This window comes from Paraburkholderia mimosarum LMG 23256 = NBRC 106338, from assembly GCF_000739815.1.
In the GTDB taxonomy this organism is placed as follows: Bacteria; Pseudomonadota; Gammaproteobacteria; order Burkholderiales; family Burkholderiaceae; genus Paraburkholderia; species Paraburkholderia mimosarum.
The window spans coordinates 1-114278 of sequence record NZ_BBJJ01000007.1; the positions used below are offsets into that span (position 1 = coordinate 1).

The 114278-nt window shown below is 65.8% G+C and carries 103 protein-coding genes, 3 tRNA genes and 1 pseudogene (1 of these 107 running past the window's edge); 68 read left to right on the forward strand and 39 right to left on the reverse strand.

Translation table 11 applies throughout. The annotated features are described in order from the left end of the window. Positions 1-173: 173 nt before the first annotated feature. From BMI01S_RS07630 to BMI01S_RS07660, 7 genes are all read left to right on the forward strand, one after another. The gene (locus tag BMI01S_RS07630) at positions 174-914 is read left to right on the forward strand and encodes a 3-ketoacyl-ACP reductase (protein ID WP_028213057.1); all 741 of its coding nucleotides are present in this window, start codon (positions 174-176) and stop codon (positions 912-914) included. A gap of 151 nt (positions 915-1065) precedes the next feature. Beyond that, the gene (gene phaR, locus BMI01S_RS07635; RefSeq protein WP_028213058.1) at positions 1066-1671 is read left to right on the forward strand and encodes a polyhydroxyalkanoate synthesis repressor PhaR; all 606 of its coding nucleotides are present in this window, start codon (positions 1066-1068) and stop codon (positions 1669-1671) included. A gap of 520 nt (positions 1672-2191) precedes the next feature. Then, positions 2192-3529 (forward strand): 30S ribosomal protein S12 methylthiotransferase RimO, encoded by a 1338-nt coding sequence (gene rimO, locus BMI01S_RS07640; RefSeq protein ID WP_042288814.1) that lies wholly within the window; start codon positions 2192-2194, stop codon positions 3527-3529. Positions 3530-3534: 5 nt separating this feature from the next. Beyond that, positions 3535-4470 (forward strand): sugar kinase, encoded by a 936-nt coding sequence (locus tag BMI01S_RS07645; RefSeq protein ID WP_154671300.1) that lies wholly within the window; start codon positions 3535-3537, stop codon positions 4468-4470. 73 nt (positions 4471-4543) lie between these two features. After that, positions 4544-5731, forward strand: coding sequence for a beta-ketothiolase BktB (gene bktB, locus BMI01S_RS07650; protein ID WP_407669038.1), 1188 nt, complete (start codon positions 4544-4546; stop codon positions 5729-5731). A gap of 45 nt (positions 5732-5776) precedes the next feature. Beyond that, complete coding sequence (locus BMI01S_RS07655; RefSeq protein ID WP_036019722.1) at positions 5777-6397, forward strand: hypothetical protein; 621 nt, start codon at positions 5777-5779, stop codon at positions 6395-6397. A gap of 101 nt (positions 6398-6498) precedes the next feature. Continuing rightward, entirely contained in the window at positions 6499-7704 is a 1206-nt protein-coding gene (locus BMI01S_RS07660) for a cystathionine beta-lyase (protein WP_028213063.1), read from the forward strand. An 80-nt stretch (positions 7705-7784) separates the two neighbouring features. Here the strand turns inward: BMI01S_RS07660 and serB are convergent, their stop codons facing one another. Next, positions 7785-8624, reverse strand: a complete 840-nt coding sequence (gene serB, locus BMI01S_RS07665; RefSeq protein ID WP_028213064.1) for a phosphoserine phosphatase SerB — start codon at positions 8622-8624, stop codon at positions 7785-7787. A gap of 450 nt (positions 8625-9074) precedes the next feature. On the opposite strand from serB, the gene ligD reads away from it, so the two are divergent. Together ligD and BMI01S_RS07675 are read left to right on the forward strand one after the other, a co-directional pair. Then, positions 9075-10022, forward strand: a complete 948-nt coding sequence (gene ligD, locus BMI01S_RS07670; protein ID WP_051381446.1) for a non-homologous end-joining DNA ligase — start codon at positions 9075-9077, stop codon at positions 10020-10022. Between the two features lie 346 nt (positions 10023-10368). Next, complete coding sequence (locus tag BMI01S_RS07675; protein WP_238327951.1) at positions 10369-10938, forward strand: DUF6013 family protein; 570 nt, start codon at positions 10369-10371, stop codon at positions 10936-10938. Positions 10939-10989: 51 nt separating this feature from the next. Here the strand turns inward: BMI01S_RS07675 and BMI01S_RS07680 are convergent, their stop codons facing one another. Both BMI01S_RS07680 and BMI01S_RS07685 read right to left on the reverse strand, forming a co-directional pair. After that, complete coding sequence (locus BMI01S_RS07680) at positions 10990-11802, reverse strand: ABC transporter permease (RefSeq protein ID WP_028213068.1); 813 nt, start codon at positions 11800-11802, stop codon at positions 10990-10992. Continuing rightward, the gene (locus BMI01S_RS07685) at positions 11799-12545 is read right to left on the reverse strand and encodes an ABC transporter ATP-binding protein (RefSeq protein ID WP_042288818.1); all 747 of its coding nucleotides are present in this window, start codon (positions 12543-12545) and stop codon (positions 11799-11801) included. Before BMI01S_RS07685 ends, BMI01S_RS07680 begins: the two co-directional genes overlap by 4 nt. 129 nt (positions 12546-12674) lie before the next feature. Between BMI01S_RS07685 and BMI01S_RS07690 the strand changes: the two genes are divergently transcribed. Then, the gene (locus BMI01S_RS07690) at positions 12675-15170 is read left to right on the forward strand and encodes an AsmA family protein (protein WP_042288821.1); all 2496 of its coding nucleotides are present in this window, start codon (positions 12675-12677) and stop codon (positions 15168-15170) included. Positions 15171-15331: 161 nt separating this feature from the next. On the opposite strand, the gene BMI01S_RS07695 is transcribed toward BMI01S_RS07690, so the two are convergent. Both BMI01S_RS07695 and BMI01S_RS07700 read right to left on the reverse strand, forming a co-directional pair. Beyond that, positions 15332-15832, reverse strand: coding sequence for a hypothetical protein (locus BMI01S_RS07695; RefSeq protein ID WP_028213070.1), 501 nt, complete (start codon positions 15830-15832; stop codon positions 15332-15334). Positions 15833-15924: 92 nt separating this feature from the next. Then, positions 15925-16296 (reverse strand): hypothetical protein, encoded by a 372-nt coding sequence (locus BMI01S_RS07700; protein ID WP_028213071.1) that lies wholly within the window; start codon positions 16294-16296, stop codon positions 15925-15927. Here BMI01S_RS07700 and BMI01S_RS07705 point away from each other — a divergent pair. The 3 genes from BMI01S_RS07705 (at position 16295) to BMI01S_RS07715 (ending at position 20658) form a co-directional block, all read left to right on the forward strand. Beyond that, positions 16295-17971: a sensor histidine kinase gene (locus BMI01S_RS07705; RefSeq protein ID WP_028213072.1), complete on the forward strand. Its 1677-nt coding sequence runs from the start codon at positions 16295-16297 to the stop codon at positions 17969-17971. The two genes, BMI01S_RS07700 and BMI01S_RS07705, sit on opposite strands and share 2 nt — an antisense overlap. Before the next feature lie 80 nt (positions 17972-18051). Continuing rightward, the gene (locus BMI01S_RS07710) at positions 18052-18552 is read left to right on the forward strand and encodes a response regulator (RefSeq protein WP_028213073.1); all 501 of its coding nucleotides are present in this window, start codon (positions 18052-18054) and stop codon (positions 18550-18552) included. Positions 18553-18660: 108 nt separating this feature from the next. Next, complete coding sequence (locus BMI01S_RS07715) at positions 18661-20658, forward strand: response regulator (protein ID WP_042288824.1); 1998 nt, start codon at positions 18661-18663, stop codon at positions 20656-20658. Between the two features lie 63 nt (positions 20659-20721). Here BMI01S_RS07715 and mscL read toward each other — a convergent pair whose 3' ends face one another. The 4 genes from mscL to mfd form a co-directional block, all read right to left on the reverse strand. Further along, positions 20722-21168, reverse strand: coding sequence for a large conductance mechanosensitive channel protein MscL (gene mscL / locus BMI01S_RS07720; RefSeq protein ID WP_028213074.1), 447 nt, complete (start codon positions 21166-21168; stop codon positions 20722-20724). A 191-nt stretch (positions 21169-21359) separates the two neighbouring features. Next, positions 21360-22370, reverse strand: coding sequence for a threonine/serine dehydratase (locus BMI01S_RS07725; protein ID WP_028213075.1), 1011 nt, complete (start codon positions 22368-22370; stop codon positions 21360-21362). A 21-nt stretch (positions 22371-22391) separates the two neighbouring features. Continuing rightward, positions 22392-23615 carry an acetylornithine deacetylase gene (argE, locus tag BMI01S_RS07730; protein WP_028231429.1) on the reverse strand — a complete coding sequence of 408 codons (1224 nt, stop codon included), beginning with the start codon at positions 23613-23615 and terminating at the stop codon, positions 22392-22394. Positions 23616-23799: 184 nt separating this feature from the next. Continuing rightward, entirely contained in the window at positions 23800-27279 is a 3480-nt protein-coding gene (gene mfd, locus BMI01S_RS07735; protein ID WP_028213077.1) for a transcription-repair coupling factor, read from the reverse strand. A gap of 343 nt (positions 27280-27622) precedes the next feature. Between mfd and ispD the strand changes: the two genes are divergently transcribed. From ispD to BMI01S_RS07750, 3 genes are all read left to right on the forward strand, one after another. Further along, entirely contained in the window at positions 27623-28351 is a 729-nt protein-coding gene (gene ispD, locus BMI01S_RS07740; protein ID WP_028213078.1) for a 2-C-methyl-D-erythritol 4-phosphate cytidylyltransferase, read from the forward strand. Positions 28352-28385: 34 nt separating this feature from the next. Beyond that, positions 28386-28865: a 2-C-methyl-D-erythritol 2,4-cyclodiphosphate synthase gene (gene ispF, locus BMI01S_RS07745; protein WP_028213079.1), complete on the forward strand. Its 480-nt coding sequence runs from the start codon at positions 28386-28388 to the stop codon at positions 28863-28865. Between the two features lie 160 nt (positions 28866-29025). Then, a complete protein-coding gene (locus BMI01S_RS07750) occupies positions 29026-30195 on the forward strand; it encodes an acyltransferase family protein (RefSeq protein WP_036019725.1) in 1170 nt (389 codons plus the stop codon). Between the two features lie 19 nt (positions 30196-30214). Here the strand turns inward: BMI01S_RS07750 and BMI01S_RS07755 are convergent, their stop codons facing one another. From BMI01S_RS07755 to ompR, 3 genes are all read right to left on the reverse strand, one after another. Continuing rightward, positions 30215-30763: a peroxiredoxin gene (locus tag BMI01S_RS07755; RefSeq protein ID WP_028213081.1), complete on the reverse strand. Its 549-nt coding sequence runs from the start codon at positions 30761-30763 to the stop codon at positions 30215-30217. A 168-nt stretch (positions 30764-30931) separates the two neighbouring features. Further along, positions 30932-32281 (reverse strand): ATP-binding protein, encoded by a 1350-nt coding sequence (locus tag BMI01S_RS07760; RefSeq protein WP_028213082.1) that lies wholly within the window; start codon positions 32279-32281, stop codon positions 30932-30934. Positions 32282-32334: 53 nt separating this feature from the next. Continuing rightward, the gene (gene ompR / locus BMI01S_RS07765; RefSeq protein ID WP_027814652.1) at positions 32335-33069 is read right to left on the reverse strand and encodes an osmolarity response regulator transcription factor OmpR; all 735 of its coding nucleotides are present in this window, start codon (positions 33067-33069) and stop codon (positions 32335-32337) included. 250 nt (positions 33070-33319) lie between these two features. On the opposite strand from ompR, the gene BMI01S_RS42900 reads away from it, so the two are divergent. After that, complete coding sequence (locus tag BMI01S_RS42900) at positions 33320-33625, forward strand: hypothetical protein (RefSeq protein WP_081716098.1); 306 nt, start codon at positions 33320-33322, stop codon at positions 33623-33625. On the opposite strand, the gene BMI01S_RS40705 is transcribed toward BMI01S_RS42900, so the two are convergent. Continuing rightward, positions 33509-33778: a hypothetical protein gene (locus tag BMI01S_RS40705; protein WP_154671301.1), complete on the reverse strand. Its 270-nt coding sequence runs from the start codon at positions 33776-33778 to the stop codon at positions 33509-33511. The genes BMI01S_RS42900 and BMI01S_RS40705 overlap by 117 nt on opposite strands. Before the next feature lie 124 nt (positions 33779-33902). Between BMI01S_RS40705 and BMI01S_RS07775 the strand changes: the two genes are divergently transcribed. Continuing rightward, the gene (locus BMI01S_RS07775; protein WP_028213084.1) at positions 33903-35399 is read left to right on the forward strand and encodes a DUF1800 domain-containing protein; all 1497 of its coding nucleotides are present in this window, start codon (positions 33903-33905) and stop codon (positions 35397-35399) included. 67 nt (positions 35400-35466) lie between these two features. Beyond that, the gene (locus BMI01S_RS07780; RefSeq protein ID WP_028213085.1) at positions 35467-36702 is read left to right on the forward strand and encodes a DUF1501 domain-containing protein; all 1236 of its coding nucleotides are present in this window, start codon (positions 35467-35469) and stop codon (positions 36700-36702) included. A 63-nt stretch (positions 36703-36765) separates the two neighbouring features. On the opposite strand, the gene BMI01S_RS07785 is transcribed toward BMI01S_RS07780, so the two are convergent. Next, on the reverse strand, positions 36766-37608 hold the full coding sequence (locus BMI01S_RS07785; RefSeq protein WP_028213086.1) for a squalene/phytoene synthase family protein: 843 nt from the start codon (positions 37606-37608) through the stop codon (positions 36766-36768). A gap of 294 nt (positions 37609-37902) precedes the next feature. On the opposite strand from BMI01S_RS07785, the gene BMI01S_RS07790 reads away from it, so the two are divergent. Continuing rightward, a tRNA-Leu gene (locus BMI01S_RS07790) sits at positions 37903-37989 on the forward strand. A gap of 137 nt (positions 37990-38126) precedes the next feature. Here BMI01S_RS07790 and BMI01S_RS07795 read toward each other — a convergent pair. Together BMI01S_RS07795 and BMI01S_RS07800 are read right to left on the reverse strand one after the other, a co-directional pair. Next, positions 38127-38573, reverse strand: coding sequence for a MarR family winged helix-turn-helix transcriptional regulator (locus BMI01S_RS07795; protein WP_028213087.1), 447 nt, complete (start codon positions 38571-38573; stop codon positions 38127-38129). A gap of 228 nt (positions 38574-38801) precedes the next feature. Continuing rightward, entirely contained in the window at positions 38802-39959 is a 1158-nt protein-coding gene (locus BMI01S_RS07800) for a glycerate kinase (protein ID WP_028213088.1), read from the reverse strand. A 417-nt stretch (positions 39960-40376) separates the two neighbouring features. Here BMI01S_RS07800 and tig point away from each other — a divergent pair, with 417 nt between their 5' ends. The 8 genes and pseudogenes from tig to BMI01S_RS07840 all read left to right on the forward strand — a co-directional run bounded on the left by tig (position 40377) and on the right by BMI01S_RS07840 (position 49598). After that, on the forward strand, positions 40377-41723 hold the full coding sequence (gene tig, locus BMI01S_RS07805) for a trigger factor (RefSeq protein WP_028213089.1): 1347 nt from the start codon (positions 40377-40379) through the stop codon (positions 41721-41723). A gap of 159 nt (positions 41724-41882) precedes the next feature. Next, positions 41883-42536 (forward strand): ATP-dependent Clp endopeptidase proteolytic subunit ClpP, encoded by a 654-nt coding sequence (gene clpP / locus BMI01S_RS07810; protein ID WP_028213090.1) that lies wholly within the window; start codon positions 41883-41885, stop codon positions 42534-42536. 269 nt (positions 42537-42805) lie between these two features. Further along, positions 42806-44077 (forward strand): ATP-dependent Clp protease ATP-binding subunit ClpX, encoded by a 1272-nt coding sequence (gene clpX / locus BMI01S_RS07815; RefSeq protein WP_028213091.1) that lies wholly within the window; start codon positions 42806-42808, stop codon positions 44075-44077. A gap of 191 nt (positions 44078-44268) precedes the next feature. Further along, complete coding sequence (gene lon, locus BMI01S_RS07820; protein ID WP_028213092.1) at positions 44269-46695, forward strand: endopeptidase La; 2427 nt, start codon at positions 44269-44271, stop codon at positions 46693-46695. 285 nt (positions 46696-46980) lie between these two features. Further along, a pseudogene (locus BMI01S_RS07825) lies at positions 46981-47268 on the forward strand (HU family DNA-binding protein); the annotation flags it as partial. Positions 47269-47363: 95 nt separating this feature from the next. After that, positions 47364-47439 (forward strand) — tRNA-Val (locus BMI01S_RS07830). Between the two features lie 35 nt (positions 47440-47474). After that, a tRNA-Asp gene (locus BMI01S_RS07835) sits at positions 47475-47551 on the forward strand. A gap of 103 nt (positions 47552-47654) precedes the next feature. Next, complete coding sequence (locus tag BMI01S_RS07840; RefSeq protein WP_028213093.1) at positions 47655-49598, forward strand: SurA N-terminal domain-containing protein; 1944 nt, start codon at positions 47655-47657, stop codon at positions 49596-49598. 86 nt (positions 49599-49684) lie between these two features. Here BMI01S_RS07840 and BMI01S_RS07845 read toward each other — a convergent pair whose 3' ends face one another. Next, on the reverse strand, positions 49685-50032 hold the full coding sequence (locus BMI01S_RS07845; protein ID WP_028213094.1) for a hypothetical protein: 348 nt from the start codon (positions 50030-50032) through the stop codon (positions 49685-49687). A 200-nt stretch (positions 50033-50232) separates the two neighbouring features. Next, complete coding sequence (locus BMI01S_RS07850; protein ID WP_238327954.1) at positions 50233-50802, reverse strand: arylesterase; 570 nt, start codon at positions 50800-50802, stop codon at positions 50233-50235. Between BMI01S_RS07850 and BMI01S_RS42905 the strand changes: the two genes are divergently transcribed. Then, a complete protein-coding gene (locus BMI01S_RS42905; RefSeq protein WP_238327956.1) occupies positions 50786-51013 on the forward strand; it encodes a hypothetical protein in 228 nt (75 codons plus the stop codon). The genes BMI01S_RS07850 and BMI01S_RS42905 overlap by 17 nt on opposite strands. Continuing rightward, positions 51010-51759, forward strand: a complete 750-nt coding sequence (locus BMI01S_RS07855) for an ABC transporter ATP-binding protein (RefSeq protein WP_042288831.1) — start codon at positions 51010-51012, stop codon at positions 51757-51759. Before BMI01S_RS42905 ends, BMI01S_RS07855 begins: the two co-directional genes overlap by 4 nt. Positions 51760-51828: 69 nt before the next feature. On the opposite strand, the gene pgi is transcribed toward BMI01S_RS07855, so the two are convergent. From pgi to BMI01S_RS07870, 3 genes are all read right to left on the reverse strand, one after another. Further along, entirely contained in the window at positions 51829-53448 is a 1620-nt protein-coding gene (gene pgi / locus BMI01S_RS07860; RefSeq protein ID WP_028213096.1) for a glucose-6-phosphate isomerase, read from the reverse strand. A gap of 264 nt (positions 53449-53712) precedes the next feature. Then, positions 53713-55305 carry a bifunctional ADP-dependent NAD(P)H-hydrate dehydratase/NAD(P)H-hydrate epimerase gene (locus BMI01S_RS07865; RefSeq protein WP_028213097.1) on the reverse strand — a complete coding sequence of 531 codons (1593 nt, stop codon included), beginning with the start codon at positions 55303-55305 and terminating at the stop codon, positions 53713-53715. A gap of 151 nt (positions 55306-55456) precedes the next feature. After that, positions 55457-56752, reverse strand: a complete 1296-nt coding sequence (locus BMI01S_RS07870) for an FAD-dependent oxidoreductase (protein WP_028213098.1) — start codon at positions 56750-56752, stop codon at positions 55457-55459. A 546-nt stretch (positions 56753-57298) separates the two neighbouring features. Between BMI01S_RS07870 and purL the strand changes: the two genes are divergently transcribed. Further along, positions 57299-61375 carry a phosphoribosylformylglycinamidine synthase gene (gene purL / locus BMI01S_RS07875; protein WP_028213099.1) on the forward strand — a complete coding sequence of 1359 codons (4077 nt, stop codon included), beginning with the start codon at positions 57299-57301 and terminating at the stop codon, positions 61373-61375. Positions 61376-61586: 211 nt separating this feature from the next. Next, complete coding sequence (locus BMI01S_RS07880) at positions 61587-62711, forward strand: Fic family protein (protein ID WP_028213100.1); 1125 nt, start codon at positions 61587-61589, stop codon at positions 62709-62711. An 81-nt stretch (positions 62712-62792) separates the two neighbouring features. On the opposite strand, the gene BMI01S_RS07885 is transcribed toward BMI01S_RS07880, so the two are convergent. The 5 genes from BMI01S_RS07885 to BMI01S_RS07905 all read right to left on the reverse strand — a co-directional run bounded on the left by BMI01S_RS07885 (position 62793) and on the right by BMI01S_RS07905 (position 66674). Next, complete coding sequence (locus BMI01S_RS07885; RefSeq protein ID WP_028213101.1) at positions 62793-63572, reverse strand: peptidylprolyl isomerase; 780 nt, start codon at positions 63570-63572, stop codon at positions 62793-62795. An 81-nt stretch (positions 63573-63653) separates the two neighbouring features. After that, positions 63654-63962, reverse strand: a complete 309-nt coding sequence (locus BMI01S_RS07890) for a BolA family protein (protein ID WP_028213102.1) — start codon at positions 63960-63962, stop codon at positions 63654-63656. Continuing rightward, entirely contained in the window at positions 63959-64492 is a 534-nt protein-coding gene (locus tag BMI01S_RS07895; protein WP_028213103.1) for a septation protein A, read from the reverse strand. The genes BMI01S_RS07890 and BMI01S_RS07895 overlap by 4 nt, the downstream gene beginning before the upstream one ends. A gap of 114 nt (positions 64493-64606) precedes the next feature. Beyond that, a complete protein-coding gene (msrB, locus tag BMI01S_RS07900) occupies positions 64607-65026 on the reverse strand; it encodes a peptide-methionine (R)-S-oxide reductase MsrB (RefSeq protein WP_028213104.1) in 420 nt (139 codons plus the stop codon). 49 nt (positions 65027-65075) lie between these two features. After that, positions 65076-66674 (reverse strand): protein adenylyltransferase SelO, encoded by a 1599-nt coding sequence (locus tag BMI01S_RS07905; protein WP_028213105.1) that lies wholly within the window; start codon positions 66672-66674, stop codon positions 65076-65078. 229 nt (positions 66675-66903) lie between these two features. Here BMI01S_RS07905 and BMI01S_RS07910 point away from each other — a divergent pair, with 229 nt between their 5' ends. From BMI01S_RS07910 to BMI01S_RS07950, 9 genes are all read left to right on the forward strand, one after another. Next, positions 66904-68634 (forward strand): 3-(methylthio)propionyl-CoA ligase, encoded by a 1731-nt coding sequence (locus BMI01S_RS07910; RefSeq protein WP_042288839.1) that lies wholly within the window; start codon positions 66904-66906, stop codon positions 68632-68634. Between the two features lie 235 nt (positions 68635-68869). After that, positions 68870-70963, forward strand: coding sequence for a 3-hydroxyacyl-CoA dehydrogenase NAD-binding domain-containing protein (locus BMI01S_RS07915; protein WP_028213106.1), 2094 nt, complete (start codon positions 68870-68872; stop codon positions 70961-70963). Positions 70964-71009: 46 nt separating this feature from the next. Beyond that, a complete protein-coding gene (pncA, locus tag BMI01S_RS07920) occupies positions 71010-71645 on the forward strand; it encodes a bifunctional nicotinamidase/pyrazinamidase (protein ID WP_028213107.1) in 636 nt (211 codons plus the stop codon). An 81-nt stretch (positions 71646-71726) separates the two neighbouring features. After that, positions 71727-72905, forward strand: a complete 1179-nt coding sequence (locus tag BMI01S_RS07925; RefSeq protein ID WP_028213108.1) for an acetyl-CoA C-acyltransferase — start codon at positions 71727-71729, stop codon at positions 72903-72905. Positions 72906-73078: 173 nt separating this feature from the next. Beyond that, positions 73079-73381 (forward strand): Dabb family protein, encoded by a 303-nt coding sequence (locus tag BMI01S_RS07930; RefSeq protein ID WP_028213109.1) that lies wholly within the window; start codon positions 73079-73081, stop codon positions 73379-73381. Between the two features lie 86 nt (positions 73382-73467). Beyond that, complete coding sequence (locus BMI01S_RS07935) at positions 73468-73917, forward strand: PaaI family thioesterase (protein WP_028213110.1); 450 nt, start codon at positions 73468-73470, stop codon at positions 73915-73917. Between the two features lie 105 nt (positions 73918-74022). After that, on the forward strand, positions 74023-75021 hold the full coding sequence (locus BMI01S_RS07940) for an NADP-dependent oxidoreductase (protein WP_028213111.1): 999 nt from the start codon (positions 74023-74025) through the stop codon (positions 75019-75021). An 87-nt stretch (positions 75022-75108) separates the two neighbouring features. Next, positions 75109-75990, forward strand: coding sequence for an SDR family oxidoreductase (locus BMI01S_RS07945; protein WP_028213112.1), 882 nt, complete (start codon positions 75109-75111; stop codon positions 75988-75990). Between the two features lie 20 nt (positions 75991-76010). Further along, the gene (locus tag BMI01S_RS07950; RefSeq protein ID WP_028213113.1) at positions 76011-76973 is read left to right on the forward strand and encodes an alpha/beta hydrolase; all 963 of its coding nucleotides are present in this window, start codon (positions 76011-76013) and stop codon (positions 76971-76973) included. Positions 76974-76990: 17 nt separating this feature from the next. Here BMI01S_RS07950 and BMI01S_RS07955 read toward each other — a convergent pair whose 3' ends face one another. Further along, on the reverse strand, positions 76991-77854 hold the full coding sequence (locus tag BMI01S_RS07955; protein ID WP_028213114.1) for an NRDE family protein: 864 nt from the start codon (positions 77852-77854) through the stop codon (positions 76991-76993). 91 nt (positions 77855-77945) lie between these two features. Beyond that, complete coding sequence (gene ygfZ / locus BMI01S_RS07960) at positions 77946-78977, reverse strand: CAF17-like 4Fe-4S cluster assembly/insertion protein YgfZ (RefSeq protein ID WP_028213115.1); 1032 nt, start codon at positions 78975-78977, stop codon at positions 77946-77948. 77 nt (positions 78978-79054) lie between these two features. On the opposite strand from ygfZ, the gene mltG reads away from it, so the two are divergent. From mltG to BMI01S_RS08010, 10 genes are all read left to right on the forward strand, one after another. Continuing rightward, complete coding sequence (gene mltG / locus BMI01S_RS07965; protein WP_028213116.1) at positions 79055-80065, forward strand: endolytic transglycosylase MltG; 1011 nt, start codon at positions 79055-79057, stop codon at positions 80063-80065. Then, positions 80066-80686 (forward strand): dTMP kinase, encoded by a 621-nt coding sequence (gene tmk / locus BMI01S_RS07970; protein ID WP_028213117.1) that lies wholly within the window; start codon positions 80066-80068, stop codon positions 80684-80686. Between the two features lie 88 nt (positions 80687-80774). Then, positions 80775-81809 carry a DNA polymerase III subunit delta' gene (locus tag BMI01S_RS07975; RefSeq protein WP_028231430.1) on the forward strand — a complete coding sequence of 345 codons (1035 nt, stop codon included), beginning with the start codon at positions 80775-80777 and terminating at the stop codon, positions 81807-81809. 39 nt (positions 81810-81848) lie between these two features. Further along, entirely contained in the window at positions 81849-82634 is a 786-nt protein-coding gene (locus BMI01S_RS07980; protein WP_028213119.1) for a TatD family hydrolase, read from the forward strand. Positions 82635-82701: 67 nt separating this feature from the next. Next, the gene (locus tag BMI01S_RS07985; protein WP_042288845.1) at positions 82702-83427 is read left to right on the forward strand and encodes an ankyrin repeat domain-containing protein; all 726 of its coding nucleotides are present in this window, start codon (positions 82702-82704) and stop codon (positions 83425-83427) included. 89 nt (positions 83428-83516) lie between these two features. Continuing rightward, positions 83517-83879, forward strand: coding sequence for a Rap1a/Tai family immunity protein (locus BMI01S_RS07990; RefSeq protein WP_028213120.1), 363 nt, complete (start codon positions 83517-83519; stop codon positions 83877-83879). 265 nt (positions 83880-84144) lie between these two features. Next, positions 84145-85428 (forward strand): mechanosensitive ion channel family protein, encoded by a 1284-nt coding sequence (locus BMI01S_RS07995; RefSeq protein WP_081716100.1) that lies wholly within the window; start codon positions 84145-84147, stop codon positions 85426-85428. Between the two features lie 90 nt (positions 85429-85518). Further along, a complete protein-coding gene (gene otsA / locus BMI01S_RS08000; protein WP_028213121.1) occupies positions 85519-86925 on the forward strand; it encodes an alpha,alpha-trehalose-phosphate synthase (UDP-forming) in 1407 nt (468 codons plus the stop codon). 97 nt (positions 86926-87022) lie between these two features. Further along, complete coding sequence (locus BMI01S_RS08005; RefSeq protein ID WP_028213122.1) at positions 87023-88189, forward strand: AAA family ATPase; 1167 nt, start codon at positions 87023-87025, stop codon at positions 88187-88189. Positions 88190-88438: 249 nt separating this feature from the next. Then, positions 88439-89506 (forward strand): glycosyltransferase family 4 protein, encoded by a 1068-nt coding sequence (locus BMI01S_RS08010; RefSeq protein ID WP_028213123.1) that lies wholly within the window; start codon positions 88439-88441, stop codon positions 89504-89506. A gap of 39 nt (positions 89507-89545) precedes the next feature. Here the strand turns inward: BMI01S_RS08010 and BMI01S_RS08015 are convergent, their stop codons facing one another. The 3 genes from BMI01S_RS08015 to BMI01S_RS08025 all read right to left on the reverse strand — a co-directional run bounded on the left by BMI01S_RS08015 (position 89546) and on the right by BMI01S_RS08025 (position 91307). Then, entirely contained in the window at positions 89546-90133 is a 588-nt protein-coding gene (locus tag BMI01S_RS08015) for a BPSL1445 family SYLF domain-containing lipoprotein (protein WP_028213124.1), read from the reverse strand. Between the two features lie 115 nt (positions 90134-90248). Continuing rightward, positions 90249-90692, reverse strand: coding sequence for a hypothetical protein (locus BMI01S_RS08020; RefSeq protein WP_028213125.1), 444 nt, complete (start codon positions 90690-90692; stop codon positions 90249-90251). 294 nt (positions 90693-90986) lie between these two features. Next, positions 90987-91307 (reverse strand): PsiF family protein, encoded by a 321-nt coding sequence (locus BMI01S_RS08025; protein ID WP_028213126.1) that lies wholly within the window; start codon positions 91305-91307, stop codon positions 90987-90989. A 206-nt stretch (positions 91308-91513) separates the two neighbouring features. On the opposite strand from BMI01S_RS08025, the gene BMI01S_RS08030 reads away from it, so the two are divergent. Then, a complete protein-coding gene (locus BMI01S_RS08030; protein WP_028213127.1) occupies positions 91514-91810 on the forward strand; it encodes a YciI-like protein in 297 nt (98 codons plus the stop codon). Between the two features lie 265 nt (positions 91811-92075). Further along, positions 92076-92297, forward strand: coding sequence for a hypothetical protein (locus tag BMI01S_RS08035; RefSeq protein WP_028213128.1), 222 nt, complete (start codon positions 92076-92078; stop codon positions 92295-92297). Between the two features lie 30 nt (positions 92298-92327). Here BMI01S_RS08035 and BMI01S_RS08040 read toward each other — a convergent pair whose 3' ends face one another. Beyond that, a complete protein-coding gene (locus tag BMI01S_RS08040; protein ID WP_028213129.1) occupies positions 92328-93185 on the reverse strand; it encodes a LysR substrate-binding domain-containing protein in 858 nt (285 codons plus the stop codon). A gap of 122 nt (positions 93186-93307) precedes the next feature. On the opposite strand from BMI01S_RS08040, the gene BMI01S_RS08045 reads away from it, so the two are divergent. The 7 genes from BMI01S_RS08045 (at position 93308) to BMI01S_RS08075 (ending at position 98489) form a co-directional block, all read left to right on the forward strand. Then, positions 93308-94468 (forward strand): 2-aminoethylphosphonate--pyruvate transaminase, encoded by a 1161-nt coding sequence (locus tag BMI01S_RS08045; protein ID WP_042288850.1) that lies wholly within the window; start codon positions 93308-93310, stop codon positions 94466-94468. A gap of 47 nt (positions 94469-94515) precedes the next feature. After that, entirely contained in the window at positions 94516-95319 is an 804-nt protein-coding gene (gene phnX, locus BMI01S_RS08050) for a phosphonoacetaldehyde hydrolase (protein ID WP_028213131.1), read from the forward strand. Positions 95320-95456: 137 nt separating this feature from the next. Further along, positions 95457-95774 (forward strand): YnfA family protein, encoded by a 318-nt coding sequence (locus tag BMI01S_RS08055; protein ID WP_028213132.1) that lies wholly within the window; start codon positions 95457-95459, stop codon positions 95772-95774. A 327-nt stretch (positions 95775-96101) separates the two neighbouring features. Then, positions 96102-96674: a cupin gene (locus tag BMI01S_RS08060; RefSeq protein WP_028213133.1), complete on the forward strand. Its 573-nt coding sequence runs from the start codon at positions 96102-96104 to the stop codon at positions 96672-96674. Positions 96675-96742: 68 nt separating this feature from the next. Then, complete coding sequence (locus tag BMI01S_RS08065) at positions 96743-97168, forward strand: PRC-barrel domain-containing protein (protein ID WP_238327958.1); 426 nt, start codon at positions 96743-96745, stop codon at positions 97166-97168. A gap of 153 nt (positions 97169-97321) precedes the next feature. Then, complete coding sequence (gene ppk2, locus BMI01S_RS08070; protein WP_028213135.1) at positions 97322-98143, forward strand: polyphosphate kinase 2; 822 nt, start codon at positions 97322-97324, stop codon at positions 98141-98143. A 91-nt stretch (positions 98144-98234) separates the two neighbouring features. Beyond that, the gene (locus tag BMI01S_RS08075) at positions 98235-98489 is read left to right on the forward strand and encodes a hypothetical protein (RefSeq protein WP_028213136.1); all 255 of its coding nucleotides are present in this window, start codon (positions 98235-98237) and stop codon (positions 98487-98489) included. A 104-nt stretch (positions 98490-98593) separates the two neighbouring features. On the opposite strand, the gene arcC is transcribed toward BMI01S_RS08075, so the two are convergent. From arcC to arcD, 4 genes are all read right to left on the reverse strand, one after another. Further along, entirely contained in the window at positions 98594-99523 is a 930-nt protein-coding gene (gene arcC / locus BMI01S_RS08080) for a carbamate kinase (protein ID WP_028213137.1), read from the reverse strand. Between the two features lie 79 nt (positions 99524-99602). Continuing rightward, positions 99603-100613, reverse strand: coding sequence for an ornithine carbamoyltransferase (locus BMI01S_RS08085; protein ID WP_028213138.1), 1011 nt, complete (start codon positions 100611-100613; stop codon positions 99603-99605). A gap of 79 nt (positions 100614-100692) precedes the next feature. Beyond that, complete coding sequence (arcA, locus tag BMI01S_RS08090; RefSeq protein ID WP_407669039.1) at positions 100693-101952, reverse strand: arginine deiminase; 1260 nt, start codon at positions 101950-101952, stop codon at positions 100693-100695. Between the two features lie 13 nt (positions 101953-101965). After that, on the reverse strand, positions 101966-103447 hold the full coding sequence (gene arcD, locus BMI01S_RS08095) for an arginine-ornithine antiporter (protein WP_042288855.1): 1482 nt from the start codon (positions 103445-103447) through the stop codon (positions 101966-101968). Between the two features lie 1082 nt (positions 103448-104529). On the opposite strand from arcD, the gene BMI01S_RS08100 reads away from it, so the two are divergent. The 5 genes from BMI01S_RS08100 to BMI01S_RS08120 all read left to right on the forward strand — a co-directional run bounded on the left by BMI01S_RS08100 (position 104530) and on the right by BMI01S_RS08120 (position 111030). Then, the gene (locus BMI01S_RS08100) at positions 104530-105534 is read left to right on the forward strand and encodes an AraC family transcriptional regulator (RefSeq protein WP_028213141.1); all 1005 of its coding nucleotides are present in this window, start codon (positions 104530-104532) and stop codon (positions 105532-105534) included. 236 nt (positions 105535-105770) lie between these two features. Then, a complete protein-coding gene (locus BMI01S_RS08105) occupies positions 105771-107561 on the forward strand; it encodes an acyl-CoA dehydrogenase (RefSeq protein ID WP_028213142.1) in 1791 nt (596 codons plus the stop codon). A 50-nt stretch (positions 107562-107611) separates the two neighbouring features. Further along, positions 107612-109285, forward strand: a complete 1674-nt coding sequence (locus tag BMI01S_RS08110; protein ID WP_042288858.1) for an electron transfer flavoprotein-ubiquinone oxidoreductase — start codon at positions 107612-107614, stop codon at positions 109283-109285. A gap of 40 nt (positions 109286-109325) precedes the next feature. Then, positions 109326-110075 (forward strand): electron transfer flavoprotein subunit beta/FixA family protein, encoded by a 750-nt coding sequence (locus BMI01S_RS08115; RefSeq protein ID WP_028211537.1) that lies wholly within the window; start codon positions 109326-109328, stop codon positions 110073-110075. 10 nt (positions 110076-110085) lie between these two features. Continuing rightward, positions 110086-111030, forward strand: a complete 945-nt coding sequence (locus BMI01S_RS08120) for an electron transfer flavoprotein subunit alpha/FixB family protein (RefSeq protein ID WP_028211536.1) — start codon at positions 110086-110088, stop codon at positions 111028-111030. A 96-nt stretch (positions 111031-111126) separates the two neighbouring features. Here the strand turns inward: BMI01S_RS08120 and BMI01S_RS08125 are convergent, their stop codons facing one another. Beyond that, positions 111127-111675, reverse strand: a complete 549-nt coding sequence (locus BMI01S_RS08125; protein WP_028211535.1) for a hypothetical protein — start codon at positions 111673-111675, stop codon at positions 111127-111129. 139 nt (positions 111676-111814) lie between these two features. Here BMI01S_RS08125 and BMI01S_RS08130 point away from each other — a divergent pair, with 139 nt between their 5' ends. Further along, positions 111815-112264, forward strand: a complete 450-nt coding sequence (locus tag BMI01S_RS08130; protein ID WP_028211534.1) for a hypothetical protein — start codon at positions 111815-111817, stop codon at positions 112262-112264. 18 nt (positions 112265-112282) lie between these two features. Here BMI01S_RS08130 and BMI01S_RS08135 read toward each other — a convergent pair whose 3' ends face one another. Further along, entirely contained in the window at positions 112283-112477 is a 195-nt protein-coding gene (locus tag BMI01S_RS08135; RefSeq protein WP_028211533.1) for a hypothetical protein, read from the reverse strand. Positions 112478-112744: 267 nt separating this feature from the next. On the opposite strand from BMI01S_RS08135, the gene BMI01S_RS08140 reads away from it, so the two are divergent. Continuing rightward, on the forward strand, positions 112745-112966 hold the full coding sequence (locus tag BMI01S_RS08140) for a hypothetical protein (RefSeq protein WP_028211532.1): 222 nt from the start codon (positions 112745-112747) through the stop codon (positions 112964-112966). Between the two features lie 180 nt (positions 112967-113146). Further along, positions 113147-113722 (forward strand): cysteine hydrolase family protein, encoded by a 576-nt coding sequence (locus BMI01S_RS08145; protein WP_028211531.1) that lies wholly within the window; start codon positions 113147-113149, stop codon positions 113720-113722. Positions 113723-113895: 173 nt separating this feature from the next. On the opposite strand, the gene BMI01S_RS08150 is transcribed toward BMI01S_RS08145, so the two are convergent. Then, on the reverse strand, positions 113896-114278 hold the end of the coding sequence (locus BMI01S_RS08150; RefSeq protein ID WP_028231287.1) for an AAA family ATPase. Its footprint extends 5056 nt past the window's final position; 383 of the gene's 5439 nt are visible here — the last part of the coding sequence; the start codon falls outside the window, past its right edge — the gene reads right to left on this strand; it ends in the stop codon at positions 113896-113898.

Below are 114278 nucleotides of genomic sequence, written 5' to 3' on the forward strand. Positions count from 1 at the left end.
TGCTTGAAGTGACTGCCGGGGCGGCCGCTTGCGGTCCGTCCCGGCGCTGCGGCGCACGCCAAAGAAACCGGCGGATGTGACCGGTAACGAGCGGTGCGGACAGAGGCAGCGGGAAGGAGCGAGGCCGGGGGCGCCGAATGGCGTAGCCGGAAAACGATAACGGAGTGTGGTTTATGTCAGAGCGTATTGCGTACGTAACGGGCGGGATGGGCGGCATTGGAACGGGCATCTGCCAGCGCCTCGCCAAGCAGGGTTTCACGGTTGTCGCCGGCTGCGGCCCCAATTCGCCGCGCCGCACGAAGTGGCTGGAAGACCAGAAGGCACTCGGCTTCGACTTCGTGGCCTCGGAAGGCAACGTGGGCGACTGGGATTCGACGCGTCAGGCGTTCGACAAGGTGAAGGCCGACGTCGGTGAAATCGACGTCCTGGTCAACAATGCGGGCATTACGCGCGACGTGGTGTTCCGCAAGATGACGCGCGAAGACTGGACGGCCGTGATCGACACCAATCTCACGAGCCTCTTCAACGTCACGAAGCAGGTGATCGACGGCATGGTCGAGCGCGGCTGGGGGCGCATCATCAATATCTCGTCGGTGAACGGCCAGAAGGGCCAGTTCGGGCAGACCAACTATTCCACGGCCAAGGCGGGTATTCACGGCTTCACGATGGCGCTGGCCCAGGAAGTGGCGACCAAGGGGGTGACGGTCAACACCGTCTCGCCGGGCTATATCGGCACGGACATGGTGAAGTCGATCCGTCCCGACGTACTGGAAAAGATCGTCGCGACGATTCCCGTGCGCCGCCTCGGTGCGCCCGAGGAAATCGCGTCGATCGTGGCGTGGCTCGCATCCGACGAGTCAGGCTTTGCAACCGGTGCTGACTTCTCGCTGAATGGCGGGTTGCACATGGGCTGATTCCGGCGCGGCGCGTCTGCAAGGGGGCGTGCAACGCAGGGATCGAGGACGGCAGCGGGCCGGTTTGCTAACCGAAACAGGCCACGCTTGACGGGCAGACCAGCGCGCGACGGCAACGGCCGCCGCGCGTTGGCGCTAACAAGGGCGACACATGACGACTACAAAGAAGACCGCCGAACGTCTCATCAAGAAATATCCGAATCGTCGGCTGTACGACACGGAGACGAGCACATACATCACGTTGACGGACGTGAAGCAACTCGTGCTGGATCAGGAGGAATTCAAGGTCATCGACGCGAAGAGCAACGAGGATCTGACGCGCAGCATCCTGCTGCAGATCATCCTGGAGGAAGAGAGCGGCGGCCTGCCGATGTTCTCGTCGTCGATGCTTTCGCAGATCATCCGCTTCTACGGTCATGCGATGCAGGGCATGATGGGCACCTACCTGGAAAAGAATATCCAGGCGTTCATCGACATCCAGAACAAGCTCGCCGATCAGTCGAAGAGCCTTTACGAAGGCAACGCGATGAATCCCGAGGTCTGGTCGCAGTTCATGAACATGCAGGCGCCCATGATGCAGGGCATGATGACGAGCTACATCGAACAGTCGAAGAACATGTTCGTGCAGATGCAGGAGCAGATGCAGAACCAGGCGAAGAACATGTTCAGCAGCTTTCCGTTCAAGCCGGTGACACCCGGTGGCGCGACGGCGCCGGCGCAGGGCGCGCCCGAGGGCGGCGAAGAAGAGAAGAAGTAAGGAGCGCGCGGCTGGCAGCGCGCCGCGCCATCGATCCCGGATCGCGCGTGCCTGCTGTCGACGGAAGGCCACGTCTCCTGGCGCCGTCGTAGCGGGCCTTTTCGGTCGCGGAATGTCGCGTAAGGCCTCGGGGAGCGCGGCCGCCGCTTGCAGCAGCGTTTGCGCGGCGCCGGCCGGCTGGCGCTTGGCCTGTCCCAGTCCTGCCGCGTGCGTGCAAAGACGCCTTGGCGCTGCTGCGAAGTCGCTTTTCGAGAAATCTTCGCTCGCGCACGCCCGCGCCGCAGCCTGGGCTTGCTTTGCCCTGGCGGCAAGGGGAGATCCGGACCGATAGCCCATCCGACCCTGACGGCTTCGGACGCGGGCTTTCCATTGTGCGCAGCATGATGCGCCAAACGGGTAAAATGGCGGATTGGCTTGAACTCGCGCCGCGCTTCCTTCGCCCTGCGCGCCCTATCCGGACGTACACGTGAAAAACCCTGCTGAATCAACGACCTCCCGAAATTCTGCTCCGCGCGTCGGGATGGTTTCCCTTGGCTGCCCGAAGGCGCTTGTCGACTCCGAGCAGATCATCACCCAGCTGCGCGCCGAGGGTTATGAAATCTCCGGTTCGTACGACGGTGCGGATCTCGTGGTCGTCAACACCTGCGGCTTCATCGACGAGGCCGTGCAGGAAAGTCTCGACGCCATCGGCGAGGCGCTCTCCGAGAACGGCAAGGTGATCGTGACCGGCTGCCTCGGCAAGAAGGCGAGCGCGAGCGGCTCGAACCTGATCGAGGAAGTGCACCCGAAGGTGCTCGCCGTGACCGGCCCGCATGCCGTCGGCGAAGTGATGCAGGCGGTCCATAGCCATCTGCCCAAACCGCACGATCCCTTCGTCGATCTCGTGCCCGCCGCGGGCATCAAGCTCACGCCGCGCCACTACGCATACCTGAAGATATCCGAAGGCTGCAACCACCGCTGCACGTTTTGCATCATTCCGTCGATGCGCGGCGATCTCGTGTCGCGTCCGGTTGCCGAGGTCATGCTCGAAGCGGAAAACCTCTTCAAGTCCGGCGTGAAGGAACTGCTCGTGATCTCGCAGGACACGAGCGCCTACGGCGTCGACGTGAAGTACCGCACCGGTTTCTGGAACGGCAAGCCGATCAAGACCCGCATGACGGATCTCGTCGCCGCGCTGGGCGAGTTGGCCGCGCAATACGGCGCCTGGGTGCGCCTGCACTACGTCTATCCGTATCCGAGCGTCGACGAAGTCATTCCGATGATGGCTGAAGGCCCGTTCAAAGGCCACGTGCTGCCGTATCTCGACGTGCCTTTCCAGCACGCGCATCCGGAAGTGCTCAAGCGCATGAAGCGCCCCGCGAATGCGGAGAAGGTCATGGAGCGCGTGAAGGCGTGGCGCGAGATTTGCCCCGATCTGACGATCCGCAGCACGTTCATCGCGGGCTTCCCGGGCGAGACCGAAGAGCAGTTCGAAACGCTGCTCGACTTCATCCGCGAGGCGGAACTCGACCGCGTGGGCTGCTTTGCCTATTCGCCGGTCGAAGGCGCAACGGCGAACGAGCTCGACGGCGCGCTGCCCGACGAGGTGCGCGAGGAGCGCCGCGCGCGCTTCATGGAAGTGGCGGAGCAGGTGTCGGCGAAGCGCATTCAGCGCAAGGTCGGCAAGACACTCAAGGTGCTGATCGACGAAGTCAACGCCGATGGCGGGATTGGCCGCACCGCGGCAGACGCACCCGAAATCGACGGCGTGGTCTACGTCGCGCCCGCAACCAAAGCGTCGAAGCGCTACAAGGTCGGCGACTTCGTTTCGGTGAAGATCACCGGCGCGGATGGCCACGACCTTTGGGGCGAGGTCTGACTGGCATGGCGGGCGCGTCTGCGCAAGTCCTCGCCTACGGCGAGGCCATGATCGAGTTCAACCAGGCGTCGAAAGACCGCCCGGAGTATCTGCAAGGCTTTGGCGGCGACACGTCGAACTTCGCCATTGCAGCGGCGCGCCAGGGGGCGCGTACAGGCTTCGTCTCCGCTGTCGGCGACGATCACTTCGGACGCCTGCTCATCGATCTGTGGACGCGCGAGGGCGTCGACACGTCGACGGTGCGCGTCGACGCCGCCGCACCCACGGGCGTCTACTTCGTCTCGCATGGTCCGAACGGCCACGCCTTCGAGTATTTGCGCAAGGGCTCGGCCGCCAGCCGCTACGCGCCGGGAGATCTGCCGCTCGACGTCATTGCGGCTGCCCGCGTGCTGCATCTTTCCGGCATCAGCGTGGCGATCAGTGACAGCGCGTGCGACGCCGCGCTCTGCGCCATCGAGCATGCGCGCGCGAACGGCGTGCGCGTGAGCTTCGACACCAACCTGCGCCTGAAACTCTGGCCGCTCGCGCGAGCGCGCGCGGTGATGAACGAGGTGCTGCGCATGACCGACGTCTGCCTGCCAAGCTGGGACGACGTAGCGGTGCTCACGGGCCTCGACGACCGCGACGCGATCGTCGACCTCCTGCTCGCGCGCGGCGCACGCGTGGTCGCACTCAAGCTCGGCAAGGACGGCGCCTACGTCGCCACGCCCGAAGAGCGGCGCCTCGTGCCCGGTTGCGCGGTCGCCGCCGTGGACGCGACAGGCGCGGGCGACTGCTTTGGCGGCGCGTTTGTCGCGCGGCTGGCAGCCGGCGACGATCCCTTCGTCGCCGCGTGCTATGCGAATGCGGCGGCGGCGCTTTCGACCCTGGGCTATGGCGCCGTGGCGCCGATCCCGCGTCGCGAGGACGTCGAGCGACTGCTGGCCAGTCAATCGCGCTAGCCGGGCACACGCATCGATCGGGCGAAGCGCGCGAGACCTATCAATTCACCTGGACAGGAAGACGAGGAGACAGATGATGGAACGCGAAGTAGTGGTGGCAAGCGGTGTGCGCACGGCGATCGGCGACTTCGGCGGCAGCCTGAAGGACTTCTCGCCGACTGATCTCGGCGCGCGCGTGGTGCGCGAAGTGCTCTCGCGCGCGAACGTGGAAGGCGAGGCGGTGGGTCACGTGGTGTTCGGCAACGTCGTGCACACCGAACCCAAGGACATGTACCTTGCGCGCGTGGCTGCGATCAACGGCGGCGTCGCGCAGCACGCGCCCGCGCTGACCGTGAACCGGCTGTGCGGCTCGGGCCTCCAGGCGATCGTCTCGGCCGCGCAAACGATTCTGCTCGGCGACGCCGACATCGCAATCGGCGGGGGCGCGGAAAACATGAGCCGCGCGCCGTACTCGATGCCGGCCGCCCGGTTTGGCCAGCGCATGGGCGACGCGCAACTCGTCGACATGATGATCGGCGCGCTGCACGACCCGTTCCAGGCGATCCACATGGGCGTGACGGCGGAGAACGTCGCGAAGAAGTTCGGCATCACGCGCGAGGCGCAGGACGCGCTCGCGCTCGAATCGCACCGCCGCGCCGAGCGCGCACTCGCCGAAGGCCGGTTCAAGGATCAGATCCTGCCGATTTCGAGCAAGTCGAAGAAGGGCGAGGTGATCTTCGACGCGGACGAGCACGTGCGCCACGGCGCCACGCTCGAAGATTTCAGCAAGCTCAAGCCCGTTTTCGCGAAGGAAAACGGCACCGTGACGGCGGGCAATGCCTCGGGCATCAACGACGCCGCCGCCGCGGTGCTGCTGATGAGCGCCGACGCCGCTCGCGCGCGCGGCGTGAAACCGCTCGCACGCCTCGTTTCGTACGCGCATGCGGGCGTCGATCCGGCCTACATGGGCATCGGCCCGGTGCCGGCTACGCAGAAGGCGCTCGAGCGCGCCGGCCTGAAAGTCGGCGACCTCGACGTGATCGAGGCCAATGAAGCGTTCGCGGCCCAGGCCTGTGCGGTTTCGCAGGAGCTCGGGCTCGATCCCGCCAAGGTGAATCCGAACGGATCGGGCATCTCGCTTGGCCACCCCATTGGCGCGACGGGCGCACTCATCACCGTGAAGGCGCTTTATGAACTGCACCGCATTGGCGGACGCTATGCGCTCGTGACGATGTGCATCGGCGGCGGCCAGGGCATTGCGGCCATTTTCGAGCGTATCTGAAGGTCGGCTCGCCCGATTCGCCGTGCAAGTAAAGGAAGGACTCAGATGAAAGTTGTGACCCAGCGGCCGCTGCGTGCGGCCGTCCGGTGCGGCGCTGGCCGGCACGCGTGTGGCTGGATCGTGGCCGCTGCGGCGGTGGCCATGGCGCTGGCCGTGCCGCTTGCTTCTCGCGCGCAGGACGCAAGCGCGACGCAGCAGGTGAAATCGACGCTCAGGCCGAGCCCCGAGTTCGCAAAATTGCCGCAATACGTGGGCACGCTGGGCAAGCGCCAGATCGTCATGCGAATCGGCGCCAGGGCTGGCGATGACGACCCGACCGGGGTGCACGGCGAGTACCAGTACACGGATACGGGAGAGGTTAGCCTGATCGCCGGCGACCGCGACGGCGCCACACTGGAAGCCGAGGACTCGAACGACGGCACGCATATCGCTGGCAACTGGGTCGGCACGTTCGCCGAGGACGGGTCGCTCTCGGGCGAGCGCATGGATCCCGACGATTCGGACCCCGTGCCGTTCGACCTGAAACCGCTTGCGCCGGGCGCAGCGGCTCCGGCCGTTTCGACTCGCGTAACCGGCGCAACCCGCGCGGCCACGACAGCACCGGCATCCGCATCGACCGGCGCGCATGCCGTGAACGGCGTGGGCAATCTCGTCACCGGGCAATAAGCGCCACCGCGGGTGTTAATCTTCGGTATGCGACGTTGCGCGCGCGAGCTGCCAGCCTGCGCGCCGCAAGGTCGCCGCGCCTCAACCGTCTCCTCTCCGACATGAAAAAATCCGACTCCAGCCGCGCGTTGCAGACGCGCATCGTCCACCCGCAAGACGATCTCACGCCCGGTTTCGAATCGTTTGCCGCGCCCGTCACGCGGGCGTCGACCGTGGTGTTCCCCGACCTCGCTTCGGTGCGCGCGCTCGACTGGCGCAACGATGCGCAATGGCGCTACGGCCTGCACGCCACGCCTACCTCGGCGATGCTCCAGAAGCGCATCGCCGAGATCGAAGGCGGCGAGCATGCGCTGTTGCAGCCGTCGGGTCTCTCGGCGATCTCGAACGTCTACTTCGGACTGCTCAAGTCCGGCGACGATGTATTGATTCCCGATAACGTCTATTCGCCCAATCGCGATCACGGCGACTGGCTCGCCCGCGACTTCGGCCTCACGGCGCGCTACTACGATCCGATGATCGGCGCGGGTATCGCCGATCTGATCCAGCCGAACACGAGGCTGATCTGGCTCGAAGCGCCCGGCTCGGTCACGATGGAAGTGCCCGACGTGCGCGCGATCACGGCGGCGGCGCGCGCGCGCAACGTCATCACGGCCATCGACAATACGTGGTCGGCGGGTCTCGCGTTCAAGCCGTTCGAGCATGGCATCGACATTTCGGTGCAGGCGCTCACCAAGTATCAGTCGGGTGGCAGCGACGTGCTGATGGGCGCGACCATCACCACCGACCGCGATCTGTACCTGAAGCTCAAGGCCGCGCGCATGCGGCTTGGCATTGGCGTATCGGTCGACGACTGCTCGCTCGTGCTGCGCGCGCTGCCGAGCATGAAGGCGCGTTTCGAGGCCCACGACCGCACGGCGCTTGCGCTTGCTGGCTGGCTCAAGACGCGTCCGGAAATCGCGGCAATGCTGCATCCCGCGTTCGAAGACTGCCCGGGTCACGCATTCTACAAACGCGATTTCACGGGCGCGGGCGGTCTCTTTTCCGTGGTGTTCGACGAACGCTACAGCGCCACGCAAATCGATACGTTCTGCGAGTCGCTCGAACTCTTTGCGCTGGGCTGGAGCTGGGGCGGGGCGCATAGTCTCGCCATGCCATACGATGTCGGTTCGATGCGCACGGCTGCGAGCTGGCCGCATCGCGGCACTTTGGTGCGCTTCTACATCGGTCTCGAAGAGGAAGCGGATTTGCGCGCGGATATCGAGCAGGCGCTCGCGAAGCTCGCGGAAAAAGCAAGTACCCCTGAATAAGCCGCTCGAGGCAGCAACGGCCGCTCACGTCTACAGCGACACGAGCGGCCGTTGTGTTTGTGGCCGCACCGAAGACAGAATCAGAAAAGACGCAGCAGTCCGTCGAGCCCGACGAAATTGAACGCGACGCTCGCCGCCTCGCGCACCACCGGCTTAGCCCGGAATGCGACCGACAAGCCCGCCGAGCCCATCATCTTCAGGTCGTTGGATCCGTCGCCGATCGCGATCGCGCGGCGCGGCTCGATGCCGATCTGCGCGCAGGTTTCGGCGAGGGTGCGCGCCTTCACGTCGGCATTGACGATCTCGCCAATGACCCGGCCCGTGAGCTTGCCGTCGACGATTTCGAGCGTGTTCGCGCGCGTGTAGTCGAGCCCGAGCCTCGCCTTGAGGCGCTCGGTGAAGAACGTGAAGCCGCCCGAGACGAGCAGCGTCTTCAGACCCTCGGCTTTCGCGCCCGCGAGCATCTGTTCCGCGCCCGGCGAGAGCTGCAGGCGCTCTTCATACACGCGCTCCAGCGCGCCTGCGTCGAGCCCCTCGAGGAGGGCTACGCGGCGCGTGAGGCTTTCGTTGAAGTCCTTGATCTCGCCGCGCATCGACGCTTCGGTAATCGCCGCGACTTCGGCCTTCAGGCCGCAGAAGTCCGCGATTTCGTCGATGCATTCGATCGTGATGAGCGTCGAGTCCATATCCATCGCCACGAGGCCGAAATCGGCGAGCGCGCGGCCGGCTTCGACAAACGCGTAGTCGAGCTGGTGCGTGCCGCAGTAGACCTCGAGGTCGGCGCGCTGGGCCGGCTCGGCGTTCTCGATCTGAACCGCGTGGGCGTCGATCGGCGTGAGGCTGCTGCCACGGGCGAGGCCGAGGAGCGGCTTGTGATGGACGGTATCGAGCGGGGCGGGACTCTGGATGACGAGGTTCATGGCTGGGCTGGCAAGGCCCCTGCGCGGCGACGTCGGGGCAATGGATAAAAAGGGTTGTCGCACGCGAAGGGGCTACGGCGCGGGCGGCAAAGCTAAACATTGTAACTTCCCGCGGCCTGCCGCGGGCCCCATGCCCGATGCACAGCGTGTCCAGACTCACGTGATATTTCCCTGTTTCTCTGGGGGGCGCCCGCTCAAACCTTGCAGCGACGAAAGCGCCCATTCGATGCACAATGAAAGCTCGTGCGGCGATCGACGGGGCCGGCCGCCACGCGCTGTCAACCGAACGTGTCGCGACTCGCGTCGCGCGATGCGTCATGCGCCAGGTGCGCCAGGGGAACCGGTATGCAGGACGCTCCGAAAGCCCTAACGAAGACATCCGCCCGAACGCCGCGCGGCGAGCGGGCCCCGAAATCGGACGCCGCCGCGCCGGCAACGACTGCCGCGTCCATGCACCGCTCGCCTCGCGCCGCGCGGCGCCGACGCGACGACTCAGCCGAATGCGAGATCGACGGCATACGCATCACGAGTGCAAGGCGCATCGTCGATGCGGACAGCGGCACCCACAAGCTCGAACTCGTGCGCTACTACGAGCGCGCCGCTCGCTGGATCCTGCCGCATCTGCACGAGCGCCCCGTGTCGCTGGTGCGCGCGCCTCGGGGACTTGCCGGCGAGATGTTTTTCCAGCGCCACAAAGGCCGTGCGCCGCTGCCCGAAGTCACCGAACACGAAGGGCTCGACCCGGGCCATCCGCCGCTGGTCACGATCGATACGGCGAGAGCGCTGGTGAGCGCCGCCCAGATGGACGTCATCGAGCTGCACACCTGGAACGCCCGCATCACCGACATCGAGCGGCCCGACCGCGTAGTGTTCGACCTTGACCCCGATTCCGCGCTCGGCTGGGACCGCATGATCGAGGCGGCATTGCGCACGCGCGCGTTGCTCGCGGAACTCGGGCTCGAATCGTTCTGCAAGACGAGCGGCGGCAAGGGCCTGCACATCGTCGTGCCGCTCACGCCCGAGGCGGGCTGGGACGACGTCAAGGCGTTCGCGCGCGCGGCCGCGCAGCATCTGGCCGCAGTGTGGCCCACGCAGCTCACGGCCACGATGGGCCCGGAGCACCGCAGGAAGAAGATCTTCGTGGACTACCTGCGCAATGCGCGCGGCGCGAGCACGGCGCTCGCATACGGCGTACGTGCCCGGCCAGGGTTGGGCGTGTCCGTGCCGATCGGCTGGGACGAACTCGAACGGACGACGGGCGGCGCGCAATGGACGCTCGCGACGATGAATGCGCGCTTTGCCGATATCGAGCACGCCGATCCCTGGGCGGGCTACGGCCACGTGCGACAACGGGTGACCGCTGAGATGACGCTCGGTCTCGAAACGGGCGGGAAGTAGCGGGGGATGCGCGCCATGGCGCGCTTCGCGCGGAGGCGCCACGGAACTGCGTGGCAGGTATCCCTCGCAGAACGCGGCCACGCAACGGGAGCAGGACAGTCGAAGCCCGGCGCGTGCGCTTGCGCCATTGGGCGGCGAGCAAATCGCTGCCGAAGACAAGCGGGATAAAACCTGGTCCGTTCGATGCATGCGCTCGGCGCAAGGCATCGCGCGGCGCGCTAGACTAGGTAACAGATCATCCGCCGCACGAGAGCGGAGCGCCGTACCGGCCATCGCGGCTTGCCGCGGTCGTTGCGTACGCCGCGATTCGCTCGCGGGCCCGGCCGTTCCCGCCAGGAGGTGACGCATGCCTTGCCGCAGCTCCCGCCATACTCACCGCCACCGCGCGGTGCTCTTGCAGTTCGTCCTTGCCGTTTCCGGTGTGATCGCGCTGCCTGCGCTTGCGGCGACGCCGATCACGGTCACCTCGAAAGCCGCAACCGACGGACCGATCCGCTACACCGTGCGGGTCGCGTCCAAACAGTTCGGTAACGCCCAGGAGACGCGCACGCTACGCTCCGGCGACACGGACGATTTCACCTGGCGGACCACGCCGCCGGGCGGTGCGGTCGCGACCCCGCAAGGCTGTCCGGACTACGCCACGCTGCCGCTCGATGCGAACGGCGCAATGGTGCGGCAAACCCAGCTGCGGCTCGCCCCGATCGTGGCGAGCAACGGTATCGCCACCGTGCAGGTGAGCTTCCGGGCCCAGGCGCCGCACGGCACGCAGTCGGTGTCGAGCAACGGCGCGCAGCTGACGTGCCCCGCCGTCGTGGCGCATAGCGAGGTCGCCCATCTCACGATGCCGACCAACGGCACGGCGAAGACGCTCACGCTCAGCGACGGCACGCAGATCACGATCTCGGCGCAGCGCTAGGAACCCCATGCCGTATGTGCAACCGGTGGCACGCAGCGCCGCCGCAATTGCTCATCCGCGTGACTTGCGCTCGACCAGTCGCGCAACGAGGAAGCGATGCTCCGGCGAGAACAGCCGCCGGTACGCGAGCAGCACCGCGCCCACCGTGCCAAGCGCCGACGAAGCCGCGATCAGGAACATGATCACGATCTGGTAGCGCACCGCCTGAAGCGGCGATTGCCCCGCCAGCACCTGGCCCGTCATCATGCCGGGGAGGCTCACCACGCCGACCACGGCCATCTGGTTGAGCGTCGGGATCATGCCGGCGCGCACCGCCTCCCGGGCGCTCGCCTGAGCGGCTTCCCAGCGTGTCGCCCCCAGCGCCAGCGCGCTTTCGACGCGATCGCGCCGCGCTGTCAGCTCCTGCATCATGCGCTCCACGCCGAGCGACACGCCCGTCAACGTGTTGCCGAGAATCATGCCGAGGATCGGAATCGCGTATTGCGGCTCGTACCACGGCCGGATCCGGATCACCACGAACAGCCCGACCGCCGCCACGAGCCACGCGCTCACCCAGATCGAAACGATGCTGTCCGCGCGCTGTCCCCCGTACGTGCGCGCGCCGCGCTGCGCGCCCGCGAAGCCGGCGATCAACGTCATCAGCGCCATGAGCGGTAGCACGACGTACCAGCGGTTGAACGCGAACACCCAGCCGAGCACATAGCCGATCGCGAGCAGTTGAACGACGGTGCGCACAGCCGCCCACGCCAGCTTGCGCTCCAGATCGAGCTTGAGCAGCACGGAGACCGCCCCGTTGACGAACACGAGCAGCGCCGCAATGGCGACGTCGCGGATGCCGAGGTTTTGCAGTACGCCGGGGCTCATTGTGCAGCGCCCTCGATGAATGGCGCGCGGGCGGCGGGCTCTTCGAGCACGCCGGCGCGCATCGTCAGATGCCGGGCGCCCACGCGCGACGCCTGCCCCGGATCGTGCGATACCCAGACAGTGGCCCGCGCGGTGCGCGCCTGTTCGAACCAGCCGGTGACGAGGGCCTCGACGGCGCGTGCGGACTCGGGGTCGAGCGAGGCGGTCGGTTCGTCGAGCAGGAGCGCCTCGGGATCGAGCTGCAGGACGCGCACGAGGGCGACGATTTGCGCTTCGCCGCCTGATAGCTCGGCGGTGTTGCGCGCGAGGAAATAGCTGGCGCGGCCGGCGGCGTCGAAGAGCGCGCTGGCGCGCGCGGCGTCGAATCGCTCGTTGCGGTAGGCCGCGAGCGTGTACGGGTAGCGCAGGTTGTCCTCGACGCTGCCATCGAGCAGTGCGGGCCGCTGCCGCAGATACGCGATATGGCGCCGATAGTGGACAATGCGTGCGCGCGTGACAGGCTCGCCATGCCAGCGCACCTCACCGCCGTCGATCGGGTCGAGCAGCGCCAGCGCTCGCAGGAAGACGCTCTTGCCCGAGCCCGACGGCCCGGTCAGCACGGCACGCTCGCCTGCGCGCAGCGCGAAATCGGTGGCATGCAGCAGCCACTGGCCGCGTTGCGCGTCGCGCCGGGCAATGCGGTGTGCTTCGACGAGCGCCGCGCCTCTGGCGCCGGGTGGGGAAAGTTGACTGTGCTTGAGCATCGAAAGATTGCGGGGAAGATCGCATGCCCGCCACGAAAGGCAGTCAGGCGCCGGCAACCGGGCACGCTGACTGCTCCTGCGGGATTGCAATATGGCAGGAAAAACAACAACGCATAACGTGGAGCCCGCATGACGTCACCGCAGCCCCAAGCCTTCAGCCACGGCCGCACGCTCGCCAGGATCATCGCATGGCTCGTCGCGGTTGTCGTCGTGCTGGTCGCCTTGGTGGCCGTCTTCATCGTGATGTTCGACTGGAACCACGCGAAGCCCTACGTGAATGAGAAGGTGAGCGAGGCCATTGGGCGGCCGTTCGCAATCGAAGGCGACATCAAGGTGGGCTGGCATAGGCCGCCCGGCCAGACGGGCTGGCGCGCCTGGGTGCCGTGGCCGCGCTTTTCCGCGACGCAGGTCGAGATCGCCAATCCGGACTGGACCCGGTCCCCGCATTTCGCCACGCTCGACGAGATCGACTTCGAGGTGGCCGTGCTGCCACTGCTCGCGCACCACATCGTGATCCCGGTGATCAATCTGGTGAATCCGGCCATCGACGTCGAGCGCCTTGCAGACGGGCGCAATAACTGGACCTTCAAACTACCGGCATCGAACGGGCCTTCGAGCTGGCGTCTCGAGCTACATGACATCACGTTTTCGTCAGGCAATGTCACCGTGAGCGACCAGCAGACGAAAACCGACGTCAAAATCGCGGTGAGCCTGCTCGGCCATGGCATCCCGATCGGCAAGGTGATCGAGGAACAGGCAGCGGCGTCGCGCCGGGGTTCCGCCCAGGTGGTCGGGCGCGCTGGCGCAAACCGGCTCACGCACCAGTTGCGCAAAGAGCACGCTTCCGAGGCGGCTGCCGCCAGCGAGGCGAGCGCAGCCAGCGAGGCGAGCGCAGCCAGCAAGGCCAGCAAGGCGAGCGCAGCCAGCGAGGCGAGTGCAGCCAGTGAGGCCAGTGCAGCCAGCAAGGCGAGCGAAGCCAGTGAGCCCAGTGCAGCCAGCAACGCGAGCGGTGCCAGCGGCGCCACCTCTGGGCAGCTTCCCGTCAAACAGCCGTTTTACGCGATCGGCTGGTCGATCAAGGGAACGTACAACACGACGCCGCTCTCGGGCGATGGCAAGCTCGGTGGCGTGCTCGCGCTGCAGGACGCGAAGCGCCCGTTCCCGATCCAGGCCGACGTGCGCGCGGGCGACATGCATATCGCGCTCGTCGGCACGCTCACCGACCCCATGCATCTGGCCGCCGTGGATCTGCGCCTGTGGCTGCAGGGCCAAAGCATGGCGCATCTGTACGACCTCACTGGCGTGACTCTGCCCGAAACGCCGCCCTATGCCACGGAAGGCCGCTTTGTCGGGAATTTCCAGCGCGGCGCGAGCGTATTCCATTACGAGAACTTCACAGGCCGCGTGGGCGGCAGCGATCTGAACGGCACCGTGGTCTATCGGCAGCGCCCGTCACGGCCGCTGCTCACGGGCGAAGTGGTTTCGAATCTGCTGCAGTTCTCGGACCTCGCGCCGTTGATTGGCGCGGACAGCAAGGCGAGCAAGGCGAAGCGCGGCGCCCGGGTCGCGCAGCCGGCCGACCGCGTGATTCCGGTCGAGCCGTTCCGCACCGATCGCTGGACCGCCATCGATGCCGACGTCAAGTTCACGGGGCGGCGCATCGTCAAGCAGGGCAGCCTGCCTGTCCGGGATCTCTACGCGCACGTCACGTTGACCGATGGCGTGCTCGTGCTCGATCCGCTGCGGTTCGGCGTGGCGGGCGGCACGCTCGGCACGCGCGCCTCGCTCGACGGCGGCAGCAAGCCGCTCAAGGCGCGGGGCACGCTCGAGGCGCGCCATCTGAAGCTCAAGGAACTGTTCCCGAACTTCAAGTCGATGGAGTCGGCGCTCGGGGAAATCAACGGCGATGCGTCGCTCTCCGCGACCGGCAACTCGCCCGCCGCGATCGCCGCGACGTCGAACGGCGAGGTGAAACTGCTCGTCACGCAGGGCACGATCAGCCGCCTGCTCATGGAGGCGGCGGGCCTGAACGTGGCGAACGTGGTCTACGAGAAGCTGTTCGGCACGCGCGACGTGAAGATCAACTGTGCGGCCGCCGACTTCGTCGCCACCAACGGCGTGCTGGATCCGCACGTGTTCGCGCTCGACACTACCGACGCCGTGATCGACCTCGACGGCCCGGTCGACCTGCGCGACGAGTCGGTGGACATGAAGGTGCACCCGCATACCAAGGGCTTTCGCGTCTTCACGTTGCGCTCGCCGCTCTACGTGAAGGGGACTTTCAAGAACCCGCGCGTGGGCGTGGATGCGGCCGCGCTCGCGCTGCGCGGGGGCGCCATGGTCGGCCTCGGGCTCATCAACCCGTTCGCCGCGCTGATTCCGCTGATCGCGCCGAGCAACAACAAGCCGCTGCCGTGCGACGCGCTGTTCGCGCAGATGAGCCAGCACCCGGTGGCGCCGCCGCCGGGCCAGAAGAAGCTCGCGCCGCCGAAGCCCGTTGCCGGTGCAGCGGGCGCTAGCGGCGCAGCCGCCACCGACAAGGGCCCGAAAACGGGCACGACGAGGCGGGACGCGCCGTCATCGAATAACCAGCAGGGGCAAGAACCGCTCTATAAGGGAAGCTGATACGGGAAGAGGATGCGAAAAACCGCTGCGCCGGGGAATCGACCCGTTGCAGCGGTGCAGTGGTTTGCCCGGGAAAGCGCGGCCTGGCGCGCGACGGCAAACCAGGCGACTAACCAGGCGACTATAGGCAATTACAGCCAGCTACAGGCAACTACAGGCAACTAACGCAAGGACCGCGGCGCCGTGTCGCCGGCGGCATCCTGGCGGCGCGTGACCCGCCGCGTGCTCATGGTCGAACGCGCTGCGCCGAACTCGGGCAGAACGCGTCCGCGCGCGCGGCTCGCGAAGACGAGAAAGCCGAAGCCGTCTGCCTCATACCAGTAACCGCCGTTCTCGAGGCCCTCGATCGGCTGCTCCAGTGCGTGTGCAATCGATTCGATGCAGCGCTTGCGCAGTTCGCTCGTGCCGGGATACGGGGGCTGCGCACCGCGCACGCTGCACAGGAGCACGTCGAGCCCCGGCAGGACATGCGCGTAGAGCACGGGCTCGTCCTGCGCGCGCGCACGCGCGATCTTGGTATCGAGTTGGCCGAACGGTTTGAAATGACTCAGCACGGCGAGAAACGACTCGTCGCCATCTGCCTTGACGCGTTTGCGCTTTTTCGGGAAGGACATAAAAATTCGCCTGAAAAAGGTGGATTGCAAAACTCGCAGCGTTCCCATGCGACCACTCCCGGACTGGTGCGCCGCACGTCGATCCTTTATAGCACACGGATTTGCAGGGTTCACGAGGATACAGATGGGGACGGTCCGCTTTAACCGCGATCGGACCGCGTGAAGCGCTCCGCGTTGCCGCCCCTGTCCAGAATCCTCATTGCGTTCGCAAACGCCATGCTGGATCGCACGTCGCGCTCATGTAGATATCCCGGCGCTCTCTCGCTTGTCTCCGTCTCAATAATAGACCTGTGCGTGCGCGCAGTGTGGCGAATTGCCGCAAAAAAGCGGGTTTTCCACGAGGCGAGGTGTGGGATGTCACATACGTTGTCATCCTGAAAATTCACGCCGATAATGTTGCGGTTCTGTTGCGCGCAGCCGCGCGCCGAGCCGGCGGCCGGCGCGGGAGATGACACGAAGCGCTGCAACTCGCCGGCGCGCCGCCCAGAGACGACACTGAACCGGACGGACATGAAACTCTTTGCCAAGGGGCTCTTGCTGATCGCGATTCCGAGCGTCGTCGAACTGGCGCTGCTCGGCGTCGTGTTCCACACCCAGGGCAACGCCGCACTCGCGGCGAAACGTGCCGAGAACACCCAGCAAATCCTCTGGCAAGCCAATAGCCTCGCCGACCCCCTGCTGCGCGAGGCCGCACGTGTGCGCACCGGCATCGTGCTCGAAGATCCGTCCTTCATCGATCGCCATGCCGTCTGGACCGAATTCTCCGATCGCATCACGCTGCTCGCGCGCATGGTCGCCGACAATCCCCTGCAACGCGGGCGCGTAGCGCGCATGCGCGAGGCTGCCTACGCGTGGCGCAAGGAAGCGGGCGAGATCGCCGATGCATTGCGGATGGGCCACAGTGAACGGTTCGCGCGCCTGGCGGGAAACGGCCTGCCGCCTCAGATCGAGACGGTGCGCGAGGTGCTCGGCGACTTCATCGTGGAGGAAACCCGGCTCGACGAGGTCCGCACCGGGATGCTGCGCGAAACGCGCGCGCGTCAGCAGGATGCGCTCATTCTTGCGGTGGTGGGTTCGATGCTGATCTGGGCATTCACGGCCGCGGCGTTTGCCCGCAATGTGGGCGCGCGCCTTGCCGCGCTTGGCGCGAATGCCGAGCGCCTCGGCGAGGGCGCGCCGCTCCTGCCGGCGCTGTCCGGCAACGACGAAATCGCCGCGCTCGACGCCGTGCTGCACCAGACGAGCGCGCGGTTGCGCGTGGCCGAGCGCGAGCAGGCCGCGCTGAAGGCGCAACTGCAGGCGCGCGCGGCCGAGCTGGCGAGCGCGAACGAGCATCTGCGCCAGGAGAGTCAGGACAACGAGATGTTCATCTACAGCGTGTCGCACGATCTGCGCTCGCCGCTCGTGAACCTGCAGGGTTTCTCGAAGGAACTGCAGGTGTCCTGCGACGACCTGCGCGCGCAGATCAACGCGGCGCGACTGCCCGAGCAGGAGCGCCGCGCGATGGCCGAAGTGCTCGATGGCGATGTCGACGAGTCGTTGCAATTCCTGCGCCAGGCGGTAACGCGCGCGGCGGCCATCATCGACGCGCTGCTGCGGATCTCGCGTGCCGGGCGCCTCGAATACCGCTGGCAGCGCGTCGATATTGCCCGTCTCGTCGAGCGCGTGCTGGGGGGGCTTGCCGGCAAAATCCCGCAGGCCGCGCGCATCGACGTAGGCGAACTATCACCGGCCTGGGGCGATCCGGCCGCGCTCGAAGAGATTTTCGCCAATCTCATCGAAAATGCGTTGCGTCATCTCGATCCCGCCCGGCCGGGCCGGGTCGAGATTGGCGAGGCCGGGCCGGACGCGGAACCCGTCGCCGAACCTGGCAGGGAATCCGGAGCCTACGTGGAAAAAGACCGGGGAAGAAAAATCGACGAAGCCACTCGCGCGCGTACGCGAACCTATTATGTGCGCGACAATGGCGTGGGTATCGCGCAGGCGTATCTGCCGAAGCTTTTCCGCGCCTTTCAGCGGTTGCACGGCGGCGTATCGTCCGGGCAGGGTACGGGTCTCGCGCTCGCAAAGCGGATTGCGGAGCGCCATGGCGGGCGCATCTGGGTCGACACTACCGAGGGCGCGGGCTCCACGTTCTTCGTCTCGCTGCCAGCCCAGCCGTTGGGCACCGCCTGGCGGAGCGCATAATTCGCGCGCGGAGAATCGGCTAGCAGCTTTCAACGAGCATCGAAATCGAAGAAAACAATGCAGCGGTTGGGAGAGTCGAAATGGCGGACGGGGAACAGATCGGCATCGTGCTGATCGAAGACGACGACGGGCACGCCACGCTGGTCGAGCGCAACCTGCGACGTTCGGGCGTCTCGAACGGCTTCCTGCGCTTTCGCGACGGTCAGGAGGCGCTCGACTATTTTTTCGGCGCGCCGGGCGACGGCCCCGCCGCGTCGCCCAACCGGTCGCCGCGCGACGCGCTCGGCAATTTCGTCGTGCTGCTCGACCTGCGCATGCCGCGCGTGGACGGCTTCGAGGTGCTGCGGCGTCTGAAAGGGGAGCCCGCCACGGCATCAGTGCCGGTCATCGTGCTCACGACCACCGACGACCCGCGCGAAATCGAGCGCTGCTATGAGCTTGGCTGCAACGTGTACATCACGAAACCGGTCGAATATGACGCCTTCATCGAGGCCGTGCGGCGACTCGGCTGCTTTCTCCAGGTCGTCGAGCTGCCGCCGGGCCACCGCTTCGTTCAGGCCCGGCCGGCAGGGACTCAATAGCGTATTTGGGATGGAACCATTTGGCATTGGCAACGAATCGCAGGTACTGCGGCAAAGGCTTCGGCGAGCGCGGCAATGGTGCCCCGTGCTCGACCGGGCGCTTCGAACATGAGTGAGGGAGCCACCATGCTGGACGGCGCGCGCGTGCTGGTCGTCGACGACGACGAAGGCATCCTGCGCCTCGCCCGCAAATCGCTGTTACGCGCCGGTGCGCGCGTGGACACGTGCACCGGTGTCGGCGAGGCGCGCACGCTGCTCGGGGTGCAGACGCCCGACGTGCTCGTGCTCGACTATCAGCTCGACGGCGCGGAAACGGGCCTCGACTTCTTTCGCCGGCTGCGTGCCGACAACGTGCGCGTGCCCGCCATCCTCGTGACCGGTTTCACCGATGAGTCGCGCGTGATCGCCGCGCTGCGCGCAGGCGTCTCGGACGTGGTGCCGAAATCGGGCGACTATCTCGACTACCTGCCGGAAGCCGTCGCGCGCGTGCTCTCGCAGGTGGCGCTACAGCGCGCCTCCGACGAAGCGCTGCTGCTGCGCGATCGCGAGGAGCACTATCGCACGCTCTCCGAAGCGTTGCCGCACCTCGTGCTCACCTGCGGCGCGGACGGCAATTGCGACTTTCTCTCGAAACAGTGGCTCGACTACACGGGGCTCGACGCGCGCGATTCGCGCGGCTTCGCGTGGCTCGACGCCGTGCATCCCGGCGATCGGGAAGCGGTCCGCCAGAGCTGGCTCAACGCAGTGGCCAGCGGGGCCACCGACTATCGCCATGAGTTGCGCATCCGCCGGCACGATGGTGTCTACCGATGGTTCGATGTCCGAATCGTTGCGATGCGCGATCCGCGCGGCGGCGTGAACAAATGGTTCGGCAGTTGCACCGACATCGATTCGCAGCGTGAAGCGGCCGAGGAGCGCGAGCGGCTGCTCGCGTCGGAGCAGGCCGCGCGTCAGGCCGCGGAAGAGGCCAACCGCGCAAAAGACCGCTTTCTCGCGATGCTCTCGCACGAGCTGCGTACACCGCTCACGCCGGTGCTCGCCGGCACGCGGCTACTGGAACAGATTCCCGAGCTGCCCGAAGCCGCGCGTTCCGGTGTGCTGATGATCCGCCGCAATATCGAACTGGAAGCACGCCTCATCGACGACCTGCTCGATCTCACTCGCGTGGCCAACGGCAAGCTGAGCCTTGCGCTGGAGACGGTCGATGTGCACGAGGTCATCGAGTCGGTGCTCGAGCTGTTTCGCAGTGAGATCCAGACCAAGCAGCAGGACGTCCACGTCGACCTGCGCGCGAAACATCACTATGTGCGAGGCGATCGCGCGCGCCTGCAGCAGATGCTCTGGAACCTCGTGCGCAACGCCGCGAAGTTCACGCCCGACGGCGGTCACATCTACGTGCGCACGCGCGACGAGCGCATGCGCGTGGAAATCGAAGTCGAGGACACGGGCATCGGCATTGCGCCCGACGAGATCGGCAAGCTCTTCCATGCGTTCGAGCAGGGCAGCCACAACCACACGCGCCAGTTCGGCGGACTAGGTCTCGGACTCGCCGTGACCCGGGCGCTGACCGAGGCGCACGGCGGAAGCGTGAGCGCGAGAAGCCCCGGCGCGCATTGCGGCGCCACGTTCACGATCGTCCTGCCGACAGCGGCGCCCGGCGAAGGGGCAGCGACGACGGCCCAGTTGCACAGTCCGCATCGCGCGGGCATGTTGAAGATCCTGCTGATCGAAGATCACGCCGATACGGCCGAGGTGATGGCGCAACTGATGCGCGCGGGGGGCCACGAGGTGGTGGTGGCGGCCAACGTTGCCCATGCGCTCGCGCTGACGGCCAGCATGGCCTTCGATCTCGTGGTGAGCGACATCGGTCTGCCGGATGGCTCGGGCATCGATTTCATCCGCGCGTTCCGGGCGCAGTCGGCGGCGCCCGCCATCGCGCTCACGGGATTCGGCACCGACGACGACGTGCGCCGCAGCGTCGAAGCGGGCTTCACCGCGCATCTCACGAAGCCCGTCAACTTCGAGCAGCTCGAGCGGCTGATCGAGGAGGCCGCGCTCGCGCGCGCCGCGGCGGCCGAGCCCGATCCTGCCGAGCCCGCATCCTGAGCATGGGTACAAAAAAACCGCGCGGCCTCGCGGCGGCGCGGGTTTTGCGGGCTGACGCGTGATTCAGCGCGGACTGTTCTGCAGCGAATCGCGGATCTCGCGCAGCAGCAGCACATCTTCGGGCGTGGGCGGCGGCTCGGCGGGTGCGGCGGCTTGCGGCTGGCGCAGCTTGTTGATGAATTTCACCATCAAAAAGATGATGAACGCGAGGATCACGAAGTTGATCACCGCGGTGATGAACGAGCCATAGCCGAAGACGGCGACGCCCGCGGTCTGCAGATCCTTGTACGAGTCGGGGTTGCCCTTGTAGCTGGCCGGAACGTGGCCGAGCCGGACGAACATGTTCGAAAAGTCGAGGCCGCCCGTGATCACGCCGATCACCGGCATGATGAGATCTTTCACGATCGAGTTGACAATGCTCGAAAACGCGCCACCGATGATCACACCGACGGCGAGATCCATCACATTGCCTTTGACGGCAAATTCCTTGAACTCCTGGACGATGCTCATGAGCGGGCTCTCCCTGAATGGCGCAGCACGGGGCTGGGGTCAAAACGATGCATTGGCGCAATCATAGCGAACGCATCCGCATCGCGGTAGCAATTTGACATTTGCTAAGGTTTTGCCGGCCGCAGGGATCTCGTGCGAGTGACAAAAGTCCCTGCGATCGCACACGTTGTGCCCGCGGCGCGTGCCAGCCCTCAGTAGGCGAGCGATATCTGCTGGTGGAAGGTCTCGGGATCGGTGTTAGTCCCACAGAGCAGCACGCCCACGCGCTTGCCCTGCAGCGTCTCGCGCAGCGGCCCGAGGAGCCCGGCCGTCGCCGTGGCGCACGCTGGTTCGACCGCGAGCTTCAGTTGCTCGAACAGCACGCGCATCGCACGGCGCATGTCGTCGTCGGAGACCGTGACGATGCGCTCGATATGACGGCGGCACAGCGTGTAGCCGTATTGCTCCGAATGTGGCGCCATGAGGGAGTCGGCGATCGAGTGCATATGGGTCATATGCACGGTGTGGTTCGCGGCAAAGCTGCGGCTCATCACGTCCGAGCCCTCGGGCTCGACCCCGTACACGCGCACGCGAGGGTTCGCGAGGCGCAGCGCCGTGGCGGCGCCCGCCGCGAGCCCGCCGCCGCCAATGGGCATGACGACCGCGTCGAGATCGGGCGCCTGGGTGGCCCATTCGTAGCCTAGCGTGGCCGTACCGAGAATCGTGCGATAGCCGTTGAACGGATGCACGAAATAGCGTCCCTCATCGGTCTCGATGCGGCGCACGATGTCGAACGCCTCGCTGCTGTTGCCCGCCACGACGATCTCGGCGCCAAAGCGCCTGCATTGAGCGACGCGCGCTTCGCTCGCGGTACGAAAGAGCACGACCTTCGCGCTAATGCCGAGCCGCATTGCTGCATACGCGACCGCAATGGCGTGGTTGCCGCCGGAAACGCAGGTGACGCCCGCGCTGCGTTGCGTGGCGTCGAGCGCGAGCAGATGCGTGAACGCGCCGCGCACCTTGAAGCTGCCGCTCGCCTGGAGCAGCTCGAACTTGAAGTTGACGAGCGTGTCTTCGAGCGTGGACAGATCGTGGCGGTCGAACACCGGCGTGCGCAGCACCCAGGGCGCAAGCGCGAAATGCTGCGAGGCGATGTCGTCGAGGGTGGGGATCGCCTCGCCGTCGATGGTGTGGTCGGTGCGCAGCGGCGCGTCGGTGGACATGATCTTGCGCGTCCAGCGTGGTCACTGTGCCAGCGCATCGGCGGACATGCCGTGCACGAGCTTGCGCAGGAAACCTTCACAGGCGGCGAGTTGCTCGAGCGCCACATATTCGTTGGGCTTGTGCGCCTGCTGGATGTCGCCCGGGCCGCACACCACGCTCGGGATGCCCGCGCGCGCGAAGAGGCCAGCTTCCGTGCCGTAGGCCACCTTGCGGCGCGTCTGGTCGGCGGTGAGTGCGCGCACGAGCTGTGTGATCGCGGCCTGCTCGGCGGCGTCGAGGCCGGGCGCCGCGGCGATTTTCGTGAACTCGATCGCGCCGGCCGCATGCTCGCGCTGCATCTTCGGAACCAGCGTTTCGCGCGCGTACTGTTCGATGCGCGCGAAGATCTTGTCGGGGTCGAGCGTCGGCAGGTTGCGGAACTCGAAGGCGAAACGGCATTCGGCCGGCACCGTGTTGAGGGCGTTGCCGCCTTCTATCGTGCTCGTTTGCGCCGTCGTGAACGGCACGTCGTAGAGTTCGTCGAACGGGCCGTTGGCGCGGAATTCGTCGGCCATGTCGCGGATGTAGCAGATGAGACGCGCTGCGTATTCGATCGCGTTCAGGCCGCGCGGCGTGAGCGACGAATGCGCGGCCTGGCCGCGCACACAGCATTGATACGCATTGAGGCCCTTGTGCGCCACGATCGGGCGCATGCTCGTGGGCTCTCCCACGATGCAGCCTTCGGGCTTCACACCGCGCTTCATGAGTTCTTCGATCATGAGCGGCGCGCCCACGCAGCCGATTTCCTCATCGAACGAGAGCGCGAGGTGCAGGGGCCTGGCCAGTTTCGTCTGCTGGATCTCGGGTAGCAGCGTGAGCGCCGCCCCGATGAAGCCTTTCATGTCGCACGTGCCGCGGCCATAGAGCAGGCCGTCGCGGATCTCGGGCTTGAACGGATCGCTGTCCCAATTCTGACCGTCCACGGGCACCACGTCGGTGTGGCCCGAGAGCACGATGCCGCCGTTCGTTTCGCCGTCATAAGCGGGGATCGTGGCGAACAGGTTGGCCCATTTGCCGTCGCGGCCATAGGTGAGCGTCGACTCGATGCCGCGCGCACGCAGATCGTCGCGCACCGTCTCGATCAGCCCGAGGTTCGGATGACGGCTGACCGTGTCCATCGAAACGAGGCGGGTGACCCAGGGGAGCGAGGCGGGAAGGGCGGCGGAAGACGGGGACGACTGCGCTGTTTCAGCGGCGAGGGCCATGTCGGACTCCAGCTTGCGGATTCTGTTCATCTTACAGAAAAAACGGGGCAGGCCAAAGCCGCGGGCGGCGCGCGCGCCGCCATCACGGCTGCGCACCGCTCACATGACGCTGCGCAACATCCATGCAAAAAACGCCCGCGCGCAGGGCAGTGCGCGCGGGCGTCGGCAGTGGTGCAAACAGCGCCTAGCGCGGGGCCGCCGCGCGATTGGGCGCACCCAGTGCGCGCAACGTCTCCTTCACGGTGGCCACGCGTACCGCGAGGTCGGGACTGCGCGTTTCGATGCGCAGCTTGTCCTGACCGGCGAGCTTGATGTGCTTGTGCTTCTGGACCATCTCGATGATGCGCATCGCGTCCACGGGCGGATTCGGCACGAACTGCAGGCCGATCACGGCTTCGCCCGCGTCGATCTTGGTGATGCCGAGCGGCTTGGCCGCGAGACGCAGACGATGCGTTTCGATCAGCGCATGCGCCTGCGGCGGCATCTTGCCGAAGCGGTCGATCAGCTCTTCCTGGATGCCGTCGATCGAGTCGTCGTGCTCGCAGTTCGCAAGCCGCTTGTAGAGCGACAGGCGCTCCTGCACGTCGCCGCAATAGTCGGCGGGCAGGATCGCGGGCGCGTGCAGATTGATCTCGGTGGTCGCGGCGAGCGGCGCGTTCAGATCCGGCTCGCGCCCGTCCTTGAGCGCCTTCACGGCGTCGTTGAGCATGTCCGTGTAGAGCTGGAAGCCGATCTCCTGGATTTCGCCCGACTGCTTGTCGCCGAGCACTTCGCCCGTGCCGCGAATCTCCAGGTCGTGCATCGCCAGATAGAAGCCCGAGCCCAGCTCTTCCATCTGCTGGATCGCCTCGAGACGCCGCTGCGCCTGCTTGGTGAGTCCTTGCGGATCGTGGACGAGCAAATACGCGTACGCCTGGTGGTGCGAACGCCCGACCCGGCCGCGCAGCTGATGCAACTGCGCGAGACCGAACTTGTCGGAGCGATGGATGAGGATCGTGTTCGCGGTCGGCACGTCGATGCCTGTCTCGATGATCGTGGTACAGAGCAGCACGTTCGCGCGCTGCGCCACGAAATCGCGCATCACGGTTTCGAGCTCGCGCTCGTGCATCTGCCCGTGCGCCACCGCGATGCGCGCCTCGGGCACGAGCGCTTCGAGCATCGCGCGGCGGTTCTCGATCGTTTCGACTTCGTTGTGCAGGAAGTACACCTGGCCGCCGCGCTTGAGTTCGCGCAGCATCGCCTCGCGGATCACGCTGTCTTCCTCGCGTCGCACGAAGGTCTTGATGGCGAGGCGCTTTTGCGGCGCGGTCGCGATGACCGAAAAATCACGCAGGCCTTCGAGCGCCATGCCGAGCGTACGCGGGATCGGCGTGGCGGTGAGCGTGAGCACGTCCACTTCCGCGCGCAGCGCTTTCAACGCCTCCTTCTGGCGCACGCCGAAGCGGTGTTCCTCGTCGATGATGACGAGCCCGAGGCGCTTGAACTGCACATCGGACGAGAGCAGCTTGTGCGTGCCGATCACGATGTCGACGCTGCCGTCGTTGATCTGCTGGATCGCGCCGCTCACTTCCTTCGCGGACTTGAAGCGCGACAGCTCGGCGATGCGCACGGGCCAGTCGGCAAAGCGGTCCGTGAAGGTTTGCGTGTGCTGCTCGGCGAGCAGCGTGGTGGGCGAGAGGATCGCCACCTGCTTGCCGCCCATCACGGCGATGAACGCCGCGCGCAGCGCCACCTCGGTCTTGCCGAAGCCGACATCGCCGCAGACGAGGCGATCCATCGGCTTGCCGCTCGTCATGTCGCCGATCACGGCGGCGATCGCCGCCGCCTGGTCGGGCGTTTCCTCGAAGCCGAAGCTCTCGGCGAACTTCACGTAGTCGCGCGGTTCGAGCGCGAACGCGTGGCCCTCGCGCGCGGCGCGGCGCGCGTAGAGGTTGAGCAGCTCGGCGGCGGTGTCGCGGATCTGCTGCGCGGCCTTGCGGCGCGCCTTTTCCCACTGGCCCGAGCCGAGCGCGTGCAGCGGCGCGCTATCGGGATCGGCGCCGCTGTAGCGCGAGATGACGTGCAACTGCGAAACCGGCACGTAGAGCTTGCTGCCGTTCGCGTATTCGAGGTGCAGGAACTCGGTGTCGCCTTCGCCCAAGTCCATCGTCACGAGGCCGTGATAGCGGCCGATGCCGTGCTGTGCATGGACGACCGGATCGCCCACCTTCAGCTCGGAGAGGTCGCGCACCATCGAATCGACGTTGCTCGCCTGCTCCTGGCGGCGGCGTCCCGCGCGGCGTGCGAGGGGGCCGTAAAGCTCGGTCTCGGTGATGACCGCGAGCTCCTCGCCCGGCAGCGAGAAGCCCGTGGAAAGCGGCGCGACGCCGAGGACGAAGCGTTCGTCGCCGGTGAGCCAGTCTTCGTAGCTATCGGCGGAGGCGGGGCGCAGATGGTTGTCGGCAAGCAGCTGCGCGATGGTTTCGCGCCGGCCCGCCGATTCCACCGCGAACAGCACACGGTTCTTCGTCGTCTCGAGGTAGGCGCGCAGCGAGGCGAGCGGGTCGTCGGCGTGGCGGTCGATCGCGAGGCTCGGCAGCGCCGTGGCCCAGCCGCCCGCGCTCGTGGCCGGCAGCACGAGGCGCGCGAACGGCTTGGCGAGCGTGAAGAAGTCCTCGTCGGTCAGGAAGAGACGTTGCGGCTCCAGAATCGGGCGCTCGCGGTCGTGCGAGAGGAAGCTGTGGCGCTGCTTCGTGTCGTTGGTGAAGCGGCGGATCGAGGCTTCGAGGTCGCCCGAAAACACGAGCTGTGCGTTCTCGGGCAGGTAGTGGAACAGCGTGGCCGTCTCTTCGAAGAAGAGCGGCAGGTAGTACTCGATGCCCGCCGAGGGCACACCGTTGCCGATGTCCTTGTAGATCGTCGCGCGGCTCGGATCGCCTTCGAACACCTCGCGCCAGCGGCTGCGAAACGCCGTGCGCGACGCTTCGTCGAACGGGAATTCGCGGCCCGGCAAGAGGCGCACGTCCTTGACCGGGTAGAGGCTGCGCTGGCTGTCCGGGTCGAACGCGCGGATCGAGTCGACCTGGTCGTCGAAAAGGTCGATGCGATAGGGCAGCGGCGAGCCCATCGGAAAGAGGTCGATCAGCGAGCCGCGCACGCAGTATTCGCCCGGGCGCATCACCTGGCTCACGTGCTCGTAGCCCGCGAGCGTGAGCTGCGACTTGAGCTTCGCTTCGTCGAGGCGCTCGCCTTGCGAGAACGAGAATGTGTAAGCCGCGAGGAACGACGCCGGCGGCATGCGGTAGAGCGCCGTGGTGGCCGGCACGATGAGGATGTCGCAACGGTTTTCGCCGAGATCGTGCAGCGTGGCGAGGCGCTCGGAAACGAGATCCTGGTGCGGCGAGAACGTGTCGTACGGGAGCGTCTCCCAGTCGGGCAGGAGCCGCACGCGCGCTTCGGGCGCGAAGAACGGGATCTCCTGGGCGAGGCGCTGGGCGTCCACGGCGCTCGCGCAGATCACGGCCAGTAGCGGCGCACGCGCCGCCCCGGCGCGCGCGGCTTCGCGGTAGCGGGCCATCAGGAGGGCATCGGACGAACCGTGCGTGCCGTCGAACGCGTAACGCTGCCCCGGCTTGACGACGGCGACAGGGGACGGTGACTGCGAGGATGCGGCGATATCGGACATAGGCAACAGGGTGGCCGACGCTTGTGTCGGTAGGGTGGCCGCTATTTTGGCAAATTCGGGCGAGGTGCAACGCGGGAATTTGGGGGCCGGGTTCGGGCCTTCAAGTGCAAAGCCATGCGCGTGGCCGCACGGGCCGGGCCTCGGCGGTCGTACGAATGGCTTCGGCTTGCGCGCGAGGCGGGGCGGCCAGGCGCCATTCGGGAGACCGGTTGCGTGCGCGCCACGGCTCGAATTCCAGGGAATCGGGCCGGTGGTGCGGACGTCTTTGCGGGTGTCCGGCGTGCGGGTAAGGGACCTATTATAAAATCCGTCCTTTACTTTGACTCATGCGGCTCGCGACACCGTGACTTCACGCCTTTTTGCCCTGATTCCGTGCGCCGGCACCGGCAGCCGTTCGGGATCGGCCATGCCGAAACAATACCGGACCGTTGCCGGACGCGACCTCCTGCACTATACGCTCGCCGCCTTCGACGCCTGCAACGAATTCTCGCAGACGCTCGTGGTGATTTCCCCCGACGATAATCATTTCGACGCGCGCCGCTTCGCTGGTCTGCGCTTCGCGGTGCGCCGCTGCGGCGGCGCTTCGCGCCAGGCTTCGGTCTACAACGGCCTGGGCGCGCTGGGCGAATTCGGCGCGACCGACGACGACTGGGTGCTCGTGCACGACGCCGCGCGCCCGGGCATCACGCCCGCGCTGATCCGCTCGCTCGTCGACACGCTCAAGGACGATCCCGTGGGCGGCATCATGGCGCTTCCCGTGGCCGATACGCTCAAGCGCGTCGCGCCGAAGGACGATGCCACATGCGAGGCAGCAGGCGCACGCATTGCCCGCACCGAGGCGCGCGACGGTCTCTGGCAGGCCCAGACCCCGCAGATGTTCCGCATCGGCATGCTGCGCACCGCGATCGAGCGCGCGCAGCAGGACGGCCACGACCTCACCGACGAAGCGAGCGCCATCGAATGGCTCGGCCATGCGCCGCGTCTCGTGCAGGGCAGCCTGCGAAATTTCAAGGTGACGTATCCCGAAGACTTCGCGCTCGCCGAAGCGATCTTGAGCCGGCCCGCAGAATAAGCGCCCCGCAACCCATCGACCCGGAACCCCACACATGGACATCAGAATCGGACAAGGCTACGACGTGCACGCGCTCGTGCCCGGCCGCCCACTCGTGCTCGGCGGCGTGACGATCCCCTACGATCGCGGCCTGCTCGGCCACTCGGACGCCGACGTGCTGCTGCACGCCATCACCGACGCGCTGTTCGGCGCGGCGGCGCTCGGCGACATCGGCCGCCATTTTCCCGACACCGACAAGCAGTTCTACGGCGCGAACAGCCGCGTGCTGCTGCGCGAATGCCTGCGCCGCGTGCAGGAAGCGGGCTTTACGCTCATGAACGTCGACACCACGGTGATCGCGCAGGCGCCCAAGCTCGCGCCGCACATCGAGTCGATGCGCAAGACCATCGCCGAAGACCTGAACCTGCCGGTGGAACGCGTCAACGTGAAGGCGAAGACGAATGAAAAGCTCGGCTATCTCGGCCGCAGCGAAGGGATCGAAGCGCAGGCGGCCGTGCTGCTCCAGCGCGCGTGACCAGTCGTTCAACGAACCGTTGAGGCGCGAGCAGGGCACGTACCTGCTCGCGAGATGACGGCGATGATTGCAGCTGCAATCGTCGCCGTTGCTTTTCTTGCCGATTAATTTCCGTTTTTTTGCTCCCATACTGAGCCGCTAACCGGACGCGGGGAGGGCAATGGCGAGAGTTCAAGGACGCGTGAAAGGCCTCGACGGTCTGCGGGCGCTCGCGGTGGTGCTCGTATTTCTTTCCCACAAGGCCCACGTCGACGCAATCGACGCGGGCAAGATCGGCGTCTGGCTGTTCTTTCTGATCAGCGGCTATCTGATCATCGGCGAATTGCATCGCAACCGGCTGCAGATCGAGCAGAACGGCGCGCGCGCGGCCGCGCTTCTATATGTGTTCTTCATGAAGCGCGCGCTGCGCATCTTTCCTGTGTATTACCTGCTGCTCATCGCGCTCACCATCGTGCATGCGAGCTTTTACCAGCGCGATGTCGATCTGGGGCTCGCCTGGCATTTCGTATTCCTCTCCAATTTCTGGGTCGGCCTGGTGCACGATGGCTGGCCCGGCACCGTTTCGCATTTCTGGAGTCTCGCGGCCGAGCAGCAGTTCTATCTCGTCGCGCCGTTCGTTCTGCTGTTCGTGCGCGCGTCGCGCCATCTCAGGCTATGCGCGGCGCTGATCGCGGCCGCTGCATGCGCTCATCTTGCACTCTATGAAACAGGGGCGATTGCGCCGCTGATCTACGCGTTCTCGCCATGGAATTTCGCCATGCTCGCGCTTGGCGGCGCGTTGGCCATTGCTGGCGACCGCGTGTCGTTGCGCACACGGTGGTCGAGTGCCGTATGGTTCGTCGGGGCGTGGGCGGCGATCGCGGGTTTCGCACTGGCGCGTGCCGATTGCATCGATTGCGCGCAAACACCGGCGAGCGCGACGCAATCGGCTGGCGCGCTGCTGCCGGGTTGCTTCGACATCGGCCTTGCGCTCTCGCTCGGCGCGCTGTTCCTCTGGCTCGTGCGCCGCCAGGACAGCGCGTTTGTCGCCGCGCTCGAGGTGCGGCCGCTCGCATATCTCGGCACGATCAGCTATGGCTTCTATCTGTTCCATAACTTCGTGCCGTCGCGGCTTGGCGTGGCGCCGGGTCTCTACGCGCGCCTTGATGTGCCCGATGTGGCGCAGCCATTCGTCGCGATCCTGCTGCAGTTCATCCTGGCTGTGCTGCTCGCCCATCTGTCGTGGCAGGTGCTGGAAAAGCGCGTGCTCGAATGGAAGCGGCCGCTCGAAACGGCCATACGCAACCGCCTGCCCGCACGCGCCGCCGCCGCCGCCGCGAGCCGGCTATAACGCACGAAGGCGCAGCGTTTCAAAGCGTCGCGCCGCCTATTTCGCGGCCGCCCGGGCACAGTTCGCCGGTCTGGAGGCCGTCGAGCACGCGCAGCACCTCCTCGGCGCTGCGCCCGACGTTCAGGTTGTTGACCGTGACGTGCTGGATCGTGTTGTCGGGATCGACGATGAAGGTCGCGCGCAGCGCCACGCCCGCCTCCTTGTCGCGTATGCCGAGCTGATCGATGAGCTCGCCCTTCACGTCGCCGAACGAATAGTGGTTGAGGCGACTGAGGTCGCTGTCCTCGCGCCGCCACGCGAGCTTCACATATTCGTTGTCGCAACTGCCGCCCATCACGACCGTTTCGCGGTCCTCGAATTCCTTGATGAGGCGCGCGAACGCCATGATCTCGGTGGGGCAGACGAGCGTGAAGTCCTTTGGGTAGAAGTAGATGACCTTCCACTTGTTCGAAAAGCTGCGATCGGTGATTTCCACGAACGCCGATTCGCCGTTTTCCTCCGGATGATTGAAGCCGGGCTTCGCGGCCGTGACGGTGAAAGCCTCGAGTTTGTCGCCGACGGTTTTCATGGCGTAGTTCCTCTGACGAGACGCGGGCAAGGCGGCCCGCTATGACGCCGCACGGATGACGCCCGTAACCCGCAGCGTCGCGTGCTCATGGAAGCGATTGTCGCAGGAGCAGGCGGCGCGTGCAGCGAGGGTGCGCCGCCTGCGGTGTTTCGATGCTAAGAGGATGGGCTAGGCGCCCTTGGCGAGCGGGAACTCGATCGTCACTTCGAGGCCGGGGCCTGGCAGCCGGTTGCGCAGGCGCAGCGCGCCGCGATAGCGGCCCACGAGGCGCTGCACGATGGCCATGCCGAGGCCCGTGCCGTTGGCCTGGGTGCGGGCCGTATTCACGCGGTAGAACGGCCGGGTGACGAGCGGGAGCTGATCTTCGGGGATGCCCGGGCCTTCGTCGACCACCGAGAGTTCGACGCGCGAATGCGAGACGCGCGTTTCGAGCATGATGTGCGGGATGCCGTCGGTTTCGCTTGCACCGTACTTGCGTGCGTTCTCGATGAGGTTGCCCACTACGCGGCGCATGTCGGTGTCGTCGGCTTCGATCACGGCCGAGGGCGCGAGGCGGGTGATGAGGCGCACGCCGTCTTCGCTCGCCATGCGCGCGGCCATCTCGCCCGCGATGACCGACAGATCGACGCGCTCGGGCATGCGCTGGGTGGGCCGCGCGTAATCGAGGAAACGCCCGATGATCAGGTCCATCTGCTCGATGTCGTCGATCATCGCGTCCTTCGTCGCCTGGTCGGACGGACTCATCTCCGTTTCGAGCCGCAATCGCGCGAGCGGGGTGCGCAGATCGTGCGAGATGCCCGCGAGCATGAGCGCGCGGTCGGCCTCCAGTTGCTCGAGGTCGCGCACCATCTGGTTGAACGAGCGATTGGTTTCGGCCGCCACGCCCATGCCGCTTTCGGGCAAGGGCGCGGGCGACTGCCCGGAGCCCAGCATGCGCGCCGACATGGCGAGGCGCGCGAACGGCCGGTTCACGAGACTCGTGATGAAGGCCGCCCCGAAGAGCGATAGCGCGAGCGCGGAGACCCCCCACCCGACCCACTGCAGCCCCGTGACGTTGTCGAGCTGCTCGCGGTCGAGCGCGACCCAGTAGTCGTCGTCGTCGATCTTGAAGCTGATCCACACGCCCGGAATGTCGTTGACGGACTGCGCGATGATGGTGTCGTCGCCAAGGCGACCGCGAATGTCATGCTCGATCAGACGATTGAGCGATTCGTCGGGCTGGAGCTTGTACTTGTCGGTGGTCTCGCGCGGGTACACGCGCACGCCCTCGTTGCTCTCGAGATCCTGCAGCAGCGCGCGGCGCAGATCGGGATCGGAGTAGAGCAGCGCCGTGCGTGTGAGCTTGACGATCGCGACGAGCTGGAGCGCCACGCGCTGCGCGCGCGGCTCGCGCTCGATCACGCGAAAGCTCTGGAACCACGCGGCGAGGCTAACCGCGATGAGAAGGGCGATCAGCAGGAAGGTGCGCCAGAACAGATCGCCGAACGCGAGCGTGAGCAAACGCCGGTCAATCCGCATGGATCCTTCCCGTTTCAACTGAAGCAGTGCAGACAATGAAACGCCACTCAGGATCAGGCCGCGCCGTCGGGAATGAAGACGTAGCCAAGGCCCCAGACAGTCTGGATGAAACGCGGGCTGCCCGGATCGGGCTCGATGAGCTTGCGCAGACGCGAGATCTGCACGTCGAGGCTACGGTCGAAGACTTCGTATTCACGGCCGCGCGCGAGTTCCATGAGCTTTTCGCGCGAGAGCGGTTGGCGCGGATGACGCGCGAACACCTTGAGCACCGAGAATTCGCCCGTCGTGAGCGGAATTTCCTGGCCCGCCTTGGTGAGCGTGCGCGTCGCGAGATTCAACGCGAATTCGCCGAACTCGAACACCTCGGTGGTTTCCGAAGGTGCGCCCGGCAGTTCGGACGGGGCCTGGCGGCGCAATACCGCGTGAATGCGTGCGACGAGCTCGCGCGGGTTGAAGGGCTTGGGCAGATAGTCGTCGGCACCCATTTCGAGGCCGACGATGCGGTCCACGTCTTCGCCCTTGGCCGTGAGCATGATGATGGGCGTGCGGTCGTTGCTGCCGCGCAGGCGCCGGCAGATCGACAGGCCGTCTTCGCCGGGCAGCATGAGGTCGAGCACCAGCAGGTCGAAACGCTCGCGCACCCACAGCTTGTTCATGGCGGGGGCATTTTCGGCCACATATACATTGAATCCCTGCTCGCCGAGGTAGCGGCGCAGCAGGTCCCGAAGCCGGGGATCGTCATCGACAACGAGAATTTTGGACGGGTTTTTGGTTTCCATGCCTGGCATCTTAGCGCGATTGGATAGTGATGCGAGTTTGCACCAATTATCAGGTTACAGTCAGTTACAAAATTTACCCGTCCCGTGCTACGACGGCAAGCAGTGACAGATAGACTTCTTTACGTACAGCGGCTGTTCGGTGGATACTTCATTCGACTTTAAATTCCAGGCCCGCGCGAAGTCGGGTTCGACATGTATTCGAGGTAGCCGTTTGCCGCGTCAAGAAGGGAACAAAACGATGGGAGGGGTACGGCCGACAATGCGCCACACCATGCTTGCACTGGCGCTAGCCGGTGGCGTGGTGGCTGCGCTGGAGTCGGTGCCCGCCCGGGCCCAGCCTTCTGCAGAAAACGCTCAGTCTCCCGCTCGCGCGCCGGGCGGCAAATCCACAACGCGACGCGTGCGCACCGACTCGATTCCGCGTCCTGCATCCGATATCAATCAGCGTCTAGCCGTTCCCCCCGATCTCGATCAGCGTCGCCGCGACGGCCATATGACGCCCGACGAGCGTCGCCTCTTGCGTCAGCATATCGAAGACGCCGTGCGCGAACTGTACAAGCGCTGAACGCGGTGCGGCGTGTTCGCGCAGTCTGCGCGCGCGGATGAAGTGTCGAGTCCGTTGCTGCTTTTTCGCCCGCGCGATTTTCTCTTTGCTTTCACGTTGATTCTTTTTCGCGCCGTTCATTATTTCATCGTTATCGCGCGCATTTCGGGTCATCGGGAGCCGCGCTCCAGGCTGAAAAATGCCGTAGCAATGGCGTTGTCAACAGACGATTTACCGCGACCGTTAAGCCAGTACATCGACTGACCACGCCGACGATCTCGTCGCGCCACCATTCATCATGAGCGACTCCAGACGGGCAGGGCCGAACGAGGAAACGGGCGTGCAAGTAGCGAGTGGCGAGGCAGCCGGGCTTCTCGACGTTGACGACGCCCGCCATCTGCTCTTGCGCACGGGCTTCGCGCCGCGCGCGGGCGAAGTCTCGGCCTGGGTGGGAATGACGCGAGCGCAAGCGGTTGCACGGCTCATCGGTGGCGCGCGCAGTGAGGCGCTTACGCCGTTGCCCGCATGGGCGGATGAAGTGCCGGCGAGCCGCGCGCAACGCAGTGCGTGGACGCCCGACGAACGCCGCGAGGCCCAGCGCCAGCGCGGAGCGCGCTACGACGAACTGCGCGCGTGGTGGGTGCGCGAAATGCTCGTCACGCCTTCGCCACTCACCGAGCGCATGACGCTCCTCTGGCATAACCACTTCACTTCGGGACAGGACAAGGTCCCGGAGCCACAGTTGATGGCCGCGCAAAACGCGCTCTTGCGACGCCATGCGCTCGGCAGCTTCGCGACGATGCTGCACGCCGTCGCGAAGGATCCGGCGATGCTGCAGTACCTCGACGGCGCGGGCAACCGCAAGGGCCGGCCCAACGAGAATTTCGCGCGCGAGGTGATGGAGTTGTTCACGCTGGGCGAAGGACAATATTCGCAGCGCGACGTTGCCGAAGCGGCGCGCGCCTATACGGGCTGGGCGCTCGATCCCGATACCCTGGCGTTCATCTCGCGCGCCGACTGGCACGACGATGGCGAAAAGACCGTGCTCGGACAGAGCGGCCCATTCGACGGCGACCAGATGCTCGACATCCTGCTCGCGCAGCCGCAAACTGCCCGTTACGTGAGCACGAAACTGTGGCGCGAGTTCATCTCCGGGACGCCGGAGGAGGCGCAACTTGCAGGCGTCGCCGCGCGCTTTCGCGCGAGCGGCTATGACATCGGCGCGGCGCTTGCTGCACTGCTCACGACACCCGCGTTCTGGGACGAGCGCAACCGGGGCGTGCTCGTGAGTTCGCCGGTGGAATTCATCGTCGGGACGATGCGGCGCTTCGACGTGGCGTACGGCGACACGCTGCCGTTTGCGCGCCGTGCGGCCGCATTGGGCGAGAACCTGTTCTATCCGCCGAATGTGAAGGGCTGGCCGGGCGGGGTGTCGTGGATCAATAGTTCGACGTTGCTCGCGCGCAAGCAGTTCGTCGAGCAGCTGTTTCGCGCGACAGAGGCGGGGCGGCCGCAGTCTGCGGCACCGGCGACGAAGATCGCCGCAAGCGTCTCGCAATGCGCACAAACCATGCGGAACGCGCCGGAGGCCTTGCAAGGCGGCATGCGCTTCGACCTGGATGGCTGGCTCGCGCACTTCGGCCTCACCGCCGATGCGACGCCCGGCATTTCTGCGCAGTTGCAGATGCAGCATGCCGTGCTGCCGCTCGCGCCTGTCGATGCGATCGCAGCGGGTAGCAGTGCCGGCTCGTATCTCCAGGCACTGCTGATGGATCCGGTGTATCAGCTGAAATGACGCATGCAGTGGAACGGGGGGCTGATGGCGCGAAGGTGCACTGCATCACTGATGAGCGAGGCAAGCCATGAAGCGACGTGACTTTCTTGCAGCCGGTGCCCGGGCCACCGTGGCGATGGCGGGCACGGCGCTGTGGCTGCCCGGCGCCGCGCGCGCGCAGGACCCGCGGTTCGTGCGCCCGGGCGTCGCGAACGGCTACGCAAACCTGCTGATACTCGTCGAACTCAAGGGCGGCAACGATGGCCTGAACACGGTCGTGCCTTTCGCCGATCCGCTCTACTACCGCTATCGACAAACCATCGGCGTGCCGCGCGCGCAGGCAATCCAGCTCGACGAGCGCACCGCGCTGCATCCCGCGCTGGCTCCTCTCATGTCGATATGGCGTGCGCACGAACTCGCGATCGTGCAGGGCGTGAGCTACCCGCAGCCGAACCTGTCACACTTTCGCTCGATCGAGATCTGGGACACGGCTTCGCGCTCGGATCAATACCTGCGCGAGGGATGGCTCACGCGCGCATTCGCAAGCGCCCCGGTGCCGGGTAACTTCGCCGCCGACGCGCTCGTGCTCGGCAGCGCCGAAATGGGGCCGCTCTCCAACGGCGCACGCGCCATCGCGCTCGTGAATCCGGCGCAGTTCGCGCGTGTCTCGCGCCTCGTCAGGCCGGTTTCGCTCAAGGAGCGCAACCCGGCGCTCGCCCATATCCTCGACGTCGAAAACGACATCGTGCACGCCGCCGACAAACTGCGGCCGCATCCAGGTAACTACGCGTTGAAGACGGCATTCCCGGCGGGGGCGTTCGGCGCATCGATCCAGACAGCGATGCACGCGCTCGCGTCGGCCGACACCCCGCAAGGCGAGCCGGTGCCGGGGTGCGGCGTCGCGGCGATTCGTCTGACGCTCAACGGTTTCGATACGCACCAGAATCAGCCGCAGCGTCACGCCGACTTGCTGCGCCAGTTCGCGGCGGGCATGGTGGCGATGCGTTCGGCCCTGGTCGAGCTTGGGCGTTGGGACCGAGCGCTCATCGTGACGTATGCGGAATTCGGGCGGCGCGTGCGCGAGAATCAAAGCCGCGGCACCGACCACGGCACGGCGTCGGCGCATTTCGTGGCGGGTGGGCGGGTGGCGGGCGGGCTTTACGGGCAGCCGCCGGAACTCGCGCGTCTCGATGGCAATGGCAATCTGCCAGTGGGTGTGGACTTCAGGCAGATCTATGCGACCGTACTCGGACCATGGTGGGGGCTCGACGCACAGGCCGTATTGCAGCAGCGCTTCGAGGCGCTGCCGTTGCTGCGGGCGTAGTGACGGTTCGTGCGTGCCTTGCCGGACACATCCAGCCCGGCGGGGCCAGGCTCACGACGTGCGTCAACTGCGGCGTGCGGCGCGCCATGAGATCCAGAGCTTGCGGACAGGCGTGAGCACGATCTGCTGATGCAGCACCTGGTACCCCTCGCGCTCGACTTCGTCCAGCAACGCGAGTTCGAGTGCCGCGAGCGCTCGCAACGTGCGCTGGTCGCGGCGCGCGGAAGCGGGAATCGCGTCGAGCGCGGCATGCACCGAGTCTCTCGCGCGCGCGGTCTGGAATTGCATCAGCTCCGTGAACTCCGCGCTATATCGCCGGTTGATCAGATCGGAGGCCGTCACGTTGTAGCGTTGCAGTTCGTCGATCGGCACGTAGATGCGCCCATGGCGCGCGTCGTTGCCGATTTCCGGCACGAACTGCGCGAGCGTGAGCGCGTTGCCGAGCGGTGCGGCCCAGCGTGCGGCGTCGCGCCGGTCCGCTTCGGTGCGCGCGCTCAGCTGCGCGACGAGCGAGGCGAATGTGCCGCCTACGCCGTCCATGTAGCGGCGCAGGTTGGGCAGGTCGAGATAGCGCGCCTGTTCCAGATCCATCTCGAAGCCGGCGAGCAGTGCCTGCAGGTCGGGGTAGATCGTGCTCGTGTCGTCGAGATGCGCGGCGAGTGCCTGGGTGACCGGATGCGCAGGCTTGCCCGCGGCGAGCGCGGCCAGTTCCTTTTGCCACCAGGCAAGCTTGGTGCGGCCCACCGTGGGGTCGCTCGTTTCCTTCGCGGTTTCCTCGAGCTCACGGCGCAGCGCGAAGAGCGCGGTGAGAAGCGGCTGACGCGCGGCATGGGCCTGACGCAGCGCATAGTAGGTGCTCGAACCAGGGGGAGCCGCCTTTTGCAGGCAGTAGTCGTCGAAGTTCACGGCGTTCGCAGATGTGGGGCGATGCGGCACGCGTGACGGTCACAGCGCGCGCGAGATAGAGCCGCGATTCTAGCATCGGGGTGTGCTGAGATCGGCTCCGCCGGCCCGCCACAGTGAACGGCGGCTTGCCCGGCGCATCGTCGCGCATTGTTTTGGGGATGCAGACAAGCGCCAGCCAATCGGTTAGAATCTCGCGCTTGCGCTTTTTGCCTGACGTCTCACGAGGACTCGATCAGTCGGCAAGTTGCGAAGGGTTGTACGCGCGGTTGTATCGCCGAACTGGCGCATGAATTCGCGTGAGTGGCGAAATTGGTAGACGCACCAGGTTTAGGTCCTGACGCCCGCAAGGGTGTGCCGGTTCGAGTCCGGCCTCACGCACCACAAATAGAAAGGCCATGTACCCATCGGTACATGGCCTTTTTTGTTTGCGCGCCGCAGATGACGACGGCGGCTTGGCGGCGACGACCTGTTGCGTGGGCCATCTATTTGATTTATCGCCTCTGCTTGAGCCTGCTGCGTTACAGCTCCGCCTGCATGGCCTCGATCACCTTGTTGAGTGCACGCGCAAGCGTGTCGCGCTCCTTGTCGTCAAGGCTCGCAAACAAGTCGATATTCCACTTGCGCGCAATGGGCATGACCTTGCGATACAGCGCGCGTCCATCGGGTGTGAGCGAAACGAGTACGAGGCGGCCGTCTTCCTCGCTTGTATCGCGCTGCATGAGGCCGCGGCGCATCAGCGCCTCGGCTGCGCGGCTCGCCTGGCTCTTGTCCAGATTGGCGTGGCGCGCAAGTTCCATCACGGAAAACGGGCCGAACGCACCCACAGCTGCAATGAGCCGAGCTTCCGGAAGTGTGATGCCGAGCTTCGCCTGGTAGCGTTCGCTGGCGCCCCGTTCGGAGAGCTTGTTCAGGACATGCAGCCGATAGGTGAGGAATTGTTCGAGTCCGGCTTTGCTTGCCTTCATGGGAGTCCTGGTCTGGTCGCTTGGGAAGGGCGCGATCGTGTCGCGATTCTGTGATTGTTGCCCCATCCGGCGCCCGGGTCAACGCATCCGAATCCCTTGTTAAGCACCCGGAATAGCGCACGAATCTATTAATCGCTTACTGCGGAATGCGCGGTGCGAGCAGGTTCGTGTATCGGGCCGCGAGGCTTGCGTCGGGAAAGCCGGGGCGGGTGGCCCCGGCAACGCCGTTCAGATGGATGTACGCGCAGCGTATTTGAGGCGCGCGAGCTGCTCCGCCTCGTTGGCAAGGAGGCGCGCCGCGTCGCGGATCGCGGTTTCCAGCGTCACGGGGCCGGGCGCGGGCGAGAAGCACCCGCTGAAGTGCTCGGCGAGGCGCGGCAGGGCAGCCGCGTCCACGGCGCCCGAGAGCAGCGTCGCCGGCACTCCGGCGGCCGCGGCGTGGCGGCAGGCGATGAACGGGGCCTTGCCATGCAGCGTCTGGACGTCCGAGCGTCCCTCGCCGGTGATGAGCCAGTCGGCGTTGTCGAGGGCCTCGTCCAAACCGATGGTGCGCGCAACGACCTCGGCGCCCGGCTCGAAGCTCGCGCCGAGGATGCGCAGCGCGAAACCCAGGCCGCCGGCGGCGCCGGAGCCCGCTTCGTCGCGCACGCGACGGCCCAGCGCCGCTTCGACCAGATCGGCGAACCGGCCGAGCGCCGCGTCGATCGGCGCCACCTGCTCGGGCGTCACGCCTTTTTGCGGGCCGAACACGGCTGTCGCGCCGTGTTCTCCCGTGAGCGGGTTGTCGACGTCGGACATGCCGACGAACTCGGCTTCTCCAAGCCGCGCGTCGAGACCCGATGCGTCCACGCGTGCAACCCGGGCGAGCGCCTCCGGGGTCGGCTCGAGCGGCTTGCCGTCCGCGTCGAAGAGCTGCAGTCCGAGGCCCGCTAGCAGGCCCGCGCCGCCATCGTTTGTGCTGCTGCCGCCGAGCGCCACGTAAAAGCGCCGCACGCCTTCATCGAGCAGTGCGCGAATCGCTTCGCCCATGCCGCGCGTGCTGCGCGCGGCTACCGGCACGCCCATGCCCACCGCGTCCGTAATGCCGACGATCTCGGCCGTCTCGACGATCGCGCTGCCGTCGTGCAGCAACCCTACCGCAGCGTCGCGCTTCGGACCCGCGGCGCCTTCCACGTGGATCACGCGGCGCTCGCCGCCCATCGACAGCATCGCGTCGAGGGTGCCTTCGCCGCCGTCGGCCATCGGGCGGATGCGGATGTCTGCGTCGGCGCGCACGCGCCGGATGCCCTCGGCGATCGCGGCGGCGACCCCGTCCGCGCTGAGCGAGCCTTTGAAAGAATCAGGAGCAATGACGATAACGGGAACGTCAGTCGACGAATTCGGCATGGTGTCTCTGCTGGAAGAATGGTGTTGGGAGTGGCTGCGGCCGGCGGGGCGTCCGGCGCGAGCGTAAGCTTAGCAGCCCGCCGCGTGCACGGGATAACGGCGTTGCCATAGCGCGGATTGGGGCGCGGATTGGGGGCGCGGATCGGCGCGCACTTCAGCGCGGCGCGAAGCCAAAACGAGCACCAGGGCACGCCCGAACGGCAATTACACTGGGTGCGCGAAATAGTTTGCTAAAATACTTGGCTCTTTTGACGGAACCGCACCGCGAGCCGCCCGTTTCGGCGCTGTAGAGCGGCGCCTCGCGCGCCAGCATGCAGCTCCAAAGCGCGTTGCCGCCCGGGGAAACCCCATCGGACTGCGGCACGCAAAGATCACAGATTACTGATTCGCTCGAACAATTTTAGGACGATTGAAGCCATGGCTAACGTTGTTGAAAACCTCGGCAAGCTCGAACGCCGCGTGACGATTTCCCTGCCGAAGGACGCCGTGCAGAAAGAAGTCGACACGCGCATCCGCAAACTCGCCAAGAACGTGCGCATGCCGGGTTTCCGCCCGGGCAAGGTGCCGCTCAAGATGGTCACGCAGCAGTATTCGGGCCAGGTGGAAGCCGAAGTCCTGAGCGACAAGGTCGGCAAGGAATTCTTCGACATCAGCCGCGCCGAGAACCTGCGCGTGGCCGGCCAGCCGAACTTCGCGCCGAAGGCCGAAGCCGCCGAAGGCGACTACGCGTTCGACGCGACCTTCGAGGTCTATCCGGAAGTGAAGCTCGGCGACATCACGACGGCCGAAATCGAGCGCACGACGACCACCATCACCGAAGCCGAAATCGACCGCACGCTCGACATCCTGCGCAAGCAGCGCGTGCACTTCCACGCTCGCGGCGAAGCGGGCGAGCACGGTGACGGCGGTGCCGACACCGCGGCCAAGGAAGGCGATCGCGTGACGGTCGACTTCGTCGGCAAGATCGACGATGTCGCGTTCCAGGGCGGCACGGCCGAAGGTTTCGCGTTCGTGCTGGGCGAAGGCCGCATGCTGCCGGAATTCGAAAAGGCCGCCATTGGTCTGAAGAAGGGCGAGTCCCGCGAATTCGACCTCGCGTTCCCCGAGGACTATCACGGCAAGGACGTCGCCGGCAAAACCGCGAAGTTCACGATCACGATGCAGCAGATCGAGTGGCCGCACCTGCCGGAAATCGACGCGGAATTCGCGAAGTCGCTCGGCATCGCCGACGGCGACCTCGTGAAGATGCGCGCCGAAATCAAGGACAACCTCGAGCGTGAAGCGAAGCGCCGCACGCAGTCCATCGTCAAGAACCAGGTCATGGACGCGCTCCTGAAGATCGCCGAACTCGACGTGCCGAACGCGCTGGTCGAGCAGGACCAGCAGCGCCTCGTCGAGATGGCGCGTGCCGACCTCGCGCAGCGCGGCGTGCCGAACGCCAAGGACGCGCCGATCCCGGCCGAGATGTTCAAGGAGCAGGCCGAGCGCCGCGTGAAGCTGGGCCTCGTGCTCGCCGAACTCGTGAAGGCCAACGGCCTCGAAGCGAAGCCGGAGCAGATCCGTGCTGAAGTCGACGAATTCGCGAAAAGCTACGAAGACCCGAAGGAGGTCGTGCGCTGGTATTATTCCAACCAGCAGCGTCTGGCCGAAATGGAAGCTTACGTCGTCGAATCGAACGTCGTGGACTTCGTGCTCGGCAAGGCCAAGGTGACGGACAAGCAAGTTAGCTTCGAAGAACTGGCAAGCGCGACGGCGCAGGCTTAAATCTGCCCGCTACGGCGTGCCGGCTGTCGGAGCGACCGACGGCCAGCACGCCGTTTTTGCATCCGCAGGTTTTAGCCATGCTGCACGTGTGGTTGATTTGACCGGGGTCCGTCTCCATACGGGTTATCAGAAGAACTTTTCCAGACAAGGATGCACCGCATGACCATTCGCGCTCAATCGCTGGATACGTTGACTTCACATGCATCGCGGGACTTCGACCCGCAGGCGCTCGGCCTCGTGCCGATCGTTGTCGAAACGAGCGGCCGTGGCGAACGTTCGTACGACATCTATTCGCGGCTCCTGAAGGAGCGCGTGGTGTTCCTCGTGGGTGAAGTGAACGACCAGACGGCGAACCTCGTGGTCGCCCAGTTGCTGTTCCTCGAAAGCGAAAACCCGGACAAGGACATCAGCCTGTACATCAACAGCCCGGGCGGCTCGGTCTCGGCCGGCATGGCGATCTACGACACGATGCAATTCATCAAGCCCGATGTTTCGACCCTTTGCATGGGCCTTGCGGCCAGCATGGGCGCGTTCCTGCTGGCGTCGGGCGCAAAGGGCAAGCGTTTTGCGCTGCCTAACTCGCGCGTGATGATTCACCAGCCGCTCGGCGGCGCGCGCGGCCAGGCGTCGGACATCGAAATCCAGGCGCGCGAGATCCTGTACCTGAAGGAGCGCCTGAACCAGTTGCTGGCGCACCATACGGGTCAACCCGTCGAACGCATCGCGCGCGACACAGATCGCGACAATTTCATGTCGGGCGACGACGCCCAGGCATATGGTCTCGTCGACCAGGTTCTGCACAAGCGTCCGTGATCCGGCGCCCGGCGCATCCCGCGTCCGACCCCATCAGGCTGACGCGGGAAGATAAAGGGACTCAAGCGACTCAAGCAGCGTAGAGGACTAGTTCGGCCCCCGCACAAAAGGGGATAGCCGACGCCGCGCAGACCTTGTGGAATAATCGGCAAACGCGCTTCGCGGCCCGCGGCCCCCAACGCCGTCTCAGCAAGCGGTTCACGCGCCCCCCGGCCCCGCCGGGGGAAACGGCGTATCATGTAACAGAGTGTCCGGAGGCTCATCTATCCATGGCGGACAAGAAAGGTTCTAACAGCGAGAAGCTGTTGTATTGCTCGTTTTGCGGCAAGAGCCAGCATGAGGTGAAAAAGCTCATCGCTGGTCCGTCGGTATTCATCTGCGATGAATGCATCGACCTGTGCAACGAGATCATTCGCGACGAAGCTGCCGGTGCGGGCGTCGACGCGGCGCTGTCGCGCTCGGACCTGCCGAGCCCGCAGGAGATCCGCGACATCCTCGACCAGTACGTGATCGGGCAGGAGCGCGCGAAGAAGATCCTCGCAGTGGCGGTGTACAACCACTACAAGCGTCTGAAGCATCTCGACAAGAAGGACGAAGTCGAACTCTCGAAGAGCAACATCCTGCTGATCGGGCCCACGGGCTCGGGCAAGACGCTGCTCGCGCAGACGCTCGCGCGCCTTCTGAACGTGCCGTTCGTGATCGCCGACGCCACCACGCTGACCGAAGCCGGCTACGTGGGCGAAGATGTCGAGAACATCATCCAGAAGCTGCTGCAGAACTGCAATTACGAGGTCGACAAGGCCCAGCGCGGGATCGTCTATATCGACGAGATCGACAAGATCAGCCGCAAGTCGGATAACCCGTCGATCACGCGCGACGTCTCGGGCGAAGGCGTGCAGCAGGCGCTGCTCAAGCTGATCGAAGGCACGATGGCCTCGGTCCCGCCCCAGGGCGGCCGCAAGCATCCGAACCAGGATTTCATCCAGGTCGACACGACCAATATCCTGTTCATCTGCGGCGGCGCGTTCGACGGCCTCGAGAAGGTCATCACCGACCGCACCGAGAAGACCGGCATCGGCTTCGGCGCGAGCGTGAAGAGCAAGCAGGAGCGCGACGCGGGCGAGGTGCTGCGCGAGACGGAGCCCGAAGACCTCATCAAGTTCGGCCTGATTCCCGAACTGATCGGCCGTCTGCCGGTGGTCGCCACGCTCGGCAAGCTCGACGAAGCCGCGCTCATGAAGATTCTGGTCGAGCCGAAGAATGCGCTCGTCAAGCAGTACCACAAGCTCTTCAACATGGAACGCGTGGAGCTGGAGATCCGCCCGGGCGCGTTGCAGGCCGTCGCCCGCAAGGCGATCCGCCGCAAGACCGGTGCGCGGGGCCTGCGCTCGATCCTGGAGCAGGCGTTGCTCGACGTGATGTACGAGCTGCCGGCCATGAAAGGCGTGAGCAAGGTCATCATCGACGACAACGTGATCGACGGCGACGGCAAGCCACTGTTGATTTACGAAGACGCTCCGAAGGTTGCTGGGTCGAACTGATGGTGATGATCGGCTAAAGAGTTCCGGAAAAGGGCCGTTCATACAGAGGGATGAACGGCTTTTTCGTTTGATCCCGAGGTCGATGGCGCACTATTTTGGAGTCACTGAACTTTTCCCACACGCGCGAGGCTTGCAATCGGTATCTCAGGCCTCAATTACCGAACAATTGATTCCACTCATGGGGAAATGAAATGTCAGGAACCCAACTCCTCCCGCCGGAACGCACCACGCTCCCGCTGCTGCCGCTGCGAGACGTAGTCGTCTTCCCGCATATGGTGATTCCCCTTTTCGTGGGCCGACCGAAATCGATCAAGGCTCTCGAAGCGGCAATGGAAGGCGGCAAGCACATCATGCTCGTCGCGCAGAAGACCGCCGCGAAGGACGAACCGACCGAAAAAGACATGTATGAAGTAGGGTGTGTCGCCAACATCCTGCAAATGCTGAAACTGCCCGACGGCACCGTGAAGGTGCTCGTGGAAGGCCTGCAGCGCGCGAAGACGCTCTCCATTGAAGAGCAGGAAACGCAGTTCTCGTGCGAAGTCATGCCGCTCGAGCCCGACCACGCCGACAGCGCCGAAACCGAAGCGCTGCGCCGCGCGATCGTCTCGCAGTTCGACCAGTACGTGAAGCTCAACAAGAAGATCCCGCCGGAGATCCTGACGTCGCTGTCGGGCATCGACGAGGCCGGTCGTCTTGCTGACACGATCGCCGCGCACCTGCCGCTCAAGCTCGATCAGAAACAGCACATCCTCGAGATGTTCCCTGTCGTCGAGCGTCTGGAGCATCTGCTCGCGCAGCTCGAAGCCGAAATCGACATTCTCCAGGTGGAGAAGCGCATTCGCGGCCGCGTGAAGCGCCAGATGGAGAAGAGCCAGCGCGAGTACTACCTGAACGAACAGGTCAAGGCCATCCAGAAGGAACTGGGCGAAGGCGAAGAGGGTGCCGATCTCGAAGAGCTCGAGAAACGCATCACGGCCGCGCGCATGCCGAAGGAAGCCAAGAAGAAGGCAGACGCCGAGCTCAAGAAGCTCAAGCTGATGTCGCCGATGTCGGCGGAAGCGACCGTCGTGCGCAACTACATCGACACGCTGATCGGCCTGCCGTGGCGCAAGAAGAGCAAGGTCAACAACGACCTCTCGAACGCCGAAACCGTGCTCGACGAAGACCACTATGGTCTCGAGAAGGTGAAGGAACGCATTCTCGAGTATCTCGCGGTGCAACAGCGCGTGGACAAGGTCAAGGCGCCGATCCTGTGCCTCGTCGGGCCTCCGGGCGTCGGCAAGACCTCGCTCGGCCAGTCGATTGCGCGCGCAACGAACCGCAAGTTCGTGCGCATGGCGCTGGGCGGCGTGCGTGACGAAGCCGAGATCCGCGGCCACCGTCGTACCTACATCGGATCGATGCCGGGCAAGATCCTGCAGAGCCTCGCGAAGGTCGGCGTGCGCAATCCGCTCTTCCTGCTCGACGAAGTCGACAAGATGGGCATGGATTTCCGCGGCGATCCGTCGTCGGCGCTGCTCGAAGTGCTCGACCCGGAACAGAACCACACGTTCGCCGACCACTACATCGAAGTCGATTTCGACCTCTCCGATGTGATGTTCGTCGCCACGTCGAACTCGCTGAACATTCCGCCGCCGCTGCTCGACCGGATGGAAGTCATCCGCCTCTCGGGCTACACGGAAGACGAGAAGGTCAGCATCGCCCAGCGTTATCTTCTTCCCAAGCAGAAGAAGAACAACGGCCTGAAGCCGGGCGAGATCGAGGTGACCGAAGGCGCGATCCGCGACATCATTCGCTACTACACGCGCGAAGCCGGTGTGCGTTCGCTCGAGCGCGAAGTGTCGAAGATCTGCCGCAAGGTCGTGAAGATGCTGCTGCTCAAGAAGGCCGACAAGGCCGTCACGGTCGACAGCGCCAACCTCGACACCTTCCTCGGCGTGCGCAAGTACGACTTTGGTCTGGCTGCGAAGGAAAACCAGATCGGTCAGGTCACGGGCCTCGCGTGGACGGAAGTCGGCGGCGATCTGCTGACGATCGAAGCGGCGGTGATGCCCGGCAAGGGCAACGTGATTCGCACGGGCTCGCTCGGCGACGTCATGAAGGAGTCGGTCGAAGCAGCACGCTCGGTGGTGCGTTCGCGTTCGCGTCGCCTTGGCATCAAGGACGAGGCGTTCGAGAAGCAGGACATCCACATCCACGTGCCGGAAGGCGCGACGCCGAAGGACGGTCCGTCCGCCGGCGGGGCGATGACGACGGCGCTGGTGTCCGTGCTCACGGGCATCCCGGTGCGTGCCGATGTCGCGATGACGGGCGAGATTACGCTGCGTGGCGAAGTGTTGCCGATCGGCGGGCTGAAGGAAAAGCTGCTCGCGGCGCATCGCGGCGGCATCAAGCTCGTGCTGATTCCGGAAGAGAACGTCAAGGATCTCACCGAGATCCCGGACAACGTGAAAAACGCGATCGAAATCGTGCCGGTCCGATGGATCGACAAGGTGCTGGAACTCGCGCTCGAACGTGTGCCGCAGCCGCTGCCGGAAGAAGAGGCGAAGGCCGAGGACGCGAAGGCGCCCGTGAGCGAAGCGAAGGACGCCGGCGCGACTGAAGTGGTCAAGCACTGAGCCGTCTATAAGCCGCGCGCAAGTGCGGCCCGTTGCCCCCAGGAAAGCCCGCGGCATGGTCCGCGGGCTTTCTTTGTTTGGGCGACGACGTTCGTGACATTGTCATGTCGAGCCGTGCTTTATCCGGCGCTTCCCACTTGTTGGAATGATCCCTCGAAGCGCGCGTCACATCAGGCTCAATCCCGCTTGACACCGCACTTTCGGCCCCGTTAAATGTCCTCGCCCCGCTCTGCGGGGGCTGTCCATCCAACAAGTTGATGTTCTTCTCAAGTTTGCCCAAACACATTCTCGGGGGCTGGAATGAATAAAACGGAACTGATCGACCACATCGCGCAACAAGCCGACATCTCGAAAGCGGCTGCGGGACGCGCACTCGACGCCGTCATCGGCGGCGTCAAAGGGACGCTCAAGAAGGGCGGGTCGGTGACGCTGGTCGGCTTCGGCACGTTTGCCGTCGGCAAGCGTACGGCGCGCACGGGCCGCAATCCGCGCACCGGCGACGCGATCAAGATCAAGGCAGCCAAGGTGCCCAAATTTAGGCCTGGCAAAGCGCTCAAGGATGCGCTAAACTAGCGGGCTCGCTACCTGATGAGGTAGCGCAGCAGAAGTCGCAGTGCAGGGAAAGCACAGAACAGCGCGCAGAAAAGCGCGCAGGCAAGCATGAAGCTGGGTGCTTAGCTCAGTTGGTAGAGCGGCGCCCTTACAAGGCGTAGGTCGGGAGTTCGAGCCTCTCAGCACCCACCACAGCTTCAGTCCCGGCACTTCGCGCAGCACCGCACGGAGCGGTAGTTCAGTTGGTTAGAATACCGGCCTGTCACGCCGGGGGTCGCGGGTTCGAGTCCCGTCCGCTCCGCCAAGGATATCTCGACAAGAAGGCGAACTCCGGTTCGCCTTTTTTGTTGGCCGCTGTTGTAATATCGGGCGTTCCATTTTTTGGCGCCCTCAACGTCTGGTCACGCATGCTCGACTTTTTCCGCAATCACAAACGCCTGATGATGTTCATGCTGCTCCTGGTCGTCCTGCCAGGTCTGGGCTTCGTCGGTATTCAAGGTTTCCGCGGCTTCTTCGACGAAAGCGCGAACGTCGCGAGCGTCAACGGACACAAGATCACGCGTGCAGAATACGACAACGCCGCGCGCCAGCAACTCGACCAGGCCCGCCAGATCATGGGCGCGCGGTTCGATGCCAGCATGTTCGACACCCCTGAACACCGCAAGGACATCCTCGACGGATTGATCCAGCAGCGCGTGCTCGTCGACGAAACGCAGCGCCTGCATCTCACCGCCTCGGACGACGCCGTGCGCCGCGCGCTGCTCTCCGACCCGGTGATCTCGTCGCTCAAGAAACCCGACGGCTCGATCAATCTCGACCAGTACAAGCAGCTGCTCGCCATGCAGGGCATGACGCCGGAGCAGTACGACGAGCGCGTGCGCTATAGCCTCGCCATGCAGCAACTGCCCGCGTCGATCATCCGCAGCGCGTTCACGCCCAAGGCGCTCGCGCAGCAGTTGACGGGGCTTTCGGAGCAGCAGCGCGAGGTGCAAGGCCTCGCGTTCCACGCAAGCGACTACGCGGCCAGGGTCCAGCCGACCGACGCGCAACTGCAGGCATACTACGACGCGAACAAGAACGCCTTCGCTACGCCGGCTACGGCGCAGATTCAGTATCTCGTGCTCTCGGCGGCGACGGTGGCCGCCAACGTGCAGCCGGGCGAAGCCGATCTCAAGAAGTACTACGAAGACAACATCGCGCACTATCGCACGCAGGAAGAAGTGCGCGCGAGCCACATCCTGATCACGGCGCCGAAGGACGCGAGCGCCGACGTGCGCAATGCGGCGAAGCAGAAGGCCGAGACGATTCTCGCCGAAGTGAAGGCGCATCCGGATCAGTTCGCGCAGATCGCGCAGAAGGAATCGCAGGATCCGGGCTCGGCCTCGAAGGGCGGCGACCTCGGCTACTTCGGCCCGGGCATGATCGCCGGCGGCCAGGCCTTCGACGACGCGGTCTTCAAGCTCAAGAAGGACGAGATCAGCGGTGTGGTTCAGTCGGACTTCGGCTATCACATCGTCAAGGTCACGGATCTGAAGCCGGCGACCACGAAGCCGTTCGACGAAGTGAAGGCGCAGATCGCCAACGAAGTGAAGGCGCAGCAGGCTGCGAAGCTGCTTGCCGACGCGAGCGACGGCTTCACGTCGACGGTCTACGAACAGGCCAAGACCCTCCAGCCGGCCGCCGACAAGTACAAGCTGACGATCCAGACGGCGACGGTCACGCCGAAACCGAATCCCGCGCTGCCGCCGGACAGCCCGCTGAACAACCAGAAGTTCCTCGACGCGGTGTTCGCGAGCGACTCGGTGAATCAGCACAACAACACCCAGGCGATCGACGTCGGCAACAACACGCTGATCTCCGCGCGCGTGACGAACTACCAGGCGGCCACCGTGCCCGCGTTCGCCGCGGTCAAGGATGCCGTGCGCCAGAAGGTGGTCGCGCAGCAGGCGGCAGAGATGGCGCGCAAAGACGGCGAGGCGAAGCTCGCGGATCTCCAGAAGTCGAAGTCGACCGCTGGCTTTTCGTCGGCGCTCAAGGTCTCGCGCAACGAAGCCCAGGGGCTGCCGCCCGGCGCACTTTCGGCGGTGTTCAAGGCTGATGCGCAGAAGCTGCCCGCCTATGTCGGCGTGGATCTCGGCAACGATGGCTATGCGATCTACCGCGTGAACAGCGTGATCAACGGCCAGGCTGCAGACGGCCCGCGTCTCGCCGCTGCGCAACAGCAGCTTGCGCAGGTGAGCGGCCAGTCGGAGGTTCAAGCCTACCTCGATGCGTTGCGCGAGCGCTCCAAGGTCAAGTTCTACGGCTCGCTCAATTCGTCGTCTGAGCCCTCAAGCGACGGCGGCCAGTAAGCACGAGGCTGCAATCCGGCGGCGCCTCGCGCCAGTACAAAAAGCCCCGCGAAAATCGCGGGGCTTTTGCGTTCCAAGGCGCGCAATCAGAGGCAGGCACTGATGTCGCCGGTGGCGTCGCCGCCCGCGCCGCCCCCGGAGCGGAAGCCGACCCACGTCTTCGCGCTGGCGCTCCACGCCGGGCGCACCGTTGCCGCTGCACCGTTAGGCGGCTGTTGACCAGGCACGTAGACGTCGACAGCCTGGCCGTTGGCGAGCACGGACTGCGAGACGACCTGCTGCTGTGATTTATCGGCCCACTTCTGCGCGATGCATTGTGCGACGGCCGCAGGGGGTTGCTGGCTGGTGCCGACGGACTGCGCTCCACTCGGCATTGGCTGATTGGCACAGGCGGCAAGGGCCGCCGTTGCGACAATAAGAGGTAAATATTTCACGCTTTATCCCTCCAGTCGGGTCGATCGGATTCAGACGGTGCGGCCGGGCGGCTCGCTCGTCCGATGAGACGTGGCCAGGCGCATGGCGCCGTTGAACGCGCCAACGCTGCTCGGGGCTCGAGCGGCTGGACACTCCAGCGGTCGCGCCGGAGGAAGGCGTCCGGGGTAGACGCCAGCAAATTCTTTTGCCCGCTTGCCGCTCAGTGCCGCGCGCCGCTGGCGAGCAGCGGCGCGAGCGTCGGCCACACGTTGTCGAGCAGCAAGGGCTGTGCCTGCCGGGTAGGGTGGATCTGATCGGACTGGAAGAGTTCGGGTTTGTCGGCGAAGCCGGCGAGCAGGAACGGGACGAGGGGCACGTTCAGTTCCTTCGCAAGTTTCTCATAGACGGCGTGGAAGTCGCGGGTGTAGTCGGGGCCATAGTTGGGCGGTACGTACATGCCCACCAGCACCGGCTTCGCGTGGCCCTCGCGGATCTGCGCGATGATGGCGCGCAGATTGCTCGCGGTCGTGGCGAGCGGCACGCCACGCAGCGCGTCGTTCGCGCCGAGCTCGACGATGACGATGGCCGGCTTCAGGCGCTGCATGACGAGGGGCAGGCGCGTGAGGCCGCCACTGGTCGTGTCTCCGCTGATGCTCGCATTCGCGACGCTATAATCGATCCGCTCGCTCGCGAGCCGCTGGCGCAGCAGGGCAACCCAGCCCGTGTCGCGCGGCAGGCCGTATTCGGCGGAAAGGCTGTCGCCGAGCACGACGATGGTCGGCTTCGCCATGGCGGCGGGGTTCGTCGCCGCGTTGGCCGCGGGGATGGGCGTCGCGGCGAGTGCCGTGCCGATCGTGCTCGACGCCGCGCCGAACAGGGCAGCAGTCAAGATGGCGATGGAGACGAACGCGCTGAAACGGGACGAGGCGCGGGAAAGGACGGTGCGCCGCGCGGCGCGCTTCTGGTTCACGGCTAACCTGTGCGTCATCATGTGCGAATGAATAGCGATCCAGTCATCGAAGTACGGGGTTTGTGCAAGCGCGTCACCGACGCCACGGGCGAACTGACGATCCTGGACGGCATCGACCTCACGGTGCACGCGGGCGGCAGCGTGGCGATCGTCGGTGCCTCCGGGTCCGGCAAGTCGACGCTGCTCGGCCTGCTGGCCGGCCTCGACAGCGCAAGCGCGGGCTCCGTGCGCCTGCTGGGCCACGAACTCACCGGCATGGCCGAGGACCAGCGCGCGGCGCTGCGCAACGGTTCAGTGGGCTTCGTGTTCCAGTCGTTCCAGCTGATGCCGCATCTCACCGCTTTGGAGAACGTCGCGCTGCCGCTCGAACTGCAGGGCGGGATGTCGACACGCGACGCTTTCGCCCGCGCGCGCGCATTGCTCGAGCGCGTGGGCCTTGCCGAGCGCACGAAACACTACCCGAAGCTGCTTTCGGGCGGTGAGCAGCAGCGCGTGGCGCTTGCCCGGGCGTTCGTGACGCGCCCGGCCGTGCTGTTCGCCGACGAGCCCACCGGCAGCCTCGACGCCGCCACGGGCCGCGCCGTCATCGACCTGATGTTCGAGCTCAATCGCGCCAACGGGGCGACGCTCGTGCTCGTCACACACGATATCGATCTGGCGCAGCGTTGCGACACCATCGTCACGATCGAGGCTGGCCACCGGGTCGCCAACGCGTCGCATGGCGTTAGCGCTCCACACAACACGAGCGACCCGAGCAACGTCGAAGCGGGGCGCTAGCGCCCGAACAACCGGCAGCCAGCCAGCGAGCGGCGTACGCAGCGCGTGCGCACGCCGCATCAGCGCGCTTTAACGCTTGAGCGCCGCGCGGGCGCGCGCGATCAGCGCGGCCGTCGACGAATCGTGCGCCTTCAGGTCGGCGCCCGGCGCGGTGAGGTCGGCCTCGACCACCTTGCCGAGGATCTTGCCGAGTTCCACGCCCCACTGGTCGAACGGATTGATGTCCCACACGGAAGCCTGCACGAGCACCTTGTGCTCGTAGAGCGCGATGATCGCGCCGAGCGAGCGGGCCGTGAGGGCGTCGACGAGCAGCGTGGTGGTCGGGCGGTTGCCGGGGAACATGATGTGCGGCACGAGTTCGGGCTTGTCCGGGCCCGCGATCTTGCGCGCCTCTTCCTCGGTGCGGCCGAGCATCAGCGCCTCGCTCTGCGCGAAGCAGTTCGCTAGCAGCTTCGGGTGATGATCGGCCAGCGGATGCTCCGGTGTGAGCACGGCGACGAAATCGATCGGCACGATCGTCGGCCCCTGGTGGAGCATCTGGAAGAACGCGTGCTGGCCGTTCGTGCCGGGCTCGCCCCAGGTGACCGCTGACGTTGCGTAGTCGACGAACCTGCCGTCGAGCCGCGCCGACTTGCCGTTGCTCTCCATCTCGAGCTGCTGGAGGTACGAGGGCAGGTAGTGCAGCGCTTCGGAGTACGGGGCCACGAGATAGCTCTGCGAGCCGAAGAAGTTGCGATACCAGATGCCGATCATGCCGAGCAGCACGGGCAGGTTCTTCTCGAGCGGCGCGTCCCGGAAGTGCTTGTCCATGTCGTGCGCGCCGGCAAGCAGTTCGTCGAACTGCTGCGGCCCGATGGCGATCATGATCGACAGGCCCACGGCCGACCACAGCGAATAGCGGCCGCCCACCCAGTCCCACATCTCGAACACGTTCTCCTTCGCGATGCCGAACTTCACGACCTCGGCGGGATTGGCCGAGACGCCCACGAAGTGTTTCGCGAGCTCGCTTTGCGGGCAGCCGTGCTTCACGAACCAGTCGCGCATCGACAGTGCGTTGGTCATGGTTTCGAGCGTCGTGAACGTCTTCGAAACGATGATCGCCAGCGTCTCTTCAGGGTCGATGTCTTCAATCGTGCGCCACAAGTCCGCGCCATCGACGTTCGAGACGAAGTGCGAGGTGATCTCGGGCAGTTCGAGATGCTTGAGCGCGTGCACGACCATTTTCGGCCCGAGGTCCGAGCCGCCGATGCCGATATTCACGACGTGGCGAATGCGTTTGCCCGTGTAGCCGGTCCACGCGCCGCTGCGCACGGCGTCGGCGAACTTCGCCATCTTCGCGCGCTCGGCCAGGATCTGCGCGTGGAACGGCGCGTCGGCTTCGGTGGCGCGCAGGGCGGTGTGCAGCGCCGCGCGGCCCTCGGTCGGGTTGACGACTTCGCCCTTGAACATGGCGTCGCGGCGCGCTTCGACGCCGGCTTCGCGAGCGAGCTGCACGAGCAGCTTGAGCGTGGCGTCGGTGATGCGATTTTTTGAGAAGTCGGCGGCGAGACCGGCGCCGGCGAACGTGAAGCGTTCGGCACGAGTGGGCGCGGGGTCGTTGGCGGGAGCGAACCAGTCGCGGAGCTTTTCGTCGCGGATCTGTTCGTAATGCGTCTGTAGCGCGGACCAGGCGGGGAGCGGATTCGTCATGTTCGTCCAGCAGAGGGATCACGAATGGAGGGCGGCAGATGCGGTTCGCCGGTTTGGCCGAACGCGCGCTTCGCGCGCCGCGGGGAAGCACGGGCAACCTCGGATGAGAGATGGCGTGCGGAGGATCAGTATAGCGGCCTCGCGCGACACTGCGCAGCGTCGTGGCGCCTGGCAAGAGGCGGCGCATGCGCGAGGCCGCTCGATCGTGGCTGGCAAGCAAACGGCGTGCCGCACGAACGGGCGTGCGGCACGCCGCGCCGCGCATCAGGCGTTGTAGTTCGGCGCGTAGAAGAGCCGGTTCATGAGCTTGCGTACCATCGGCGCGAGTTCACCCGCGGTGAGACCGGCGGGACCGTCGCCCTGCGCGCAGAGGGTGTCGGCGGCGAGGCCATGGAGGTAGACGCCCGCCAGCGCCGCCTCGTAGGGCGGCACGCGCTGGGCGAGGAGTGCGCCGATCATGCCGCCCAGCGCGTCGCCGGTGCCGCCCGTCGCGAGTCCCGCGTTCCCGGTGGGATTGATGGCGACGCGGCGGTCGGGCGACGCGATCACGGTGCCGCTGCCCTTGAGCACGACGACGGCCGCGTAGCGCGTGGCAAGCGCGCGCGCCGCGGCGAGGCGGTCGCGCTGCACGGCCGCGGTGTCGCAGGCGAGCAGCCGCGCCGCTTCGAGCGGATGCGGTGTGAGCACACATGGCGCGCCGCGGGCGGCGGCCGATTGCGCGACGTGCGCCGCGAGCGCCTCGTCGCGTGCGACGAGGTTGAGCGCGTCGGCGTCCAGCAGCACGGGGGCCCGTAGGCGCAGGATCGCGTCCACGAGCTGGCGCGCCGAGGCGCTGCCGCCCATGCCGCAGCCTGCCGCCACGGCGTCCATCGCGCCGAGCCCGAGCCGCGCCGCCGCATGCAGCATGAGTTCGGGGTGAGGGGCGTCGTAGGGCGGGGCGTCGCTGCCGAGAAAGCCGACATGGACCTTGCCCGCACCGGTGAGGAGCGCCGCGCGCGCCGCGAGAATCGGCGCGCCGCACATGCCCGTGTCGCCGCCCACGACGGCGAGCGTGCCGAACGTGCCCTTGTGGGTCGCGAAGTCACGCGCCGGCAACCCGGCCGCGAACATCGATGGCGCGTTCAGGCGCACGGCGGCTGGCGTGCCTTCCGTGTCGATGCCGATCGGCGCGACGGCTACGGCGCCTGCGTAGTCGCGTCCCACGCCCGTGTAGAGGCCCGGCTTGGCGGCGATGAAGGTGATGGTATGGGTCGCGCGTACCGCCGGGCCGTCGCCAACGACGTTGCCGGTGTCGCTGTCGAGGCCGCTCGGTACGTCGAGCGCGAGCACATGGCCGTGGCTGCGTGCGCGCGCTGAAATCCGCTCGGCGAATTCGCCGAACATGCCGTCCAGACCTCGCGCCAGGCCGATCCCGAACATGCCGTCGACGAGCCAGCCGTAACCGTCGAACGACGCGGGGGCCGCGGATGCGATCGGCACGCCGGCCGCGCGCGCCTCGGCGAGGGCCCAGCGCGCGTCGTCGGCTTTGACCTCGACCGGCATGCATACCTCCACCGCGACGCCTGCGCGATGCAGTTCCGTTGCCACGACGAGGGCGTCGCCGCCGTTGTTGCCGGGCCCGGCAGCGAACCAGACCGGCTTGTCGCTCGCGGACGAAGGGGCATGCGCGAGCTGTTCGAGCAGAAAGTGCGCGGCGGCGGCGCCTGCGCGCGCCATCAGCGTATGGGCGGGCAGCGCCGGCTGGGCGGCGACTTCGGCGTCGCGCAGCTGCTCGACGCTCAGGAGCGGGACCGCACGATCGTGCGGATGGACGAGCACCGGTTGCCCGGCGAGGGAGGAAAGCGAAGCGTGCGTCATGGCGATGCGGTCGTGGGAGGCGGACATCGCAACGATACCCGAGCAGACCCCCGGACGGCACGCTCGCGAGCGCGGCGCGCGGCCACGCCGTCGCAGGCGCGTTCTGGACGGCTTCAGGCGACGGTCATGGCGCGCCCCATGCGCGGCTCGATCAACTACGGCCTGGCGAGAGGGCTTTGATGGTATCCGCCGGCAAGTCCGGCGCGACGTTGGAAATCTGCTGGGCGATGAGGCGCGCCGACCCAAGCGAAAGCGCCCAGCCAGCCGGCCCGTGGCCCGCGTTGACGAAGAGGCGCGGATGGCCCGCGTTGCCGACCGCCGGCAGGCCGTCGGCGGAAAGCAGCTTCATGCCTTCCCACGCGAGCGCGGCGGAAATGCGCGCGGCGCCCGGCGCCCAGTCGCGCGACGCTTCGCCGAGGAGCGCCAGGGCGTCTTCGGTGAGCGTTTCGGGCAGCGCCTCCTCGACTTCCTGCGCGCGTAGCAGTACGGCGGCGCCCGAGATGCGCAGCCGGTGATTCATGCGCGTGATGGCGATGCGTTTGCCGGCATCGACGAGGGTCGTGTGCGGCACGCATTCCTCGTGCGCCACCGGCGAATTGAGCGTGTGCATGCGCAGCGGGTAGAACGGCAGCTTGAGGCCGAGCGGCTCGAGAAGGCGCGGCGTCTGCGCACCCGCGGCGACGACGATGGCGTCGCCCGAGATCACTTCGACGTCGCGCGAGCGGCCCGTCTCGTGCGCGGGCGGCGCGAGCTCCACGGCCGCGCGCCGGTCTTCCAGACGGATCGCGCTGACTTCCCGGCTCGTTTCGAACTGCACGCCGCCATGGGTGTCGAGCACCTGCTTGAGCTGCTTCACGAAGAGCGGGCAGTTCGCCACGCGGCCGGTCTCGAAGTGCACGCCGCCCGCGAACGGCGGATCGGCGGGGATCGAGTGGTCGAAGGCCACGCATTCGGCGGGCGAGAGTGCGTGGTGCGGGGTTTCGAAGCGGCGCAGCTGCTCGAGCGCCGGTTGCGTGAGCGACCATTCGTCGTTGCCGCGCACCAGGTAGAGCAGGCCATCGCGCTGCTCGTACTCGAGCTGGAAGCGCGCGTCGATGTCGGCGAGCGCCGCCTGCGCCGACTCGATGAGCGGACGCAGGAGCGCATAGCGATCGGCAAACGCCTCCGAACCGTGGAGCGTGGCGAGCCGCTTGACGAAGTTGTGGGCCTCGCCGCGCCATCCCGCCCTGCTGATGACGCCGCCGGAGGATTGACGCCCGTTGCGCAGGAAGGTGGGGCCGAACCACACGTCGAGCGGCGTGGGCAGCGCAATGCCGCTATGGCCGTAGGTCGCGCCTTGCGCAACCGTGGCGTGGCGTTCGATCACGCAGACGCGGTGTCCGGCCGCGCGCAGCTGCCAAGCGGTAGCGATGCCGGCGATTCCGCCGCCGATGACGATGACATCCATGACGATACGATCTGCAGGCAGGCGGCGCGCCGTCGGTCGAGGGCGCCGAGCCGTGGGTGGGGCGTGCAGCGCGCCCAAGCCATGCGAAGGCGCGCCGTTCAGACGAAACGCGCAATCATAGCAGCGAAAGCGGCCGCATCGCCATGCGTGCGGAAGGGTCGATGCGGCCTTGAAGCGGCCTTGAAGCGGGCTTGAAGCGGGCTTGAAGTGGGGCGCATAAGCCCCCCGCAAGGACCGGAGCACTCGCGGAGCGCTCGCGCGACGCGCGGGACATCGCGAAATCGCCGACGTGCCGCGAATGTGCTGGCTATCTTCGGGAAGCTTGCGTGCCACGGCCATCCCGTCGAGCAGGCCGCACGCGCACGCGTAGCCATCAGCAGACCGGCCTGCGGGGCGGTCAGGACAGGCCTTCCGGGTTATAATCGCGGTCTCCCTTCGTTTGACCGTCGCCGTCTTCGCGCGACGCATCGCGAGCTCGCGACGCGTTTCGCGCGAGGCGAAGCCGCGACGCAACTCTGACGCAACTTCGACGCAACGCCCCAGTCCATGGCCCACTTCTCGTGTTTCCCCGGTGCTTCGGCCCTTTCCGACTTCCGTCAGGCTCGCCTGCTCGAAACGCTTCAGCGTATCGACGCCAACATCGTCGGCGTGCACGGCCAGTATCTGCATTTCGTCAATTCGGCCACGCCGCTGTCCGCTGAAGACAGCGCGAAAATCGAAGCGCTGATGCACTACGGCGCGCCGTTCGCGGCGGCGCAGGAGCGCGGCAGCGCGCTCACGTTCCTCGTCGTGCCGCGCTTCGGCACGGTGTCGCCGTGGGCGAGCAAGGCCACGGACATCGCGCACCATTGCGGTCTCGAGCAGGTGCGCCGCATCGAGCGCGGCGTCGAATACACTGTCGTGCTCAAGTCGGGCCTGCTCGGCGGCAAGAAGACGCTTTCGGAAGAGGCAAGCGCCGCCGTGGCCGCGGCGCTGCACGACCGCATGACGGAGAGCGTGGCGCCATCGCGCGACGCGGCGCTGCATCTGTTCGACGTCCTGCCGGCGCGGCCGATGCAGACCGTAGACGTGCTGGGCAAAGGCCGTGCCGCCCTGGAAACGGCCAACGGCGAACTGGGCCTCGCGCTCGCCGACGACGAAATCGACTATCTCGTCGAAAACTTCAGCAAGCTCGGGCGCAACCCGACCGATGTCGAACTGATGATGTTCGCGCAGGCCAACAGCGAGCACTGCCGCCACAAGATCTTCAACGCGAGCTGGACGATCGACGGCCAGGACCAGGATATGTCGCTGTTCGCGATGATCCGCAACACCGAGAAGATGAGCCCGCAAGGCACCATCGTCGCGTACTCGGACAACTCGTCGATCATGGAAGGCGCGGTGGCGGAACGCTGGTTCCCGCGCAAGCAGGGTGCGGACGGAGAGCCGGGCGAGCGGTATGGCCGCCACACCGAACTCACGCACACGCTGATGAAGGTGGAGACGCACAATCACCCCACGGCGATCTCGCCGTTCGCGGGCGCGGCGACGGGTTCGGGCGGCGAGATCCGCGACGAAGGCGCGACGGGCCGCGGCGCGCGTCCGAAGGCGGGCCTCACGGGCTTCACGGTCTCGAACCTCGATCTGCCCGACGCGCGCGAAGCATGGGAAAACGCCCGCGACGCCGCCGCGCCGCTCGCGCTGCGCAATCCCGCGGATACCCAGGGTGTCTACGGCCGCCCGGACCGCATCGCCTCGCCGCTGCAGATCATGATCGACGGCCCGCTCGGCGGCGCTGCGTTCAACAACGAATTCGGCCGTCCGAACCTCGGCGGCTACTTCCGCACCTACGAGCAGAACGTGGCGGGCACCGTGCGCGGCTATCACAAGCCGATCATGATCGCGGGCGGCCTCGGCAACATCAGCGCGCAGCATACGCACAAGCACGACCTGCCCGCGGGCACCCTGCTGATCCAGATCGGCGGTCCGGGCATGCGCATCGGCATGGGCGGCGGCGCCGCCAGCTCGATGGCGACCGGCACCAATACCGCCGAGCTCGACTTCGACTCGGTGCAACGCGGCAACCCCGAGATCGAGCGCCGCGCGCAGGAAGTCATCAACTCGTGCTGGCAACTGGGCGAGGGCAACCCGATCCTGAGCATCCACGACGTCGGCGCGGGCGGCCTGTCGAACGCCTTCCCCGAACTCGTCGACGGCGCGGACAAGGGCGCGCGCTTCGAGCTGCGCAAGGTGCAGCTCGAAGAGTCGGGCCTCTCGCCGCGCGAGATCTGGTCGAACGAGTCGCAGGAGCGTTACGTTCTCGCGATTGCGCCCGCCGATCTGGCCGCGTTCAAGGCGATCTGCGAGCGTGAGCGCTGCCCGTTCGCCGTCGTGGGCGTCGCGACCGACGCGCGCGACCTCAAGCTCATCGACACCGACGAGCAGGCGCTCGCGGCCAACGGCGGCCACCAGCCCGTCGACATGCCGATGGACATCCTGCTCGGCAAGCCGCCGCGCATGCATCGCGATGTCGAGCACGCCAGCGTGCCGCTCGCGCCCGTGGAAGTCACGGGCATCTCGCTCGACGAGGTCGCGAAGAACGTGCTGCGCCATCCGACCGTGGGCAGCAAGTCGTTCCTCATCACCATCGGCGACCGGACGGTTGGCGGCACGACCGTGCGCGACCAGATGGTCGGTCCGTGGCAGGTGCCGGTGGCCGACTGCGCGATCACGGCGCTCGACTACGCCGGCTACAAGGGCGAAGCGATGACGATGGGCGAGCGCACGCCGCTCGCCGTGATCGATGCGCCCGCCTCGGGCCGCATGGCCGTGGGCGAGGCGATCACCAATATCGCCAGCGCGCCCATCCGGTCGCTCGACAAGCTCAAGCTCTCCGCGAACTGGATGGCCGCGTGCGGCGCGCCGGGCGAAGACGCCGCGCTCTACGACACCGTGAAGGCGATCGGCATGGAGCTGTGCCCGGCGCTCGGCATCGGCATTCCGGTGGGCAAGGATTCGCTCTCCATGCGCACGAAGTGGAACGAAGAAGGCGTGGCCAAGGAAGTGGTCGCGCCGGTTTCGCTCATCATCTCGGCGTTCGCGCCGGTCGAGGACGTGCGCCGCCATCTCACGCCGCAACTGCGTCGCGTCGACGAGGTGGGCGAGTCGGTCCTGATCGCGATCGATCTGGGACGCGGCAAGAACCGCATGGGCGGCAGCATCTTCGCGCAGGTCACGCAGCAGGTCGGCGACGCCGTGCCCGACGTGGACAGCGCCGAAGACCTCAAGCAGTTCTTCACGGCCATCCAGCAACTGAACGCGAACGAGCAGCTGCTCGCGTACCACGACCGCTCGGACGGCGGCCTGTGGGCGACGGTTTGCGAAATGGCGTTCGCGGGTCACACGGGCGTGTCGCTGAACGTGGACATGCTCACGCTCGACAGCGAGCACGAATCCGACTACGGCGACGCCAAGGACTGGGCGAAGCAAACGAGCGGCCGCCGCGACGACCGCACGCTGCGCGCGCTCTTCTCCGAAGAGCTCGGCGCCGTGATCCAGGTGCCGGCTCAGCAGCGCGACACCGTGATGGCGGTGCTGCGCACGCACGGTCTGTCGGTCTGCTCGCACGTGATCGGCACGCTCAACAACCGCGACTCGATCGAAATCTACCGCGACGCCAAGCGCATCTACGAAGCGCCGCGCGCCGAGCTGCAACGCGTGTGGAGCGAAGTGAGCTGGCGTATCGCGCGTCTGCGCGACAATCCCGCGTGCGCCGACGCCGAATACGACGCGCTCCTCGACGCTGCTGACCCGGGCATGCATCCGCACCTGAGCTTCGACCCGGCCGAAGACATCGCCGCGCCGTTCATCGGCAAGGGCGCGCGTCCGCGCGTGGCGATCCTGCGCGAGCAGGGCGTGAACTCGCACCTCGAGACTGCATACGCGTTCGACCGCGCCGGTTTCGACGCGCACGACGTCCACATGAGCGACCTGCTCGAAGGCCGCGCGACGCTCGCGGACTTCGCCGGCGCCGTGGCCTGTGGCGGCTTCTCGTACGGCGACGTGCTGGGCGCGGGCGAAGGCTGGGCCAAGACGATCCGCTTCAACGCGAAGCTTGCCGACATGTTCGCGGCATTCTTCGCGCGCCAGGACACGTTTGCGCTCGGTATCTGCAACGGCTGCCAGATGATGTCGAGCCTCGCCTCGATGATCCCGGGCGCCGAAGCGTGGCCGAAGTTCACGCGCAACAAGTCGGAGCAGTTCGAAGCCCGCTTCTCGCTCGTCGAGGTGCAAAGCTCGCCGTCGATCTTCTTCAGCGGCATGGAAGGCTCGCGCATTCCCGTGGCCGTGGCTCATGGCGAAGGGTTCGCCGACTTCTCGCAGCAGGGCGACATCTCGAAGGTGGCCGTGGCCATGCGCTACGTCGACCACCGCGGCCAGGCGACCGAAGGCTATCCGTTCAACCCGAACGGCTCGCCGCAGGGCATCACCTCCGTCACGACGCCCGACGGCCGCTTCACGGTGCTGATGCCGCACACCGAGCGCGTGCAGCGCACCGTGACGATGAGCTGGCACCCTGAGGCTTGGGGCGAGGCGAGCCCGTGGATGCGCGCGTTCCAGAACGCGCGCAAGTGGGTGGGCTAACACGCCTCGCGGACGTTCGACGCAGGGTCATCCTGGCTCCGCTGAAAAGCCCCGGCCATGCCTGCACTGCAGGCATTGGTCGGGGCTTTTTGCATTTGCAGTGTTTGGCAGGCTGGCCGAAGGAGCCACTGCGGCGATTATCGGTGTTAATCACCGCATGATTTGCGGTGATTAACTTGTGTGTGCGGCGAATACGGCTCATAATCACCGCATGACTAGCGGCGATTACACCTACATCTGGCAAGCCGGCGACTGGCCTCGCTGGCGCTTCGACCTGACCGAGCTAGCCGCGCCCATGGCCGAGGTCAGCCGCGCCCAGGGCTTGCTGGTGGGCAGGCTGGCAGATGTGGGCCTGGCGCTTCGCGATCAGGCGAGCCTCGCGGCGCTCACCGAGGACGTGCTCAAGACGAGCGAGATCGAGGGCGAGCAACTGAATGTCGCTTCCGTGCGTTCGTCCATCGCGCGTCGAATGGGCGTGGACATCGGGGCGCTCGCTCCGGTGGACCGCCATGTGGAAGGCGTGGTCGAAATGGTCCTGGATGCGACCACCAACAGCCGGTCGCCGGTCACGCGCGAGCGCTTGTTTGGCTGGCACGCGGCGCTATTCCCGACCGGCTATGCGGGCCTGTCGCGGATCAACGTCGCTGCATGGCGTGACGATGCCAGCGGGCCCATGCAGGTGGTTTCCGGGCCCATCGGCCGTCAGCGCGTGCACTTCGAGGCCCCACCCGCGGACCGGCTGGAGCCCGAGACACGCCGCTTCCTCGACTGGCTGAACGGGCCCGCGCAGGAGCCGCCGCTGATCAAGGCCGCCCTTGGCCATTTGTGGTTCGTCACGCTGCACCCGTTCGACGACGGCAATGGCCGCGTGGCAAGAGCCATCGGCGATTTGCTGCTCGCGCGCGCAGACGGCAGTCCGCAACGTTTTTACAGCGTCTCGGCCCAGATTCAGCGGGAACGCAAGGCGTATTACGACATTCTGGAGCGCACGCAGCGCGGATCGATGGATGTCACGCCGTGGTTGGCGTGGTTTTTCGAAGCGCTGCATCGCGCGGTGGATCAGGCGCAGATCACGCTCGACGGCGTGCTCACCAAGGCGCGCTTCTGGCGCGACTGGGCCACGACGCCGTTCAACGAGCGGCAGATCAAACTGCTCAACCGGCTGCTCGATGGTTTCGACGGCAAGCTCACGAGCGGCAAGTGGGCCGCCATCGCCAAATGTTCGTCCGATACGGCGTTGCGCGACATCAACGACCTGGTGGCGCGCGGCGTCTTGCGCAAGGCGGGGGGCGGCGGGCGCAGCACGGGCTACGAACTGGAAACGTTGCGGCAGTAACGACGCTTGTGCCGCAAACAAAAAACCCCGCGACTTCGCAGGTCGCGGGGCTTTAATCGCAGCGGGAGCCGCAGCGAAGTCTTACTGAATCTTCGCTTGCTTGCGCAGATTCTCTTCGAACGCCTGCAGCTTTTCCTGCTGGATCTGCTGGACGATCTGCGGGCGCACCTGCTCGAGCGGCGGCGGCGTGACCGGGCGGATATCGTCAACGCGGATGATGTGCCAGCCGAACTGCGTGTGAACCGGCGCGTCGGTGATCTGGCCTTTCTGCAGATGCGTGGCCGCAGCGGCGAATTCCGGCACGTAAGCCTTCGGATCCGACCAGTCGAGGTCGCCGCCGTTCTTCGCCGAACCCGGGTCCTTCGAGTACTGCTTCGCGAGGTCTTCGAAGCTCGCGCCGCCCTTGATCTTCGCGATCAGGTCCTTGGCCTGCTGCTCGTTGTCCACGAGGATGTGGTGCAGGTGGTATTCGCTGCCGCCCGCGTCCTTGGTGAGCTGGTCGTAACGCGCCTTGACTTCGGCGTCGGTCGGCTGGTTGGTCTTCACGAAGTTTTCGATCAGCGCGCGCAGCACGACGGTCTGCTGCGCCACGGCGATTTGCGCCTTCACGTCCGGCTTGTTCGGAATGCCTTCGCGAATCGCTTCCTGCATGAGGATCTCGCGGTTCACGAGTTCTTCACGCACGGCCATCTGCAGTTGCGGCGAATCCTGCTGGCCTTGATGCACGAGCTGCTCGATCAGCGCATCGGCGCGCGCTTTGGGAATCGGCGTGCCGTTCACGACGGCGATGTTCTGCGCAAAGGCGGGAGCCGCCGCGCATGCAGCCAGCAACACCCAGAGATGGGTTTTCTTCAAGGTCATCGGAAAGTCCTAACGGGGCGAACCAAAATGGCGAACAAAAAGGCGAACAAAAGGGAAGGCAGGCCGAAATCTGGCGCGGGCCTACCGGGGCAGCGCCGCGGCTTCTTCAGGCGTGAGCGCCGTGATCGCGAGAGCGTGAATGCCGCGCTGCATGGCCTCGGCCAGCGCATCATACACCATGCGATGCCTTGCCACGCGGGCTTTCCCCGCGAATGCGGACGCAACGATCGTCACATGGTAATGACCGCCGGCAGCGGCGCCGGCGTGTCCCGCGTGCTGCGCGCTGTCGTCGCGCACGTCGATTGAAACGGGAGCGAGCGCCGCGGTCAGGCGCGTTTCGATCAGCGCCATGCGCTCGGCAGGGCTCGCGTGCAGAAAGACGTCGCTCATTCTTCTTCCTTCATGTAACGCGAGAGCCACAGGCTCTGGCCGACGATGAACACCACGAGAATGCCGGTCGCGCCGAACAGCTTGAAGTCGACCCACGCATCGGTCGAGAAGTGGTAGGCCACGAACAGATTGAGGATGCCGAGCAGCGCGAAGAAGACCGACCACACGAAATTGAGTTGCGTCCAGATGCGCGCCGGCAGCGTGATCTGCTTGCCCATCATCGCTTCGATGAGGTTCTTGCCGAATGCGACCTGCGAGACGAGCAGCACGATCGAGAACGCCCAGTAGAGCACAGTCGGCTTCCACTTGATGAAAGTTTCGTCGTGCAGCATCAGCGTGGCGCCGCCGAACACGACGACGATGCCCAGCGAAAGCCACAGCATCGGGTCGACCTTGCGGTGACGGAACGCCACCCATGCGATCTGCACGAGCGTCGCGCCGATCGCCACGGCCGTCGCCGGGAAGATGCCCCACAGCTTGAAGGCGACGAAAAAGAGGATGATCGGAAACAGATCAAACAGGAATTTCATTATCGGCCTGAGAATTTACACAATGAGCCCGCCGGAACAGGGGGCGGCGGAGGGCACGGCGCTTTCAAGGCCGCATGGCGCCCAGCGCGGGGCGCGAGGCTGCCTTGCCAACGCTCACTTGGGCTCGAATTGTAGCGCAGCCGAATTGATGCAATACCGAAGGCCGGTCGGGGCCGGACCATCCTCGAAAACATGACCCAGGTGCGCGCCGCAATTCTTGCAGCGCACCTCGATGCGCAACATGCCGTGCGAGCGGTCGGTCTTCTCCTCGATCACCTCGCCGTTGATCGGGCGGAAATAGCTCGGCCAGCCGCAGCCCGCGTCGAACTTCGTGGCGGATTCGAAGAGCGGCGTGCCGCAGCACACGCAGTCGTACACGCCGCGCTCGAAGTGGTCCCAGTACTTGCCCGTGAACGCGCGCTCGGTGGCCGCGTGACGCGTGACCTGGTACTGCGTGTCGTCGAGCTGTTCGCGCCATTGCTCGTCGGCCTTGTAGCCCGGGTAGGCGGTGGAGTTGTGGTCGTCCTGGCTCATGTTCGGTTCCTGTCGGATGGGAAACAAGATCACGTAGATGGGGGCGCGCTCACGAAGAGCAACTGACTTCGAGCGAACTCGCCCAGTCGGGCGGCAGCGCCGCATATGCCGCGTTTTCCGGCTGCTCGTCGAACGGCCGCTCCAGCACTTTCGCAAGACGCTCGACCTCGCTGAAATCCTTTTGCGCGGCGCGCTCGATTGCCGTCTGCGCGAGATGGTTGCGCAGTACATATTTCGGATTCACGCGGTTCATCGCTGCGGCGCGCGCGGCGTCGTCGCGCGGCTCGTGCGCGAGGCGCGCGCGATAGTCGGCGGCCCAGGCGTCGAAGGCCGCGCGATCGAGAAACAGGTCGCGCACCGACGTGTCGCCGCTCGCGTCATGTTTCGAAACGCGCGCGAGATTGCGAAACGTGAGCGTGAAATCGGCGCGGTTTGCATGCATGACTTCGAACAGCTTGTTCGCGAGTACGTCGTCGCCTTCGCGCGCGTGTTCGAGGCCGAGCTTTGCTCGCATGCGCGCTTCGAGCGCTGGCGCAAAGTGTCCCTTGAAGCGTTCGAGCACGGCCTGCGCGTCGGCGACCACGCGCTCGCCGCGCTTTTTTTCGTCGGCGATGTCGTAGTGCGCGCCAAAGAGCGGCACCAGCGCCTGAGCGAGGCAGAAGAGATTCCAGTACGCGATCTGCGGCTGCATGCGGTACGCGTAACGGCCCTGCGAATCGGAATGATTGCAGATATGGTTGGCGTCGAAACCATCCATGAAACCGAACGGACCGTAGTCGATCGTGAGACCGAGGATCGACATGTTGTCGGTGTTCATCACGCCATGGCAGAAGCCCACGGCCTGCCATTCGACCATCAGCGCCGCGGTGCTGCGCACCGCTTCGTCAAGCAGTGCCAGGTATGGGTCGTCGGCTTCGCGCAGCTGCGGCCAGAAACGCGCGATCACGTGATCGGCCAGCTTGCGCAGGGCGTCGACGTCGTCGTGCGAATAGAAGTGTTCGAAATGGCCGAAGCGCACGAAGCTCGGCGACACGCGCGTGACGACGGCCGCCGTTTCCAGCTCTTCGCGGCGCACGGGCTGGTCGGAGCCGGTCACCGTGAGCGCGCGCGTGGTCGGAATGCCGAGATGATGCATCGCTTCCGAACACAGGAACTCGCGGATCGACGAGCGCAGCACGGCGCGGCCATCGCCCATGCGCGAGTAAGGCGTGCGGCCCGCGCCCTTGAGCTGCACCTCGTTGCGCCGGCCGTCATGCTCGACCTCGCCGAGCGTGAGCGCGCGGCCGTCGCCGAGCTGGCCCGCCCATACGCCGAACTGGTGCCCGGAGTAGACCGTCGCGTACGACATGGCCGAAGGCGAGCGCTCGCGCGTGAAGTTGCCGCTGAAGAACCCGGCGAACGCGGGATCGGCCGCAGCGGACGCATCGAGGCCGAGCTGTGCAGCCATGGCCTTCGAAAAGCCGACGACATAAGGGGCGGGCAGCGGTGCGCCGGGCAAGCGCGTGTAGAAGCGAGCACCGAGCGCGGCGAATGCTTCGTCGCGCGGCAGGGTCAATGCGCGTTCGAAGTCGGCGAGCGGACCGGCGGCGGGCGTGTGCGAGGCGGAGTTTCCGCCTTGAGTTTCGGTATTGCCTGGTGAAAACGACATATTGAGGGCCTGTTGAATAGTCGATATTGTAAGTCCGCACCCGCCGGCGTGCTGGCGCACCTCCGAAGCCCGCCGCCGCGCCCGCCGGACAAGGACAACGCCGATCAACGCGAGCAAAGGTTGCATGGGACCGGAGCAAGCGCTCTGCGTGGGGCCGGAGTAAGTGCTAAAGCACTAACTCCGGCCGACAGCTGAAGCGCCAACTCTGGTCGACAGGAGACCGCCAACGATGAGCGCACCGCTGCTGGGCCAGATGATGGACGTGCCGCTCCTGCTGTCGTCGTTGATTGCGCATGCGGCGCGCCATCATGCCAACACGCAGATCGTCTCGCGCCGCATCGAAGGCGATATCCATCGCTACACGTACCGTGAGTGCGAGGTGCGCTCGAAACAGCTGGCGCAGGCGCTCATGGCGCTCGGCGTGGCGCCGGGCGAGCGTATCGGCACGCTTGCCTGGAATGGCTACCGGCATCTCGAGGCTTATTTCGGCGTGACGGGCTTCGGCGCCGTGTGCCACACCATCAATCCGCGCCTTTTTCCCGAGCAGATCGCCTGGATCGTCAATCACGCCGACGACCGCTATGTGCTGTTCGACATCACGTTTGCAGCGCTTGTCGATACGATCGCGCCGCAGTGCCCGAACGTGCGCGGCTGGATCGCGATGTGCGACGAGGCGCATCGGCCGCAGATGCGCACGGAAGTGCTCTGCTATGAAACGCTGCTTGCCGCGCAGGACGGCAACTACGACTGGCCCGTCCTCGACGAGCGCAGCGCGTCCAATCTCTGCTATACGTCCGGCACCACGGGCAACCCGAAGGGCGTGCTCTATACGCATCGGTCTTCCGTACTCCATGCCTACGGCGCCTCGCTGCCCGATGCGATGGGCCTCTCCGCGCGCGACGCGCTCCTGCCCGTCGTGCCGATGTTCCATGTGAACGCGTGGGGTGCGCCCCACGCCGCGCCGCTCACGGGCGCGAAGCTCGTGCTGCCGGGCAAGGATCTGGACGGCAAGTCGCTCTTCGAACTCATGGAGGCCGAGGGCGTGACCGGCTCGGCTGGCGTGCCGACCGTCTGGCTCGGTTTGCTCGCCTATATGCGGGGCGCGGGCGTGCGCTTCTCCACGCTCAAGTGGACGGTGATCGGCGGCTCGGCCTGCCCGCCCGCGATGCTGCGTGCGTTCGAGGACGAATACGGCGTGCAGGTGATCCACGGCTGGGGCATGACGGAGATGTCGCCCCTCGGCACGCTCGCGAAGCTCAACTGGGCGCAGTCGCAGCGGCCGCGCGAAGCGCAATTGGCGCTGCTCGAAAAACAGGGGCGCGTGATTTGCGGCGTGGATATGAAGATCGTCGGCGAGGACGGGCGTGAATTGCCGTGGGACGGCGTGACGTTTGGCGATCTGCACGTACGCGGGCCCTGGGTCATCGACCGCTATTTCCGCCAGGAAAGCGGCTCGCCGCTCGTCGACGGCTGGTTCCCTACGGGCGATGTCGCCACGATCGACCCCGATGGCTTCATGCATATCACCGACCGCAGCAAGGACGTGATCAAGTCGGGCGGCGAGTGGATCAGCTCGATCGACCTCGAAAACATCGCCGTGGCGCATCCGGGCATCGCGGAAGCGGCGTGTATCGCGTGCGCGCATCCGCGCTGGACCGAGCGGCCGCTCATCGTAGCGGTGAAGAAGCCCGGCGCGACGGTGACGCGCGAGGAGTTGCTGGCGTTCTTCGATGGCAAGGTCGCTAAATGGTGGCTGCCAGACGACGCCGTTTTCGTCGACGAATTGCCGCACACGGCCACCGGCAAGCTGCTGAAGCTCAAGTTGCGCGAGCAGTTCCGTTCGTATGTGCTGCCGACCGCGCTTGCGGTCGAGGGCTGTCCGTTCGATCCGGCGCAGGAAGCGGGCGGCGCGGGTGCCAATGAGACCGCTGGCAGCAATCCGCCCCCCATGCGCAAGTAGATCACTCCGCGCAGCCGGGCAAGGTTCTCGGGCGCAGCCATCTGGCTGCGTTGTTTCTTCTGACTTTTACCCATCAACCCGCGGTGGCCGCTTCCTTGGTGTAAACCCCGAGCTCCGCAGTTAGGCAAAAAATTGAACGAACGTTCTTTTTTCGGTATCCTGCGTGCCTGACCGGGAATGTCGGACAATGAAACCGACGACGCACATCGCGGCCCGCACGCATGGAGGCAGCCAAATGGCAGTGGACTACACGACTCGCGACGGCGTCGCCGTCATCACGCTCAACAATCCGCCCGTCAACGGCCTCGGACATTCGACCCGCGCGGGCATTGTCGAGGGCCTGGCGCGCGCCGCAAGCGATCCGGCCGTTTCGGCCATCGTGATCACCGGCGCCGGCAAGGCGTTCTCGGGCGGCGCGGACATCACCGAATTCAACACGCCCAGGGCGATGCAGGAGCCGACGCTTCACACCGTCATCAAGGAAGTCGAAAAGAGCGCGAAGCCCGTCGTGGCCGCGATCCATAGCGTGGCGATGGGCGGCGGCCTCGAGCTCGCACTCGGCGCGCACTATCGCATCGCCGCGCCCGGCGCGCAGATCGCGCTGCCCGAAGTGAAACTCGGCATCCTGCCGGGCGCGGGCGGCACGCAGCGCCTGCCGCGCGCGATCGGCCTCGAAGCCGCGCTCAACATGATCGTCACGGGCGCACCGGTGATGAGCGAAAAGCTCGCGAATTCGGGGCTTTTCGACGCCATGGCGCAAGGCGATCTGGTCGAAGAGGCGATCGCATTCGCGCGCAAGGCGGCCGACAAGCCTGGCCCGCATCCGCTCGTGCGCAACCGCAAGATCGAGCATCCGAACGCCGAAGGTTTCCTGCGGTTCTCGCGCAACACGGTCGGCGCCCTGTCGAAAAACTATCCGGCGCCAGTGAAGTGCATCGACGCGATTGCGACGGGCGTGACGCAAGGCTTCGACAAGGGCCTCGCGTTCGAGCGCGAATGTTTCGTCGAACTCGTGCAGACGCCGGAAAGCCACGCGCTGCGCCATGCGTTCTTCGGCGAGCGCGCCGCGAGCAAGATTCCCGATGTGCCGTCCTCCACGCCTCTACGCGACATCCAGCAGGTGGCCGTGATCGGCGCGGGCACGATGGGCGGCGGCATCACGATGAACTTCCTCAACGCAGGCGTGCCCGTCACGCTGCTCGAAACGAAGCAGGAAGCGCTCGACCGCGGCATCGCCACGATCCGCAAAAACTACGAAGCCCAGGTCAAGAAGGGCAAGCTCACGGCTGAGAAGCTCGAAGCGCGCATGGCGCTGATTCGCCCGACGCTCTCCTACGACGACCTCAAGGAAGCGGACCTCATCATCGAGGCCGTGTTCGAAGAGCTCGGCGTGAAGGAGCAGGTCTTCAAGCGCCTCGACGAGGTCGCGAAGCCGGGCGCGATCCTCGCTTCGAACACCTCCACGCTCGACGTCGACAAGATCGCGGCGTTCACGAAGCGTCCCCAGGACGTGGTGGGTCTGCACTTCTTTAGTCCTGCCAACGTCATGAAGCTGCTCGAAGTCGTGCGCGGCAAGGAAACGGCGAAGGACGTGCTCGCCACCGTCATGCAGATCGCGAAGAAGATCCGCAAGACGGCCGTGGTCTCGGGCGTGTGCGACGGCTTCATCGGCAACCGCATGATCGAGCAGTACGTGCGCCAGGCGCTGTACCTGCTCGAAGAAGGCGCGCTGCCCGCGCAAGTGGACCGCGCGATCGAAAAGTTCGGTTTCGCCATGGGCCCGTTCCGCATGAGCGATCTGGCCGGCAACGATATCGGCTGGGCCATCCGCAAGCGCCGCTATCAGGAACATCCGGACATGAAGTACTCGAAGATCGCCGACCGTCTTTGCGAGACCGGCCGCTTCGGGCAGAAGACCGGTGCGGGCTGGTACGACTACAAGGCGGGCGAGCGCAACGCGCTGCCTTCGAAGCTCGTCGACGAGATGATCGTCGCGTACTCGAAGGAAGCCGGTGTCGAGCGCCGCAAGATCGGCGACGAGGAGATCGTCGAGCGCCTCGTGTTCGCGCTCGCCAACGAAGGCGCGAAGATTCTCGAAGAAGGCATTGCGTCGAAGGCATCTGACGTGGACATGGTCTACCTCACGGGCTACGGCTTCCCGCTGTGGCGCGGCGGCCCGATGCTGTACGCCGACACCGTGGGCCTCTACAACGTCGAACGCGCCATTCGCCGCTATGCGCAGCAGCCCAACGGCGAAGCGTGGGAGATCGCGCCTTCCATCGTCGAGCTGGCCGCCAACGGTGGCACGTTCGGTAGCAAGTTCAACTAAGCATCGCTTGCAGGCGCAAAAGCGGGCAAACAGGCGGACGAACATCATGAGAAGCGCAAACGACGTGCTCCTGCTGATCGACCTGCAATACGACTTCATGCCGGGCGGGGCGCTAGCCGTCGCGCACGGCGACGAAGTCGTGCCGGTGGCGAACCGGCTCGCGCAGGGCTTCGGCAACGTGGTGCTCACGCAGGACTGGCACCCGGCGCAGCACGTTTCGTTCGCCGCCAATCACCCGGGTTGCGCGCCGTTCGAGACGATGGCGCTGCCTTACGGCGAGCAGGTGTTGTGGCCCGTGCACTGTGTGCAGGGCACCGATGGCGCGGCGCTGCATCGCGACCTCGACGTGCCGCATGCACGCGCGGTGATCCGCAAAGGCCATCACGCCGACGTCGACAGCTACTCCGCGTTTCTCGAGGCCGACCGCAAGACCCCCACGGGCCTCGCAGGCTACCTGCGCGACGTGGGCGTGAAGCGCGTGTACTGCTGTGGCCTCGCGACCGACTATTGCGTGGCCTGGTCCGCGCTCGACGCGCGCGCCGCGGGCTTCGAAACCGTGCTGATCGAAGACGCCTCACGCGCGATCGATCTGAACGGTTCGCTCGCCGCCGCGTGGAAGCAGTTGCTCGCGGCGGGCGTGAAGCGCGCGCAGTCGGCCGAGGTGCTGATCGGCGCCGCGTGAACGACATCGCCCGCTATCGTCCGCCTGAAACTTTCAAACGAATCCATTCTTTGCATCAAAATCTCGTAGTGGGAGAAACGCATGACTGACGCCGTAATCGTATCGACCGCCCGTACGGGCCTCGCCAAATCGTGGAAGGGCGGGTTCAACATGACGCACGGCGCCACGCTCGGCGGGCACGTGACCCAGGCCGCCGTGGAGCGTGCGAAGATCGACCCCGCACGTGTCGAAGACGTGATCATGGGCTGCGCGAACCCCGAAGGCGCGACGGGCTGGAATATCGCGCGCCAGATCGCGCTGCGCGCGGGGCTGCCGGTTAGCGTGCCCGGCATGACCGTCAACCGCTTCTGTTCGTCCGGGCTCCAGACGATCGCGCTCGCCGCACAGCGCGTGATCGCGGGCGAAGGCGACGTGTTCGTGGCGGGCGGCGTGGAGTCCATCTCGTGCGTGCAGAACGAGATGAACACCCACATGATGGCCGATGGCTGGCTCAACCAGCACAAGCCCGAAATCTACTGGAGCATGCTGCAAACCGCGGAGACCGTCGCGAAGCGCTACGAAATCTCGAAGGAGCGCCAGGACGAGTACGGCGTGCAATCGCAGTTGCGCGCGGCCGCCGCGCAGGCGGCGGGCCTGTTCAATGACGAAATCGTGCCGATCACGGTGCTCGCCGGTGTTGCGGACAAGGCAACGGGCCAGCTCGTCACGAAGGAAGTGACGGTCGCCGCCGACGAAGGCATCCGCGCCGACACCACGCTCGAAGGCGTTTCGAAGATCCGCACCGCCATGCCGGGCGGCGTCATCACGGCGGGCAACGCGAGCCAGTTCTCGGATGGCGCGAGCGCCTGCGTCGTGATGAACGCGAAGGTCGCCGAACGCGAAGGCCTGCAGCCGCTCGGCATCTTCCGCGGCTTTGCCGTGGCGGGCTGCGAGCCGGACGAGATGGGCATCGGTCCGGTTTTCGCGGTGCCGAAACTGCTCAGGCAGGCGGGTCTGAAGGTCGAGGATATCGGCCTGTGGGAACTGAACGAAGCGTTCGCGGTGCAGGTGCTGTACTGCCGCGACAAGCTCGGCATTCCCGCCGACCGCCTCAACGTGAACGGCGGCGCGATCGCCGTCGGCCACCCGTATGGCGTCTCGGGTGCACGCCTGACGGGCCACGCGCTCATCGAGGGCAAGCGCCGCGGCGCGAAGTTCGTCGTAGTGACGATGTGCATCGGCGGCGGGCAGGGCGCTGCGGGCCTCTTCGAGGTCGTCTGACGCGAGGGCGCGGCAGTCGGCACGCCCGCTGCCGCGCTCACGATTTCATCGCTTTCCTCCGCTGTTACGCGTGCCGGGGCGCTCTCGCGCTCGAGCCGCTGCGGGTATCATGACGGCTGTCGGCGCGCGCCGAGCGCAGCGCCCGTTCCATGCAGACTGAAAGAGGTGAGTTCGTGATTCGTCATATCGTGATGTGGAAGCTCAAGGAGTCGGCCGAAGGCGCGACGCGCGCCGAGAACGTCGTGAAGTTCAAGGCCCTGCTCGAAGGCTGTCGCGATCTCGTGCCGGGCACGCTGCACCTCGAAGTCGGCGTCGCAGAGCCGGGTCTCGCTTCCACGTTCGACCTCGTCCTCATTTCCGACTTCGCCGATCAGGCCGCGCTCGACGGCTATCAGGACCACCCCGATCATCTCGTCGTGAAGCAGTTCGCGAAGCTCGTGGTCGAGTCGCGCCAGTGCGTGGATTACGTGGTCTGAACCCGATCATGACAGGTACCGCAGATCGACCCCAAGGCAGCGGCGCGCCGCACGGCAAGGAGCCTGAAAGTCCGCCAACGCCGCTCATGATCGTCGAGAGTCCCTTTGTCGAACATCTCGGCGCTCAACTCGTGAGTGCGCGCGACGGCGCGAGCGAAGTCGTGCTGCCGCTCGCCGAGCGGCATCTGAACACCTGGGACGTCGCGCACGGCGGCGTGACGATGACGCTCGCCGACATGGCACTCGCCATGGCCGCGCGCAGCCTCGCGGCCGACGGCGTGGGCATCGTCACCGTCGAGATGAAGGTGAACTTCATGCAGCCGGGGCGCGGGGAATTGCGCGCCACCGGCCGCGTGCTGCACCGTTCCACCACGATGGCCTATTGCGAAGGCGAGATTCGCGACAGCGAGGGCCATTTCGTCGCCAAGGCGCTCGGCACTTTCAAGTACATGCGCCGGCTTGCGGTGGGCCGCGACGTGACGCGTCAGCGTCTGCGCAGCGACCCTGGCGCGCGGCCGGGACCGAGCGACGGTTAAACGCGCGGACCGGCGCGCGTTGGGGCTTTGCTCGCGCGTGCCCGTCCATTCTTTTCCCGTGCGGCCGGCACGCCTCGCCGCACCTGACAAAGCAACACGGACGCCATGACCCAGACCAATCGCCAGATCCTGCTCGCCTCGCGCCCGGAAGGCGCCGCGAGCGTCGACAACTTCCGCCTCGTCGAAACGCCCCTCGCGGCGCTCGTCGAGGGACAGGTGCGCGTGCGCAATCACTACCTCTCGCTCGACCCGTACATGCGCGGGCGCATGAACGACAGCAAATCGTATGCGGCGCCGCAGCCACTCGATTCGGTGATGATCGGCGGCACCGCGGGCGAAGTGGTCGAGTCGCGCAACGCGAAGTTCAAGCCCGGCGACAAGGTGGTGGGCATGTTGGGCTGGCAGGAGTACGGCACCTCGAACGGCGGCGATCTGCAACTCGTGGATACGACGCATGTGCCGCTGTCGGCGTATCTCGGGCCGGTGGGCATGCCGGGCGTCACCGCGTGGTACGGGCTCAATCGCATCATCGAGCCGAAGGCAGGGCAGACCGTCGTCGTGAGCGCGGCGAGCGGCGCGGTGGGCAGCGTGGTCGGCCAGCTCGCGAAGCGCGCGGGCTGCCGCACGGTGGGTATCGCGGGCGGTGCGGAAAAATGCCGCTATGTCACGGAAACGCTAGGTTTCGACGCATGCGTCGATTACAAGGCGGGCAATCTCTATCAGGATCTGAAGGCCGCGACGCCCGACGGCGTGGACGGCTACTTCGAGAACGTCGGCGGCGAAGTGCTCGATGCCACGCTCGCGCGCATGAACGCGTTCGGGCGCATCGCGCTGTGCGGCATGATCGCGGGCTACGACGCCCAGCCGATGCCGCTCAAGCATCCGCAGCTGCTGCTCACGCAGCGCCTGCTCGTGCAGGGCTTCATCGTGAGCGAGCACATGGATGTGTGGCCACAGGCGCTCAGGGAGCTCGGCACGCTCGTCGCGAACCGGCAGCTCGCGTATCGCGAGACCGTGGCCGAAGGGCTCGAAAACGCGCCCAGTGCATTCCTCGGCATGCTCAAGGGCCAGAATTTCGGCAAACAGCTCGTCAAGCTGATCTGAGGACTCACAGCCTTGCGCAAGCGCCCGGAAAGGGCGCTTCGCTTATCTATCGGAAGTTTTCACCGCAGTTTCAACGCAGGATTCGCAATGTCCGAACCGTTCCAGTTCGATGGCCGTGTGGCCGTCATCACGGGCGCGGCGAGCGGCTTTGGCCGCGCGTTCGCGCACCACGCCGCAGCGCTCGGCATGAAGCTCGTACTCGCCGACGTCGATCAGGCGCTGCTCGATGAAACCGTCGAAGCGCTGCGCGAAAGCGGCGCGCAAGCCGTGGGCGTGCGCACCGACGTGCGTGACGCCGCGCAAGTCGATGCGCTGGCGAACGCCGCGCTCGAAGCGTTCGGCAAAGTCCATCTGCTCTTCAACAACGCCGGTGTCGGCACGGGCGGCTTCGTGTGGGAGAGCAGCGCGAGAGACTGGGAGTGGTTATTCGGCGTGAACGTGATGGGCGTCGCCAACGGCGTGCGCAGCTTCACGCCGGTCATGCTCGCACAGGGCGAGCGCGCGCATATCGTCAATACGGCTTCGGTGGCGGGTCTGCTTTCGCCGCCTGCAATGGGCGTGTACAACGCGTCGAAGCACGCCGTGGTCTCGCTCACCGAGACGCTCTACCATGACCTGAAGAACGTGAGCGACGCGGTGAGCTGTTCGCTGCTGTGCCCCGCCTTCGTGCCGACCGGCATTGCGAACGCCGGGCGCAGCCGCCCCGACGATTTGCGCAACGACGCGCCGCTCACGCGCTCGCAGCAAGCCGCCGATCTGCAGTTGCAGCGCGCGGTGCGCGCAGGCAAACTCACGCCCGACGACGTCGCGAAGGCGACGTTCGACGCCGTACGGGAAGGGCGCTTCTATATCCTCACGCATCCGCAGATTCTCGCTTCGGTGAAGCTGCGTCATGAGGACATCGAAACATTGCGCAACCCGACCGATCCGCTCTCGCTCAAACCCGAAGTCAAGCAAGCGCCGCAATAAAGGCGTACGGGGTCCGTGCCATGCCACTCACCGCGAAAATCGCCCTAGTGCTCGACATGGTGGCCCGCACGGGCCGCGCGCCTTACCACGAGCAAACGGCGCAGGAAGCGCGCGCCGAATACGAGAAGAGCGCCTCGGTGCTGGAAATTCCGGCCGCGCCGATGCATGCCGTGGAAGACCTGCGGGTGCCGATGCGTGACGGCGCAACGATTGGCGCGCGCCTTTATCTGCCCGTCGAGCCGCATTGGGCCGAGCCGCTGCCCGTGCTCGTCTACTATCACGGCGGTGGCTTCACGATCGGCAGCGTGGACACGCACGATGCGATCTGCCGCATGTTCGCACGCGACGCGCGCTGCGCCGTGTTTTCCGTGGACTACCGGCTGGCACCCGAACATCGCTTCCCGACCGCGGTCCACGACGCCTTCGACGCCTACGCGTGGCTTCACGCACACGCGGCCGGCTATGCGCTGGACGCGGCCCGCTTCGCCGTCGGCGGCGACAGCGCGGGCGGCACGCTCGCCACGGTCTGCGCGCTGCTGGCGCGCGACGCGGGCATGCCGCCAGTGCTGCAATTGCTGTTCTATCCGGCGGTGAGCGCGCATCAACGCACGCAATCGCACGAGCGGCTCGCGGATGGCTATCTGCTCACCGCGCCGACGATCCAGTGGTTCTTCGGCCACTACGTGCGCGATGTTTCGGACCGCGACGACTGGCGCTTCGCGCCGCTGGACGGCACGCGCGGTGCACCGGATTTTCGCGGCGTCGCGCCGGCGTGGATCGGCGTGGCCGAATTCGATCCCCTCGTCGATGAAGGCGAGGCCTACGCGCAAAAGCTGCGCGAAGCCGGCAACGAGGTGACGCTCGTACGCTACGACGGTGTGATCCACGAGTTCATCAAGATGGGGGCGTTCGTCGACGAGGCGCGGCGCGCGCAGCGAGAGGCCGCCGATGCGCTGCGCCTGGCGCTAGGCACGGGCGACTGAAGCGCGCCGAGGCAGGATCAGCCCGCTTCGACCGTATAAGTCGCGCGGCGCTCGAATGCGCCGGGCCGGACGATGCGGTGCGAGCCGTCGTCGTCGCTGCGTTCCAGCGCTTCTACGTCAAGCAATGCGCCGCGCAGACTCACGCGCAACGCCGTGGTGCCGCGCGTGCCGTAATCGGGCGTTTCGATAAATGCCGCAGAAAGCGCGCGTTCGCGTTCCAGCGAAATGCCCGTGGCGGGCAGGTCGCGGTCGGGCGCGACTTGCGGGTCGCGCATCATGTCCACGAGCCGCGCGAGCGGCACTTGCGCGTCGCCTGCCGAAGGCTGAATGAGTTGCGCGAGTTCCGCGCGCTTGCGTGCGAGCTTCGGCCATGGCGTGTCGAGCACGGCGTTCGAAATGCCGTGCGTGCCTTCGGGCAGCAGCGCGGGCGCACGGTCGGCGCGGTTGCAGTACCACGCGAGTTCCCGGCGCACCCAGTCGCCGACGATCAGATTGAAGCCGTTGTAGAGCGCGCCCGAGCGCGCAACCTCGTCGAGATAGCCGAGCGGCGTATCGGGCAGGCCTTGCGCGCCCGTAAGCCAGCGCGAGACGAGCGTGCCGCGCGTGGGCGCGTCGGGGCGCATGTCGTTGGGCGCGCGATAGTTCGTGAGCGCGGCGAAGCGGCCGCTGCGCGTCATGCCGAGCCAGGTGCCCCCGCCCACGAGATCGCGGCCCGCCAGCACCCCCGCGGGCGTGCTGCCAGGCGACGTCACGATGTCCGGGACGCTCCACCAGTGCAGCGGATCGGCGGTGCGGCGCAGGAATTCGTCACGGTTTGCCGCGAGTGTGAACAGCGCGCCGGCGCTCGCGCGCGGACGCCAGTCGAAAACGATCAGGCACATGGGGCTGGCGCTTGCAAGGTCGAGAGGGGAGCCGCTTCAAAGCGGCGTGAGGCGCAGGGCGCCTCACGCGCAAGGAATGCGGCAAGCAACGTCAAACTTCGGCCGGCAATGCGTAAGGCAGCGGCAGCACGCGCAGCACGGGGCCGTCCGCAGCGCCCAGATGGACGCTGCCCGTTTCGAGTGCGGCGAGCTTGATCTCCGCGAGCAGATCGACGCCGCCTTCGGGCGCGGCCGCGGCGTTCACGACCATGCCACACGGCTGGCCCGGATCGTCCGAATGGAATAGCTCGGTGCCTGCGTGAACGATGTCGGGGCTCGCGGCGACGTTGGCGAGCGCGGTGCGGCGCTTGATCGTGCCGCGATACTGGCTGCGCGCGACGATTTCCTGGCCCGGGTAGCAGCCCTTGCGGAAGTTCACGCCGCCCAGCACGTCGTAGTTGACCATCTGCGGCACGAACTGCTCGCTCACGGCTTGCGTGATACGCGGCTCGCCCGCGCGAATGTCGAGCCAGTCCCATACGGCCGGCGGTACGCGTTTCACCGCGTAGTCGAGCTTCGCGAGGCGCGCCTGCACGGCTTCCTTCGGGCCGACCCACAGATAACGGAGCACGCCGGCCGCATCGGGCATGCGGATCAGCGTGCCGGACGGATCGTCGACCTTCACGTGCACGCCGTCGGGCAGCGCGTCGAACACGCTCGCAAGCGCGCCGCGCACGTCGCCCGCGAGGCCCACCACGAGCAGCTTGTCGCTGTCGTCGGTGAGCCTGGCCTTGGCGCGCAGCACGAACATCGACAGGCGCTTTTGCACGGCGGCCTGCACGTCCTTCGAGATCAGCAGGCGGATCGTGTCGCCGGTCTTCCAGGTGAGGAACGAGGCGAGCAGACGGCCCTTGGGAGAGCAGTATCCGGCGAGGCGCGCGCCGGCCACCTCCAGATGCTGGACGTCGTTGGTGAGCTGGCTATGCAGGAAGCTCGAGGCGTCGTCGCCAGTGGCGTCGATCACGCCGAACTGCGGCAGGATCGCGTAGGCGCCGCCCTTGAGAACGGCGTCGAAGTCGGCCGCAGTCACCGGAGCAAGCGCGGGAGCGGAAAGCGTGGAAGCGGGATCGAGCGGTGAGTTCATGGATTCGGGGAACAGTCAATCCTGACTTTAGCGAAGGCAAGCAGTTATTATATGAGGTCCCCCTGAGTCGTGTTTCCATGTCCCTCCTCAAGAAATGCCTTGTTGCCGGCGCCGCGCTGGTCGTAATCGGCGCCGTTGCGGCGGGCGGCGTATGGCGCTGGGCCACCACGCCGATCGAACTGGCCGCCCCACAGCTCGACGTCACCATCAAGCCACACAGCACCGTGCGCAGTGTCACCGTGCAGTTGCAGCGCGGCGGCGTGCCGGTGCAGACGCAGCTTTTCGTGCTCATGACGCGCGTGCTCGGCCTGCAAAGCCAGCTCAAATCGGGCAACTACGAATTCAAGGCGGGCATCACGCCGTACCAGGTGCTGCAGAAGATGGCGCTTGGCGACGTGAACGAGTCGGTGGCCACCATCATCGAAGGCTGGACTTTCAAGCGCATGCGCGCCGAACTCGACGCCAATCCTGCGCTGCGCCACGAAACGGCCGGCATGAGCGACGCCGAACTGCTCGCCGCGATTGGGGCGCCGCCCGCGCCGAACGGCAGCGGCGAAGGGTTGTTCTTCCCCGACACCTATCTCTTCGACAAAGGTTCGAGCGACCTGGAGATTTACCGCCGCGCTTATCACCTGATGCAGACGCGCCTCGACGAAGCGTGGGCCGCGCGCGCACCGGGCTTGCCGCTGAAGTCGCCCTACGAGGCGCTGACGCTGGCTTCGCTCGTGGAGAAGGAGACCGGGCGCGCCAGCGACCGCGCGCTCGTGGCGGCGGTGTTCTCGAACCGCCTGAAGGTGGGCATGCCGCTGCAGACCGATCCGGCCGTGATCTACGGCCTTGGCGACGGCTACATCGGGCATTTGCGCAAGCGCGATCTGCAGTCGGACACTCTCTACAATACCTACCTGCGTCTCGGCTTGCCGCCGACGCCGATCGCACTGCCCGGCGCCGCGGCACTCCAGGCGGCGCTCAATCCGGCGTCGACGGCCGCGCTGTACTTCGTGGCGCGCGGCGATGGCAGCAGCGAGTTTTCTGACAATCTCGTCGACCACAACAAGGCCGTCGACAAATACATCCGGGGTAATTAAATGGCGCGGGGCCGATTCATTACGTTCGAGGGCATCGACGGCGCGGGCAAGACCACGCATCTCGCCTGGTTTCGCGACCAGCTTGCGCACAAGCTCGCACCTTCGGGCCGTGCGGTCGTCACGACGCGCGAGCCGGGTGGCACGCCGCTCGGCGAGTCGATCCGCGAGATCGTGCTGCATCAGTCGATGGACCTCGAAACCGAGGCGCTGCTGATGTTCGCCGCGCGCCGCGAGCATCTCGCCAAGGTGATCGAGCCCGCGCTCGCGCGTGGCGACTGGGTGCTCTCCGACCGTTTCACCGACGCCACGTTTGCCTATCAGGGCGGCGGACGCGGCCTGCCGCGCGACAAGCTCGAAACGCTGGAGCGCTGGGTGCAGGGCGGTTTCCAGCCGGATCTGACGGTGCTATTCGACCTGCCGCCTGACACCGCGAGCGAGCGGCGCGGAGCGGCGCGCGAGCCCGACCGTTTCGAGAGCGAGTCCGATGCGTTCTTCAAGCGCACGCGCGCCGAGTACCTGCGCCGCGCGGAAGAAGCGCCATACCGGTTCGTCATCGTCGACTCTTCGCAGGACATCGACGTGATTCGTAAAAAACTCGAGCAAGTGATCGCAGGGCTTTGATCCAAAAGGATGTTCAACTTCCTCAAGCGCAGCGCACACTTCAGCCCGCTTCTCATGAAGATCGCCTAACCGATTGATTCCAAAGACGATGATCTATCCCTGGCAAACCGACGACTGGCAACGCTTGCAGCAACTGCGCAGCCACTGGCCGCATGCACTGCTGCTCCATGGCCAGGCGGGCATCGGCAAGCTCCACTTCGCGCAGCATCTGGCGAAGGGCTTGCTCTGCGAATCGCCGCAGGCCAACGGCGAGCCGTGCGGTTCGTGTGCGGCATGCCACTGGTTTGCCCAGGGCAACCATCCCGATTACCGCATCGTCGTCCCCGAGGCACTGGCCGGCGAGGTCGGCCAGGCCGCAGAGGAAGAGGCCAGGGCCGAAAAGGCGGAGGGCGAAGAGGGCAAGAAGAGTCGCGCGCCGAGCAAGGAAATCCGCATCGAGCAGGTGCGCGCGCTGCTCGACTTCGCGGGCGTGGGCTCGCACCGCGGCGGCCTGCGCGTGGTCGTGCTGTATCCGGCCGAGGCGCTTAACGTCGCCGCCGCCAACGCGCTGCTGAAAACGCTGGAGGAACCGCCCGCCGGCGTGGTGTTCCTGGTGGTGTCGGCACGCATCGACCGCCTGCTGCCTACCATCATCAGCCGTTGCCGCCAGTGGCCCATGGGCACGCCGGCGCCCGAGGCCGCCACGGCCTGGCTCGCGCAGCAGGGCGTGGATGAAGCGCCGGCGCTGCTCGCCGAAGCCGGCGGCGCGCCGCTCGCGGCGCTCGCGCTCGCGCACGATGAAAACCGCACGCTGCGCGACTGGACGCTGGCCCAGCTCGCGGCGGGCCCCGCCTGCGATGCGTTTGCCTGCGGCGAGACACTGCAGAAGCTGCCGGTGCCGCTCGTGCTGGGCTGGCTGCAGCGCTGGGCCTACGACCTGCTCGCCGAACGCACTGCGGGCCGTCCGCGCTATTTCCCGCAGGCCGCCAGCGCGCTTGCGCGGTGCGCCGCGAAACTCGACGCGGCGGCGCTCGCTCGCTACATGAAAACCGTCACGCGCCAGCGCGCCGTGGAGAACCATCCGCTGAATGCGCGCCTCGTATTCGAGGAACTCTTTCTCGGCTATCGTGAATTGTTCGCCTGACCGGCCCGGCTGAACCGAACCCCCTTCGCAGGACCATCCATGTTTGTCGACTCACACTGCCATATCAACTTCGAGGGCCTCGGCGACCGCCTGCCGCAAGTGCTCGAGAACATGCGCGCGAACGCGGTCACGCATGCGCTCTGCGTGTCCGTCGACCTCGAAACGCTGCCTTCGGTGCTCGACATCGCGAGCCGCTACGAGAACGTCTATGCGTCGGTGGGGGTCCATCCCGATCACGAGCACATGGGGGAGCCCAGCGTGGCCGAACTGGTCGAGCTGGCGCAGCACCCGAAGGTCGTGGCGATCGGGGAAACGGGGCTCGATTACTATCGACTGGGCGAGCGCACGATCGCCGACATGGAATGGCAGCGCGAGCGTTTCCGTACGCATATTCGCGCGGCGCACGCCACGGGCAAGCCGCTCATCGTCCACACGCGCGCGGCCTCGGACGATACCTTGCGCATCATGGAGGAAGAGCGGGCGGGCGTGCCCGGCGGCGTGATGCACTGCTTCACGGAGCCGTGGGCCATCGCCGAGCGTGCGCTGGCGCAAAACTTCTACATTTCGCTGTCGGGCATCGTGACGTTCAAGAGCGCGACGGAGGTTCAGGAAGTGGCGCGCCGCACGCCGATCGATCGCCTTTTGATCGAAACCGACTCGCCATACCTTGCGCCAGTGCCATTTCGAGGCAAACCCAATGAACCTGCGTACGTCAGCCATGTCGGAAGATTCATTGCGCAGCAACGCGGGCTGCCGGACGCCGAACTTGGCGCTGCCACCACGCAGAACTTTTTCCGGCTCTTCAAGCTTCAGCCACCCGCCTGAATCGGGAACCGCGTCCTGCCAATGAAATTCAATATCAACGAGTTAGAAGATAACGCTAAGGCTTGACATGAACTTGAAACCGCTTTCGCCCGCCGCCCATCCGGTTCGCCGCACCGCCGCCGCGCTCGTGTTCGGCGCCGCCGCCGCGCTGATCGGCGCCGGGGCGCACGCTGCTCCGATCGACTCGCTCGTGAAGAGCGTGAAGTTCGACGACGAGAAGGGCGTGCAAAAGGCGCTCGCGAACGGCATGGACCCGAACGCCACGGACGACCAGGGCATGCCGCTCCTCGTGCTGGCCGCGCGCGAGAAGTCCGACAAGGTCGGAGCGCTGCTGCTCGACAACCCGAAGACGAACATCGCCGCCGAAGACCGCGCGGGCGAGAATGCGCTGATGCTCGCCTCGCTCAACGGCGACATCGATCTGGTCAAGCTCCTCATCACGAAGGGCGCCGAGGTCAACAAGAAGGGTTGGACGCCGCTGCACTACGCCGCCGCGAATGGCAACGACGACGTCGCGAAGCTGCTCATCGGCTATTCGGCCGACGTCAACGCGTTGTCGCCCAACGGCACGACGCCGCTGATGATGGCCGCGCGCGGCGACCATCTCACGACGCTCCAGTTGTTGCTCGAGAAGGGCGCGACGCTCGGCGCGAAGAACCAGATCGGCATGACCGCACTCGACTTCGCGCGCCAGTACAAGGCGCCGGACGCGATCAAGGAACTCACGGCGCGCATGACCCAGGCTGGCCTTCCCACGGCGAATACGGCAGCGCCGCAAAACAGTGCAAAATAATAGGGTTGAAGGCGGCCACGATCTGAACAGGCATGGCCGCCCCGCGGCGCTCGCAAGGCGCCGCTTCCCTCGACATCTCAAGGAGAACCATGCTGCGGGTTCTGATCTGTGCGGGCGCGATGGCGTTGCCGCTCTCCGCTTTCGCGTTCACGGCAAGCGACCTCAACCGCCTGTGCACGAAGACCGACCTGGCTTCGCGCAGCGCGTGCGCTGCCTACATCGAAGGTGCCGCTGACGGCATCTTCAACACCATCGACGCCATCGGCGGCACTACCGGGCCGCGCGTGGGTCAATACTTCTGTTTGCCGGCGGACGCGCGCTCCACCCAGCTGACCGACGCGGTGCGCAAGTACATCGCCGACAACCCGAACGTGGCCGGCTATAACGCCAGCACGGCCATCTCGCTCGGGCTCGGCAAGGCGTTTCCCTGCAAGACCGGCAACGGGAGCTGAAGCCGGGCGGTTTTGAGTTGTCGCTGTGCAGCTGGAAGCGCGGCGCGGCGAAATCCCTTGCCGCGCCGCTCGTCATCGAGGCCGCCGCGAGTCGATCTGTAAGCGGACACCGCGGCCAGGCGCATCAGGACGCTTGCCGCCCCGATTCGGCCTGGCCTGTGCCAAACCTGGGTCGAGCCGCGCCGTTTTCGTCCGCGGGCCTGCGCCCGTGCCGTTTCCAGGCGTCGCCTTTTTGCTCAGGATGCTCAGGAGGAACTGGCCGCAGATGCCGACACTCGACGATCTTTCCCGTTTCGCCGACGCGCCGCTGCAAAACTGGCTCGGCACGTTGTTCGTGAGCGCGCTCGCGCTCGTCTTCGCGCTGGCCGCTCACTGGCTGGGCGGACGCGTGTTGCTGCGCGTCGCGCGCCCGTATCCGCGCGTGAACCTGTTCCTGCGCCACGTGCGCAAGCCGGCTCTCGCCGTGCTCGTCATCGTGGCGCTCCAGTTCGTCTGGTGGCAGGCGCCCGATACGCTCAGGCACATCGGCGGCCTGCGCGAGCTGTGCGCGTTCGCGCTGATCGCCGCGATCACCTGGCTCTCGGTGCGCTGCGCGGCGGCCATCGGCGAAGCGATCATCGCCGCGCATCCGCTCGACATCGCGGACAACCTCCAGGCCCGGCGCATCCACACCCAGGCCCGCGTGCTCGCGCGCACGGTGATGGTCCTCATCATCATCGTCGGCGTGGGCTCGGCGCTCATGACCTTTCCAAACGTGCGGCAGATCGGCGCGAGCCTGCTCGCTTCGGCCGGTGTCGCCGGTCTCGTCGCCGGTATCGCGGCACGCCCCGTGCTCGGCAATCTGATTGCCGGTCTGCAGCTCGCGCTTTCCCAGCCGATCCGGCTCGACGACGTGGTCGTGATCCAGGGCGAGTGGGGGCGCATCGAGGAAATCACGGGCACCTATGTATCGGTGCGCATCTGGGACCAGCGGCGGCTCATCGTCCCGCTACAGTGGTTCATCGAGAATCCCTTCACGAACTGGACGCGCAGCAGCTCGCAGATCATCGGCACGGTGTTCCTGTGGTTCGATTACCGCATGCCGCTCGCGCCGCTGCGCGAGGCGCTCGCGGGCATCGTCGACGGCGCGCCGGAATGGGACCGCCGCGTGCAGGTTCTGCAGGTCACCGATGCGAACGAGCGCGCCATGCAGATACGCGTGCTGGTGAGCTCGCGCGATTCCGGGCTCAACTGGGACTTGCGGTGCCGCGTACGCGAAGGGCTGCTCGATTTCGTGAACGAGCATTATCCGCAGTACCTGCCACGGACGCGCGCCGAGGTCTCGGCGGATCTCGAAAGCAGTGCCGTGCCGTCGTTCGTGCGGCGCCAGGCGCGGCAGTCGGCGGGCAGCACGGCGGCGCATACCGAGGCCGATCCGGTGACGGGCACCCGTGTGCCGGGCGACAACGAAGAGCGGGAGGCGCACTGGCCGCCGCCCGACGCAACGGCGGACGCGGGAGCGGCCAACGCGCGCGAGCCTGTCACGGCCGGCCGCCGCGAAAGCGGATGAGGACGGCGAAGCACAACTGCTGCACGGCACCGGCCAGGGGAGATTCCGTCGCCGACGCAGCAGCGTGAAGACAGAAAGAGGAACCGCAAGATGGGCAGACTCATAGTCGTCTCGAACCGCGTGGCGACGCCGACGGAAACCAAGGGCTCGGCGGGCGGGCTCGCGGTCGGTGTGTTCGGCGCGTTGAAGGACGCCGGCGGCGTATGGTTCGGCTGGAGCGGCGACGTGGTGAGCGAGACGGTGGCGAACGCGGGCCCGATGCTCGTCGAAGACGGCCCCGTCACCTTCGCGACAGTCGGCCTCACGCGCAAGGACTACGATCAGTACTACCGAGGATTTTCGAACGCCACGCTCTGGCCGGTCTTCCATTACCGCAACGATCTGGCGCGCTACGAGCGAGATGAATACGCGGGCTACCGTCGCGTGAACGCCTGGCTCGCGCACAAGCTCATGAAGCTGATCCACCCGGACGACAACATCTGGGTTCACGACTATCACCTCATTCCGTTTGCGGAAGCGCTGCGCGCCGAGGGCGTGCGTAACCGCATCGGATTCTTTCTGCATATTCCGTTTCCTGCCCCGCAGGTGCTGCAGACCATTCCACCGCATGACGAGCTTGTCAGATCGCTGTCCTGCTACGACCTGCTCGGCTTCCAGACGAGCAACGACCAGCAGGCGTTTCACGATTACATTGCGCGCGAAGCGCACGGCAAGGTGAGCATGCGGGCCGCGAACGAAGAGCATGGCGACGTCGAGGCCTATGGCCGCAAGCTGCGCACAGGCGTCTACCGCATCGGCGTGTTCCCGGACGAGATCGCCGCACAGGCCGCGCGCTACGAGAGCCGGCAGCACGTGCTCGACCTCAAGCAGAGCCTCGAAGGACGCAAGCTCATCATGAGCGTGGACCGTCTCGACTATTCGAAGGGGCTCGTCGAGCGCTTCCATGCGTTCGAGCAGTTGCTGGAGACGACGCCCGAATGGCGCGGCAAGGTCACGCTCGTGCAGATCGCGCCGCCGACGCGTTCCGACGTTGCCAGCTACAAGTTGATACGCGAGGAACTGGAGCGCGAGGCGGGCCGCATCAACGGCCGCTACTCGGGCCTCGACTACACGCCGATCCGCTATCTGAGTCAGCAGTACGACCGCTGGAAGCTGATGTCGCTGTTTCGCGAATCGCAGGTGGGTTATGTGACGCCGCTTCACGACGGCATGAACCTCGTCGCGAAGGAATACGTGGCCGCGCAGAATCCCGACGATCCGGGCGTGCTCGTGCTGTCGATCTTCGCGGGCGCCGCCGCCGAACTCACGGGCGCGCTGCTCGTGAATCCGCATGATGCGGCGAGCATGTCCGAGGCGCTGGAGCGCGCGCTCTCGATGCCGCTCGACGAGCGCCGCGCGCGCTACCAGACCAACATGGCGGCGCTCAGGCGCAACGATCTCGGCGTGTGGCGCGACAGCTTCCTGCGCGATCTCGCGGCGGTGCCGCAAGCGCGTTAATAACGCCCATCCTGAGCGCGCCCGCGCGCGGCGAGCGACGACGCATTGGCGCCATTGCGTATGATCCTCCGATGATCCGACCCGCACCGCCACGTTCATGCTGACGACGCTCGCCATTGCCAACTACCGCTCGCTGCGCGAGCTCATCGTGCCGCTCGGCGCGCTCAACGTCGTGACCGGTCCGAACGGCAGCGGCAAGTCGAATCTCTATCGCGCCCTGCGTCTGCTCGCGCTCACGGCGCGCGGCGGCGTGATTCCGTCGCTCGCGCGCGAGGGCGGTCTGCAATCCACGCTGTGGGCCGGCCCCGAGCGCTTTTCGCGCGCCGTCGCCGAGGGCGAGCATGCGGTGCAGGGCACGGTGCGCAAGGACGCGGTGAGCCTGCGCCTCGGTTTCGCCGGCGACGCCTTCGGCTACGCCATCGATCTGGGGCTGCCGCTGCCTTCGTCGACCTCGCAGTTTTCGCTCGATCCCGTGATCAAGCGCGAATGCATCTGGAGCGGTCCGGTCCTGCGGCCCTCGGCGCTGCTCGTCGACCGCCAGGGGCCGATGATCCGCATCCGCGACGACTCGGGCGAGTGGACGACGCTCGCGCAGCCCGTCGCCAGCTTCGACAGCATGATGACCGAGTTCGCCGACCCGCGCAGCGCGCCCGAGATGATCGCGGTACGCGAGCAGATCCGCTCGTGGCGCTTCTACGACCACTTCCGCACCGACGAGTACGCGGCGGCGCGCCAGGTGCAGATCGGCACGCACTCGCCGGTGCTTACGGACGACGGCGCGAACCTCGCCGCCGCGCTGCAGACGATCCGCGAGATCGGCGACGGCGCAGCGCTCGATATGGCGATCGGCGACGCCTTTCCGGGCGCGCGCATCGAAATCGTCAATCACGAGGGCCGCTTCGAGATCGCGCTGCGCCAGGAAGGGCTCTTGCGGCCGCTGCGCGGCGCCGAGCTTTCCGATGGCACCTTGCGCTATGTGCTGCTCGCGGCCGCGCTGCTGAGCCCGCGTCCGCCGGGGCTGCTCGTGCTCGACGAACCGGAAGCGAGCCTGCATCCGGACCTGCTGCCGTCGCTCGCGAGGCTCATCGCGCGAGCGTCGAAGCTGTCGCAGGTCATCGTCGTTTCGCACGCGGCGCGACTCGTCGCGGCGCTGGAGCGCGAGGCGGGGAACCAGTCTATCGTGCTTGAACGGCGGCTTGGCGCCACCGGATTCGCCGATCCCGAAACGCTGGACGTGCCCGCGTGGAAATGGCCCGCGAGGTAGGGGAAACACGGGGGTTGTTTCGGCATGTAACACCATATAGAAAATTGAAAGACCAGCGGCGCGCGCGCCCGGCTTGCCGAATAATGGGGCGATCGCTGCGTAGCCGATGCGTGCCCGAAGCGGGCCCTGCGCGACTCCGTGCGAACCCGAACGAGGCTCGAACGGCGCGGAGGCCGGCCCCCGCCTGGCTTAGAATGACCCGCACCGCAAGACAGCGCAACGCGGCCCCGTTTTCTGGAGAGACACCTGATGAGAATTGCGCAGATCGCCCCGCTGACCGAGTCGGTTCCACCCAAGCTGTACGGCGGTACCGAGCGCGTCGTGTCGTATATCACCGAAGCACTGGTCGATCTCGGGCACGACGTCACGCTGTTCGCGAGCGGCGATTCGCTCACGAGCGCGAAGCTCGAGCCCGTGTGGCCGCGGGCGCTGCGGCTCGATCCCGGCATTCGCGACCGCATCGCGCCGCACATGCTCCTCATGGAAATGGTGCGCCGCCAGGCCGACCAGTTCGACGTGCTGCACTTCCATATGGACTACTACTCGTTTTCCGTGTTCAAGCGCCAGGAAACGCCGTTCGTGACGACGTTGCACGGCCGTCTCGATCTGCCCGAGCAGCAGCCGGTGTTCGACACGTTCAACACGGCACCCGTCATCTCGATTTCGAATGCGCAGCGCCAGCCCATGCCCCAGGCGCGCTGGCTGCGCACCGTCTACCACGGCCTGCCGGAGAAGCTCTACGTGCCGCAGCCGGTGGCGCCGCGTTACCTTGCGTTTCTCGGCCGCATTTCGCCGGAAAAGCGCGTCGATACCGCAATACGGATTGCCGGCCGCTGCGGTCTGCCCATTCGCATCGCGGCCAAGGTCGACGAGGCCGACCGCGAGTATTTCGAACGCGACATCAAGCCGTTGCTCGCGTTGCCGCATGTCGAGTACGTGGGCGAGATCAGCGACAGCCAGAAGGCCGAATTTCTCTCCGGCGCGCATGCGCTGCTGTTCCCCATCGACTGGCCGGAGCCCTTCGGCCTCGTCATGATCGAGGCGATGGCGTGCGGCACGCCGGTGGTCGCGTTCAATCGCGGCGCGGTGCCCGAGGTGGTCGAAGAAGGCGTGACGGGCTATATCGTCGAGGACGAGATCGGCGCCGTGGCGGCAGTGAACCGCATCTCGCACATTTCGCGCGCAGGCGTGAGACGTCGGTTCGACGAGCGCTTCACATCGCACCGCATGGCTCAGGAGTACGTGCAGGCGTACGAGGCCGTGATCCGCGCGAACAAGCGCTCGCGCTTCAAGGTGATCGATACGTCCGCGACCTGAGCGTCCGCGCGCCGGGCGCGCTAACGCGAAAGATGCGCGTTACAGTTCGAGTTTCGTGATCTTCGTGCCGCCGAGCGAGAGGTCGCCCATCAGCCCGCTATTGGTGAGCACGAAGACTTCAACGGGACGAGTGGCCGTGGTGGTATCGATCGTGCCGTTCGCGCCGACCTTCACGAGCGCGACGGAGGCGTCGCCGCCCACCGCCCAGCCGCTCGAATTCTGGAATTTGGCGAGCGCTTCGTCCGTCATGAAGAGGTAGATGACGGACTTCGACTGCGCGCCCAGCGTCGCGCCAACCGATGCCGAAGACGTGCTGAAGAAGCCGACGGTCTTGCCGCCCACGCGTAGCGCACCGTCGCCGTGCTCGCCTCCTACGCCGATACCTGCCTGAATCACGCGCGGAAACACCAGGATGCCACGAGCCTTGCCGACCAGATCGCGCGATCCGGGCACGGTTTGATAGAGGCGCGACAACGTGGCGTCGACATCGGCGTCGATCGACTGGGCGCGCGACGCATTGGCGGCAGCGTCAGGCGTTTGGCTGCCGGTGGTGGTGCAGCCCGTAAGCGCCGCTGCGCCGAGAAAGATCGCGGTTGAGGCCTTCAAGAGGAAGCGAGATACGGTCATCTTGTTCTCCGTTGGGTTGCGGGCGCCGCTGATCGGTTATACAGGAACGTTGCAGTCCGTTCGTCGAGGCGGCGCAGGGCGAACGCCGCACGAAGGGTCGGCCTCGCAATGACGTCTAGTGCTCGGGCACCGGCTTGGTCGTGGGCCGCCGCAACGCGCGCTTCACGCCGCCGATCAGCACGCCGATTGCGAGCAGCACTGCAGCAGGCACGACCCAGTAGCCGACGAACGCACGCCACAGGTAGCCGGCGAGCGTCGAGCGCCGCACCGCGTATTCGTCACGCGCGTCCTGTTGTCGCCTGGCGTTCGCCGCGAGCACGTCGGCGGGGCAGCCGGCCGCGCGCGCCGTTTCGGGCGTGCCGTGGCAGCGCAGCGGGGCCCCCGCGGCGCGTTGGGCATCCGTGAACGTCCAGGTGGCCAGCGCGTGTTGCAGGTCCGCGCGGTTATACGCCATCTCGTCCTGAGCCTCACGCACCGCGACGATCATCACGGGCACGAGCCAGAAGACGATCACCATCAGCCAGCGGCGAAACCAGCGGTTCTTGTGTCTCCATGCCATCTGCGCCTCCGTTCGATACCTTTGGCATCAACGTCAACGCGACGGCCCGATGGCTATGTGGGATGTCGTTGGGGAAGGGCCGCCGCTGCAGCCATCATAGGAGAAAAACGGCGCGGCCGAATGGGGGGAGCAGACGCGATTGCGCGCAGACCGCCGATGATTCGCACAACGCAAGGCCCGCGTGCCGGCTAACAGTGAAACGCTGCAGTGCACAACACCGCGCATAAAAAAGCGCCGCAGCAAACGCTGCGGCGCGCGGATCCTGACGTTGGGCAGTGGGCCCGGACGCTTCGCTCAGGTCTTCGTCGAGAGGCACTGCTTCATGAATGCCTTGCGGTCGTCGCCTTTCTTGTCGCCGGCCTGCGTGTTGCACGCCTTCATGCGTTCCTGCTGGGTCATCGTGGGTGCCGGGGCGCCGGCGGCCGAAAGACATTGCTTCATGAACGCCTTGCGGTCGTCGCCTTTCTTGTCGCCGGCCTTGGCGTTGCAGTCCTTCATCTTGTTCTGCTGGCTATTCGCCGCGGGCGCGGAGGCGGGCGCGGCCGTTTGCGCGAACGCCGGAGCGGCCAGCACGCCGCCCAGTACGATTGCAGCAATGACGGATTGCATCTTCATCGTTGACTCCCTTGAATTGGACGTTGTCGGTAGACGTGCGGCCAGGCCGTGAATGGCGGGCGCACCTCCAGCGCGCAGCTATTATTGGCGTAGCCGCCATTAAAACGACGCTGCGGCGTATTCGGTTGACGAAGACGCCGCTGCCCGACGGTCATCGGCGGCCGTCCCGCCAGCCCACTTCGGCCGCAACAGCACGGAGAACGCCCATGCATTACCTCTTGATGTACGAACTCGCCGACGATTACCTCGAACTCCGCCCCGAGCACCGCGGCGCGCATCTGGCGCTCGCCTGGGCCGCGGCCGAACGCGGTGAACTGCTGCTCGCGGGCGCGATCGCCGATCCCGTCGACAGTGCGCTGCTGCTCTTTCAGGGCGACAGCCCGGCCGCTGCGGAAGCGTTTGCGCGCGCCGACCCTTACGTGTGCTCCGGTCTCGTGAAGAACTGGCGTGTGCGTCCGTGGCAAACGGTGGTGGGCGAGCACGCTTCGAATCCGGTGCGATAGGGGTGCGATAGGGGTGCGATAGGGTGCAATAGGGTGCGATAAGGCACGACGGCAGCAATCGAGGCAAGAAGTCCGGCTCCGGGGCGGCTCGATCTTGCGCGCGGCCATGGGGCTCGCCGGCAGCGTTCATGCCGGGCGGGCGCGCATACCAGCGTCAGCGCGATTCAATGGCGGGCCGCGCTCATTTGCATACGCGGATTTCTCGTTTGGCGCGGGCGCACAGCCTCGTTACGATGAACCCGATACCGCCACCGAAGGGCCCGCCATGTCAGAATCCGTCTCCTTCAAGCCCCGCGTCGTCGAACCGGTCGTGCCCGATGCGCCCGACGGGCTCGGGCTCGCAGTCGAACTGTGGCTGGCACGCCCGGTCGATGGCATTGCGGGCCGCGCGCTGCGGATTCATTTGCGCCACGGCGCGCGCATGGACCAGGCCGAGACGTTGCGCGATCTGCTCCATGCGGTTGCCACGGAGATCGTCGTGTCGTGAGCGCTCGCGTGTGGCCAGGCTCGCTTCCGCTCAGACGAGCGGCGTGGCAAAGAGCGCGTCGAGCAGCTTCGACGAGGACGTGTCGGCAAGGCGCGTGAGCGATTCGACCATGCGCACCTGGCAGTCCACGAGCGGCAGCATGCGAATGCGCCGCGACTCGCCAAACTCCGCGTGCGCGATCACCCCCACACCCACGCCATGCGCGATGGCGGTCTGCAGCGCCTCGCGTCCGTCCACATAGAGCACGGGTTGCACCTGCAGGCCTTTGCGCACCAGCTCCGCTTCGAGCAGTTGCTGCGTTACCGAATGCGTTTCGCGAAACACCATCGGCTCGCGCACGAGTTCCTCGTAGGTCATGCGGCGCTTTTTCGCGGTCGGGCTCTCGGCGGGCACGACGGCGACCAACGGTTCTTCGCGCAGCACGCGGGCCTGCAAGCGACTATGCACCTGTCGCGCGGCGGTAATGGCCGCATCGGCTTCGCTCGCGAGTACGCGGCGCATGCATTCCGTCGCGTTTGCGATGGTGAGCTTGATGACCACCCCGGGATAACGCCGCCTGAATGCGCCTATCAGTTTGATCGCGAGGTCGGGCGCGTCGGCCGCGAGCGCGAGTTCGCCCGATTCGAGCGCGCCCGCGGCTTCGAGCAGCCGCCGCGCATCGCGCTCGCAGCCCACCATCTGCCGCGTGAGCGCAAAGAGCCGCCGTCCGAGTTCGGTGGGTTCGACGCCGCGCGGTCCACGCTCGAACAGCTTGACCCCGAAATCCTGCTCGAGCCGCCGTACGTGGTCCGACACGGCGGGCTGCGTAAGCGAGAGCGCCCGCGCGGCGCGCGAGAATCCGCCGTGTTCTGCGACTGCGTGAAAAGCCCGCAATTGCGCATATTGCATGCGATGCCCCTTGATGCGCCGATAAGTGCAAGTTATATGCACATCGATTATATCGATTTTACCGATGGCCCGCGCTGCGCTAACGTGTCGGCATCGACTCTTTTGCGCCTACCGGAGCCCGCATGTCCCTTCCTGCCGAGCCGTATCTCCTGACCCCCGGACCTTTGACCACCGCGGCGTCGACCAAGGCCGCGATGCAGCGCGACTGGGGCTCGTGGGACGCCGACTTTCGGGCGATGACCGCGCAACTCCGTGCCGCGTTGCTCGAAATCGCCGGCGACGAGCGCGGCGAATTCGACTGCGTGCCGCTGCAGGGCAGCGGAAGCTATTGCGTCGAGGCGATGCTCGGCAGCTTCGTGCCGCGCGACGGCCATGCGCTCGTGCTGGCCAATGGTGCGTACGGCAAACGCATCGCCACGACGCTGCGCTATCTCGGCCGCCGCCACACGGTCCACGACACGGGCGACTACCTGCCGCCGCGCGCGGCCGATGTGGAGCAGTTGCTCGCCACGAACCCTGACATCACGCACGTCGTGGCGGTGCACTGTGAAACCAGCTCGGGCATCCTCAACCCGATCGAAGAGATCGCCGCCGTGACAGCGCGCCAGGGCCGGCGTCTCCTGATCGATTCGATGAGCGCGTTCGGCGCGCTGCCGCTCGACGTGCGCACCCTGCCGTGCGACGCGTTCGTCTCGTCGGCGAACAAATGCATCGAAGGGGTGCCGGGCTTCGGCTTCGTGATTGCGAAAAAAGAAGTGCTGCGCGACGCGAAGGGCGTAAGTCACTCGCTCTCGCTCGATCTGCACGACCAGTGGGACGCCATGAACCGCACCGGCCAGTGGCGCTTCACGCCGCCCACGCACGCGGTTGCCGCATTCATCGAGGCACTGCGGCTGCACGCGCTCGAAGGCGGCCAGCCCGGGCGTCTCGCGCGCTACGCGCGCAACCGCGACGTGCTGGTCGAGGGCATGCAAGGACCCGGCTTCGAGCCGTTGCTCACGCAACGCTGGCGCTCGCCCATCATCGTCACGTTTTTCTCGCCGGCCGATCCGGCCTTCGATTTCGCGCGCTTCTACGAGTTCATGAAGGCGCAGGGTTTCATCATCTATCCGGGCAAGCTGACGAGCGTGGAGAGCTTCCGCATCGGCTGCATCGGCGCGCTCGATGAAACCGTCATGCGCCGCGTCGTGGCCGCTTGCGGCGAAGCCTTGCGCACGCTCGGCGTGGCGAGCGCGGCCCCCGCGCCGCTCGACCTCGGCGCGCGCGAGGCGCTCGCGGTTTGATGCCCGCATCCGTCACCACTTCTCACCCTCGATTCTTTGGCAGGACTATGAAACACGTCAAGGCAGTGATCTTCGACTGGGCCGGCACCGTGGTCGACTACGGTTCGCGCGCGCCGATGGGCGCCTTCGTCGAGACCTTCGAGGAATTCGGCGTGCCGATCACGATCGAAGAAGCACGCGGTCCGATGGGTATGGCCAAGCGCCCGCATATTGCAGCGCTGCTCGCGCTGCCGCGCGTCGCGGCGGCATGGGAAACGCGCTACGGCCATGCGCCGGGCGAGGCAGACATCGACGCCGTGTATGACGTCTTCGTGCCGAAGAACGTCGCCGTGGCCGCGCAGTACAGCGACGTGATTCCAGGTGTCGCGGCCGTGACCGCCGCGCTGCGCGCCGACGGCGTGCGCATCGGCTCGACTACGGGGTACACGCGCGAGATCATCGACCGCATCGTGCCGGTCGCAAAGGCGCAGGGCTTCGAGGCGGACAGCATCGTCTGCACCGGCGACACGCCCGAGGGCCGCCCATCGCCCTACATGATCTATCGCACGCTGCCAGAACTGGGCGTGTGGCTCGCGCGCGAGGCGATCAAGGTGGACGACACCGAAGTCGGCATCGAAGAGGGCATCAACGCGGGGACGTGGGCGGTCGGCGTCGCCGTGAGCGGCAACGCGTTCGGGCTTGCCGAGGAAGCAGTCCGCGCCCTCGCGCCGGACGAGTTCGCGCGCCGCCGGGCGGCGGCGGTGGAGCGTCTGCGGGCGGCGGGCGCGCACTATGTGATCGACAGCGTCGCCGATCTGCTGCCCGTGGTGAACGAGATCGATGCGCGGCTCGCGCGCGGCGAGCGTCCCTGAGCGCCCCGGCCCGCGCCTCCCAGCGGGCGCGTGCCTGATTCTGCCAATGTCGCGCGAATGGACTTTGCAGCGACCTGCGTTACCATGGGCGCCCCTGCCATAGAGGCCAGCATTTTGCCAATACGTGGCCGCCGCCCATGAAGACGTTCCTGCTTTTCGTCGTGACCGCGCTCGCCGAGATCATCGGCTGCTATCTGCCTTACCGCTGGCTGCGCGCAGGCGCGAGCGCGTGGCTTCTCCTGCCCGCCGCGGTTTCGCTCGCGCTCTTCGCGTGGCTGCTCACGCTCCATCCCACGGCTGCGGGGCGCACGTATGCGGCTTACGGCGGCGTGTATGTCTGCGTCGCCATCCTGTGGCTGTGGGCCGTCGAGGCCGTCCGGCCGAGCCCGTGGGATTGGGCCGGTATCGCGTTCACGCTTTGCGGCATGGCGCTCATCATGTTCCAGCCGCGCTGATCGGTGCGTCGCCGTGCGATAGCAGGGCGCGTCCTGACGCTGAACCGCTGCGGCATCGGTCCTTCGTTGCCTCGTGGTGCGGCTCCATGTGGCCCTCCACCGCAGATACGTGCCGCGTGGCACCCGCCATCCCGGAGGACTGGAGAAAATGCTTCGGAAAGCTAACTGATACTCGGGCGATGCGCCATGCATGACGGCCGGTACGCCAGTTGCTATGTGAACGTCGGGCACAGTCTATGGAACACAAACGCATCGAGCGTCCAGGCAAGCAGCGCGACGAACGAGTCCGGCGCGGCAGGGGGCAGCGATGCGAAGGGGGCAACGACGATGCACGAAAATCGCGTTTTTCATTTTCCCGGCAAAGCTCGCGAAACCCGCCCGGCCCAAGGGAAAGGCAGCGTCGAGGCCTTCCATCTGGCCCCGCATGGCTGGGTGCCGAACAACGCGCGCTTGCCGGTGATCGTCTATCGGCGCGCGCTCGCACCCGGCGCCCAGGACCTCGCGCGCGCGTTCAGCGAGCGTTTCGAGGCGAACGGCTGGCCGGTGCGACGATTCGACGGCTTGTTCGACTATCACCATTACCATGCCACGGCGCACGAGGTGCTCGGTGTATTCGCGGGCACGGCCGAATTGATTCTCGGCGGCCCGGGCGGGCGGGTGCTGCGCTTGCGTGCAGGCGACGCGTTGTTGCTCCCGGCTGGCACGGGTCATTGCCTGCTCTCGCTCGCGGGTGGCTTTCGCGTGGCGGGCGGGTATCCGCGCGGGCAGCAGTGGGATATTCGGCGCGGCGCGCCCACGCCGGCCGAGTTGCGGATCATGCAGGCGCTGCCGTTTCCGCCGACCGATCCCGTCGACGGCGAGCATGGGCCGCTGGTCGAGCATTGGCTCGCGTCGGCGTGAAGCCCCGGGCACAGCGCTTGCATCCCCTCGGTCGTCACCGTGCATCGCGCACGAGGGAGGGGGAGGCCATGACGACCCGATCGAATCGCCTGCTGCGCCGGATGCCGTTGGGCCACGCTGGCGCGCTCATCGTTGCGCTGTGTTGCACATCGGGCGCGGCGACGGCCGTCCACGCACAGGGTGCGCCGCAATCGATCGCCGTGCAGCGCATGGCGACGGTGCAGTCCGGCACGGGCTTTCGCGCCTCCCGGCTGGTGGGCTCCGATGTCTACGACAACAACGGCAGCAAGATCGGCACGATCGACGACATCGTGCTCGAGTCGCCCAACCAGGGCGCCTTCGCGATCCTCTCCGTGGGCGGGTTCCTCGGCATGGGCAAGCATCTCGTCGCGGTGCCGTTCAATGATCTGCGCATCGACAGCCGGCAGATCGTGCTGCGGACCGACAAGGCGCAACTGCAGGCCATGCCCGAATTCAACTACGCACACGATTGATCGATCCCTGCGCGAGCGTGCCTGTTGCTCCGCAAGGCGAACCGTTCCCTGGTCCGCAGTCCGCCTTGGTCCAAAGTCCTATTGCGCGCCCCTGTCCCACGCACCATAGTGGAACGATGCCTCGTGGGAGGCCTCACGGCGGGGAGCATTTCGATGGCGAAGAATGCGGAAGCGAAGGCGCAGCAGGCGGAAGAGCCCGTGGAGAAGCTCGGCGAAAAGGCCTATCAAAAGGAACTGGCGCGGCTGCATGGCGAACTCGTCCGGCTGCAGGAATGGGTCGTCGCGAATCGCAAGCGGGTTTGCATTTTATTCGAGGGGCGCGACGGAGCAGGCAAGGGCGGCACGATCAAGGCGCTCACCGAACGCGTGAGCCCGCGCGTGTTCCGCGTGTTCGCGCTGCCCGCGCCCACGGAGCGCGAGAGGTCCCAGATGTACTTCCAGCGCTACCTGCCGCTGCTGCCCGCCGCGGGCGAAATCGTGGTATTCGACCGGAGCTGGTACAACCGTGCCGGCGTCGAGCGCGTGATGGGCTTTTGCACGCCACAACAGGCGAACGAGTTCCTGCGCGGCGTGCCGCTCATCGAGCGTGCCATCATCGACTCGGGCACGATCCTCATCAAGTTCTGGCTCGAGGTCAGCCAGAAAGAGCAGACACGTCGCCTCGAAGGTCGCATCAACGATCCGCGCAAGGTCTGGAAACTTTCCCCCATGGACCTCGAATCGTATAGCCGCTGGTACGATTACTCACGCGCGCGCGACGAGATGTTCGACATGACGGATACGCCGGAAACGCCGTGGTTCGTGGTCCGGTCCGACGACAAGAAGCGCGGGCGTCTGAACGTCATCCAGCATATTCTGGACGCCATTCCGTACGAACCGCTGCCGCGCCGAAAGATCACGCTGCCGGAGCGCCAGAAGGCACAAGGCTACCGTGACCCGGACTACGCTTACCGGTACGTGGCCGAAAAGTTCTGACTCGTCCGGCACCTCGACCGGCGCGTCTTCTCGTCACGCCGAAGCAAACGACACTATCATCACGATTGAACGCTCATGAGGGGTAGACACCATGGCCGATCTGCTGCTGGGAAATATCGACGAACACGTCACCGACGCTGAAATCAGCGAGTTTCTGGAGCGCTACGGCTTTCCGCCGTTCGATGCGATTCAGCGTCTAGAGGGGTCGGGCCGGCCCGGCGCGCTGCTCACGTTCAACGAGGCGAGCGAGGAGGGACTGCGCAGGTTGCAGGGGCGCATCAACAACCTGTTCTGGCGCGAGCACACCATCAGCGCGCAGGTGATGCCGCCCGCGCGCGAGGAGTAGAGCACAGACGCGACAGGGCGCGCACCGCGGCTTTGCCCGCCGCGGTGCGCGCCCTGACTTTCAGTGGCTGCTGCTTTCAGGCGCCGTTTTCTGGCGGCCCGAACTCAATAGAAGATCAGCCCCGGCCTCGCCGTGCTCACGCGCGTGCCTGCTTTGCCCTGCGTAATCGCCACGATGTCGGCCAGCGCGCCGATCACCGCATCCTTGCCCGTGTTGCGCGCGAACTCCGCAGCCGCCATGACCTTCGGCCCCATCGATCCGGCCGCGAAGCCGAGCTTCTCCAGCTCGTCGGGATGCGCGCTCGCGATCGCCTTTTGCGTCGACTTGCTCCAGTCGATGTAGGCGGCGTTCACGTCGGTGGCGATGATGAGCATGTCGGCCTCCAGCTCCTGCGCGAGCAGGGCCGAGCACAAATCCTTGTCGATCACGGCCTCGACGCCGCCGAGCTTGTGGCCTTCGCCATAGAGCGTCGGAATGCCGCCGCCGCCCGCGCAGATCACGATCGTGCCGCGCTCCAGCAGCCATTTCACCGGGCGGATCTCGAAGATGTGTTTCGGCCTCGGGCTCGCCACCACGCGGCGGAACTTGTCGCCGTCGGGCGCGATGGCCCAGCCGCGCTCGGCGGCGAGTTTCTCCGCCTGTTCCTTCGTGTAGACCGGGCCGATCGGCTTGCTCGGATGCTGGAACGCCGGGTCGTTCGCGTCCACTTCGACCTGGGTGAGGATGGTTGCGAAGGGCACCTCGTAGGGCAACAGGTTGCCGAGCTCCTGTTCGATCATGTAGCCGATCATGCCTTCGGTCTGGGCACCGAGCACGTCGAGCGGATAACCGGGCACGTCCTTGTAGGCCTCGCCCTGCAGCGCGAGCAGCCCGACCTGCGGCCCGTTGCCGTGCGCGATCACCAGTTCGTTACCCTGTGCGATCTGCGCGATCTGGGCGGCCGCGAGGCGCACGTTTTCGCGCTGGTTTTCCGCCGTCATCGGCTCGCCGCGACGCAGCAGCGCGTTGCCGCCAAGCGCAATCACGATTCGCATGATGCACTCCCATGGTTGTGCGTGTCGTTGGAGCAGGGCGGGCGCACCGTGGCGCACCCGCCTCGCAAGACGGTGCGGCTCAGATGTCGGCGAGCGTGGAAACGAGGATCGCCTTGATCGTATGCATGCGGTTTTCCGCTTGCTCGAAGGCGAGATTCAGCGGCGACTCGAACACTTCCTCCGTCACCTCCACGCCGTTCTTCAACTCGGGATATTTGTCGGCGATCTGTTTGCCGACCTTCGTCTCGCTGTTGTGAAAGGCGGGCAGGCAGTGCATGAAGCGCGTTTGCGCGCTGCCGCTCGCCTTCATGAGCGCCATGTTCACCTGGTAGGGCAGCAGCACCTTGATGCGCTCGCCCCAGGCTTCCATCGGCTCGCCCATCGACACCCACACGTCGGTGTGGACGAAGTCCACGTCCTTCACGGCCTCTCTGGGGTCTTCGGTGAGCAGCATGCGCGCGCCGCTTTCCTCGGCGAACTTCTTGCAGTCCGCCACGAGTTCGTCATGCGGCCAGAGCGACTTTGGCGCGGCGATACGCACGTCCATGCCGAGCTTCGCGCCGACGAGCAGCAGCGAATTGCCCATGTTGTTGCGGGCGTCGCCCACATACGCGTAGCTGATCTGCGTGAGCGCCTTGTCGGAATGCTCGCGCATGGTGAGCACGTCGGCGAGCATCTGCGTGGGATGGTATTCGTCGGTCAGCCCGTTGAACACCGGCACGCCCGCGAACTTCGCGAGCTCCTCGACGATTTCCTGCTTGAACCCGCGATACTCGATCGCGTCGTACATGCGGCCCAGCACGCGCGCGGTGTCCTTCATGCTCTCCTTGTGGCCGATCTGCGAGGAGGTCGGATCGATGTAGGTGACATTCGCACCCTGGTCGTACGCGGCGACCTCGAACGCGCAGCGCGTGCGCGTGGAGGTCTTTTCGAAGATGAGCGCAATGTTCACACCCTTGAGGTGCTGCTGCTCGGTACCCGTGTACTTGGCGCGCTTGAGGTCGCGCGAGAGGTCGAGCAGGTATCTCAGCTCGCGGGGGGTGTGATGCATCAGGCTGAGCAGGCTGCGGTTGCGCAGGTTGAAAGCCATGTCGTTTCTCCATTGCGAATACGGTTGGTGTGCTGAGGGTAGGCGACCGATCTGGCCGCTACGTCAGTCACGAAAACTTTCAGTACTCCACGGCATCGCGCACGATCGGACAGGTCATGCAGTGGCCGCCGCCGCGCCCGCGGCCCAACTCGCTCGCCGTGATCGTGATGACCTCCACGCCGGCCTTGCGCAGCAGCGTGTTCGTATAGGTGTTGCGGTCGTAGCCGATCACGACGCCGGGCTCGATGCACACCACGTTGTTGCCGTCGTCCCATTGCTCGCGCTCGGCCTCGAACGCGTTGCCGCCGGTCTGGACGATGCGCAGGCTCTTCAAACCCAGCGCCTCGGCCACGACATCGACGAAGGGCTTTTCCTCGCGGCGCAGGTCGAGCTTCGAGGGACTCTTGTCGTCGGGGCGAATCGAAAACGGCACGATTTCGTTGACCACTTCGGGGAAGATCGTCACGAGGTCGCGATCGCAGAAGCTGAACACCGTATCGAGGTGCATGGCCGCGCGCGACTTGGGCAGGCCCGCAACGACGATGCGCCTGGCGCCGCCCTTGGCGAAGATGTTCTGCGCGAGACGCCCGATGGCCTGGCGGCTCGTGCGCTCGCCCATGCCGATCAGCACGACGCCGTTGCCAATTGGCATCACGTCGCCGCCTTCGAGCGTGGCCGCGCCGTGGTCCTCGTCGGGGTCGCCGTACCAGACCTCGAAGTCCTTGCCGGCGAAGTCGGGGTGGTACCGGTAGATGGCCGTGGTGAGCAGCGTTTCCTGGCGGCGCGCCGGCCAGTACATCGGATTGAGCGAGACGCCGTTGTAAATCCAGCAGGTGGTGTCGCGCGTGAAGGTGCTATTGGGCAGCGGCGCGAGCACGAAGCTCGAATAGCCGAGATAACGGCGAAATTCCTTGAGGATCTTGCTTTGTTCGGTATCCGGAATATCTTCCGCCACCACGCCGCCAATCAGGAATTCCGCGATCTTGCGCGGCTCGAGCCCTTCGAGCCAGCTGCGCACCTCGCCGGCGAGCGAAACGCCCACGGTCTCGGGGCGAACCTTGCGGTCAAGAATGTACTTGAGCGCCTCGGGGTGCTGCACCGTTTCGGTAAGCAGATTGTGCATCTCGAGGACATCCACGCCGCGTTCGCGCATCTTCGTCACGAAGTCGAAGTGGTCGCGCTTCGCCTGGCTGACCCAGATGACGTCGTCGTAGAGAAGCTCGTCGCAGTTGCTGGGGGTGAGGCGCAGATGCGCGAGACCGGGTGAGCAAACCATGACCTTGCGCAGCTTGCCCGACTCGGAGTGTACGCCGAAGGCGACAGTGTCCGTACTCATCATGGAACTCCTCGAATCAGAGGGTGAGAAAGCCCTTGTACAGGCCGAACGCCGCCACCACTGCGCCAAGCAGAACGGCGGCGAAAACGAATTTTTCGATGTTCGTGAAGACGGGCTGGCCGACCTCGCGCTTGGCGCGCGCGAACAGCACGATGCCCGGCGCGTAGAGGAGTGCGGAGAGCAGCACGTATTTGAGGCCGCCCGCGTAGATGAGCCAGACGGCATAGATCACGGCGACACCCGCGATGACGAGATCCTTGTTGCGCTCGCCACTGTCGGCTTCGTAGGTCTCGCCGCGCACCGCGAGCAGCAAAGCGTAGGCAGCGGACCAGAAGTACGGCAGCAGGATCATCGAGGTCGCGAGATAGATGAGCGAGAGATACGTGCCCTTCGAGAACAGCGTGATGACGAGGAAAATCTGCACCATGCCGTTCGTAAGCCACAGCGCGTTGGCCGGCACGTGCTTCGCGTTCTCCTTGCGCAGGAAGTTCGGCATGGTGTGGTCGCGTGCGGCCGAAAAAATGATTTCGGCGCACAGCAACACCCAGGAGAGCAGTGCGCCCGCGAGCGACACGACGAGACCCACGCTGATCAGAATTGCGCCCCAGTGTCCGACCACGTTTTCGAGCACACCTGCCATCGAGGGATTCTGCAATGCCGCGAGCTTGGGCTGCGTGAGTATGCCAAGCGAAAGCACATTGACGAGCACGAGCAGGAGCAGCACGCCGACGAAGCCGATGACAGTGGCCTTGCCCACATCGCTCCGCTTCTCGGCGCGGGCCGAGAAGATGCTCGCGCCTTCGATGCCGATGAACACCCAGACGGTCACGAGCATCATGTTGCGGACCTGGTTCGTCACGCTGCCGAGCTTGGGGTTCAACTGGCCCCAGAAGTCGGCTGTGAAGGTGGCGCCGCTGAACGCAAACGCACAAATGATGATGAAGAGGCACAGCGGCACCAGTTTCGCGACCGTCGTTATCTGGTTGACGATCGCCGCTTCCTTGATGCCCCGCAGCACGAGAAAGTGCAGCGCCCAGAGCAGCACCGAGGCGCAGATGATGGAGATCGGTGTATTGCCCTCGCCGAAGATCGGGTAGAAGTAGCCTAGCGTGCTGAACAGGAGAACGAAGTAACCGACATTGCCGAGCCAGGCGCTGATCCAGTAGCCCCATGCCGAGCCGAAACCCATATAGTCGCCGAAGCCGGCTTTCGCATAGGCGTAGACCCCGCCGTCTAGTTCGGGCTTGCGCAAGGCTAGCGACTGGAACACGAATGCGAGCATGAGCATGCCGACCGCGGTGATCGCCCAGCCGATCAGTACGGCGCCAGCATCGGCGCTGGCCGCCATGTTTTGCGGCAGGGAAAAGATGCCGCCGCCCACCATCGAGCCGACGACGAGGGCGGTGAGCGCGCCGAGACGCAATTTGTTGGCGGCGGCCGGTGCGGCGGCGCGATCGGGTGCGGCAGCGGGGCCAGGCGTAGACGTCGATTCGGACATGAGCGGTCTCCAGAACGAGCCGGCTGGGTCGCACATCTCGCGCTGCGCGCCCAAACCGTGAGCTTGCTTGTGCCTGCGACTGCAGCGCGGATTTCGCGACGGGGAAATGCAAGCCGTGTCGCTACGCGCTCAATCTGATAGGGGGAGTGAAATCTGGCAATAAGACCTTGGTCCGATATGGGGAGATGAATCGGTGCAATTGAATTAAAGCGGCCGGAGCATGGCATTTTTATGACCGGGAATTATGCGAACTGCGTACAGAAAAGCGACGGGCCGAGCGTGATGGGAAAAGCGCATTGCGCGCCGGAAAACGCCTTTTGGCAACTCGCACCCATTGAGGCACCTTGTTGGACGGCGTAAGGAGGGGCATTTAGGGATGTTGCGTCGCGCCATTTTTCGGATTCGATATTTTTCGAGCCAGGGCGACAGGCGTGCTGCACTCTTTGGATTAATTCCAAAATGAATCGACTCCGGTAAAAATCGTTCCAATCCGTCTTTTATTCGAAATATTGAGAATAATTGCGACGCGCATCGAATGCGATCATCGGTCAGCGGGGGGGCGGCGCTCGGCGAAGCGGCGGGTTCGGTCACGCAGGCCGCACTCGTTTATCTGGAGAACGAAACGACTGAGCCGGGATGTTAATGGACACCGTCGCGGCGGATGGCCGACGAGCGAGTGCAGTTGCAGCGGGGCGAGGGGCTGCCTTCCCATGCCGTTGCCCATTGAACGCGAACTGACCCTCGACACTGCGCGAGCGCGCCCGCTGGCGTCCCTGAACTGTTCCCTGCATGCCGGCTTCGGCACCGTTAGTGCAGACGAACCTGCAAGAGCCCTCCGCATCGGGATGGGCAGCCGCTCGAGCAGGTCGCGAATCCTGCCACCATCGCCAACCCTGACAGTCCCGCATGGTTCGCAGCGTTCGCGCGGAGCGGAGCGGTGTGACTTGACGCGACGGCGGCCCGGCGCGCGCAATCGGAAGACTTTTGGGGCGCGATGCGCCGCGCCGTTTTAAAATGGCGCGCAAGCTCGCGCGAGCGCGTGCCCCTGTTGCCTGATTCCAGCCGCTTCCTGTCGCCAACGCATGCCATCGCCTAGCGCCACCGTCCCCATTTCGCTCGTCAACGGCTTTCTGGCCGCCGCCGATGCAGAACCCGCCGTGATTCGCCGCTATCTCAACGAAGCGGGCATCGCGCCGGAACTGCTCGCCAAGCCCGGCGGACGCGTGACCGAGGAACAGTTTTCAAATCTCTATCAAACGCTCGCCATCGAACTCGACGACGAGATGCCCGGTATCTTCAGCCGGCCGCTGCGCAGCGGCACCCTCAAGTTTCTGTGCCTGAGCCTGCTTGACGCACGCAACCTCGAAACGGCGCTGCATCGATTCGACCAGTTCTTCCATATCGTGCTCGACGATTTCCGGCTCGAATCGCGCCGCGAGGGGTTTGTCGCCCAGGTGACATTGCGCGCCAACCCGGCATACGGTGCAATTGGGCCGTTGGGCCAGGAGCTGACGCTCAAGCTCGCGCACGGCGTCTCGTCCTGGCTGATCGGCCAGCGCATCCCGCTCCTGCAAGTCGATTTCGCCTGCCCGCAGCCGCCACACGCACTCGATCACCGGTATTTCTTTTCGGGGCCCGTGCGCTTTGGCTGCGAGGCCACGCTCATGCGCTTTAGCGCGGCCTACCTCGACATGCCGATCCGGCAGAGCAAGCGCAACCTGCGCGCGTTTCTCGCGCGCTCGCCCGGCGACTGGATCTTCGAGACATTCAGCGAGCAGCTCGTGAGCCACAACGTGCGCCAGTATCTCGCCGCGCAACTGCCCGTTCTGCCGACTATCGAGCAGACGGCCGAGAGCCAGCACTGCTCGGTGCGCACGCTCTGCCGGCGCCTCGCCGCCGAGAAGACGACGTTCCAGGCGCTCAAGGACGAGCTGCGCCGCGACGTGGCGATCCAGCGCCTCACCGACACACAGGACACGATCGCGGCCATCGGGGGCGATCTCGGCTTCGATGATCCGAGCGCCTTCCATCGCGCGTTTCGCCACTGGACCGGCAGCACGCCGGGCACCTACCGGCGCCACGGCTGAACGCCGGACCGCGCGCGACGTTAGCGAACGCCTTGGCAAAGCGGCCAGGGCCAACCCCAATGGATGGTCGATACAGCCGAAAACGTGGCCAGAATTGTCACCATATGGTCCGGTTTGGACAGTGGTGACGCCTCCATTTGGCGCTAGGATTCGTCCTGTACTGCTGCCTCGTGGCCATCTTTGCAAGCGGCCCGGCGGCGCCTCCAATTTATCCCTGTGTGACTGGAAGACCGATCATGAGCTATAACGCCCCCGTCAAGGATATGCTGTACGTGCTGAAAGAGCTGGCCGGCATCGACGCCGTCGCAACCCTGCCGGGTTTCGAAGACGCCGGCATCGACACCGCCCAGGCGGTGCTCGACGAGTGCGCGAAGCTGTCCGGTGAAGTCATCGCGCCGCTGAACGTGGAAGGCGACCGCGCGCCGAGCAGCTGGCGCGACGGCGAGGTCACGGCCACGCCGGGTTTCGCGGCGGCGTTCCGCCAGTATGTCGAGGGCGGCTGGCAGGGCCTTCAGCATCCGACCGAATTCGGCGGCCAGGCGCTGCCCAAGCTGATCGCCACGCCCTGCATCGAAATGCTCAACGCGGCGAACCTCTCGTTCGCGCTGTGCCCGTTGCTCACCGACGGCGCCATCGAGGCGCTGCTCACGGCGGGCAGCGACGAGCTCAAGGCGCGCTACGTGCCGAAGCTCATCTCGGGCGACTGGACCGGCACGATGAACCTGACCGAGCCGCAGGCGGGCTCCGACCTCGCGCTGGTGCGCTCGCGCGCCGAGCCGCAGGGCGACGGCACGTACAAGGTCTTCGGCACGAAGATCTTCATCACGTGGGGCGAGCACGACATGGCCGAGAACATCGTCCATCTCGTGCTGGCGCGCACGCCGAACGCGCCCGAAGGCGTGAAGGGCATTTCGCTCTTCGTCGTGCCGAAGTTCCTCGTGAACGAAGACGGGACGCTGGGCGCGCGCAACGACGTGCATTGCGTGTCGATCGAGCACAAGCTCGGCATCAAGGCGAGCCCGACGGCCGTGCTGCAATACGGCGACAACGGTGGCGCGATCGGCTATCTCGTGGGCGAGGAGAACCGCGGCCTCGAATACATGTTCATCATGATGAACGCGGCGCGCTTCGGCGTGGGCATGCAGGGCATCGGCGTGGCCGATCGCGCCTACCAGAAGGCCGTGGTCTATGCCAAGGAGCGCGTGCAGAGCCGCCCCGTCGATGGCTCGCTCAAGCAGTCGGCTACCATCATCCATCACCCCGACGTGCGCCGCATGCTCGGCTCGATGCGCGCCATGACCGAAGGCGCGCGCGCGCTCGGCTATGTCGCGGCCGCCTATAGCGACGTTGCGCACTTCCACGCCGACGCCGAGGTGCGGGCGCGCAACCTGGCGATCTACGAGTACCTCGTGCCGATCGTGAAGGGCTGGAGCACCGAGATGGTCAACGAGGTGACGAGCCTCGGCGTGCAGGTGCATGGCGGCATGGGCTTCATCGAAGAAACGGGCGCCGCGCAGTACTACCGCGATGCGCGCATTCTCGCCATCTACGAAGGCACCACGGCGATTCAGGCAAACGACCTGGTCGGCCGCAAGACGGTGCGCGACGGCGGTGCGGTCGCGAAGGCGCTGCTTGCCGACATCGCACAGACTGCAGAAGCGCTCGGCGCAGCGGGCGGCGCGGCGGCCCAGTCGATGCGCACGCAACTGGAGAAGGGCGCGAGCGCGCTTTCGAATGTCGTCGATTACGTGGTTGCGAACGTCAAGAGCGATCCGAACGCGGTGTTCGCGGGCAGCGTGCCGTATTTGAAGCTCGCGGGCATCGTGCTGTGCGGCTGGCAAATGGCCCGCGCGCTGCTGGTCTCGCAACGCGAACTCGCGAACGATCCCGAGTTCCACGGCGCCAAGATCGCAATCGCGCAGTTCTACGCGGAGCACATTCTCCCGCAGGCGGCCGGCCTCGAAACCGCGGTCCTCGCCGGCAAGGGTGACGCTGGCGTGCTCGCGCTGAGCGAAGTGCAGTTCTGAGCCGGTGCCGCCGGGCGCCGGGAAGCAAGCAAGGAAGTAAGGAAGAGGATATGTCGTCGAGTGATCTGATTGCGCAGTACGGCCCACGCGAGTCGATGGAATACGACGTGGTGATCGTCGGCGGCGGCCCCGCCGGGCTGTCCGCGGCGATCCGCCTGAAGCAGCTGGCCGCCGAAAAAGGCGCTGAAATTGGCGTCTGCGTGCTGGAGAAAGGCTCGGAAATCGGGGCGCATATCCTCTCGGGCGCGGTCATGGATCCGCGCGCCCTCAATGAGCTGATTCCCGACTGGAAGGAACAGGGCGCGCCGCTGAACGTGCCCGTGACGGAAGATAAATTCCTCTTCCTCTCGGAAACGGGCGCGAAGTCCGTGCCGAACTGGGCACTGCCGGACAATTTCAAGAACCACGGCAACTACGTCATCAGCCTCGCGAACGTCACGCGCTGGCTGGGCCAGCAGGCCGAAGCGCTGGGCGTGGAAATCTTCCCGGGCTTTCCGGCCGCCGAAGTGCTCTATAACGACGACGGCTCGGTCAAGGGCGTCGCCACCGGCAACATGGGCGTGGGCAAGGACGGGGAGCCCACCGAGAACTTCCAGCTCGGCATGGAGCTGCACGCGAAGTACACGCTGTTCTGCGAAGGCTGCCGCGGACATCTGGGGCGGCAGCTGAACGAGAAGTTCAAGCTCGGCAAGGACGCCGACCCGCAGGTCTACGGCATCGGCATCAAGGAACTGTGGGAGATCGATCCCGCGAAGCACCAGCCGGGCCTCGTGATCCACACGGCCGGCTGGCCGCTCGAATCGGACACCTACGGCGGCTCGTTCCTGTATCACACCGACAACAACCAGGTGATGGTGGGTTTTGTCGTCGGTCTCGCGTACCAGAATCCGTATCTCTCGCCGTTCGAGGAATTCCAGCGCTACAAGACGCACCCGGAAATCCGCAAGTATCTGGAAGGCGGCAAGCGCGTGTCGTATGGCGCGCGTGCGATCACGGCGGGCGGCCTGATGTCGCTGCCCAAGCTCGTGTTCCCGGGCGGCGCGCTCGTGGGCGACGATGCGGGCTTTCTGAACGCCTCGCGCATCAAGGGCAGCCACGCGGCAATCAAGACCGGCATGCTCGCAGCGGACGCCGCTTTCGAAGCCGTGCAGGCCGGCCGCCAGAGCGATGAACTCGCGGCCTATCCGGAAGCGTTCAAGCAGTCGTGGCTCCATACGGAGCTGTACAAGGCGCGCAATTTCAAGCAGTGGATGAGCAAGGGCCTGTACCTGGGCACGCTGATGGTGGGTATCGAGCAGAAGCTGCTGGGCGGCAATGTGCCGTGGACGCTGCATCACCAGCATCGTGACCATGAAATGCTCAAGCCCGCGTCGCAGTGCAAGCCGATCGAGTACCCGAAACCGGACGGCAAGCTCACGTTCGACCGGCTCTCTTCCGTGTTCATTTCGAACACGAACCATGAGGAGAACCAGCCCGCGCACCTTACGTTGAAAGACATCACGGTGCCGGTCGGTATCAACCTTCAAACGTACGCGGGACCCGAGGCGCGCTTCTGCCCGGCAGGCGTCTACGAGTTCGTGAAGAACGACGACAACAGCGACCGTCTGCAGATCAACGCGCAGAACTGCGTGCACTGCAAGACCTGTGACATCAAGGACCCGACGCAGAACATCGTCTGGGTCACGCCCGAAGGCGGCGGTGGTCCGAATTATCCGAATATGTAAAGCGGGCGCTGTTCAATCGCGCCTGGATCTGGAGGAAGACATGAAGGTGTTGGTAGCAATCAAACGCGTGGTGGACGCCAACGTGAAAGTGCGCGTCAAGGCGGACGGCTCGGGCGTCGATCTCGCGAACGTGAAGATGAGCATCAATCCGTTTGACGAAATCGCCGTGGAAGAGGCCGTGCGCCTGAAAGAGCAGGGCGCGGCAACCGAAGTGGTGGCCGTGTCGTGCGGTCCCGCGGCCTGCCAGGAGACGCTGCGCACGGCCATGGCCATCGGCGCCGACCGCGGCGTGCTCGTCGAGACTGACGCTGCGCTCGAACCGCTCGCGGTCGCGAAGCTGCTCAAGGCGCTGATCGACAAGGAGGCGCCGCAGCTCGTCGTTCTCGGCAAGCAGGCGATCGACGACGACTGCAACCAGACGGGCCAGATGCTCGCGGCGCTCACGGCGCGCCCCCAGGCCACGTTCGCGAGCAAGGTGGAGATCGTCGACGGCAAGGCGCGCGTGACGCGCGAGATCGACGGCGGCCTCGAAACCGTGCAGCTCGCGCTGCCTGCCATCGTAACGACCGACCTGCGCCTGAACGAGCCGCGCTACGCCACGCTGCCCAACATCATGAAGGCCAAGAAAAAGCCGCTCGACACGACCACGCCCGCGCAACTCGGCGTGGACGTCGCACCGCGTCTCACCACGCTCAAGACCGCGGAGCCCGCGGGCCGCGCGGCAGGCGTCAAGGTGCCCGACGTCGCGACCCTGGTCGCGAAACTGAAGAACGAAGCGAAAGTTATCTGAAGGAATGCCAATGACTGCTGGTAAACCCATACTGGTCGTTGCGGAGCACGATCACGTCTCGATCAAGTCGGCGACGCTCAATACGGTGACGGCCGCGCGCCAATGCGGCGATGAGATTCACGTGCTCGTGGCGGGACACAATGCGGCGGGCGCGGCGGCAGCCGCGGCTGGCATCGCCGGTGTCGCCAAGGTGCTGCATGCCGACAGCGCCGCTTTGGCCGATGCGCTCGCCGAAAACCTCGCTGCGCAAGTGTTGGCCGTCGCCCCCGGCTATAGTCACATCCTCTTCGCGGCGACGAGCACGGGCAAGAACGTCGCGCCGCGCGTGGCCGCGCTGCTCGACGTCGCGCAGGTCTCCGAGATTTCGCGCGTGGTCAGCGCGGACACCTTCGAGCGCCCGATCTACGCCGGCAACGCGATTCAGACGGTGCAGTGCGCGGAAGCGGTGAAAGTCATCACGGTGCGCATGACGGCCTTCGACGCAGCGGCCGCGCAAGGCGGCGCGGAGCAGGTCGAAAGCGTCGCGGCGGTTGCCGATAGCGGCCTGAGCGCGTTCGTCGAACGTACCGTCACGAAGAGCGAGCGGCCTGAGCTTGCCGACGCGCGCATCGTCGTCAGCGGCGGGCGCGCGCTTGGCAGCAGCGAGAAGTTCGACGCCGTGCTCACGCCGCTCGCCGACAAGCTTGGCGCAGCGCTCGGTGCAAGCCGCGCGGCCGTGGATGCGGGCTTCGCGCCGAACGACTGGCAGGTGGGGCAGACCGGCAAGATCGTCGCGCCCGAGGTCTATTTCGCATGCGGGATTTCCGGCGCGATCCAGCATCTTGCCGGCATGAAGGACTCGAAGGTGATCGTGGCGATCAATAAGGATGCCGAAGCGCCGATCTTCGGCGTGGCCGACTTCGGGCTGGAAGCAGACCTGTTCGAGGCCGTTCCCGAACTCGTCGCAGCGCTCTGAGCGCGCGAGGCGCGCTGGCGCGCAATCGACAACCCCACGCTTGTCGTGCAAGCGTGGGGTTTGCTTTTCGTGGCGTACTACTCTGCGGATGCCGCCTTATTCGTTCTTCGCGGGGCGGCCCGTCTTGACGGTCTCGAGCGCGGCAATCGCGGCCACGAGGCGCTTTGTCGAAGACGCTTCGAGCAACTGTAGTCCGGCACGCAGCAACTCGCTTTTCTTCACCGAGACACCCGCTTCGATGCATGTCTGCTTGAGCGCTGCGAGACGCTCGTAATCCGCCTTGGGCATGGTGAAGCTGTCGCGCACGACTTTCTCTTTCTTTGCGTGCTTGTTCTTCGCTTTGGCGACGGCCTCCCGTGCCGGCTTCTTGGCCGCTTCGGCGGCGGGAGTGGCCGCGTCCGGTTTTGCGCTTGCCTTTGCCTTTGTTTTCGCGCCTGTTTTCGACTTTGTCGTGCCGGACTTGCGTGCGGCGGTGGCTGTGGCGGACTTCGCCGCGTTGGTTTTCTTGAGCGGCTTTGCTTTGGTTTCGGCTTGCGCTACGGGCTCCTGAGCAACTTCCGGCGTCGCTTCGGACGGTGACTTGTCAGCCGCTTTAGGAAAATAAAAAGCCTTCCTGGTCGGCTTGCGTGGGGTGACTGCGCTCATGGCTATTCCTTCCGTTCAATAACGATATAAACAGTATATACCGTTTTGCGGCAGACCCAGGGCTGAGTGCAGCTTCGGGCTTGCGCGCGGCTCACGGCGCTAATATGAGCCTCAGCCGAAGGACAACGAGAGGCATCAAATGAATGCATCGGTGATTTCCGCACTCGCGGCACTCGTGGGCGCTGCGATCGGCGGCCTGACTTCAGTGCTGGCGTCGTGGCTCACGCAGCGCACCCAGGCGCGCGCGGAATGGATGGCACACGACCGTATTCGCCGCCAGGATCTCTACAAGGAATTCATCGAAGAGGCGACGCGTTGTTACGTCGACGCGTTGCAGCACCACGAACCGGACCTCCAGAACCTCGTCCATCTGTACGCAAGGATCAGCCGCATGCGCGTGCAGTCTTCGCGTGCCGTCGCCCTGGAGGCCGAGCGGATCGGCGGCAGGATCCTCGACACCTATCTTGCCCCCGACAGGAGCTTCGTCGAGTTGCGCCAGATGCTCGCGGATGGCTCGCTAGACATACTCGGCCCGTTTAGTGATGCGTGCCGTGCGGAATTCGCATCGCTTCGGGCGGAGCAGTTCTGAGAGCCGGCTGCGCGTTGGTCAGCGCGGCTTCAGCTCGACGGGCGAGTCGGAGCGATATCCGCCGCCGAGCGCCTTCGTCAATGCGATGTCCTGCGCGATGATCTCCCCACGCAGCGCGAACAGCGCAACCTGCTCTGCAATGACTGGCTGGCGTGGCGTAGGCATCGTCGGTGAAACAGCAGCGTGAGCACGACCAGTACGATAGCCGGCCATTTGCTCTTCGATGTCTTGCTGGCTGTCGTCGCCATGTCGTCGGCACCATGTCGTCGGCACCCCTCTGGCGGGCGCTGCGCACGTGCCTTTGAACGTGTTTCCGATGGTTGCTTCTCGTTGCCACCTGTTGCGCTTTGTTGCGGGTTGACGACGCCAAATGGCGTAGGATCTGGCTCCGACGTCGATATTTATTGCACCGCAGCAAAATGATGCCTACACTGAACGAGTCTGCCGGCTGCCTCGCTGCTTTCTAAAGGAGGGCGTGACATGACGAATCGATCTTCCGAGTTGCATGCATCTCCGGTGCTACATGTCTTCGAGCAGGAGGGAGGCTGGCATTGGGGTATCACTATCCCCAGGTCCGCGGGCAGCGGCTTCAAGCTCATTGCCTATAGCGAAACGGCTTTTGGCGGCGAAAGCGAAGCGCGCCTCGATGGCAGCCGCGCGCTCGATAATCTTCCCGATGACGTGGGTCACGCCCTCGCGTGACGATACGGCGCGCATGGTCTGCGAGATAAAGCCTCTAGTCACAAAGCCAGATATCCGAACATTCGGCTGCGACCCACGCAAAAGGGGCACTGCTGGCGCATTTCAGGTTCTCGTGTGCGAATATGACCGGCATCGACCGGGAAGAAGAGAAATGAAGGCGCTACGAATCGGGAGCCACGTGTGAGTTCACAGATTCCTGCCATCGTGCCGGGTAAAACCGCGCTTGTCGTCATGCACTATCAGACCGACGTTCTGGGGCTCTTTCCATCGGTCGCGAGAACCTTGCTCAGCCACACGCGAGAACTGTGCGACGCAGCGCGGGCCAAGGGCGTCGGCGTCTATTTCGCCAACCTGCGGTTTCAGCCCGGATATCCGGAAGTCAGTCCATTGAACAGGAACGGGCAGGGGATCAAACGGCTCGGGCTCTTTGTCGACGACGAGATCGCGCCGGAGTTGAACCGGCAGGCCACTGAGCCGCTCATCATCGCGCACCGCGCAAGCGTCTTCTTCGGCACGGATCTGCAGGCACGACTCACGGCACGAGGCATCGATTCGCTAATCATGGCGGGCATTGCTTCGACGGGCGTCGTGCTGTCATCGGTCGCGTACGCGAGCGATGCGGATTTCCGGTTGTACACCGTCAAGGATTGCTGTTATGACCCGGATCTGGTGGTCCATGAGCGTCTATTCTCCACTGCATTCGAGTCGCGTACGACGGTGCTCTCGCTCGCGGATGCCTTGACGTTGCTCGCCTAGAAGCAAAACTCTAAGCTGAAGAACGCCGCGGGTTCTTCACAGCGTTCGCGTAAGGGGCAATGGACGTCAATGCCGCGCGTTTGGCAAGCGCGCGGCGCCATGCCGAGCTACCCGCGTGGGTGACCATCGGGATTTATCGCCCGATACGGGTACGCTCTCCCTCCGGAGCGGTTTCACGGAGCCGGCTTGTCGGGGAGGGTCACCTTGATCCTGGTGCCCCTTCCCGGCGAACTCGTGATTTCGATCTGGCCGCCCAGCATCTGAACACGCTCCTCCATTCCGGCTAGCCCGAACGACCTTTTTCTGGTCGCTTGCGGATCGAATCCCAAGCCATTGTCGAGCACTTCGAGCACGCAGGCGCCGTGCGTTTGTGTTAGCGCGATGATGACCTCACTAGCCTCTGCATGGCGCGCGACATTGGTCAGTGCCTCCTGGGCAACGCGAAACAGCACGATTGCCCGCTGCTCGTTCACAGCGATATTCTCGTCCTCCACGCGCAGCCGGCACACCGTGCGGTGACTGCGATTGAAGCCGGCTGCCAGCCATTCCAAAGCCG

Bases quoted from the DNA above. Each gene is read 5' to 3' on its own strand.
- BMI01S_RS08035 (WP_028213128.1), top strand. From the start codon at position 92,076: ATGTCAGAATCCGTCTCCTTCAAGCCCCGCGTCGTCGAACCGGTCGTG.
- BMI01S_RS08100 (WP_028213141.1), top strand. From the start codon at position 104,530: ATGCCATCGCCTAGCGCCACCGTCCCCATTTCGCTCGTCAACGGCTTT.
- BMI01S_RS07775 (WP_028213084.1), top strand. From the start codon at position 33,903: ATGAGCGACTCCAGACGGGCAGGGCCGAACGAGGAAACGGGCGTGCAA.
- BMI01S_RS07855 (WP_042288831.1), top strand. From the start codon at position 51,010: ATGAATAGCGATCCAGTCATCGAAGTACGGGGTTTGTGCAAGCGCGTC.
- pncA (WP_028213107.1), top strand. From the start codon at position 71,010: ATGAGAAGCGCAAACGACGTGCTCCTGCTGATCGACCTGCAATACGAC.
- BMI01S_RS08105 (WP_028213142.1), top strand. From the start codon at position 105,771: ATGAGCTATAACGCCCCCGTCAAGGATATGCTGTACGTGCTGAAAGAG.
- ygfZ (WP_028213115.1), bottom strand. From the start codon at position 78,977: ATGAACTCACCGCTCGATCCCGCTTCCACGCTTTCCGCTCCCGCGCTT.
- BMI01S_RS08055 (WP_028213132.1), top strand. From the start codon at position 95,457: ATGAAGACGTTCCTGCTTTTCGTCGTGACCGCGCTCGCCGAGATCATC.
- BMI01S_RS07725 (WP_028213075.1), bottom strand. From the start codon at position 22,370: ATGTCCACCGACGCGCCGCTGCGCACCGACCACACCATCGACGGCGAG.
- BMI01S_RS07715 (WP_042288824.1), top strand. From the start codon at position 18,661: ATGAGTGAGGGAGCCACCATGCTGGACGGCGCGCGCGTGCTGGTCGTC.
- BMI01S_RS07695 (WP_028213070.1), bottom strand. From the start codon at position 15,832: ATGGGAACGCTGCGAGTTTTGCAATCCACCTTTTTCAGGCGAATTTTT.
- BMI01S_RS07865 (WP_028213097.1), bottom strand. From the start codon at position 55,305: ATGACGCACGCTTCGCTTTCCTCCCTCGCCGGGCAACCGGTGCTCGTC.
- BMI01S_RS07945 (WP_028213112.1), top strand. From the start codon at position 75,109: ATGTCCGAACCGTTCCAGTTCGATGGCCGTGTGGCCGTCATCACGGGC.
- BMI01S_RS07975 (WP_028231430.1), top strand. From the start codon at position 80,775: ATGATCTATCCCTGGCAAACCGACGACTGGCAACGCTTGCAGCAACTG.
- purL (WP_028213099.1), top strand. From the start codon at position 57,299: ATGGCCCACTTCTCGTGTTTCCCCGGTGCTTCGGCCCTTTCCGACTTC.
- BMI01S_RS07910 (WP_042288839.1), top strand. From the start codon at position 66,904: ATGAGCGCACCGCTGCTGGGCCAGATGATGGACGTGCCGCTCCTGCTG.
- BMI01S_RS08065 (WP_238327958.1), top strand. From the start codon at position 96,743: ATGACGACCCGATCGAATCGCCTGCTGCGCCGGATGCCGTTGGGCCAC.
- BMI01S_RS07655 (WP_036019722.1), top strand. From the start codon at position 5,777: ATGAAAGTTGTGACCCAGCGGCCGCTGCGTGCGGCCGTCCGGTGCGGC.
- phaR (WP_028213058.1), top strand. From the start codon at position 1,066: ATGACGACTACAAAGAAGACCGCCGAACGTCTCATCAAGAAATATCCG.
- phnX (WP_028213131.1), top strand. From the start codon at position 94,516: ATGAAACACGTCAAGGCAGTGATCTTCGACTGGGCCGGCACCGTGGTC.
- BMI01S_RS08110 (WP_042288858.1), top strand. From the start codon at position 107,612: ATGTCGTCGAGTGATCTGATTGCGCAGTACGGCCCACGCGAGTCGATG.
- BMI01S_RS08005 (WP_028213122.1), top strand. From the start codon at position 87,023: ATGCTGACGACGCTCGCCATTGCCAACTACCGCTCGCTGCGCGAGCTC.
- BMI01S_RS07890 (WP_028213102.1), bottom strand. From the start codon at position 63,962: ATGAGCGACGTCTTTCTGCACGCGAGCCCTGCCGAGCGCATGGCGCTG.
- BMI01S_RS07955 (WP_028213114.1), bottom strand. From the start codon at position 77,854: ATGTGCCTGATCGTTTTCGACTGGCGTCCGCGCGCGAGCGCCGGCGCG.
- BMI01S_RS08040 (WP_028213129.1), bottom strand. From the start codon at position 93,185: ATGCAATATGCGCAATTGCGGGCTTTTCACGCAGTCGCAGAACACGGC.
- clpX (WP_028213091.1), top strand. From the start codon at position 42,806: ATGGCGGACAAGAAAGGTTCTAACAGCGAGAAGCTGTTGTATTGCTCG.
- BMI01S_RS08010 (WP_028213123.1), top strand. From the start codon at position 88,439: ATGAGAATTGCGCAGATCGCCCCGCTGACCGAGTCGGTTCCACCCAAG.
- ppk2 (WP_028213135.1), top strand. From the start codon at position 97,322: ATGGCGAAGAATGCGGAAGCGAAGGCGCAGCAGGCGGAAGAGCCCGTG.
- otsA (WP_028213121.1), top strand. From the start codon at position 85,519: ATGGGCAGACTCATAGTCGTCTCGAACCGCGTGGCGACGCCGACGGAA.
- BMI01S_RS07685 (WP_042288818.1), bottom strand. From the start codon at position 12,545: ATGCTCAAGCACAGTCAACTTTCCCCACCCGGCGCCAGAGGCGCGGCG.
- BMI01S_RS42905 (WP_238327956.1), top strand. From the start codon at position 50,786: ATGGTCGGCTTCGCCATGGCGGCGGGGTTCGTCGCCGCGTTGGCCGCG.
- BMI01S_RS07950 (WP_028213113.1), top strand. From the start codon at position 76,011: ATGCCACTCACCGCGAAAATCGCCCTAGTGCTCGACATGGTGGCCCGC.
- serB (WP_028213064.1), bottom strand. From the start codon at position 8,624: ATGAACCTCGTCATCCAGAGTCCCGCCCCGCTCGATACCGTCCATCAC.
- BMI01S_RS08135 (WP_028211533.1), bottom strand. From the start codon at position 112,477: ATGGCCGGCTATCGTACTGGTCGTGCTCACGCTGCTGTTTCACCGACG.
- BMI01S_RS07940 (WP_028213111.1), top strand. From the start codon at position 74,023: ATGACCCAGACCAATCGCCAGATCCTGCTCGCCTCGCGCCCGGAAGGC.
- BMI01S_RS07990 (WP_028213120.1), top strand. From the start codon at position 83,517: ATGCTGCGGGTTCTGATCTGTGCGGGCGCGATGGCGTTGCCGCTCTCC.
- BMI01S_RS07780 (WP_028213085.1), top strand. From the start codon at position 35,467: ATGAAGCGACGTGACTTTCTTGCAGCCGGTGCCCGGGCCACCGTGGCG.
- BMI01S_RS07870 (WP_028213098.1), bottom strand. From the start codon at position 56,752: ATGGATGTCATCGTCATCGGCGGCGGAATCGCCGGCATCGCTACCGCT.
- BMI01S_RS07795 (WP_028213087.1), bottom strand. From the start codon at position 38,573: ATGAAGGCAAGCAAAGCCGGACTCGAACAATTCCTCACCTATCGGCTG.
- BMI01S_RS07760 (WP_028213082.1), bottom strand. From the start codon at position 32,281: ATGCGGATTGACCGGCGTTTGCTCACGCTCGCGTTCGGCGATCTGTTC.
- clpP (WP_028213090.1), top strand. From the start codon at position 41,883: ATGACCATTCGCGCTCAATCGCTGGATACGTTGACTTCACATGCATCG.
- BMI01S_RS07935 (WP_028213110.1), top strand. From the start codon at position 73,468: ATGATCGTCGAGAGTCCCTTTGTCGAACATCTCGGCGCTCAACTCGTG.
- BMI01S_RS08115 (WP_028211537.1), top strand. From the start codon at position 109,326: ATGAAGGTGTTGGTAGCAATCAAACGCGTGGTGGACGCCAACGTGAAA.
- BMI01S_RS08060 (WP_028213133.1), top strand. From the start codon at position 96,102: ATGCACGAAAATCGCGTTTTTCATTTTCCCGGCAAAGCTCGCGAAACC.
- BMI01S_RS42900 (WP_081716098.1), top strand. From the start codon at position 33,320: ATGCGCCACACCATGCTTGCACTGGCGCTAGCCGGTGGCGTGGTGGCT.
- BMI01S_RS07985 (WP_042288845.1), top strand. From the start codon at position 82,702: ATGAACTTGAAACCGCTTTCGCCCGCCGCCCATCCGGTTCGCCGCACC.
- BMI01S_RS07675 (WP_238327951.1), top strand. From the start codon at position 10,369: ATGCCTTGCCGCAGCTCCCGCCATACTCACCGCCACCGCGCGGTGCTC.
- mfd (WP_028213077.1), bottom strand. From the start codon at position 27,279: ATGTCCGATATCGCCGCATCCTCGCAGTCACCGTCCCCTGTCGCCGTC.
- ligD (WP_051381446.1), top strand. From the start codon at position 9,075: ATGCACCGCTCGCCTCGCGCCGCGCGGCGCCGACGCGACGACTCAGCC.
- BMI01S_RS07995 (WP_081716100.1), top strand. From the start codon at position 84,145: ATGCCGACACTCGACGATCTTTCCCGTTTCGCCGACGCGCCGCTGCAA.
- BMI01S_RS07980 (WP_028213119.1), top strand. From the start codon at position 81,849: ATGTTTGTCGACTCACACTGCCATATCAACTTCGAGGGCCTCGGCGAC.
- BMI01S_RS07840 (WP_028213093.1), top strand. From the start codon at position 47,655: ATGCTCGACTTTTTCCGCAATCACAAACGCCTGATGATGTTCATGCTG.
- ispF (WP_028213079.1), top strand. From the start codon at position 28,386: ATGGACATCAGAATCGGACAAGGCTACGACGTGCACGCGCTCGTGCCC.
- BMI01S_RS08030 (WP_028213127.1), top strand. From the start codon at position 91,514: ATGCATTACCTCTTGATGTACGAACTCGCCGACGATTACCTCGAACTC.
- arcC (WP_028213137.1), bottom strand. From the start codon at position 99,523: ATGCGAATCGTGATTGCGCTTGGCGGCAACGCGCTGCTGCGTCGCGGC.
- BMI01S_RS07880 (WP_028213100.1), top strand. From the start codon at position 61,587: ATGACTAGCGGCGATTACACCTACATCTGGCAAGCCGGCGACTGGCCT.
- BMI01S_RS08125 (WP_028211535.1), bottom strand. From the start codon at position 111,675: ATGAGCGCAGTCACCCCACGCAAGCCGACCAGGAAGGCTTTTTATTTT.
- ompR (WP_027814652.1), bottom strand. From the start codon at position 33,069: ATGCCAGGCATGGAAACCAAAAACCCGTCCAAAATTCTCGTTGTCGAT.
- tig (WP_028213089.1), top strand. From the start codon at position 40,377: ATGGCTAACGTTGTTGAAAACCTCGGCAAGCTCGAACGCCGCGTGACG.
- BMI01S_RS08045 (WP_042288850.1), top strand. From the start codon at position 93,308: ATGTCCCTTCCTGCCGAGCCGTATCTCCTGACCCCCGGACCTTTGACC.
- pgi (WP_028213096.1), bottom strand. From the start codon at position 53,448: ATGACGAATCCGCTCCCCGCCTGGTCCGCGCTACAGACGCATTACGAA.
- BMI01S_RS07645 (WP_154671300.1), top strand. From the start codon at position 3,535: ATGGCGGGCGCGTCTGCGCAAGTCCTCGCCTACGGCGAGGCCATGATC.
- tmk (WP_028213117.1), top strand. From the start codon at position 80,066: ATGGCGCGGGGCCGATTCATTACGTTCGAGGGCATCGACGGCGCGGGC.
- mscL (WP_028213074.1), bottom strand. From the start codon at position 21,168: ATGAGCATCGTCCAGGAGTTCAAGGAATTTGCCGTCAAAGGCAATGTG.
- BMI01S_RS08140 (WP_028211532.1), top strand. From the start codon at position 112,745: ATGACGAATCGATCTTCCGAGTTGCATGCATCTCCGGTGCTACATGTC.
- BMI01S_RS08025 (WP_028213126.1), bottom strand. From the start codon at position 91,307: ATGAAGATGCAATCCGTCATTGCTGCAATCGTACTGGGCGGCGTGCTG.
- BMI01S_RS40705 (WP_154671301.1), bottom strand. From the start codon at position 33,778: ATGACCCGAAATGCGCGCGATAACGATGAAATAATGAACGGCGCGAAA.
- BMI01S_RS07690 (WP_042288821.1), top strand. From the start codon at position 12,675: ATGACGTCACCGCAGCCCCAAGCCTTCAGCCACGGCCGCACGCTCGCC.
- BMI01S_RS07700 (WP_028213071.1), bottom strand. From the start codon at position 16,296: ATGTCCGTCCGGTTCAGTGTCGTCTCTGGGCGGCGCGCCGGCGAGTTG.
- BMI01S_RS07750 (WP_036019725.1), top strand. From the start codon at position 29,026: ATGGCGAGAGTTCAAGGACGCGTGAAAGGCCTCGACGGTCTGCGGGCG.
- BMI01S_RS08130 (WP_028211534.1), top strand. From the start codon at position 111,815: ATGAATGCATCGGTGATTTCCGCACTCGCGGCACTCGTGGGCGCTGCG.
- bktB (WP_407669038.1), top strand. From the start codon at position 4,544: ATGATGGAACGCGAAGTAGTGGTGGCAAGCGGTGTGCGCACGGCGATC.
- BMI01S_RS07680 (WP_028213068.1), bottom strand. From the start codon at position 11,802: ATGAGCCCCGGCGTACTGCAAAACCTCGGCATCCGCGACGTCGCCATT.
- BMI01S_RS07905 (WP_028213105.1), bottom strand. From the start codon at position 66,674: ATGTCGTTTTCACCAGGCAATACCGAAACTCAAGGCGGAAACTCCGCC.
- BMI01S_RS07705 (WP_028213072.1), top strand. From the start codon at position 16,295: ATGAAACTCTTTGCCAAGGGGCTCTTGCTGATCGCGATTCCGAGCGTC.
- arcD (WP_042288855.1), bottom strand. From the start codon at position 103,447: ATGTCCGAATCGACGTCTACGCCTGGCCCCGCTGCCGCACCCGATCGC.
- BMI01S_RS07800 (WP_028213088.1), bottom strand. From the start codon at position 39,959: ATGCCGAATTCGTCGACTGACGTTCCCGTTATCGTCATTGCTCCTGAT.
- msrB (WP_028213104.1), bottom strand. From the start codon at position 65,026: ATGAGCCAGGACGACCACAACTCCACCGCCTACCCGGGCTACAAGGCC.
- BMI01S_RS07660 (WP_028213063.1), top strand. From the start codon at position 6,499: ATGAAAAAATCCGACTCCAGCCGCGCGTTGCAGACGCGCATCGTCCAC.
- BMI01S_RS07630 (WP_028213057.1), top strand. From the start codon at position 174: ATGTCAGAGCGTATTGCGTACGTAACGGGCGGGATGGGCGGCATTGGA.
- BMI01S_RS07755 (WP_028213081.1), bottom strand. From the start codon at position 30,763: ATGAAAACCGTCGGCGACAAACTCGAGGCTTTCACCGTCACGGCCGCG.
- lon (WP_028213092.1), top strand. From the start codon at position 44,269: ATGTCAGGAACCCAACTCCTCCCGCCGGAACGCACCACGCTCCCGCTG.
- BMI01S_RS07850 (WP_238327954.1), bottom strand. From the start codon at position 50,802: ATGGCGAAGCCGACCATCGTCGTGCTCGGCGACAGCCTTTCCGCCGAA.
- BMI01S_RS07710 (WP_028213073.1), top strand. From the start codon at position 18,052: ATGGCGGACGGGGAACAGATCGGCATCGTGCTGATCGAAGACGACGAC.
- BMI01S_RS08085 (WP_028213138.1), bottom strand. From the start codon at position 100,613: ATGGCTTTCAACCTGCGCAACCGCAGCCTGCTCAGCCTGATGCATCAC.
- BMI01S_RS07915 (WP_028213106.1), top strand. From the start codon at position 68,870: ATGGCAGTGGACTACACGACTCGCGACGGCGTCGCCGTCATCACGCTC.
- BMI01S_RS08120 (WP_028211536.1), top strand. From the start codon at position 110,086: ATGACTGCTGGTAAACCCATACTGGTCGTTGCGGAGCACGATCACGTC.
- BMI01S_RS07925 (WP_028213108.1), top strand. From the start codon at position 71,727: ATGACTGACGCCGTAATCGTATCGACCGCCCGTACGGGCCTCGCCAAA.
- arcA (WP_407669039.1), bottom strand. From the start codon at position 101,952: ATGATGAGTACGGACACTGTCGCCTTCGGCGTACACTCCGAGTCGGGC.
- BMI01S_RS08015 (WP_028213124.1), bottom strand. From the start codon at position 90,133: ATGACCGTATCTCGCTTCCTCTTGAAGGCCTCAACCGCGATCTTTCTC.
- rimO (WP_042288814.1), top strand. From the start codon at position 2,192: ATGGTTTCCCTTGGCTGCCCGAAGGCGCTTGTCGACTCCGAGCAGATC.
- BMI01S_RS08075 (WP_028213136.1), top strand. From the start codon at position 98,235: ATGGCCGATCTGCTGCTGGGAAATATCGACGAACACGTCACCGACGCT.
- mltG (WP_028213116.1), top strand. From the start codon at position 79,055: ATGTCCCTCCTCAAGAAATGCCTTGTTGCCGGCGCCGCGCTGGTCGTA.
- argE (WP_028231429.1), bottom strand. From the start codon at position 23,615: ATGGCCCTCGCCGCTGAAACAGCGCAGTCGTCCCCGTCTTCCGCCGCC.
- BMI01S_RS07895 (WP_028213103.1), bottom strand. From the start codon at position 64,492: ATGAAATTCCTGTTTGATCTGTTTCCGATCATCCTCTTTTTCGTCGCC.
- BMI01S_RS08020 (WP_028213125.1), bottom strand. From the start codon at position 90,692: ATGGCATGGAGACACAAGAACCGCTGGTTTCGCCGCTGGCTGATGGTG.
- BMI01S_RS07885 (WP_028213101.1), bottom strand. From the start codon at position 63,572: ATGACCTTGAAGAAAACCCATCTCTGGGTGTTGCTGGCTGCATGCGCG.